Origin of the sequence: Veillonella parvula DSM 2008 (assembly GCF_000024945.1) — a bacterium.
GTDB classification, from domain to species: domain Bacteria; phylum Bacillota; class Negativicutes; order Veillonellales; family Veillonellaceae; genus Veillonella; species Veillonella parvula.
This window is the reverse complement of sequence record NC_013520.1, coordinates 340687-456029: the sequence shown is the minus strand read 5'-3', so window position 1 is coordinate 456029 and position 115343 is coordinate 340687. Positions and strand designations below refer to the sequence as shown.

General features: G+C 38.7%; 108 protein-coding genes, 1 tRNA gene, 1 pseudogene and 2 riboswitches (2 of these 112 only partly in view). Of the genes and pseudogenes, 23 read left to right on the top strand and 87 right to left on the bottom strand.

The genetic code is table 11. The annotated features are described in order from the left end of the window. The 8 genes from purM to VPAR_RS01805 form a co-directional block, all read right to left on the bottom strand. Positions 1 to 706, bottom strand: partial view of a phosphoribosylformylglycinamidine cyclo-ligase gene (purM, locus tag VPAR_RS01840; RefSeq protein ID WP_012863931.1) — the 5' portion only. The gene continues 356 nt to the left of window position 1, outside the view; the window shows 706 of its 1062 coding nt (coding positions 1–706); the start codon lies at positions 704 to 706; its stop codon lies off the left edge, out of view. Further along, positions 693 to 2111 (bottom strand): amidophosphoribosyltransferase, encoded by a 1419-nt coding sequence (gene purF / locus VPAR_RS01835; protein WP_012863930.1) that lies wholly within the window; start codon positions 2109 to 2111, stop codon positions 693 to 695. Before purF ends, purM begins: the two co-directional genes overlap by 14 nt. An 11-nt stretch (positions 2112 to 2122) precedes the next feature. Beyond that, complete coding sequence (gene purC / locus VPAR_RS01830) at positions 2123 to 2851, bottom strand: phosphoribosylaminoimidazolesuccinocarboxamide synthase (protein WP_008715457.1); 729 nt, start codon at positions 2849 to 2851, stop codon at positions 2123 to 2125. Between the two features lie 102 nt (positions 2852 to 2953). Beyond that, positions 2954 to 3445 (bottom strand): 5-(carboxyamino)imidazole ribonucleotide mutase, encoded by a 492-nt coding sequence (purE, locus tag VPAR_RS01825; RefSeq protein WP_012863929.1) that lies wholly within the window; start codon positions 3443 to 3445, stop codon positions 2954 to 2956. A 434-nt stretch (positions 3446 to 3879) separates the two neighbouring features. After that, the gene (locus tag VPAR_RS01820) at positions 3880 to 4320 is read right to left on the bottom strand and encodes a hypothetical protein (protein WP_012863928.1); all 441 of its coding nucleotides are present in this window, start codon (positions 4318 to 4320) and stop codon (positions 3880 to 3882) included. A gap of 11 nt (positions 4321 to 4331) precedes the next feature. Next, positions 4332 to 4778 (bottom strand): hypothetical protein, encoded by a 447-nt coding sequence (locus VPAR_RS01815; RefSeq protein WP_012863927.1) that lies wholly within the window; start codon positions 4776 to 4778, stop codon positions 4332 to 4334. Positions 4779 to 4805: 27 nt separating this feature from the next. After that, complete coding sequence (locus tag VPAR_RS01810) at positions 4806 to 5381, bottom strand: xanthine phosphoribosyltransferase (RefSeq protein ID WP_004693737.1); 576 nt, start codon at positions 5379 to 5381, stop codon at positions 4806 to 4808. A 254-nt stretch (positions 5382 to 5635) separates the two neighbouring features. Then, on the bottom strand, positions 5636 to 6541 hold the full coding sequence (locus VPAR_RS01805) for a LysR family transcriptional regulator (RefSeq protein WP_012863926.1): 906 nt from the start codon (positions 6539 to 6541) through the stop codon (positions 5636 to 5638). A 267-nt stretch (positions 6542 to 6808) separates the two neighbouring features. Here VPAR_RS01805 and VPAR_RS01800 point away from each other — a divergent pair, with 267 nt between their 5' ends. The 3 genes from VPAR_RS01800 to VPAR_RS01790 all read left to right on the top strand — a co-directional run bounded on the left by VPAR_RS01800 (position 6809) and on the right by VPAR_RS01790 (position 12258). After that, the gene (locus tag VPAR_RS01800; protein ID WP_012863925.1) at positions 6809 to 10549 is read left to right on the top strand and encodes a phosphoribosylformylglycinamidine synthase; all 3741 of its coding nucleotides are present in this window, start codon (positions 6809 to 6811) and stop codon (positions 10547 to 10549) included. Positions 10550 to 10715: 166 nt separating this feature from the next. Further along, positions 10716 to 11951, top strand: coding sequence for an FprA family A-type flavoprotein (locus VPAR_RS01795; protein WP_004693743.1), 1236 nt, complete (start codon positions 10716 to 10718; stop codon positions 11949 to 11951). A 216-nt stretch (positions 11952 to 12167) separates the two neighbouring features. Then, positions 12168 to 12258: transfer RNA gene (locus VPAR_RS01790), tRNA-Ser, on the top strand. Between the two features lie 96 nt (positions 12259 to 12354). Here the strand turns inward: VPAR_RS01790 and mmuM are convergent. From mmuM to VPAR_RS01775, 3 genes are all read right to left on the bottom strand, one after another. Continuing rightward, the gene (gene mmuM, locus VPAR_RS01785) at positions 12355 to 13380 is read right to left on the bottom strand and encodes a homocysteine S-methyltransferase (RefSeq protein ID WP_012863924.1); all 1026 of its coding nucleotides are present in this window, start codon (positions 13378 to 13380) and stop codon (positions 12355 to 12357) included. Between the two features lie 77 nt (positions 13381 to 13457). After that, positions 13458 to 14243, bottom strand: a complete 786-nt coding sequence (locus tag VPAR_RS01780; RefSeq protein ID WP_012863923.1) for a basic amino acid ABC transporter substrate-binding protein — start codon at positions 14241 to 14243, stop codon at positions 13458 to 13460. 351 nt (positions 14244 to 14594) lie between these two features. Continuing rightward, positions 14595 to 16532 (bottom strand): OPT family oligopeptide transporter, encoded by a 1938-nt coding sequence (locus VPAR_RS01775; RefSeq protein WP_012863922.1) that lies wholly within the window; start codon positions 16530 to 16532, stop codon positions 14595 to 14597. 246 nt (positions 16533 to 16778) lie between these two features. Here VPAR_RS01775 and pepT point away from each other — a divergent pair, with 246 nt between their 5' ends. Further along, positions 16779 to 18002 (top strand): peptidase T, encoded by a 1224-nt coding sequence (gene pepT / locus VPAR_RS01770; protein WP_012863921.1) that lies wholly within the window; start codon positions 16779 to 16781, stop codon positions 18000 to 18002. A gap of 78 nt (positions 18003 to 18080) precedes the next feature. Here pepT and VPAR_RS01765 read toward each other — a convergent pair whose 3' ends face one another. From VPAR_RS01765 to yedE, 13 genes are all read right to left on the bottom strand, one after another. Then, positions 18081 to 19367, bottom strand: coding sequence for an MFS transporter (locus VPAR_RS01765; RefSeq protein ID WP_371079505.1), 1287 nt, complete (start codon positions 19365 to 19367; stop codon positions 18081 to 18083). Positions 19368 to 19590: 223 nt separating this feature from the next. Next, positions 19591 to 20184, bottom strand: coding sequence for a DNA glycosylase (locus VPAR_RS01760; protein WP_008602839.1), 594 nt, complete (start codon positions 20182 to 20184; stop codon positions 19591 to 19593). 148 nt (positions 20185 to 20332) lie between these two features. Then, positions 20333 to 21271, bottom strand: coding sequence for a hypothetical protein (locus VPAR_RS01755; protein ID WP_012863919.1), 939 nt, complete (start codon positions 21269 to 21271; stop codon positions 20333 to 20335). 54 nt (positions 21272 to 21325) lie between these two features. Further along, positions 21326 to 22057: a sortase gene (locus VPAR_RS01750; protein ID WP_012863918.1), complete on the bottom strand. Its 732-nt coding sequence runs from the start codon at positions 22055 to 22057 to the stop codon at positions 21326 to 21328. A gap of 252 nt (positions 22058 to 22309) precedes the next feature. Then, on the bottom strand, positions 22310 to 22966 hold the full coding sequence (locus tag VPAR_RS01745) for a hypothetical protein (protein ID WP_012863917.1): 657 nt from the start codon (positions 22964 to 22966) through the stop codon (positions 22310 to 22312). 8 nt (positions 22967 to 22974) lie between these two features. Further along, entirely contained in the window at positions 22975 to 23931 is a 957-nt protein-coding gene (floA, locus tag VPAR_RS01740) for a flotillin-like protein FloA (protein WP_004693762.1), read from the bottom strand. 36 nt (positions 23932 to 23967) lie between these two features. Next, positions 23968 to 24432 carry an NfeD family protein gene (locus VPAR_RS01735; protein ID WP_012863916.1) on the bottom strand — a complete coding sequence of 155 codons (465 nt, stop codon included), beginning with the start codon at positions 24430 to 24432 and terminating at the stop codon, positions 23968 to 23970. Positions 24433 to 24628: 196 nt separating this feature from the next. Beyond that, on the bottom strand, positions 24629 to 25912 hold the full coding sequence (uraA, locus tag VPAR_RS01730) for a uracil permease (protein WP_012863915.1): 1284 nt from the start codon (positions 25910 to 25912) through the stop codon (positions 24629 to 24631). 110 nt (positions 25913 to 26022) lie between these two features. Further along, on the bottom strand, positions 26023 to 27366 hold the full coding sequence (locus VPAR_RS01725; RefSeq protein WP_012863914.1) for an FtsW/RodA/SpoVE family cell cycle protein: 1344 nt from the start codon (positions 27364 to 27366) through the stop codon (positions 26023 to 26025). 1 nt (position 27367) lies between these two features. Next, the gene (trmB, locus tag VPAR_RS01720; RefSeq protein WP_012863913.1) at positions 27368 to 28027 is read right to left on the bottom strand and encodes a tRNA (guanosine(46)-N7)-methyltransferase TrmB; all 660 of its coding nucleotides are present in this window, start codon (positions 28025 to 28027) and stop codon (positions 27368 to 27370) included. Positions 28028 to 28227: 200 nt separating this feature from the next. Then, a complete protein-coding gene (locus VPAR_RS01715) occupies positions 28228 to 28914 on the bottom strand; it encodes a carboxymuconolactone decarboxylase family protein (RefSeq protein WP_004697971.1) in 687 nt (228 codons plus the stop codon). A gap of 348 nt (positions 28915 to 29262) precedes the next feature. Beyond that, on the bottom strand, positions 29263 to 29511 hold the full coding sequence (locus VPAR_RS01710) for a putative Se/S carrier protein (RefSeq protein ID WP_004693778.1): 249 nt from the start codon (positions 29509 to 29511) through the stop codon (positions 29263 to 29265). Positions 29512 to 29638: 127 nt separating this feature from the next. After that, positions 29639 to 30700 (bottom strand): YedE family putative selenium transporter, encoded by a 1062-nt coding sequence (gene yedE / locus VPAR_RS01705; RefSeq protein WP_012863912.1) that lies wholly within the window; start codon positions 30698 to 30700, stop codon positions 29639 to 29641. Positions 30701 to 30820: 120 nt separating this feature from the next. Between yedE and VPAR_RS01700 the strand changes: the two genes are divergently transcribed. Beyond that, complete coding sequence (locus VPAR_RS01700; protein WP_012863911.1) at positions 30821 to 31978, top strand: aminotransferase class V-fold PLP-dependent enzyme; 1158 nt, start codon at positions 30821 to 30823, stop codon at positions 31976 to 31978. A 48-nt stretch (positions 31979 to 32026) separates the two neighbouring features. On the opposite strand, the gene VPAR_RS01695 is transcribed toward VPAR_RS01700, so the two are convergent. The 9 genes from VPAR_RS01695 to VPAR_RS01655 form a co-directional block, all read right to left on the bottom strand. Beyond that, positions 32027 to 32857: a radical SAM protein gene (locus VPAR_RS01695; RefSeq protein WP_012863910.1), complete on the bottom strand. Its 831-nt coding sequence runs from the start codon at positions 32855 to 32857 to the stop codon at positions 32027 to 32029. A gap of 2 nt (positions 32858 to 32859) precedes the next feature. Beyond that, positions 32860 to 33666 carry a 4Fe-4S binding protein gene (locus VPAR_RS01690; RefSeq protein ID WP_012863909.1) on the bottom strand — a complete coding sequence of 269 codons (807 nt, stop codon included), beginning with the start codon at positions 33664 to 33666 and terminating at the stop codon, positions 32860 to 32862. Beyond that, on the bottom strand, positions 33659 to 34522 hold the full coding sequence (locus VPAR_RS01685; RefSeq protein WP_012863908.1) for a substrate-binding domain-containing protein: 864 nt from the start codon (positions 34520 to 34522) through the stop codon (positions 33659 to 33661). Before VPAR_RS01685 ends, VPAR_RS01690 begins: the two co-directional genes overlap by 8 nt. A gap of 433 nt (positions 34523 to 34955) precedes the next feature. Beyond that, complete coding sequence (gene rpsR / locus VPAR_RS01680; protein ID WP_004693795.1) at positions 34956 to 35186, bottom strand: 30S ribosomal protein S18; 231 nt, start codon at positions 35184 to 35186, stop codon at positions 34956 to 34958. A gap of 39 nt (positions 35187 to 35225) precedes the next feature. Continuing rightward, on the bottom strand, positions 35226 to 35624 hold the full coding sequence (locus tag VPAR_RS01675; RefSeq protein ID WP_004693797.1) for a single-stranded DNA-binding protein: 399 nt from the start codon (positions 35622 to 35624) through the stop codon (positions 35226 to 35228). Between the two features lie 19 nt (positions 35625 to 35643). After that, positions 35644 to 35928, bottom strand: coding sequence for a 30S ribosomal protein S6 (gene rpsF / locus VPAR_RS01670; protein ID WP_004693799.1), 285 nt, complete (start codon positions 35926 to 35928; stop codon positions 35644 to 35646). A gap of 141 nt (positions 35929 to 36069) precedes the next feature. Then, positions 36070 to 37254 carry a multidrug effflux MFS transporter gene (locus VPAR_RS01665; protein WP_042466684.1) on the bottom strand — a complete coding sequence of 395 codons (1185 nt, stop codon included), beginning with the start codon at positions 37252 to 37254 and terminating at the stop codon, positions 36070 to 36072. A gap of 285 nt (positions 37255 to 37539) precedes the next feature. Further along, entirely contained in the window at positions 37540 to 38715 is a 1176-nt protein-coding gene (locus tag VPAR_RS01660) for an MBL fold metallo-hydrolase (protein ID WP_012863906.1), read from the bottom strand. Between the two features lie 2 nt (positions 38716 to 38717). Then, positions 38718 to 39743, bottom strand: a complete 1026-nt coding sequence (locus VPAR_RS01655) for a hypothetical protein (RefSeq protein WP_012863905.1) — start codon at positions 39741 to 39743, stop codon at positions 38718 to 38720. Positions 39744 to 40080: 337 nt separating this feature from the next. Here VPAR_RS01655 and VPAR_RS01650 point away from each other — a divergent pair, with 337 nt between their 5' ends. After that, positions 40081 to 41310, top strand: coding sequence for an LL-diaminopimelate aminotransferase (locus VPAR_RS01650; protein WP_012863903.1), 1230 nt, complete (start codon positions 40081 to 40083; stop codon positions 41308 to 41310). Between the two features lie 242 nt (positions 41311 to 41552). Here the strand turns inward: VPAR_RS01650 and VPAR_RS01645 are convergent, their stop codons facing one another. After that, positions 41553 to 43775 carry an autotransporter outer membrane beta-barrel domain-containing protein gene (locus VPAR_RS01645; protein ID WP_012863902.1) on the bottom strand — a complete coding sequence of 741 codons (2223 nt, stop codon included), beginning with the start codon at positions 43773 to 43775 and terminating at the stop codon, positions 41553 to 41555. 292 nt (positions 43776 to 44067) lie between these two features. Here VPAR_RS01645 and VPAR_RS01640 point away from each other — a divergent pair, with 292 nt between their 5' ends. The 4 genes from VPAR_RS01640 to VPAR_RS01625 all read left to right on the top strand — a co-directional run bounded on the left by VPAR_RS01640 (position 44068) and on the right by VPAR_RS01625 (position 48139). Further along, positions 44068 to 45039, top strand: a complete 972-nt coding sequence (locus tag VPAR_RS01640; RefSeq protein WP_012863901.1) for a diaminopimelate dehydrogenase — start codon at positions 44068 to 44070, stop codon at positions 45037 to 45039. A gap of 205 nt (positions 45040 to 45244) precedes the next feature. Further along, complete coding sequence (locus VPAR_RS01635) at positions 45245 to 46345, top strand: ABC transporter substrate-binding protein (RefSeq protein WP_012863900.1); 1101 nt, start codon at positions 45245 to 45247, stop codon at positions 46343 to 46345. A 13-nt stretch (positions 46346 to 46358) separates the two neighbouring features. Beyond that, positions 46359 to 47366 (top strand): FecCD family ABC transporter permease, encoded by a 1008-nt coding sequence (locus VPAR_RS01630; protein WP_012863899.1) that lies wholly within the window; start codon positions 46359 to 46361, stop codon positions 47364 to 47366. Continuing rightward, on the top strand, positions 47363 to 48139 hold the full coding sequence (locus VPAR_RS01625; protein ID WP_012863898.1) for an ABC transporter ATP-binding protein: 777 nt from the start codon (positions 47363 to 47365) through the stop codon (positions 48137 to 48139). The genes VPAR_RS01630 and VPAR_RS01625 overlap by 4 nt, the downstream gene beginning before the upstream one ends. Positions 48140 to 48310: 171 nt before the next feature. Here the strand turns inward: VPAR_RS01625 and VPAR_RS01620 are convergent, their stop codons facing one another. After that, positions 48311 to 49483, bottom strand: a complete 1173-nt coding sequence (locus VPAR_RS01620) for a class I SAM-dependent methyltransferase (protein ID WP_012863897.1) — start codon at positions 49481 to 49483, stop codon at positions 48311 to 48313. Positions 49484 to 49837: 354 nt separating this feature from the next. On the opposite strand from VPAR_RS01620, the gene ychF reads away from it, so the two are divergent. Continuing rightward, positions 49838 to 50944, top strand: a complete 1107-nt coding sequence (gene ychF / locus VPAR_RS01615) for a redox-regulated ATPase YchF (RefSeq protein WP_012863896.1) — start codon at positions 49838 to 49840, stop codon at positions 50942 to 50944. A gap of 78 nt (positions 50945 to 51022) precedes the next feature. On the opposite strand, the gene VPAR_RS01610 is transcribed toward ychF, so the two are convergent. The 7 genes from VPAR_RS01610 to VPAR_RS01580 all read right to left on the bottom strand — a co-directional run bounded on the left by VPAR_RS01610 (position 51023) and on the right by VPAR_RS01580 (position 54937). Beyond that, positions 51023 to 51259, bottom strand: a complete 237-nt coding sequence (locus VPAR_RS01610; protein WP_012863895.1) for a CsbD family protein — start codon at positions 51257 to 51259, stop codon at positions 51023 to 51025. A 78-nt stretch (positions 51260 to 51337) separates the two neighbouring features. After that, the gene (locus VPAR_RS01605) at positions 51338 to 51577 is read right to left on the bottom strand and encodes a GlsB/YeaQ/YmgE family stress response membrane protein (protein WP_012863894.1); all 240 of its coding nucleotides are present in this window, start codon (positions 51575 to 51577) and stop codon (positions 51338 to 51340) included. A 157-nt stretch (positions 51578 to 51734) separates the two neighbouring features. Next, complete coding sequence (locus VPAR_RS01600) at positions 51735 to 52442, bottom strand: NAD(P)H-dependent oxidoreductase (RefSeq protein ID WP_012863893.1); 708 nt, start codon at positions 52440 to 52442, stop codon at positions 51735 to 51737. A gap of 117 nt (positions 52443 to 52559) precedes the next feature. Next, positions 52560 to 52817 carry a putative Se/S carrier protein gene (locus VPAR_RS01595; protein WP_012863892.1) on the bottom strand — a complete coding sequence of 86 codons (258 nt, stop codon included), beginning with the start codon at positions 52815 to 52817 and terminating at the stop codon, positions 52560 to 52562. A 115-nt stretch (positions 52818 to 52932) separates the two neighbouring features. Next, a complete protein-coding gene (yedF, locus tag VPAR_RS01590; RefSeq protein WP_012863891.1) occupies positions 52933 to 53532 on the bottom strand; it encodes a sulfurtransferase-like selenium metabolism protein YedF in 600 nt (199 codons plus the stop codon). A 160-nt stretch (positions 53533 to 53692) separates the two neighbouring features. Then, complete coding sequence (gene selD / locus VPAR_RS01585) at positions 53693 to 54724, bottom strand: selenide, water dikinase SelD (RefSeq protein WP_012863890.1); 1032 nt, start codon at positions 54722 to 54724, stop codon at positions 53693 to 53695. Positions 54725 to 54733: 9 nt separating this feature from the next. Further along, positions 54734 to 54937: a DUF951 domain-containing protein gene (locus VPAR_RS01580; RefSeq protein WP_012863889.1), complete on the bottom strand. Its 204-nt coding sequence runs from the start codon at positions 54935 to 54937 to the stop codon at positions 54734 to 54736. Between the two features lie 751 nt (positions 54938 to 55688). Here VPAR_RS01580 and rbr point away from each other — a divergent pair. Next, positions 55689 to 56234, top strand: coding sequence for a rubrerythrin (gene rbr / locus VPAR_RS01575; RefSeq protein ID WP_012863888.1), 546 nt, complete (start codon positions 55689 to 55691; stop codon positions 56232 to 56234). A 263-nt stretch (positions 56235 to 56497) separates the two neighbouring features. Here the strand turns inward: rbr and thiM are convergent, their stop codons facing one another. The 3 genes from thiM to thiW are packed head-to-tail and all read right to left on the bottom strand — an operon-like array spanning position 56498 to position 59350. Further along, positions 56498 to 58024 carry a hydroxyethylthiazole kinase gene (gene thiM / locus VPAR_RS01570; protein WP_012863887.1) on the bottom strand — a complete coding sequence of 509 codons (1527 nt, stop codon included), beginning with the start codon at positions 58022 to 58024 and terminating at the stop codon, positions 56498 to 56500. Positions 58025 to 58037: 13 nt separating this feature from the next. After that, positions 58038 to 58871, bottom strand: coding sequence for a bifunctional hydroxymethylpyrimidine kinase/phosphomethylpyrimidine kinase (thiD, locus tag VPAR_RS01565; protein WP_012863886.1), 834 nt, complete (start codon positions 58869 to 58871; stop codon positions 58038 to 58040). Further along, positions 58871 to 59350 (bottom strand): energy coupling factor transporter S component ThiW, encoded by a 480-nt coding sequence (thiW, locus tag VPAR_RS01560; RefSeq protein WP_012863885.1) that lies wholly within the window; start codon positions 59348 to 59350, stop codon positions 58871 to 58873. The genes thiD and thiW overlap by 1 nt, the downstream gene beginning before the upstream one ends. A 63-nt stretch (positions 59351 to 59413) precedes the next feature. After that, positions 59414 to 59508: riboswitch (TPP riboswitch) on the bottom strand. An 81-nt stretch (positions 59509 to 59589) separates the two neighbouring features. Continuing rightward, a riboswitch (TPP riboswitch) is annotated at positions 59590 to 59695 on the top strand. Between the two features lie 52 nt (positions 59696 to 59747). On the opposite strand from thiW, the gene cytX reads away from it, so the two are divergent. Then, on the top strand, positions 59748 to 60944 hold the full coding sequence (gene cytX / locus VPAR_RS01555) for a putative hydroxymethylpyrimidine transporter CytX (RefSeq protein ID WP_012863884.1): 1197 nt from the start codon (positions 59748 to 59750) through the stop codon (positions 60942 to 60944). A 167-nt stretch (positions 60945 to 61111) separates the two neighbouring features. On the opposite strand, the gene VPAR_RS01550 is transcribed toward cytX, so the two are convergent. The 3 genes from VPAR_RS01550 to modA all read right to left on the bottom strand — a co-directional run bounded on the left by VPAR_RS01550 (position 61112) and on the right by modA (position 63446). Continuing rightward, positions 61112 to 61741 carry an ATP-binding cassette domain-containing protein gene (locus VPAR_RS01550; protein ID WP_012863883.1) on the bottom strand — a complete coding sequence of 210 codons (630 nt, stop codon included), beginning with the start codon at positions 61739 to 61741 and terminating at the stop codon, positions 61112 to 61114. A gap of 8 nt (positions 61742 to 61749) precedes the next feature. After that, positions 61750 to 62418: a molybdate ABC transporter permease subunit gene (gene modB, locus VPAR_RS01545; protein WP_012863882.1), complete on the bottom strand. Its 669-nt coding sequence runs from the start codon at positions 62416 to 62418 to the stop codon at positions 61750 to 61752. 239 nt (positions 62419 to 62657) lie between these two features. Next, positions 62658 to 63446: a molybdate ABC transporter substrate-binding protein gene (gene modA / locus VPAR_RS01540; RefSeq protein ID WP_012863881.1), complete on the bottom strand. Its 789-nt coding sequence runs from the start codon at positions 63444 to 63446 to the stop codon at positions 62658 to 62660. 382 nt (positions 63447 to 63828) lie between these two features. Here modA and VPAR_RS01535 point away from each other — a divergent pair, with 382 nt between their 5' ends. Further along, complete coding sequence (locus tag VPAR_RS01535; RefSeq protein ID WP_012863880.1) at positions 63829 to 64818, top strand: AEC family transporter; 990 nt, start codon at positions 63829 to 63831, stop codon at positions 64816 to 64818. A gap of 129 nt (positions 64819 to 64947) precedes the next feature. Here the strand turns inward: VPAR_RS01535 and VPAR_RS01530 are convergent, their stop codons facing one another. The 9 genes from VPAR_RS01530 to glmS all read right to left on the bottom strand — a co-directional run bounded on the left by VPAR_RS01530 (position 64948) and on the right by glmS (position 73479). After that, positions 64948 to 65238, bottom strand: a complete 291-nt coding sequence (locus VPAR_RS01530) for an ArsR/SmtB family transcription factor (protein WP_004693850.1) — start codon at positions 65236 to 65238, stop codon at positions 64948 to 64950. Between the two features lie 192 nt (positions 65239 to 65430). Then, positions 65431 to 65877 carry a universal stress protein gene (locus VPAR_RS01525; RefSeq protein ID WP_004693853.1) on the bottom strand — a complete coding sequence of 149 codons (447 nt, stop codon included), beginning with the start codon at positions 65875 to 65877 and terminating at the stop codon, positions 65431 to 65433. A gap of 169 nt (positions 65878 to 66046) precedes the next feature. Further along, entirely contained in the window at positions 66047 to 67318 is a 1272-nt protein-coding gene (locus VPAR_RS01520) for a hypothetical protein (RefSeq protein ID WP_012863879.1), read from the bottom strand. An 8-nt stretch (positions 67319 to 67326) separates the two neighbouring features. Continuing rightward, on the bottom strand, positions 67327 to 68082 hold the full coding sequence (locus VPAR_RS01515; protein WP_012863878.1) for an amino acid ABC transporter ATP-binding protein: 756 nt from the start codon (positions 68080 to 68082) through the stop codon (positions 67327 to 67329). Between the two features lie 153 nt (positions 68083 to 68235). Continuing rightward, the gene (locus VPAR_RS01510) at positions 68236 to 68892 is read right to left on the bottom strand and encodes an amino acid ABC transporter permease (protein ID WP_012863877.1); all 657 of its coding nucleotides are present in this window, start codon (positions 68890 to 68892) and stop codon (positions 68236 to 68238) included. A 123-nt stretch (positions 68893 to 69015) separates the two neighbouring features. Further along, positions 69016 to 69828 (bottom strand): amino acid ABC transporter substrate-binding protein, encoded by an 813-nt coding sequence (locus VPAR_RS01505; protein WP_012863876.1) that lies wholly within the window; start codon positions 69826 to 69828, stop codon positions 69016 to 69018. Between the two features lie 260 nt (positions 69829 to 70088). Beyond that, positions 70089 to 70565, bottom strand: coding sequence for a hypothetical protein (locus VPAR_RS01500; RefSeq protein ID WP_012863875.1), 477 nt, complete (start codon positions 70563 to 70565; stop codon positions 70089 to 70091). Positions 70566 to 70601: 36 nt separating this feature from the next. Further along, a complete protein-coding gene (trpS, locus tag VPAR_RS01495; protein WP_012863874.1) occupies positions 70602 to 71588 on the bottom strand; it encodes a tryptophan--tRNA ligase in 987 nt (328 codons plus the stop codon). Positions 71589 to 71646: 58 nt separating this feature from the next. Then, positions 71647 to 73479 carry a glutamine--fructose-6-phosphate transaminase (isomerizing) gene (gene glmS, locus VPAR_RS01490; protein WP_012863873.1) on the bottom strand — a complete coding sequence of 611 codons (1833 nt, stop codon included), beginning with the start codon at positions 73477 to 73479 and terminating at the stop codon, positions 71647 to 71649. Between the two features lie 537 nt (positions 73480 to 74016). On the opposite strand from glmS, the gene VPAR_RS01485 reads away from it, so the two are divergent. Then, positions 74017 to 75414: a hypothetical protein gene (locus VPAR_RS01485; protein ID WP_012863872.1), complete on the top strand. Its 1398-nt coding sequence runs from the start codon at positions 74017 to 74019 to the stop codon at positions 75412 to 75414. 137 nt (positions 75415 to 75551) lie between these two features. Here VPAR_RS01485 and VPAR_RS01480 read toward each other — a convergent pair whose 3' ends face one another. The 14 genes from VPAR_RS01480 to VPAR_RS01415 all read right to left on the bottom strand — a co-directional run bounded on the left by VPAR_RS01480 (position 75552) and on the right by VPAR_RS01415 (position 89887). Further along, on the bottom strand, positions 75552 to 76643 hold the full coding sequence (locus tag VPAR_RS01480) for a tetratricopeptide repeat protein (protein ID WP_012863871.1): 1092 nt from the start codon (positions 76641 to 76643) through the stop codon (positions 75552 to 75554). 239 nt (positions 76644 to 76882) lie between these two features. Next, entirely contained in the window at positions 76883 to 77578 is a 696-nt protein-coding gene (locus tag VPAR_RS01475) for an aspartate/glutamate racemase family protein (protein WP_012863870.1), read from the bottom strand. Between the two features lie 216 nt (positions 77579 to 77794). Continuing rightward, entirely contained in the window at positions 77795 to 79147 is a 1353-nt protein-coding gene (glmM, locus tag VPAR_RS01470; protein ID WP_012863869.1) for a phosphoglucosamine mutase, read from the bottom strand. A gap of 186 nt (positions 79148 to 79333) precedes the next feature. Further along, positions 79334 to 80932: an NAD(P)/FAD-dependent oxidoreductase gene (locus tag VPAR_RS01465; RefSeq protein ID WP_012863868.1), complete on the bottom strand. Its 1599-nt coding sequence runs from the start codon at positions 80930 to 80932 to the stop codon at positions 79334 to 79336. Positions 80933 to 81148: 216 nt separating this feature from the next. Next, positions 81149 to 82075, bottom strand: coding sequence for a CdaR family protein (locus VPAR_RS01460; RefSeq protein ID WP_012863867.1), 927 nt, complete (start codon positions 82073 to 82075; stop codon positions 81149 to 81151). Next, positions 82072 to 82884 carry a diadenylate cyclase CdaA gene (gene cdaA, locus VPAR_RS01455; protein ID WP_012863866.1) on the bottom strand — a complete coding sequence of 271 codons (813 nt, stop codon included), beginning with the start codon at positions 82882 to 82884 and terminating at the stop codon, positions 82072 to 82074. The genes VPAR_RS01460 and cdaA overlap by 4 nt, the downstream gene beginning before the upstream one ends. A 116-nt stretch (positions 82885 to 83000) precedes the next feature. Further along, on the bottom strand, positions 83001 to 83315 hold the full coding sequence (locus tag VPAR_RS01450; protein ID WP_012863865.1) for an XdhC family protein: 315 nt from the start codon (positions 83313 to 83315) through the stop codon (positions 83001 to 83003). Continuing rightward, a complete protein-coding gene (locus VPAR_RS01445) occupies positions 83305 to 84033 on the bottom strand; it encodes an XdhC family protein (RefSeq protein WP_012863864.1) in 729 nt (242 codons plus the stop codon). Before VPAR_RS01445 ends, VPAR_RS01450 begins: the two co-directional genes overlap by 11 nt. Beyond that, positions 84017 to 84829 carry a selenium-dependent molybdenum cofactor biosynthesis protein YqeB gene (gene yqeB / locus VPAR_RS01440; protein ID WP_012863863.1) on the bottom strand — a complete coding sequence of 271 codons (813 nt, stop codon included), beginning with the start codon at positions 84827 to 84829 and terminating at the stop codon, positions 84017 to 84019. The genes VPAR_RS01445 and yqeB overlap by 17 nt, the downstream gene beginning before the upstream one ends. Further along, a complete protein-coding gene (locus VPAR_RS01435) occupies positions 84826 to 85548 on the bottom strand; it encodes a nucleotidyltransferase family protein (protein WP_012863862.1) in 723 nt (240 codons plus the stop codon). Before VPAR_RS01435 ends, yqeB begins: the two co-directional genes overlap by 4 nt. Before the next feature lie 6 nt (positions 85549 to 85554). After that, positions 85555 to 86313: a selenium cofactor biosynthesis protein YqeC gene (gene yqeC / locus VPAR_RS01430; protein ID WP_012863861.1), complete on the bottom strand. Its 759-nt coding sequence runs from the start codon at positions 86311 to 86313 to the stop codon at positions 85555 to 85557. Positions 86314 to 86355: 42 nt separating this feature from the next. Further along, positions 86356 to 88653, bottom strand: a complete 2298-nt coding sequence (locus VPAR_RS01425; RefSeq protein ID WP_012863860.1) for a xanthine dehydrogenase family protein molybdopterin-binding subunit — start codon at positions 88651 to 88653, stop codon at positions 86356 to 86358. Then, entirely contained in the window at positions 88653 to 89105 is a 453-nt protein-coding gene (locus VPAR_RS01420) for a (2Fe-2S)-binding protein (protein ID WP_004693892.1), read from the bottom strand. Before VPAR_RS01420 ends, VPAR_RS01425 begins: the two co-directional genes overlap by 1 nt. Further along, entirely contained in the window at positions 89105 to 89887 is a 783-nt protein-coding gene (locus tag VPAR_RS01415) for an FAD binding domain-containing protein (protein WP_012863859.1), read from the bottom strand. Before VPAR_RS01415 ends, VPAR_RS01420 begins: the two co-directional genes overlap by 1 nt. 155 nt (positions 89888 to 90042) lie before the next feature. Between VPAR_RS01415 and VPAR_RS01410 the strand changes: the two genes are divergently transcribed. Then, positions 90043 to 90927, top strand: coding sequence for an epoxyqueuosine reductase (locus tag VPAR_RS01410; protein ID WP_012863858.1), 885 nt, complete (start codon positions 90043 to 90045; stop codon positions 90925 to 90927). A gap of 195 nt (positions 90928 to 91122) precedes the next feature. On the opposite strand, the gene yfbR is transcribed toward VPAR_RS01410, so the two are convergent. From yfbR to VPAR_RS01395, 3 genes are read right to left on the bottom strand one after another with little or no spacing between them, the layout of a single operon-like run. After that, the gene (gene yfbR, locus VPAR_RS01405) at positions 91123 to 91713 is read right to left on the bottom strand and encodes a 5'-deoxynucleotidase (protein ID WP_042466674.1); all 591 of its coding nucleotides are present in this window, start codon (positions 91711 to 91713) and stop codon (positions 91123 to 91125) included. Between the two features lie 25 nt (positions 91714 to 91738). Continuing rightward, positions 91739 to 92596, bottom strand: a complete 858-nt coding sequence (locus tag VPAR_RS01400; RefSeq protein ID WP_012863856.1) for a D-alanyl-D-alanine carboxypeptidase family protein — start codon at positions 92594 to 92596, stop codon at positions 91739 to 91741. A gap of 25 nt (positions 92597 to 92621) precedes the next feature. After that, positions 92622 to 93581 carry a mechanosensitive ion channel family protein gene (locus tag VPAR_RS01395; protein ID WP_012863855.1) on the bottom strand — a complete coding sequence of 320 codons (960 nt, stop codon included), beginning with the start codon at positions 93579 to 93581 and terminating at the stop codon, positions 92622 to 92624. A 175-nt stretch (positions 93582 to 93756) separates the two neighbouring features. Between VPAR_RS01395 and VPAR_RS01390 the strand changes: the two genes are divergently transcribed. After that, positions 93757 to 94533 carry an adenosylcobinamide amidohydrolase gene (locus VPAR_RS01390; protein ID WP_012863854.1) on the top strand — a complete coding sequence of 259 codons (777 nt, stop codon included), beginning with the start codon at positions 93757 to 93759 and terminating at the stop codon, positions 94531 to 94533. 262 nt (positions 94534 to 94795) lie between these two features. Here the strand turns inward: VPAR_RS01390 and VPAR_RS01385 are convergent, their stop codons facing one another. The 3 genes from VPAR_RS01385 to VPAR_RS01375 all read right to left on the bottom strand — a co-directional run bounded on the left by VPAR_RS01385 (position 94796) and on the right by VPAR_RS01375 (position 98187). Then, positions 94796 to 95773 (bottom strand): asparaginase, encoded by a 978-nt coding sequence (locus tag VPAR_RS01385; protein WP_012863853.1) that lies wholly within the window; start codon positions 95771 to 95773, stop codon positions 94796 to 94798. Positions 95774 to 95959: 186 nt separating this feature from the next. Beyond that, entirely contained in the window at positions 95960 to 96727 is a 768-nt protein-coding gene (gene nadE / locus VPAR_RS01380; RefSeq protein WP_012863852.1) for an NAD(+) synthase, read from the bottom strand. Between the two features lie 8 nt (positions 96728 to 96735). Further along, on the bottom strand, positions 96736 to 98187 hold the full coding sequence (locus tag VPAR_RS01375) for a nicotinate phosphoribosyltransferase (protein ID WP_012863851.1): 1452 nt from the start codon (positions 98185 to 98187) through the stop codon (positions 96736 to 96738). 295 nt (positions 98188 to 98482) lie between these two features. Between VPAR_RS01375 and VPAR_RS01370 the strand changes: the two genes are divergently transcribed. The 4 genes from VPAR_RS01370 (at position 98483) to VPAR_RS01355 (ending at position 103580) form a co-directional block, all read left to right on the top strand. Next, a complete protein-coding gene (locus tag VPAR_RS01370; RefSeq protein WP_012863850.1) occupies positions 98483 to 99931 on the top strand; it encodes an aminoacyl-histidine dipeptidase in 1449 nt (482 codons plus the stop codon). A gap of 424 nt (positions 99932 to 100355) precedes the next feature. Further along, the gene (locus VPAR_RS01365) at positions 100356 to 101225 is read left to right on the top strand and encodes a CobW family GTP-binding protein (protein WP_004693915.1); all 870 of its coding nucleotides are present in this window, start codon (positions 100356 to 100358) and stop codon (positions 101223 to 101225) included. Further along, complete coding sequence (locus VPAR_RS01360; RefSeq protein ID WP_012863849.1) at positions 101222 to 102757, top strand: permease; 1536 nt, start codon at positions 101222 to 101224, stop codon at positions 102755 to 102757. Before VPAR_RS01365 ends, VPAR_RS01360 begins: the two co-directional genes overlap by 4 nt. Positions 102758 to 102815: 58 nt before the next feature. Continuing rightward, positions 102816 to 103580 (top strand): TIGR03943 family putative permease subunit, encoded by a 765-nt coding sequence (locus tag VPAR_RS01355; RefSeq protein WP_012863848.1) that lies wholly within the window; start codon positions 102816 to 102818, stop codon positions 103578 to 103580. A gap of 180 nt (positions 103581 to 103760) precedes the next feature. Here VPAR_RS01355 and VPAR_RS01350 read toward each other — a convergent pair whose 3' ends face one another. Next, positions 103761 to 104327: a biotin transporter BioY gene (locus tag VPAR_RS01350; protein WP_004693921.1), complete on the bottom strand. Its 567-nt coding sequence runs from the start codon at positions 104325 to 104327 to the stop codon at positions 103761 to 103763. A 393-nt stretch (positions 104328 to 104720) separates the two neighbouring features. Here VPAR_RS01350 and VPAR_RS01345 point away from each other — a divergent pair, with 393 nt between their 5' ends. Further along, positions 104721 to 105308, top strand: a complete 588-nt coding sequence (locus VPAR_RS01345) for a PepSY domain-containing protein (protein WP_012863847.1) — start codon at positions 104721 to 104723, stop codon at positions 105306 to 105308. A gap of 480 nt (positions 105309 to 105788) precedes the next feature. Here VPAR_RS01345 and VPAR_RS01340 read toward each other — a convergent pair whose 3' ends face one another. The 7 genes from VPAR_RS01340 to VPAR_RS01310 all read right to left on the bottom strand — a co-directional run bounded on the left by VPAR_RS01340 (position 105789) and on the right by VPAR_RS01310 (position 113606). Then, on the bottom strand, positions 105789 to 107060 hold the full coding sequence (locus VPAR_RS01340) for an O-acetylhomoserine aminocarboxypropyltransferase/cysteine synthase family protein (protein ID WP_012863846.1): 1272 nt from the start codon (positions 107058 to 107060) through the stop codon (positions 105789 to 105791). 290 nt (positions 107061 to 107350) lie between these two features. Then, positions 107351 to 108310: a homoserine O-acetyltransferase MetA gene (metA, locus tag VPAR_RS01335; protein WP_004697897.1), complete on the bottom strand. Its 960-nt coding sequence runs from the start codon at positions 108308 to 108310 to the stop codon at positions 107351 to 107353. A 43-nt stretch (positions 108311 to 108353) separates the two neighbouring features. Continuing rightward, the gene (locus VPAR_RS01330) at positions 108354 to 109538 is read right to left on the bottom strand and encodes a MalY/PatB family protein (protein WP_012863845.1); all 1185 of its coding nucleotides are present in this window, start codon (positions 109536 to 109538) and stop codon (positions 108354 to 108356) included. Positions 109539 to 109548: 10 nt separating this feature from the next. Next, on the bottom strand, positions 109549 to 110682 hold the full coding sequence (locus VPAR_RS01325; protein ID WP_012863844.1) for a trans-sulfuration enzyme family protein: 1134 nt from the start codon (positions 110680 to 110682) through the stop codon (positions 109549 to 109551). 152 nt (positions 110683 to 110834) lie between these two features. Beyond that, positions 110835 to 111338 (bottom strand): ECF transporter S component, encoded by a 504-nt coding sequence (locus VPAR_RS01320; protein ID WP_012863843.1) that lies wholly within the window; start codon positions 111336 to 111338, stop codon positions 110835 to 110837. Between the two features lie 58 nt (positions 111339 to 111396). Further along, the gene (locus tag VPAR_RS01315) at positions 111397 to 111801 is read right to left on the bottom strand and encodes a PACE efflux transporter (RefSeq protein WP_012863842.1); all 405 of its coding nucleotides are present in this window, start codon (positions 111799 to 111801) and stop codon (positions 111397 to 111399) included. Positions 111802 to 112139: 338 nt separating this feature from the next. Further along, positions 112140 to 113606: a DASS family sodium-coupled anion symporter gene (locus VPAR_RS01310; RefSeq protein WP_012863841.1), complete on the bottom strand. Its 1467-nt coding sequence runs from the start codon at positions 113604 to 113606 to the stop codon at positions 112140 to 112142. Between the two features lie 229 nt (positions 113607 to 113835). Between VPAR_RS01310 and VPAR_RS09695 the strand changes: the two are divergent. Then, positions 113836 to 114036, top strand: a pseudogene (locus VPAR_RS09695) (hypothetical protein); the annotation flags it as partial. Positions 114037 to 114095: 59 nt separating this feature from the next. Here the strand turns inward: VPAR_RS09695 and VPAR_RS01305 are convergent. Both VPAR_RS01305 and VPAR_RS01300 read right to left on the bottom strand, forming a co-directional pair. After that, complete coding sequence (locus VPAR_RS01305) at positions 114096 to 114305, bottom strand: hypothetical protein (protein ID WP_012863840.1); 210 nt, start codon at positions 114303 to 114305, stop codon at positions 114096 to 114098. Between the two features lie 312 nt (positions 114306 to 114617). Continuing rightward, on the bottom strand, positions 114618 to 115343 hold the 3' portion of the coding sequence (locus VPAR_RS01300; RefSeq protein WP_012863839.1) for a MetQ/NlpA family ABC transporter substrate-binding protein. The gene runs 99 nt beyond the window's last position; the window shows 726 of its 825 coding nt (coding positions 100–825); the start codon falls outside the window, past its right edge; it ends in the stop codon at positions 114618 to 114620.

Genomic DNA, 115343 nt, shown 5'->3' with positions numbered 1-115343 from the left:
CCTTAGGGTATAAGCGCGTTGGTGTTAATAATTCTTCTCCCAGTGTTTTGCCGAATTCAGGAATATTTTGATCAATGGAGAAACCTTTATGATCGAATACAATTTTACGAACTAAAGAGAAGCCGTTGGAATGTACTCCAGAAGATGGCAAGCCCAAAATCACATCACCAGCTTTAATACTTTCACCAGTAATCAATTTAGGACGATCTACGATACCAACGGCAAAACCAGCTACATCATAATCCTCATCATCGTAGAAACCTGCCATCTCAGCAGTTTCACCGCCTAGTAAAGCGCAGCCTGATTCTTCGCACGCCTCAGCTACACCACGTACGATATCCGCCACTTTTACAGGCTCTAGTTTGCCAACCGCAATATAATCGAGGAAGAATAAAGGTGTAGCACCTTGTACGAGGATATCATTAACACTCATAGCTACACAGTCTTGACCGATAGTATCATGTTTATCCATCATAATAGCGAGACGTAATTTGGTGCCCACCCCATCTGTACCAGATACGAGCATAGGATCAGACATAGCATGACCAGCTAAGGAATAGAGTCCCCCAAAACCACCTAAATCACCAACAACACCCGGTGTATACGTGCGTTTAACAGATTCTTTCATCAGTTCTACGGCGCGATTACCTGCATCGATATCAACACCTGCATCACGATAGGTTAAACTAGTTTTATTCGAGCACATATTTGACCCCTTCCTCTTGGTCCGCAGGAACCGCTACACTATAATCACCATTGAAACATGCAAAACATAAATCATCTGGCTTTACATCAGATACAGCACGACATAGGCCTTCACGAGACAAGTAATGTAATTTATCAGCCTTGATAAAATCTCTAATTTCATCCACTGTATGAGTAGCTGCTATAAGTTCTTTACGCACCGATGTATCAATGCCATAGTGACAGGAATACTCAATAGTTGGAGAACTAATACACATATAAATCTCTTTAGCACCAGCCTCTTTTAGCATTTTTACAATGATACCACTCGTAGTACCGCGCACAATAGAATCATCAATAAGGACGATACGCTTACCTCCAACAATATGTGGCAATGCATTTAGCTTCATACGAACAGCTAATTCTCGTTCCTCTTGATTTGGTTTAATAAAGGTACGACCGCTATAACGGTTCTTAACTAAACCTTCTGCAAAAGGGATACCCGATGCACGAGCATAACCTAATGCAGCTGTTGTACCGGAATCCGGAATGGACATTACGATGTCCGCATCATACTTAGTTTCGTTATATAGTTCGCGGCCCATATTTAGCCGAGATTGATATACGGATTGACCATCGATATGACTATCGCCACGTGCAAAATAGATGTATTCAAAGACGCAAAGTTTTTTATCGATTATTTCTGGTTCCGCATAGATAGTACTACGCACACCAGAGTCATCGATGATAACCATTTCACCAGGATCTATATGACGAATAAACTCTGCCTTAATCGCATCAAAAGCACAGCTTTCACTAGAGAGCACATAACCATTTTCAGTTTTACCTAAACAAAGTGGTCTAAATCCTTGAGGGTCTCGTACACCTACTAAAGAGTCGTTCGTAGTAATGACTAAAGAGAACGCCCCTTCAATTTGACGCGCCGCATCGGCAATCCGTTCCGCTTGTGTTTCTGCTTTAGAACGGGCTATCAAGTTTACGATAACCTCAGAATCCATCGTCGTTTGAAAGATGGAACCATCGGCTTCAAGACGTTTTCGAATAGATAAGGCATTCGTTAAGTTTCCATTGTGAGCCACCGCAATTTGACCGCCTTGGTAGTGAATAACCAAAGGCTGGATATTACGCGGATTATTGGACCCAGTCGTAGAGTACCGCACATGACCAGTCCCCATATAGCTTGGCAAAGATGGTAATTCTTTGATAGCCTCGGTCAACAAGCCCATGCCTTTTTTCAGTTCTACATCATGACCATCGGTAACAGCAATGCCCGCACTTTCTTGACCACGATGTTGGAGAGCAAATAGTCCCCAATATACATAGCGTGCTACATCAACGGTCCTATCATAGATGCCGAACACACCACACTCTTCGTGCCATTTATCAAAAACAGAATCGTAGTTCATCTTCCCCCCTATTAGGCACGCTCACCTGTAAGACGGAATAACATTTCCTTATATGCTTCTTCAATATTACCAAGATCTCGACGGAAACGGTCTTTGTCGAGTTTTTCACCAGTTGTAGCATCCCAGAAACGGCATGTATCAGGAGAAATTTCATCACCCAATAAAACTTCACCATTATGGGTACCAAATTCTACCTTGAAATCTACAAGGGTCACATTTTTAGTAGCCAAAAATTTCTTCAATATATCATTTACCTTTAAAGTAATTGTAGAAATTACATCAAGTTGTTCTTGAGTAGCCCAACCAAGTGCTGTGATTTGGGATTCATTGGCAAATGGATCGCCTAATTCATCATTTTTGTAGCAGAATTCAAGGATTGGATGTTTAAGTGGTGTACCTTCTTCAATGCCAAAGCGTTTAGCCATAGAGCCAGCCGCAATATTACGAACGATAACTTCAAGAGGAACTATTTTCAATGTAAGTACTGTTTGGTTGCGATCATCTTCACGACGAACGAAATGAGTTGGTACGCCTTCTTTTTTCAACAATTCAAAGAAGAAAGAGGAAATTTTGTTATTCAACACGCCTTTACCAAGGATGGTGTCATGTTTTTCACCATTAAATGCAGTGGCATCATCTTTGTAATGAACGATGTACTCATCTTTGTTATCTGTTGCATATACTTGTTTTGCTTTGCCTTCGTACAATAATGTTAATTTTTCCAAATCGATGTTAGCCATGATCTTTCTCCTTTATCATAAATTAATGATACAAACTATGTAATAGATATCTAAATAAACTGTTTTTCTTAACCAATATTTAATCGCCAATGATTTATATGATTAAATATGAATAGCACCTTGTAATTCTGCATTGTCTGCTAAGACTTTTTCAGCCATATCTTTACGATATTGTTGATATTGTTCTTTCAGGTCTTTATTGAAAGCTGCTCCAATTTGTACTGCAAAGAGCGCTGCATTTTTAGCACCATCTACAGCCATAGTTGCTACAGGCATGCCAGATGGCATTTGTACAATAGCAAGTAGAGAATCAATACCTTTTAATGCGGTTGCATTAAGAGGAATGCCGATAACAGGTAGTGTAGTGAAGCTCGCCACCACACCAGGTAGGTGAGCCGCTGCGCCTGCACCAGCAATAAAAGCAATAGCTCCTTCACCTTCAAGTCGTGTAACAAAATTCTTTACAGCCTCTGGGGTACGATGAGCTGAGGCAATAACCATTTCATAGGAAATGTTAAATTCATCAAGTACGGCAGATGCTTTTTTCATTGTGTCTAGGTCAGACTTGCTGCCCATGATAATACCGACCTTCATAGATCCTCCTAATAAAAAAGCCCAGCCGAAACAGACTGGGACAAATGCGCACAAGTAGCCTCCGTAGACTTGCTTTGAATGTGTTGATTTGCATAGTTCACGGCGCTACCTCCTTCTTGTACTCAAATTGTAACACCTAACATTTACAAAATCAATACTATTTTCGAATATTTTTTTATTAAATATTTTTATCATTCGTTATATTCCGAACTATTACAAAAAGATAGATTGCATCATATAAATTAAGCTTAAATAAATCTGCAAAATAGAATACTATCTTTGCAATCTTATAACAGCATAAATTTATTCTATCAATCATAATATTTGTATGGTTTTACTTATCCATATAAAAAAGCGGATAACCCGGTTAAAAACAGGTTATCCGCTTTTCATAATTCCGAACATTAGACCACTTAACTTGTATCTATTATTGATTAGTGAGTACCACTTTCAAAGGCAGCTTTCAATTCACCTACAGATTCAGGAATATAATCTACAATAGAAGACATCAACGCATACATCAATGCCGGCTCGAACGCATCATCACCACACATATATACACAATCCAAGTATAAACTAGAATCTTGTTCATCAATATATAGTTTGTAATTTTTATACGTCGCATTATCCCGATTGATCAAGGCATTCAAAGCGTTCATATTTTGTGCCGTTACCTTTTCAGGGCCCAACACTAAACGAATCACGCTATAAATACTGTTATCGAGAATGACAAACAAAGGCATATCCCATAATGGGGATTTGATATAAGAACGATATACTACTGTACCGTCTTCATCATCAAAATCCTTGCGTTCAAAAGATATGATTTCTTCTTCTTTCAAGAACTTATCAAATAATAAGGATTTAGGATTCATAACAACCTCTATTAAGCTAAACCAGCTACTTTAAGAATATCTTTATGTACAGCATCTAAATGCGGTTGAATTACTTCGAGCAAAAGATTTACTACTACGGTAGGATCAAATTGTTCATTTAAACATGGCATAGACACATCCATATAAATATTATTGTCTTCAACGCTCACATAGTATTTTGACACTTTATAATCTTGATTTAACGTGTTAAGCTCTTTCAACACGGCAGGAATCACTTTTTCATCAATAGATGTTGTTGTGATAGCAATGCGTGCATAAGTGAACGCGGAGTCGTCTACAACGATGAACACAGGTAGGCTATGATCATGAACATCCAAACGACCATGATATACAACTGTATTAAGATCGTCTGTCATTTCTTCCTTAGTAAACCAAGTGTTGCCGCCTTTGTTAAGATCAGCAACGAGTAAGTCGAATTTTTCTGCTTTTTTATTCATAATTCCCTCAAACAATAATCAGACTAATTAGTCTTCGATAAACACACAACCATTATCTTTGAATTCTTTAATGCGAACTAAAGACTCTACACGGTAGCCCGCATTTTCGAGGCGTTCACGACCAGGTTGGAAGGATTTTTCGATAGCAATCGCCATTCCTACCACTTCATCACCTGCGTCTTGAACCAATTTAGCAAGGCCCATAGCAGCCTCGCCAGATGCCAAGAAGTCATCAATAATCAACACTTTTTCACCAGCTGGCAAGAATTTTTTAGAAATAGTGATATCATAATTCTCTTCTTTTGTATAAGAGTACACAACACTATGATATACATCATCTACCATAAGGATGGATTTTTTCTTACGCGCAAATACCAATGGCACGTCCAGTTCAAGCGCGGCCATCAACGCCAACGCAATACCAGATGCTTCGATGGTAACAATACGTTGTACACCTGCATCACGGTAACGATCCGCGATTTCTTTACCAATTGCCTTAAACAATTGTGGATCGATTTGATGGTTTAAGAAACCATCTACTTTTAGCACCCGATTATTGAGGACAATCCCTTCTTCACGAATGCGTTCTTTTAATAATTCCATGTGCTCATACCTCCGCATAACTATCTTTAAATTTTAACGTAAACAACCCCTTAGGGTCAACCTATATCTAGTAAAAGTCTTATAATATAACCCATAAATGTCATTGCAAATATGACTTAAATATTTTGTATATGAATTATATAACTCAACTGCTTTATAAGAATATAATATAGCACGGCAAAACTTACACTAATATATAAAAAGACACACTTTAAGAAAGTTTCCTAAAGTATGTCTTTAAACATGTCTTTTTCTTATAAAATTTTATCTCGAGTACTTTCACGATTAACTAGCAAGGAAGTAAATCTCGCAGCCCCTTCAGATTGAGGAACCAAGCGTGAGCGCACAAGCACAATGTCCCGTGTTGGTACCGGAATATCTGTATCGATGCGCACAATCGTCCCTTCTTGCATTTTTTGTTGCACCACATGATTAGGCAACATGGAAATACCCATATTGATTTCTACAAGGTCTAGTAATACATCGACGCTACCTAATTCAAAGCGAGGCTTACGACAAGCGCCATGAGTCACATCGTCAAAGAATGTACGACTAGCAGAGCCTTTATGCAAGAGCAAAATAGGCTCGTTAAGAAGGCGCCCTTGATCAAAGAATCCCGCCCCTTTATAGTCAGGACCGCCAACAAAGACGTCTTGAATTGTAGCTAGCGTAGTTACCTCTAACTGAGGATTATCTCTCAATCCCTCATAATCATTAACCACGGCTAATTGCGCCTCTTTATTGAGTACCAATTCTACACAATCAGGAGACGGACGATTGATAATATGTAAGCCAATTTCACTTTCTTGTAATTGCCATTTATGGAAATAAGGCAATAAGAAATGGCGACACAAAGTATCTGTGGCAGCCAAATTTAAACTTTCATAAGCTTGGCTAACACGTTCTTGTAATTGGGTAACACCATTATCAAGAATGGAGAAAGCTTTAGCTACCGTATCAAACAATTCTTTGCCTTCTGGCGTGAACCCTACAGATTTTGTAGTACGCACGAAGAGGGGCATATTAAGTTCCCCTTCTAATTGTTTAATACTTTGACTAATGGCGGATTGGGACACGCCTAATTCTTTTGCGGCACGGGAAAAAGATAAATATAAGCCTACCCCTAAAAAGGTTCTATATAAATCTGCAGATACTGCCATTTTATTCACCTCTGTTATATACTAATAGTAACGTCTTACTTTTAAATATACATATCATTACTCTATTATAACTATAGACTCTCAATATATAATGAATATGTAGAAATCTTCATGAAAGTTAGGTCTTATGACCTTCATGAACCTTTCATATTTATTAGTACTTCTAATCTTTTTATTAGTAAGATTATCTTTACTTATAAGTCTAGACCGACTATACTTAATTTGTCAATATCCCATAGGGAATTATATACATTACAGGAGGCTACAATGGCTATACAACGATTATTCGTAACAAAACGAGAATCTTTCAACCAAGAAGCACAACGCATGTTACTTACCTTACAACAGGAATTATCTATGCCTGCTACAGATGTGACTATCTATGAGCGATACGACATCGAAAATTTAGATGCAAAAGATCTAGAGTCTGCTAAAAATTTAATTTTTTCTGAACCTCCTGTAGATACAGTATTAGAAGAAGTTCCAAGTGTTCAAGGCTTTATATTCGCTGTTGAATATGTGCCAGGTCAATACGATCAACGTGCTGACAGTGCAGAGCAATGTATTTCTATGCTCACCCTTACATCTGGCCACATCGTACGTTGCGCTCGCGTATACGCTATCGAAGGTACTTTCACTAAAGAACAGGAAAATGCCATCAAAGCATACTACATTAACCCTGTTGATTCCCGCGAAGCGAGCCTTGATGTACCAAATACATTAGCTCTCGATTTAGAAGATCCAAAGCCAGTGGCAACAATCGATGGCTTTACTACAATGAGCGATACTGATTTAGAAGCGCTCATCAAAAAATACGGCCTTGCTATGACATTAGCAGACCTTCAAATGATTAGACAACAATACGCAGAGGTAGAACACCGCGATCCTACAATTACAGAAATTCGCCTCTTCGATACATATTGGTCTGACCACTGCCGTCACACTACCTTTATGACGGAATTGACGGATATCACTATTGAAGACAGTCGCTTCACAGGCTCTATAAAGGAAGCCCTCGAAGAATATATGGAAGGCCGTACCGAGCTCTACAAAACTAAGAAAAAAGCTCGCTCCCTCATGGACATGGCTACATTAGCTGTAAAAGAATTACGCCACGCTGGCGGCCTAACAAATCTCGATGAATCCGATGAAATCAATGCATGTACTATCATCGTACCTGTCGATGTAAACGGCAAAACCGAAGAATGGTTGTTATTGTTTAAAAACGAGACCCATAACCACCCTACAGAAATCGAACCATTTGGTGGCGCAGCTACCTGTTTAGGTGGCTGTATTCGCGACCCATTGAGTGGCCGCGCTTACGTATACCAAGCTATGCGCATCACAGGCTCTGGCGATCCACGTACAAGTCTTGAAGATACGTTAGAAGGAAAACTACCACAAAAGAAAATCACCCAAGAAGCGGCTCGAGGCTATTCCTCTTATGGCAACCAAATTGGCCTTGCTACAGGCGAAGTAAAAGAATATTACCATCCTGGCTACGTAGCGAAACGCATGGAAATTGGTGCTGTTATCGGTGCCGCACCTCGCAACCAAGTTCGCCGCGAAGAGCCGACTGTCGGTGATGTTGTAGTATTACTGGGCGGTAAAACTGGTCGTGATGGCTGTGGCGGCGCTACAGGTTCCTCTAAAGAACATACCGTTGATTCTCTATCCACATGCGGTGCAGAGGTTCAAAAAGGCAACGCCCTCACAGAACGAAAAATTCAACGTTTATTCCGTCGTGGCGAAGTAACGACACTTATCAAACGTTGTAATGACTTCGGTGCAGGCGGTGTATCTGTCGCCATCGGTGAATTAACTGACGGTTTATCAATCAATCTTGACTTAGTTCCTAAAAAATACGCTGGCCTCGACGGTACAGAGTTAGCCATTTCTGAATCACAAGAGCGCATGGCCTGTGTCATCGCCGCTTCTGATGTAGAAGCGTTCAAATCATACTGCGACGAAGAAAACTTGGAATGCACAGTTGTAGCTGAGGTAACTGATACAAATCGCCTTGTTATGAACTGGAATGGCGAAACAATTGTAGATATTAGCCGAGACTTTTTAAATACAAATGGTGCTAGCCAACAACAAGAAGCTATCGTAAAAGCTCCAGCAGATCGCTCCTACTTCTTACGCGGTTCTGCTAGTGCAGATAACTTCAAAGAAAAATGGCTCGCAGCTGTATCCGATTTAAATGCAGCCTCCCAACAAGGCTTAGCAGAACGCTTTGACAGCACTGTGGGTGCTAATACGGTGCTCATGCCATTCGGTGGTAAGTTCCAAAAAACGCCTACCCAAGGCATGGTGGCTAAATTACCTGTTCTAAACGGTGAAACTACAACGGCTAGCATCATGACTCATGGCTTTGTACCCGAGTTATCTGCATGGAGTCCTTATCATGGTGCACAATATGCAGTGCTTTTATCTGTAGCAAAATTAGTAGCTCTTGGCGGTCGCCGTGAAGATGCATACTTAACATTACAAGAATATTTCGAACGCCTCAACTCTAAAGAATCTTGGGGTAAACCAGTAGCTGCACTTCTCGGTGCTTATAAGGCACAAAAAGAACTTGAAATCGGAGCTATCGGCGGCAAAGACTCTATGAGCGGTACATTTATGGACCTTACGGTTCCGCCTACCCTCGTATCCTTTGCGGTTGGTACAGCTCATGTAGATAATATTGTGAGCCAAGACCTTAAAGGCGTAGATCACCGTCTCGTATTCTTCGATGTACCTCGTAAATACGATGACACCCCTGATTGGGATCGATTCAAAGAAAACTGCGATACACTACAAGAACAAATTGAAAAAGGTCGCGTTTACTCTGCCTATGTAGTTGATCAAGGCGGCATTCCTGAAGCAGTCACTAAAATGGCCCTTGGCAACAATATTGGTGTTAAATTCGATAAATACGCTGAACGTGGTATCTTCCAACCAGCTCTCGGTTCCTTCATCGTTGAAGTAGATATTACGGCTGTTAATTATCTTTTAGAGTTACCTGATGTGAAAGTTATCGGTGTAACCCAAGCCACACCTGTTATCGAATGGGAGGGACAATCTGTTTCTCTCAAAGAAATACAAGATGCTTATGAAGCACCTCTAAACGATATCTTCCCTATGCATGCACCAAACGGCTTTGGTGAAGCAGTCGCTTATATTCATGATCAACACGCTAAACCTCGCAGCACCTCCCTAGGTGCCAAACCAAAAGTTCTTATTCCAGTATTCCCTGGCACAAACTGCGAATTTGATTCTGCTCGCGCCTTTGAACGGGCTGGTGCAGAAACAGATATCGTGCTTATCCGCAACCAAACTCCAGAACAATTAAAAGAATCTATCGACGTAATCAAAGCTAAATTAGCAGAGTCTCAAATTCTTATGTTCCCAGGAGGTTTCAGTGCTGGTGATGAGCCAGATGGTTCTGGTAAATTCATAGCCACCCTCTTCCGCAACCCATACCTTGCAGAAGGTTTAGAAAACCTATTGTACAAACAAGATGGCCTTGTATTAGGTATTTGTAACGGCTTCCAAGCGCTCATCAAGTTAGGCTTATTACCTGGTGGACATATTGAAACGTTAACTGCAGATCATCCTACATTGACATACAATACCATTGGTCGTCACTTATCTCGCATGGTTAATACGAAAGTTATTTCCACTAAATCTCCTTGGATGAGCGATGCCAAGGCAGGTGAAATTTACACGGTACCAATTTCCCACGGCGAAGGTCGCTTTATAGCTTCTCCTCAACAAGTGTTAGAGTTCAATAAAACTGGCCAAATCGCTACACAATATGTAGACTTTGATGGTATTGCCTCCATGGATAGTCGCTTCAATCCAAATCAATCTGTAGCTGCTATCGAAGGTATTTACAGCCCTGATGGTCGCGTATTCGGCAAAATGGCACACTCCGAACGCTGTGGTGCAGGCATTAGCAAAAATATTCCTGGACAACTAGAAATGCCAATTTTTACATCTGGTGTAAAATACTTCAAATAATTGATTACTATGAACTTTCTTGTGAAAGCCTACTTCTTCAAGTAGGCTTTTTCAATATTGATTTTTTTCGAAAATATTAGTATTATAAATTGATACTATATTTACAAACATGAGTTCTCATGTAAAGCTATAACATACCTAGTGTGGGTTAAGAAAGGATTTTATTATGCATTGTGCTCAGAAAATGACTCATAATATCTACTGGATTGGTAGTAATGACTGGACAACAGAACGTTTCGAAAACTTATTTCCTATTCCAAATGGTGTTAGCTATAACAGCTATTTCATCGACGATGAAAAGACTTGTGTGGTAGACTCTGTAGATGCTGAAATTCGTGAAGAGTACTTCGACAACTTGACTCACCTCTTAAATGGTCGTGAACTCGATTACATCGTCGTAAACCATATGGAGCCTGATCATTGCCAAACATTATTGGAAACATTGGAACGGTATCCAAATTGTAAAATGGTAGGTAATGCTACAACATTCCGCATGTTTGAGCAATTCTATAACACTCCAAAACCAGAACAATACCATCAAATTAAAGAAGGCGATGAAATCTGTTTAGGTAAACATACTTTGGTTTCTTACACTATGCCTATGGTTCACTGGCCTGAAGTAACTTGTACATACGAAAAATCTACAGGCACATTGTTCTCTGCAGATGCTTTTGGTACATTCGGTACAGTTAATGGTAATATCTTTGCTGACCAAACCGATTTCGTAGCTACATACGAAGAAGAAGCTCGCCGTTACTATACAAATATCGTTGGTAAATACGGACCACAAGTACAAAATGCGCTTCGCAAAATTTCTAGCCTTGATATCAAACGCATTGCTCCACTTCATGGTCCAATCTGGCGCACCCCTGAATCTATCCAATATATCACGCACAAATACTTACATTGGTCCAGCTATACAGCCGAACAAAAAGGTGTTGTTATCGCTTTTGGTTCCATGTACGGCAATACTCGTGCTATTGCTCAACAATTGGCTAAACAACTCTCCAAACGTGGCGTTACAGATATCAAAATTTACGATGTTTCCAAAACTAATGCTTCCTACATCATCTCCGATGCTTGGAAATATACTAACTTGGTAACTATCGCACCTACATATAACTTGAATCTATACCTTACTATGGAAAACTTTATCCATGAATTAAAAGCCCTTAACTTCCAAAACCATAAAGTATCCATCATCGGTAACCACTCTTGGGCTTCCGCTGCGATGAAAACAATGGTTTCCCATTTCGAAAATGATTTCAAAGACATTGAAATCGTTTCCGAACCACTAGATATCAAATCCTCTTTGAAAGAAGAAGATCTTCCATTAATTGAAAAAATGGCAGACGATATCAAAGCGTCCATTGAAGCTGCTGAAATTAAAGACGTATTCTAATACAAGAGCCGCCTATTTAGGCGGCTTTTCTTTTTATATACCACATTTTATACGCCTAAAACCAAGCTATGATTTTTGGTTTATATCCATTTATTGAGATCAAATACTATATTTTAAAAGCCTTGTAAATATGCAATAATTCTACTATTTTTTTGCTTGACATAAATCTAACTTTTTCATATACTATACAAGTACCTGTTACACAACAGAATACATGGAGAGGTGTCCGAGCGGCTGAAGGAGCATGATTGGAAATCATGTGTGCGGTTATCCCGTACCCAGGGTTCAAATCCCTGTCTCTCCGCCATAGTAAAAGCAGTGCTTTCGCACTGCTTTTTTATTTGCATATAAAGAAAAAGCTATTCGAATTATACTCGAATAGCTTTTTGTATATCACACTATATTAGTTGTGAATTTTCTTTGCAATATCACCGATAATTTCAGGTGTTGTTCTACAACAGCCACCAATGATTTCAGCTCCAGCTTTTCGCCATACCTCAACGTAGTCTACAAATGATGCAGCATCGCCATACCAAGTTTTAGTTTTACTATCATAGCTTTCACCAAGATTAGGATATACAGCAATCGGTTTATCTGTAACAGTACGAATATCTTTTATCAATGATTCTACATATTCCGGTTTGGTACAATTAATGCCAATCCCTGTAATAGGATGTACCTTATCAATCATTTGTGCACATTTAATAATGGTTTCGCCACTAGAAACATGGTGCCCATCTTTACAGGAAAAAGCAATCCATGCAGGAATACCTTTGGATGTAAACGGATCAGACATAGCTCTCGCAATAGCGATCGCTTCAGCATAAGACGGTATGGTTTCAAAGGATAATATATCTGGATTTTCTTCACAGAATAACGCTAATCGAGGAATATGGAATACCTCTAGATATTCTGTTTGTACATCAGGATACCCACGGTATTCAGAACCATCCGCCAAAAAAGCGCCATAAGGACCTACAGAGGCTGCCACCAACGGTTTAGGTAAAGCACCTTCAGAAAAATATTTAACCCCCTCAGGAGTCTCTTCACCAAGTTTAATACCACGCAATGTAAGCGCTCCACTCGCCTTTGCTTCTAAAAACTCATTACGAGCTTGCACGGCTAAACGAACAGATAGTTTAACGAGCTCTATCGCTTCTTCCGTGCCATAACCTAAACCTTTAAAGCCTGCTACTGTCGCTTGATAGCCAGAGCTTTGAATGATATCGGCACCCGCAGCTAAATAAGAAATATGTATTTTCTTAATGATATCTGGCTGATCCATGAGAACTTTAGCAGACCACAACTTATGTTGAATATCACAGCCATAACGCTCTAATTCGGTCCCTAAAGCTCCATCTAAGACGAGGGCGTCCTTTTCCTTAATAATATCTAAAAATGCACTTCGTTTAGCCATCATATCACCCATTCTATACATACCCTCATATAACACGAGGCTTACCTAGCATATTATATCAAATAATACATTCTGGTACTATCTACAAACTATTTTAATACCTCTGCTGGAGGCTCCTTACCAAACCATTTCTTATAAATTTCTGCGTATTTACCATTTGCTTTGATCTTAGCCAAACCATCATTAATTTTGTTAAGCAACTCTGTATTGCCTTTTTTCACAGCAATACCTAGTGGTGCCGCATCATAGTCCTCTCCAGTAACCTTTGCGATACCTTTGCCCTTACCATTAACATAATATTCGTTTACTGGTGTATCGTTGATAACTACATCAACGCCTTTATTTTGTAGTTCTAAGAAAGCATCAACGATAATATTAAACTGGCGTACATCGGCATTGGGAATCTTGCTGGCAATCTCTGCGCCAGTAGAGCCGATGGATACACCAATGCGCTTACCTTCTAAATCCTTAAAACTATTAATATTGGTGTTATCAATGTTCACAACGAGACCATTACCTGCAATATAGTACGGTTTACTAAAATCAACGGATTTTGCTCGTTCTTCAGAAATAGTCATATCCGAAATAGCGATGTCGATGGTATTACTTTGTAATGCTGGTAAAAGCGCATCAAAGTTTAGATTTTGAATATCTGCTTCTATGCCCTCTTCGTTTGCAATCGCATTGATAATATCAATATCAAATCCAGCTAATTTACCACTATCTTTGTCTTTAAAACCAAATGGTGCATAGGTCGCATCAGTACCTACGCGCCATGCCTTCTGACTATTCCCCTCCTTACCACAGCCTGCGATTAATAAACTACTAGCAATGGTGAAAGCCCCTAATAGAGCTGCTATTTTCTTAAATTTCATATTATTACCCTTACTTCTCTCCGTTCTATCTAGAAACAGAGTTCTTCTTAATCAACTAATATATTTATACTTACACTTATGAGCATAATAAAAATAATACCTCTAAAGGTATTATAGTTTTATGATAACATTCGATATAGTAAGGGTCAACAAATCCAACTATACCAATAGGTATTGAATTGATATAGTTTTTAGCTATATCGAAAATAACATTCCTAAGTATATAAAAAGACCGCCTTTACCAAGCATAGATGAAACTTGATAAAGGCGGTCATCCCCAAAATGGAGGATTCCTGGTTATTTATAGAATAAATAAGCTATTCAATTCATTTAGGATATATAGTATGTAATTTATTTAGCATGTTTAGCTTTTATATACATAGCTACCTTGTACAAGAACGTACAGAGTAATAAATACATTACGATACTGAGGTATGTCGCTTCAGGTGTTTCTACCCAGGCTTGAGCAAATACATCAACACCTACAATGCGAAGTACCGCACTGAACAAGGATCCAATAGCACCACCGGCTACGAGACCAGAGGCAATTGTACTACCTTTGGAGAAGCGAAGATCTGCCAATTCTTTGTCTTTTGTACTATTTTGTACAAGATACGCAATCAAACCTCCGATAAGTAATGGTGTATTAATTTCCATTGGCAAGTATGTGCCCAAGGCAAATGCCAACGGCGGAACTCTTACCATCCACAAGATAATTGCAAATAATGCACCAGCCATGTAAAGAGGCCATTGAGCACTACCACCAGTCATCATTGGCTCAATGATTGCGGCCATAGCATTCGCTTGAGGTGCATTTAATGCATGATCTCCTACAAATCCATAAGCATCGTTTAAAAGAATCATAACACCTACAGAAAGTACGGCACAAAGAATAGTACCAACGATTTGCCATTGTTCCATTTTCTTAGGTGTAGCACCTGTCATATGTGCCACCTTAAGTTCAGACATAAAGTTACCAGCCATCCCAATAGTAGTACCAATAAAGGATGCCATCATGAGGACTGCAATCATACCGACCTTACCAGTCATACCTGCTGCGGTTAAGCATACAGCGGAGATAATAATCATAAAGATTGTCATACCTGAAACTGGTTCTGTACCTGTATAAGCGATGGAGCTAATCCCCACTACAGATAATAGGAATGACATAATAAGAACAATTAAGAATACTACAATTGTTTGTCCGAAGCTTTCAGCATACATAAAATGGAAATATGCTGCAAATAAAACTGTACATAACAAGATGCCAGCACCAATCCAAGATGTAGGTACATCACGTTGTGTACGAAGCAAATTAACATCTACAGTTTTAGAACTAAAGATATCAAGCACTGCATTTTTAACAACATTTGCTACCACTTTAGACATTGTAATTAAACCAATAATGCCTGCCATAGCGAGCATGCCGATACCAATATGACGAACATAATCGAGGAATACCTTGCGAATTGGGGCCTCGCCCAATGGAACTGCATGACCGCCAATTTGCATAATATGTTCAGGTGCTAAATAGTACACAATCGGAATACATACAAACCAAGAGAAGAAAGAACCGGCTGCAATGATAGCCGCATAGCGAAGGCCCGTGAAATAACCAAGGCCAAGCAATGCTGCATCAGTATCTACCGCTGCAGTTAGCTTAGTTTGATCTGCAAGGGCTGCCCCCCACTTAAAGGTAGCAGTGCGAATAACCTCTTGCCACCACCCCAAACTATTAAGAATAAAGTCATACACGAGAGCAATTAAACCAGAGCCAAGCATAAGTTTTGCTTTGCTCCCCTCATTACTCATCAATACTTCCGCTGCAGCACGACCACTTGGAAACGGATACACATAGTGCATTTCCTCAACGAAATAGCGACGGAACATAACGCATAATAAAACACCTAAAACGCCGCCAAGAATGATAGGAATCGCCATTTGTACAAATGATACATCTGTTACATTCCAGATGTAAAGAGCTGGCAAGAAGAACATAGCCCCTGCTAATGTGTTCGTACTAGAACTAGCGATAGCTTGAATGTGTACCGTTTCGGCAAAAGCATTTTGCCGCTTTAAAATAACTGCTGTACCCATAGCAAGTACAGATACTGGCGCAAAAGCATCTACTGTTTGACCGATTTTCAAACATAAATAGCCAACAGCCAGTGTGAAAACTGCCGCATAGAACAAGCCCCAGAAGACTACATATGAGTTAATCTCTACGTAATCTTTCTTAGGATCTAACACCGGTTCTATGGGTGGAATGGAACGAACCTCGTCCGACATAGTAAAACCTCCTCACAGAAAAAGTACAAACGTATAACTATTCACCTTTATACTAACACGGTACTACACATGGTTCAATGGTTTTCTATGCACTATGCGAATAAAACAATACACCCCCTATAAATAATTATTTTGCATTTTTGGCGTCCCTGTTCTACAATGAAAGTATATTAAGAATCTCTATTATGTAACGGTATCGTATACTGCCCTGTATAACACGTATGTTTACTTACGAGGAGGCTCATTATGGAATCAATGGTCGAACGTTTTGTACGCTATACGAGCATAAATACACGGTCTAATGAGGAAAGTACAACCATTCCTAGTACTCAAACTCAAGTAGACTTTGCTACGAATGTGCTCGTCCCCGATTTAAAAGCAATAGGATTAGATGAGGTTATTTATAATCGTGAAAATGGTTTTGTCATCGGCACATTACATGCTAATACTGATGAGAAAACCCCTTCCATCGGCTTCATTGCCCATATGGATACAGCTGATTATAACGCAGAAAATATTAAGCCTCGTATCGTAGAAAACTATGATGGTAGTGATATTTGCCTTAACGAAGAACATCAAATCTTCACCCGTCGTACAGATTTTCCTAACCTAAAAAATTACATTGGCAAGTCCTTAGTTGTAACCGATGGTCTAACACTTCTTGGTGGTGATGACAAGGCTGGCATCTGTGAAATCATGGAAGCCCTCGCCTATCTCGTATCTCACCCAGAAATTAAACATGGTAAAATCATGTGTGCTTTCGGTCCAGATGAAGAAATCGGTACTGGTGCTGACCACTTCGATGTTAAACAATTTCCTGTAGACTATGCTTACACTATCGATGGTGAAAGCCTAGGCCAACTCGAATATGAAACCTTTAACGCTGCTGGCGGTACAGTAACCCTCAAAGGCGTATCTGTTCACACAGGTACTGCCAAAGGCATTATGATCAACTGTGCTAAACTAGCTATGCAATTTGATGCTTTATTACCAGGAGCAGCTGTTCCTGAGCACACATGTGGTCGCCAAGGTTTCTTTATGCTCATGAGCATGGAAACACAAGTAGATACCGGCAAAATGAACTATATTATCCGCGATCATAATAAGGAATTGTTCGAAGCAAAAAAAGCATTCTTCTTACAAGCAGGTCAAACATTGAATGAAATATATGGGCGTGAAGTATGTGAGGTCTCTGTAAAAGACCAATACTATAACATGTACGATATCATCAAAGACAATATGGAATGCGTAAACGTAGCCAAAGCAGCAATGAAAAAAGCTGGAATTACACCTATTTGTGATCCTATTCGCGGTGGCACAGATGGATCCAAAATCTCCTTCATGGGCATTCCTACACCAAATATTTTTACAGGCGTAGAAAATCTACATGGTCGTCATGAATTCGCATGTATCGATGATATGAAAAAAGCTGTTGAAGTTATCGTTAATATTGTAAATATTGAAAAATAATAATATTAGCAAAGCAGTACTAGATAACCAAAAAGGACTATACGAGCCTAGGCTCGTATAGTCCTTTTATTTTACATTTTACGCAAGCTTACCATTATGTTTGCGATTCCTAATTTCTTCTTCTTCAGCGCGAGCTTTCAACGAGAGGTCTCTCTCAGTCCCCACATAACGGCCATATAATAAATAATAGGCAACCAGCGCAAGGAGCGCAACAACAACAGTTACATGGAACATACTAGCATAACCTACAACCTCTTTAACGGCACCTAAAATATAGGGGCCAAAGCCAAGCCCCATATCCAAGGCAATGAAGTATGTAGATGTGGCAACACCAATACGATGAACAGGTACTATCTTAACAGTAACAGCTTGTCCGTTGGACATAAATGTACCATATCCAAGGCCAACAAACACAGCCGATAAAAGCACAAGCCATGTGGAGTGAGCGATGGATAATAAGAAAATACCAAGTGCTAAGGATACAAAACAAGGATAGAGAACGAAGTTTTCCCCTTTCATATCGAAAACAATGCCAAGCAATGGTCTTGTTATAGTAATAACTACAGCATATACAACAAAGAAGAAGGTGCCCGCCATAATAAGATCTAGGTCTTTTGTGTAAGCCGCCATAAAGCCAATAACACCAGAGTAGGCAAAGCCGACTAGAATAGAAACAAGGCTGATTGAATTCATCCGAGGTTCAATGTAGTCCGAGATTCTAATGCCCTTATGTGCTTCAGATTCGATACCAAGTTTAGGTTCATTAAATTTCATGATGACTGAGCCAATACCACAGAAGATGATAAGTGCAACACAGAATGCGATGATAAAATCATAACCAAGACTATGAAGCATCAAGATACCTAAGAATGGCCCTACTGCAGCGGCGAGAGAGGTAGATAAGCCATAATAGTTAATCCCTTCCCCACGGCGTGACGTAGGAATAATAGCAGCTATGATAGTACTTGTAGCAGTAGATGTAATACCATAAGCAAAACCATTTAAGAAACGAACACTATCAAGCATTAGTAAATTAGGTGTGTAGAAATACATAGCTGTTGAAATCAAGTAAATCAATAACCCTAAATAAAGCATCTTGCGACACCCTAGAATACTGATAAACCGTCCTGCCAACAAACGGGCTACAACGGTGCCAATAATATATATACCAACAGCAAGTCCCGCTTGACTAGCCGTAGCATGAAGATTATCTTTTGCTACAACCGCAATAATAACAATTAATAAATAATAAATTAAAAATACTAAGAAATTAATCAAAGTATCAAGGACAAAGGATTTTGTCCACAAGGCCTCCTTAGCCTTATCCATATTATCAACTCCATTTTTTAAATTATTGTCAACCAGTTTGCGACAACGGTTAATTATAAACCTCTCATTATAAAAAACAAGAATTAAAATATTATATATCTCATCAATTTTATTTATAACAAACTACATATTCACAATAAATACGCATTAATTTCCATTTTAATATCTCATATATTTTTACGATATAAAAACACCTTCAATAGCGACAGATGAGACCAAAAGACTCAAAGCCAACTATTAAAGGTGCTACTTTAAATATTTATTTTGTTTTTAGACCACAAGCTTTGAAGAAATTCTTGTACGCTTCAGCCTTTTTCGGTAGGCTCAACGGATAGGCGCGTGATGTAGATGGCAAACGTGTCAATGTCAATTCCCGACCATTAAATACAAAAGGAATTGTTTCACCAGTTTTAGGTAATTTAACCTTTTCTGGTAAAAGGCTCAATAAAATCTCCGTAGCCTTGCCGCCTGTTGTACCAATATGCTTACAGTCAGGGATTTGCTCCAGTACGTCCGCAAGTGGAACTGGTTCAACGACCTTAAGAAATGCATCAGATGCATTCCCTTTTTCTCGAATAGCTTTCAAAACAGTAGGACAAGATGCAATTCCAGCTTCAGACAAAAAGGCTTTAATCTTCTCAGGATCCATCGCTTTTTCCTCACCATTTCTAAAATGATCCTTTTCATCAAAGAATACGAGGCCAAAAACACGCCACATATCATTTTGGAAATTTGGATAATGGAATTCCATAGCACGTTTTGATTGTTCTGGAGGAAATGTGCCCATCATCATGACTGTTGCCTTCTTTGGTAAGAATGGAGGGAATGGTCTTGTTTCAATTGTTTCTGCCATATAGCATCAACTCCTTTCACATTCTAATATGAACTTAATTTTTAATACAATATATGAGATATATCACACATTATAATCCAATTAGCTCCTATGTGAAAGCAACTAAAGAACTTATTAAAATATATCAATAAACTTACATTATCTATCATTATTGACCAATTGGTTGAGAAACCAAGGTATTAATATGATCAAAACCAACTGGTATTGGAGATACGAGATACAAGCAAATTACAGCAGCCACGGCAAAACCGATTGCTAAATAAGAGAAACTGCCATTCCGAGGAAATTCATACATACCAAAGAGGCGTATCCCTATAGCAGCACCAATAGCTGTAATCAAAGACGGTATAGAAAAAATGTTATAAAAGCCGAATACTACCATAAGGCCTGCATAGCCACCTACTACAGTAACCATAGGCAACATGCGATCCATTGGATTTGGAATAGATCGCGTAAGTGCAGCTGGATAATATGAAGCTTCTACACCAAACATGCCTAAGAATATATTAAAACCAGCCCAAATGCTATCCCATACGTTTCTAAAAGCATCTCTATGCTTGCCGGCATACCATGCAAAGTCCGTAACGATTAAAATGGCTAAGCCTACACAGACAAAGTAGAATTCACTAGGAATTTTAGGACCTGCATAAGCACCTACAGCTGTTGCAACAGCACTCAAAATCGATGCTACTATTACGCGCTGTAAACGAGGTCGTTTATTTTCAGGAATGCGTTTATACACAGTAGCCAATAACTCTAAAACAAAGCAAGCCATAAAAACAGCAATGCCTGCAGCAGGAACAAAGAACGCGCTTACCAAACTCAAAATGAAGGGAATGCACAAGCGCCATTTAGGGAATAAGACAAGATCTTTATAATCTAAACGAATATCTTGTGTTTCCATAGTGAAGTTGTTGTACACCACAAAGAGCAACATAAAGGCGATTACGTCAACGGCAGTTGCACCCCAAATCAATAAAGTTGGTACTACAACCATAGATAAGGCTACCCCAGAAAGGCGAGATAAACCAGCAGCCACTAAGCCCAGTAATAAAAACGGTGTTAAAGCAGATATAATTTCGAGCATAATATTCCTCCCATCATTGTATAAATTTAAGTATATAGTATCTACCACACTACATCAAGGAGAGATATATTTTTTCATAGCTAGACGCTTTCGCACAGCAGAGGTAGAGCAACCCATCACCTGTGCAATCTTTGCAACTCCATAACCTTGAGCACGGAGTTTTTTAATCTTATTTTCGTCTAGATCAAGAGTATTTGCCCTTATTTCTATACCTTGCTCTCGCAAATAAATTGCCACTGTAGAACCACGTATCCCATAAGCTAGGCCAATGTCATCTGTACTCATGTGATGATGAATATATAAATAAGCCATCTCCTCTACGCGCATAGGCTTTCGAACTTTAGGAATTAAGCAATTCCCCATATGCCGCAATACATGGTGAACTTTCCATCGAGATATACCATACATACGAGCAATGGCATCTGTACTATTTCCACTTTTATAAGCCCTACATATACGTACTACATCTATAGAGACGTTTTTATTTGATTGCTGACAAGCCAATCCATATTCTTTCAAGCGATTCGCTATCGTCGTAATAGACACATCATAACGCTTCGCTAATGAATGGAGCGACCACTTACCGGTCTCATACAAAGCTTGTACATGGACCATATTGATTTCTTTCTTCAGAGGCCTCCGTTCGATATCGTACGCTTTCATACGGCGCATGATGGTATCAACACTACATTGAAAATAATCCGCCACATCGCGAACGCTCCATTGTTTCTCTATATATAATTGCTGCAACAGCTGTTTTGGTATAACACGCACATTTCGATACATAATTTTGCCCTTCCTTATAAACGAACTCCTTCCCCTATTATTGTGAAAGTTTCACTAAGAAAAAACAATAAAAAAGAGGTTCCTAATAGTCACATAGGTGACCAATAGGAACCTCTTTCAATATGTAATTATATGCCCCACATTATGATATGTGACAGTATGGTTGCTATACCACATCAGTGCACAATCCATTATTATTTATGTTCCAATAAAACCATAATTAGTTTATACACTTATAAATAGATTACTTCATTAACGGTATCTACGTTCAAGAGCTTTAGGTTTACTTAAAATGATGGACCATTTCATGCCCTCTTTTAAAGCATGATTAGATTTACGACCGCGAGTTGAAGTCGCAGCTAGAGCAGTAGGCGCAGTTGTAATGCCTACATTTTCAATAAGAACTTGCCCCTCTTTAGCTACTTTATCTCGTTTAAACTCAGCTAGTCTTTCACTTAAGGTCGGCCCCGTAACAGCTTCTCTATCTAAGCGAGTCTTACTGGTAGTATAACTCGGATTGCTACTGGAACTTTTCATTGATAAGGCTTCAATATCTCGTTGAGCTGCTGCAGCCTCTTCATTGAAATGTATGTCCTCCATAGTTTTCGATGGTGCTTCTGGTTGCTGATTTACAATCGGTTTATCTTCATAAGAGTCCCGATAAAAGTCATCAACCTTAGACAAATCATCTATAGACGGTTCATCTACCTTGCGTTCTATGGAGATGCCATATTCGCGCTCCATATCTTCCCAAGTTCCGCCACCAGAGCTTTCATACTCATCATACTCTTCAGACTCTTCAGTATTCTTATTTTTTATAATGGAAAAAGCAATGTACGCTATGATACCTAAAACAAAGATTGGATTATGCGAAAAGATGGATAGCACTGAAGACAAAATAGAGTCCATAGCTACTCCTATTCACCATCTGCTAAGTTTTCACGCATTTTAGTGTCTGCAATAATATTGTTCATATTGTAGTAATCCATAACGCCAAGATTACCATTTCTGAAAGCTTCTGCCAATGCTTTAGGGACTTCAGCTTGTGCTTCCACAACCTTAGCTTGCATGTCTTGTGTTTTAGCACGCATTTCTTGTTCTGTAGCAACAGCCATTGCACGACGTTCTTCCGCACGAGCTTGAGCGATTTTCTTATCCGCTTCCGCTTGGTCAGTTTGCAATTGAGCGCCAATGTTACGTCCCACGTCTACGTCAGCGATATCGATGGACAAGATTTCGAATGCAGTACCCGCATCAAGGCCTTTACCCAATACAGTACGGGAAATGTGATCTGGATTTTCCAATACATCTGTATGTTCTTCAGAGGAACCTACAGTCGTTACGATACCTTCACCTACACGGGCAATAATTGTGGCTTCACCAGCACCCCCAACGAGGCGATCGATATTCGCACGTACAGTAACACGAGCACGAACTTTCAATTCGATACCATTTTTTGCTACCGCAGAAATAATTGGAGTTTCAATCACTTTAGGATTAACGGACATTTGAACCGCTTCCAATACATCACGACCGGCGAGGTCGATAGCTGCGGAACGTTCAAAGGTCAACGGAATAGATGCCCGTTCAGCGGCAATCAAAGCATCTACAACGCGGTCAACGTCACCACCTGCGAGGTAATGAGCTTCCAACTGATTTACATTCACATCAAGACCTGCTTTATTAGCTTTAATCAAAGGCATTACGATTTGAGATGGATTTACACGACGTAAGCGCATACCTACAAGTGTAAAGATACCTACGTTAACGCCCGCTGCTAGAGCGGATACCCAAAGCCCTAATGGCACAACATATAAGAATACCATAATACCAATCAGCAAAATGGGAATCAAAATTAAAATACCTACATCCATAATAACCTCCATTATTTACAACGATGTTGCGAAAGCTTAATCACGCTTTCTAACAATATTGCGGCCACCTACAACACGAAGTACCACAATAGGTGAACCGGCATCGATGAAGTCACCTTCGGTCACAACATCTACCAAATTACCATTAATTTTAGCAATACCTGCAGGGCGCAGTGTTGTATGAGCTACGCCTTCCTTGCCAGCCAAATCTTCTAATACATCATTAGATACATAACCAGCTTTTGTCGTAGATCGTTGCCCTAAGGTAAACAATTTGCCTATCCAAGTCTTTTCAAAGTGATTAAAGAACACGATGATAATGACAATTAACAAGGCTGTTAATCCTAGCACGGCATACAATGCTACCGTGCCTTCCCCAAGAGCTACATAAACGCCCCACAGGAATGCGCAATAACCGATAAGACCTAAAATACCGCCTGGTACTACGAGTTCTACCGCCATCAAGGCAACGCCGATAGCCATCCATATCAAAAACTCCATAGGGCCTCCTCTCTTAAATTAATTTTATACAACTGATATGTTCATTATACAATATTGAGGATAAATTATAAAGACACTAAATAAAAACGACTACTTACTCAGGTTCAACCTAGTTCAGTAGTCGTTTATTTTGTGTACAAATCAACTTACTTTATAATCTCAAGATTCTACTCCAAGATTTTAAAGACCTATGATATTATACTTCTGTTTTTTTCAATTGATCGTTGCCAATACCTGTTTTTTGAAGGATTAACAAGCTAATGCTCATAGCCATGCCTACTACAGTGGCAAGGCCCATCCCTTTTAATACAACAGGACCAACCGCGAGTTCTGCACCACTAAGACCTACCACAAGGATAACGGATGTAAGAATCATATTAACAGGATTTGTGTAGTCTACTTTACGTTCTACAAGCATACGCAAGCCAGATGCTGCGATGATACCGAACAATAAAATAGATACACCACCCATAACAGGTACCGGAATAGCATGAATAAGAGCTGCCACTTTACCTACAAAGGACACAATCATCGCTAAAACTGCGGCACCACCGATTACCCATACGCTGAAGCAACGAGTGATAGCAAGTACGCCGATGTTTTCACCATATGTCGTATTTGGTGTAGCACCGAAGAAACCAGAAAGAATATTTGCAAGACCATCACCAAGCAAGGATCTTTGTAGACCTGGCTCTTTCATCAAGTCTTTAGCGACGATATTACTAGTAACAACTAAATGACCAACATGCTCTGCAAATACTACAAAGAGCGCCGGCATAATCATGATAATTGCATTGATATCAAATACAGGCATGCCGTAGAACTGAGGCAACGAAAGCCAAGGAGCAGCTTCTACACCAGAGAAGTCAACAACTCCCATCACAGCAGACAATACATAGCCGGAGACAACACCAATAAGAACAGGAATAACAGCTAAGAAACCACGGAACACAACAGATCCAAGCAAGGTAACAACTAAGGAAAACATAGAGATAATAATAGCTTGGCTATGGCTCATGCCTAAATCTTGATTGCCGATAAGTCCAGACATACTCATCGCTACTGGCGCTAATTCTAAGCCGATAATAGCTACGATAGCACCCATAGCAGCTGGTGGGAATAATTTATCAATCCAACGCGTACCAATATAACGTACGAGAATAGATAAAATAACAAAAGATAGACCAAATACAACGAAGGCCCCTTTTGCAGCTTCATAACCAAGACCTGCAGATAACACACCTGCTACAGGCGCAATAAAGGCAAAGCTAGAACCAAGATATGCAGGGATCTTGCCCTTACACACAAATAAGTACAATAATGTACCAATACCATTCATAAACAATGCCGTTGCTGGATCTACTTTTAATAAATACGGTACTAATACAGTAGAGCCAAACATGGCAAATAAATGTTGAAAACTAAGTGGTAACATTCGGCCCCATGATGGGCGTTCTTGAATATCAATATAATCTTTCATCGTTTCTCCTCATACACAATATAACGATGCTAAGTTCATATAGTACAGTCCTTAAATATACTCTATGAATTTACACAAACAGATTCATCTTATGATACATAAGTTAGATATTAACGTTCAAATTTAGTCTGTCTACGAGTCGACTTTTTAGAAGGCTGTGGTTTAAACGGTCCAGGCATATTTGTCTTATTAGTACGCTTTGGAGCGGCAGGCTTGAAACGACTTTGTGTTTCTTCACGCAAAGATGGTAATGGTTCAGCTGTACCAACTGGTTTTACCCCTTCTACATTACGACGACCAATACTTGCCAACAACCCAATAGCCATGAAATTCATCAGTAATGAAGAGCCGCCATAACTAACAAACGGTAATGGTACCCCTGTTACAGGCATAATACCACATACCATGGCGATGTTAAACAAGGCCTGACCACTGATAAGCAATGTTATTCCCATTGCTAACCATTTCCCGAATTCATCACGAGCCTTATTAGAAATGCGGAACCCAAAATAGGTAAAAGCTGCAATCAGAACGACAACAAACACTGCACCAATGAAGCCCATTTCTTGCGCCCATACAGCAAAAGCAAAGTCCGTGTGTGCCTCTGGTAAGTAAAAATACTTTGATGTACCTTGCATAAAGCCTTCGCCTAAAATGCCACCAGAACCTACAGCCAACAAGCCTTGAACGGTTTGATACCCCATATCCTGTGCATGAGGCCAAGGGTCAAACCAAGATTGAATACGTTCCCAACGATATGGCGACATACGAGCTGCAATAAAGCCAAGAAATCCAGCTATCGCAAAAGCTCCGCCAAAGAATTTTCCATCAAAACCTGCTAAATAGATGAGCACAAATGAAAAGCCAAAAATCAATACGGTAGTGCCCATATCTGGTTGCAAGATTGTCAATCCTGCAAATATAGTTGGCCATATTAACATCGGCAACATATAACTTATACGTTCACTAAAATAACCTTGTAAATTAATGAGTGGGTTAATATGCCTTGGTTTTCCCCATTTTCGCATAGTACTCAATTTAGCCGCTGTCCATATCAAGGCCGCTAATTTCGCAAATTCTGAAGGTTGAATCGATACAGGACCAATAACAATCCAACGACGCGCACCATTAATGACAGCACCAATCACAAGAACCAAAATCATACCAATTAATGTAACAATCATAATTCTTTGCAACATGTGAGGCTTCTGTAACTGACGGTAATCATAACGATACAAAATAACGCCTACCGCCATAGACAAAAGCAAGAATGTCATGTGCTTTAAAAAGTAGCCTAATAATCCTGTATTTTCATAGATAGAGCTGATATAAGTAGCACTAAAGATATTTACACTACCTATAATTGTAATGAGAAGAATAGGTAAGAGCATACCTTGTAAGTCATTTTTAAAGAGTGAGCCCCACCGACTATCCCCCTTATTCGGTGTTTCCATGTTAAGCCTCCTTTTGTACTTTTGGCTTAATTGCTTCTAAGCGGAAAATAGGTTGACCTTTTTCACTAAATTTTTCTTCATATTCAGTCTTTACATTTGGAAGATCCGTACTATGTAAATCATACGTTACATTTTTAAGCTTCCAACCGCATTCTTTGAATTCTTCGAGAGAAAACATAAACAATCGTTCATTATCCGTCTTGAAGTGGACTTCACCACCATCTTTCAAAAGACGAGCATAACGGTCGAGGAATGTGTGATATGTAAGGCGGCGTTTTGCATGTTTCGCCTTAGGCCAGGGATCACAGAAGTTAATATAGAAACGATCAACTTCACCTGGTGCTACTATCTCTTCAATACCTGCGATATCAAATAAAGATACCTTTGCATTGTTCCGCTCCCCTTCAAAGATTTTTTGTGCTGCATAATAAATAACCCCCAGCTGCACTTCAAAACCTACGAAGTTAGCATTTGGATACGCTTCAGACATCCCCGCAATAAAGCGACCTTTCCCCGTCCCTAGCTCCATATATAATGGGTACTCAGGATGTTCAAATAATTCACACCACTTGCCTTTATACGCTTCTTGGCCAGACAAAATAATATGAGAGTCATATTCGTGGATAGCTTCATCAATCCATGGTTTTCTACGAAGGCGCATACTTTCTCCTTACATCTATTTTTAAAAATATGTTTATATTTGTTTATATTTATTATTACAGGTCATATACCTATCTTATTAATTATAGAAAAGGGGACATTAAACGTCAATTAGATTCTATGTATTTAATACGAATCACTACGACTATGAAAGCACTTCTTATAAAAAAAGACCTACTTCCGAAGAAATAGGTCTACATTTTATTGGAAAATCATAGCTTCTAAATTTTCAATTTGATATTGACTTAGGCCAAGTTCAGATAAACTCTTTTCAGCTGCAGTGAAAAGATTATTTTTACCAACTCGAGTACCTAATGCTGCCGCAGCGACCAATTCACGGTCCAATTTACCTAGACGTGAACGATTACGATTTTGAGGTTTTGGTTTTTTCATACGGAACGTATTATATTGAACCCCCTCTTTTGCTTCCTCAGCTTTCGGCTTTGTTAAAGGTGCCCCATTAGTGCCATTCCCCAATAAAGCACTAAGTCCTGTTTGCTTTGGTACCAATTTTTCGTACTCATCGCCAAACTCAGGGCGTTCATCACGTAATTGATCAAATGTAGCTAAAGCAGCATTCATTTGTTTCAAGCCAGCAGCAGAGTAAAGTTGACGAATGGCAATACTCACCTCTTGTGGCGTCAACGTGCCTCGCTCAATAGCAGATGCAATTACACTCTTTAATGCACCTTGATCACCAGACGCAGTATAGCGGCCAATTTCAACCAAGTCTTTCTGACGTGCATTAAGCTCTTTTGGCGTATATATATTTATCTCAGATATAGATGGTGCCTGTTTAGAAGGTTGTTCTCCCGCCCCATTAGCCTCAAACATATAGCCACCGGCAACGATGGCCACGGCTAATGTTAAGGTTAATACTCTTTTCAAAGTCTTACAATCTCCCTTATCATTAATACTAATTGTATAATACTGCAATAGTAGCGTACATTATCAATGGATTTATTTTACTGTTCTACTGTAATACATACTGTAGATATTATTATATAATACTTCATCTAATTTTTATAGTCCTATTCGAAAAAAATCTATAATCTTTTAACAAATTATATATATTTATCTATAAAAATTATATATTTATAAACCACACTTAACAATGTATCAAAATGCACCTCTACTATTTTACCAAAGTGATTAATGGTTATCGTAATAAACTAAGAAAGAGAATTCGAATCATACCAACTATGCATCAATACTGAACCAAACAGTCTATATAATTTACTCATTTGAGCTTTCAAATATAGTTCTATAACCTTCAACTGTAACAGCCACTATTTGTTCAATTTCCTCTGTAGGATCCTCCGTGAAAGTAAAACTTTCATCAGCCTCAAAGGAAGCACTCGTTCCACAGGACGAACTAAGATTCCGTGGTACAGGACGTAGTTCTATATTAGTTACCCCTTCTGGGGCTTCACGCTTGAAGCGAATCGCTCCAAAATGAGAGTAAAAAGTGGCGATATATTTCATAGACACTCAATTCTAGCTATCACTCAATTCTAGCTATCAATAACGAATAAAATAGTAAAATACATTCATACTATATGTTGATCATACCATACATGATCTAAACATTTCCAAGTTAACCATCTCCAGGCTAAGCATTTGAACGTTTTGTATTAAGTACAGCAATAATGAACGCTACCACAAAGCCGACACCTACAGCAATTTCACCATTTAGTGTAGGACCAGCACCAGAGGCAGCTAAGCCGAAATTATGAGCAAATGCTGCGCCAGCCGCAAGGCCAAGCACTGTAACAGCGGAATCAGAATTACCTTCACCAGTCATGATTAATTGACGTAATGGACAGCCCCCAAGCAATACGCTACAGAAACCTGCAAGCGCCATACCTAGGAAGTTCCACAATCCATCTGTATGTGCAATTGGTTGGTTTTCAAAGCCAAGATGGAAATTACCAAAGCTAATATTCACAACGAATACACCAATGAGAACCGCTAAATAACCAAAGATAAGAATGGATTTTTTGAACAAGAATAAATCCCGAAAACCACCAACGGTACAAAGGCGACTAAATTGAGATAAGCCACCTACCACAAGGCCTGCTGCCAATGAAATTAACCAAGGTGCATGCATAGCGCCCGGTCCTTTTTGACTAAAGAAGATAAACGCAGGAGCTGTCACTACTAGTACAAGTAAACCAACTTGGATAGCTGGCATGATAGCAGATTCTAATTTGCTCAATGCATACGTACGTTGTAAAGAGTAACCGCGTTTTAAGAATATAGTACCAATCCCTACGCCCCCGGCAAAGCCAGCGATACCAAATAGAGCATTCAGGTCACCGCCACCAAGGCGCAAAATCATGCGAAGTGGACAACCAAGGAACATCAAAGCACCAATCATAACAAAGAAACCAAGAATAAATCGAATAATTGGAGAGGAACCACCTTTACTTTGGTGTTCGCCACGAATCATGGACAATACATAGGCCCCTAAAATAAGACCGATAACTTCTGGACGAATGTACTGTACCGGTGCAGCACGATGTAGACCAAGAGCACCTACGGTGTCACGAACAAAGCAAGCAATACAGAAGCCCATGTTACCTGGATTTCCGGCTAATACGAGAAAACCTGCAATAACACCAATTATAAGGCCTGCAATAATTAAATTTCTTTTTTCATGAGCCCCACTCATAATAAACTCCTTTCAAACTACAAGAACTAAAACTATATAAGTATGTGCTCCTACCCGATCAAGCACAATACTCATGATATAATAACCATAAATACATCTTGTTATTCATGGAGATTACCTATGAAGTATATCTATTTAGATAATGCGAGCACCACATTTCCCAAAGCTCCAAATGTGGCTAATGCCATGTCAGACTATTTAACGAACTACGGTATCAACATCAACCGTGGCTCCTATGCCCTCGCCTATGATGTAGAGGATATTATCTATACAACAAGACAACGACTAAACAACGTATTCAACAGCCATGATCCATCACATGTCATCTTTACACAAAATGTGACGATGAGCTTAAACATGGTCATCAAGGGGCTATTGAAAGCAGGAGACCATGTACTGATTAGCTCTATGGAGCATAATGCAGTCATAAGACCGCTCACACAGCTACTCAATGAAGATATTACCTTTGATACTATCCCTTGTGATACTACAGGTTCTATCAAATTAGACGCTATTGAGTCACTCATTCGTCCAAATACAGTAGCTATAATTATTAATCACGCGTCCAATGTATGTGGAACCATACAACCCGTTAAAGAAATCGGTATAATCTGCAAAGAGCATAATCTACATTTTATTGTAGACGCAGCACAAACGGCTGGTATCATGCCTATCGATGTAAAAGAATCTCAAATAGATGCCCTCTGCTTTACAGGTCACAAAGGCTTATTAGGCCCTCAAGGTATTGGTGGCATGATCTTAACCAAAGAAATGGCTCAATCCTTAACCCCTCTTATTGCTGGTGGCACAGGTAGTTTCTCACATTTAGAAACGATGCCTACTAATATGCCCGACGCCTTCGAATCAGGCACTTTAAACCTACCAGGCATCATAGGTCTCAACGAAGGTCTCGCCTTTATTGAATCGAAGGGTATGGAAAACATTCATAACCACGAACTCGCATTGACAGAAGCCTTCCTCAAAGGCTTACGACCGATAGATGGCATTAACATCATTGGCAAGCAAGATATTCAAGATCGAACAGCCGTCGTATCCATCACCATTGATGGCATGGATGCAGCAAGTATTGCTTACGAACTAGAGTCTACCTATCACATCATGACGCGTGTTGGTCTCCACTGTGCCCCGCGAGCACACCAAACGCTAGGAACCTATCCAGAAGGAACAGTACGCTTCTCCTTTGGCTATGCCAACACACATAAAGATGTGGAATCTGCATTATCTGCTCTACATAAAATCGTTAAAAATACTAAATAATACATAACCATTAAGGCTATATACTTCGGTATATAGCCTTTTATGCTTCTACGCTTCGCATAAACGACCGATAGCATCAGCTCTACAGCGTTTGCAGTGTGTCATTTGAGGCACATAGTGACCAATAAATTGACGCATGTTATCGATTTCTTCTGAAGTTGGGCCTCGGTGATTTTCAAAGACCGTATCGTGAACTGGAATCATAGCAATACAGTTCATCAAATCGACACCCCAAGCTTCTGCTTGTTTAGCGATTGCTGGCACATGGTCCATATTTACATCAGGCACTACTACAGTATTAATCTTAACAATGATATTCTTTTCCTTTAGTTTTCGGATACTTTCAGCCTGACGCTCTAATAAAATACGGGCCCCATCGATTCCTTTGTAGATATTACCCTCATAGCGAACCATGGAATATACATTTTTTGCAATCTCTGGATCGATGGCATTAGCCGTAATCGTTACATGCGTAATTCCTAAGTCAGCAATGTCATTAACATAATCAGGTACTGCTAATCCATTACTAGATAAACATAGCATGACATGAGGGAAGTCGTTTTTAACAAGTCGAAACGTTTCAAGTGTCTTATCTGCATCACACATAGGATCCCCTGGTCCTGCAATACCTACTACGGAAATATCTTGACGAGCTTCAAATACCTTGCGTACAAAAGCCGCTGCCTCTTGTGGCGTATATACATGTTGCGTTACACCAGGTCTATTTTCATTCGCGCAATCATACATACGATTACAATAATTGCACTGAATATTACAATTGGGAGCTACTGGTAAATGTAGACGACCCCAATTAGCAGAAGCATCCTTATTGTAACACGGATGGTTTTGTAGGAAACTTTGTCCTTGAATCTCTTTCATAGCTAACCTTTCCGACCAAATCTAATGGCATCCTTATGGCAAACATGTAAACAATCACCACAGTTGGTACAATTCATTTCATTTGGTCGTGTCCCCATTTCACAAACGCGTAAACACGCATCACAGTTGTCGCACTCATTCGTTTTATAAATTCTAAAAATAGAAATCTTACGAAGCAATTCCATGATGCCACCGAAAGGACATACAAATCGACACCATGCATTAGCAATAATAAGGGAACCAGCAATGATGGAAACTACAGTTATAGTACGAGCCGCCCAATACCAGTCGGAAAATTGCATAGATAAAATAACGGCATTAAAATATTCATCACTTGTCCGTATTGGGATCATAATACGAGGATTACCAAATTTGAAATACACAATAAGACCTAAAATTATAGTGGCTACCATGCCGAGTTGAAGGTATCGCATGTAATGTTTACGATTCCTTAGTGGTCCCATAGATATTTTTCCCAGCATTTGGTTAACCCATCCACTTGGACAGAACCAGCTACAAAATGCACGGCCAAAGAATACCACCATAATAGGCAAAACAATCCACCAAGCATAGAAATACGTCGTAATACGGCCCCAACAGGTAATCATGGAGCAGCTTTCACAGTTTACAAACGGCACGATATACGGGCATCGGAATATACCATAATATACCCATTTTCCCATAATAAAGAGAAAGACAAATTGAACGATACGACGCCAAAGCGTTAAATTCTTAGGAGCCTTAGTTCCAGATATACCAGAGCTTGTTTGAGCCCCACAGGTTGTAGATGATGGACATTGATTACACATCTTTTACACCAAACCTTTCTATCAAATCGAGACCTCTCGCACTATGAACGGATGTAAATCCGTGATTTTCTAAGATTTGTTGTCCTTCTTGGGAACGTGTAAATTCAATATAATCGGCAGCCAACGCACGATCTTGTACATATTTCATCGTGTTAATGGTGAAAGTCAGCGGTGCAGGCGGCACAAACTGTGCAGGTATGTCGAAATATTCGATACGATCCTTAAACCGGTCATGTGTGGTAAGGCGTTTTTCAATGATGGATACATCGGCCTTGCCTTCTACGAGATCACACATCATGGAGATAACACAAGCATTTTCTGCTATCAAGTTTTTCATGATGCCATCGGTTAACCCAGACAGTTTCATGACGCCCTTTACAGATGCACTACCTGGAGGAGATGCACCCAACGGCAACATGACGCGCACACCGGGCTCCGCCATATCTTTAAGATCACGAATACCGGCAGGATTACCTTTAGGTGTGACTATGACGTAGTCTGTAAAACACAGCGGCTCAAAAGCGATACTTATCCCTTTTTTACGCATATTTTTTGCTAACTCTAATCCGCGAGCTCCAAAGATTTCGGTGCGACTTTTTTCTGCTAACAAAGATTTACCAATAGCCCCTGCAAAGGCACCAGTGTACTGGATATTGTGCCCTGTGTGCATCGTATAGACCTGATTCAAATCAAGAAATGCTTCCGATAACCCACCACAAGTCCACACTTGAAGGGAGTCAGACTGTGTTGGCTTGTAGGCACCACGTATAAACGAAGGTACCGCTGAGGCCGCCGCTAAAGCTAAAGCACCACCAATAAACTGGCGACGGGATATATCCTTTTTCAAAAATCCCATGTACTTACCACCTTTCACTGAACTTTACAGCTATATATGTATATTTGTATTATAGTATAAATATTTCTAATCGTATGCATAAGATTGATTAACTAATCTATATAGATTAGTCATATAAAACCTATTATTTATTAAATTATTCAAATTTTTAACTTCAAATAACTATATCTATTTTTATGAATATTTATTACAACAAGTAACTACGATAATTAATGAGAATCAAAGGAAATAGATAGGGCCTATGCTCTAAACGCATAGGCCCTATCTATTTTTATTCTATACCTTTATACAACAATCTATACAATAAGCTTCAATCCCTAATATAGCCTTCTAACATCTCCAGTTAAATAAATTCAAAGAACTTCCATGTGAATCATGGACCAAACGCAAAAAGGCGGCACAACCAAATGGTTGTACCGCCTTGATTCATCAATTATTCAGCAGTGAATGGCAATAAAGCAATTGCACGTGCACGTTTGATAGATGTAGTCAATTTGCGTTGATGTTTTGCGCAAGTACCGGAAATACGACGAGGTAAGATTTTACCGCGTTCAGTCGTGAAACGACGAAGTTTAGCAACATCTTTATAGTCGATTTGATCGATATGGTCTGCACAGAAAACGCATACTTTTCTTCTTGGCTTTCTGCCTCTATCTCTTCTCATTGCGAATCCTCCTTTTCGAATTAGTAGGAGTCCCTGACACTAGAACGGGATGTTTTCGTCATCGCCGCCTGTACTGAAACTATCAAAATTGGACCCACCTTCGAAAGAATTAGTATTCATATCAAGGGATTGGCCCACAAAGTTCGCTACCACTTCAGTAACGTACCGTTTTTGACCGTCCTGAGTCTCGTAAGAACGAGTTTGCAAACGACCTTCTACAAAGCAACGACTGCCTTTACGAAGATTGCCTGCCGCTTCACCAAGTTTACCCCAAGCAACGCAGTTGATGAAAGCAGTTTGTTCTTTCGTCTCATTTGTTGTGGAATCAATATAGGTATTTGTAGCAGCCACTGTAAAAGTTGCTACCGCACGACCAGTTTTGGTATAGCGTACTTCAGGATCACGAGCTAAATTACCTAGAATTTGTACAGAGTTCATGTTTTCCTCCAGGCTTTAATTATGCTTCGTGTTTAACAATTAGATGTCTTAGGACTTCATCGTTGATTTTCAATACACGATCGATTTCTTTGATTTCAGCAGGAGCTGCTTCAAAGTTGATCAATACATAGAAACCGTCAGTGAATTTCTTCACCGCGTAAGCAAGACGACGCTTGCCCCAACGATCTACCTTTTCTACTGTGCCGCCTACACGAGCAATTAAAGCTTCTACTTTTTCAATAACAGCGTTAGTTGCTTCCTCTTCAGCTGGTTTCACAATAAACATGACTTCGTATTTGTTCATACAAAATCACCTCCTCTTTCGGACTAATGCCCCTATCGACACATAGGGGTAGGAAGTGCTTACCATCAATAAGCCTTACTATTATAACCTAAAAAAATGATGAAAGCAAGGGCTCAGTTTAAGTCCTTGCTTTCACCAATATTATATACGATTATATTTTTCATCCTCAGGAAAGGCAATCATAGCACAGATAATTACAAATATGGCTATTACCCCCATCATAGGATAGGCCGTATCATTTGGTAAGAAGGTAAGTATCAACGATGACACAATACCACTACCATATTGCATGGCACCTAATAGTGCCGCCCCAGATCCAGCCATTCTACCTGCTCTATCTAAAGCTAATGCATTTGTTACTGCTGCAATAATGCCGTTCATGGAAAAGAATAAAAAACAGCCAATAACGATTAACCACAGTGAATGGTAACCTAAAAACATCAGCCCCATAACAATGGATACACAAATAGCAGCAAATAGTGTGGCATATTTCAATAGTCTATCGAGGCGTATAGCACTAACAATACGACGATTAATAGCACTTAACAACATAACACCAATAATATTGACAGAAAAGAGATAACCAAAATATTCTTTAGGCACTTCATACACATCTATATATACATAAGGCGATCCCGTTAAAAACGCATAAATGGCAATATAAAATGAGCTAACACATAGGGTATATTTCATAAAACCTTTGTTGCGCAATAAAATCCAATAATTATTATAGGTATGACCTATAGACTTTTTACTACGCTTTTCTAAGGGATGTGTCTCAGGAATCACCAATACGGCAACGAGCATTAAAATACCGATAGCAACAAGCAACCAAAATATGGAATGCCATGTATACCATACGAGTAAATGCCCTGCTAACATTGGCCCTGCTATAGGAGCTATGGCCATGACAATGGCTAATGTAGATAACATTTTAGCCGCCTCAGTCCGACCATATAAATCCCGAATCATAGCCCGCGACAGCATCGGTCCTACACAGGCACCAAATGCCTGAAACACACGCCAAGCCAATAACTCCATCATAGAGGAACTCAAGGCACAGCCTACAGAACCAATGATAAATAAAACTATCCCTATAATAAGTGGCTTCTTACGACCAATTTTATCGCTAACGGCGCCCCAAAAAAGCTGAGCTAGCGCAAACCCGATTAAGAACCCCGTCAACGTAAGCTCCGCATCACCATTGAGATCACGCCCCATCTCAGGCATAGCTGGCAAATAAATATCCGTTGACAACGATGTAAACGCCATCAAAGCACTTAATATAGACGTAAAAAGCCATCCTTTATTGCTAATCGTCAGCATAAAGACACCACTTTCATATAAAACCACACTATAATATGTATTTATTTAGATTATATCAAAAACAATGTTAATGCTATATAGTTTTGATATACTTTCATCAAAAAAGCATAGTAAAATACTATGCCCAAAGTAGAGTAAAGATAAATGCCTAACGCAACAGAGTATTCAAAATACTCGCACGCTAGGCAATCCTAAAAAATGTTTATAAGATGAGCCTAACGCAACCACACGTTGATGGCTCTCTTTTTACTTATTATACAACATAAACAGAAATTCTTCGAAAATTTATATGATAAATGGCTCATTATCATTAACAACATACACATTTCTATGAGGAACTAATTTCTCTAATCTCTCAGGATTATCAGTATGAACCGGAATAATAGCGTCGGGATTAACTAGTTCTATAAACTTAGTCAAATCATCTTTAGACACATGACCACTGGCATGACATATATAGGTTGGGTAGGTCTCTAACAAAGTTTTCAACGCTAGGTTTTCTTCAATATATCCTGTCCACATAGAATATATAATACGTACATCATCCTTAGGAAACTCTTTAATATGAGAAATAAAATATTCTGTTCCTCTTACTAAGGATACAAACCCATGATCCACATAATATTTAGGATACGATCCTTTATTAAGAACTAGTGGGCTATCATGTCTACGATACAAAGAGCTTTCATAATATACATTATTAATCACAGTATCTAATATTCTTTTCTGATAAGCATCACAAATTAAAACTTTATCACTTGGCATATTCTGCCAAATTCCGATAATACGGTCAATATTCGTAGATGAACATATAACGAAAACATATTTTCCATCTTGGATATACGAATAAATATCCTCTAACACAGCAGCTTCAGATATACCATCATTAACACCACGAGATACTAATGTTCCCTCTGTAATTAATACATCAACCTCGCCTATATAGGTTTTAACTAATTTCTCTACTATATGACTACGCAACCCATGCATCCGGAAATCACCTGTATATAAGACACGTTTACCTTCTGCTTCAATGACAAACATATAACTATCCACAGCACTATGGTCGATAACCAAAGGTCTAATATGTATATTTCCAATAGTGAAGGCTTCGCCTCCACGAAATGTATTTGCACCTAACAAACGTAAATATAAATCTTTATCTTGATGTTCAGTTGCTATCATAGCCACTTCCTTACTCAGTTTCCCCATATATAATGGTATTTCTGGTAATGCAGAGGTTAGTTGTCTTAAGTGATCCATATGATAATGAGAAATCAGAATTCCATCACAATTAGGTATTCCCTTTGTAACTCCATCAATATCTAGTTTGATAGGTATGTACTTTTCATCTAAACTTAATTCGTTACCAAAGTCCAATATAATACGAGTAGATGCTGTACTTATTTCTATGGCACTGCCACCAATCTGATGAGTGCCACGATGGATAATTATATTCATACTTAACCTTTACTAGGAATAGTTAGTAATGTCTCTGCTTGATATAATCGATCTAATTTTCTAGACCAACCTTTTATATTAGTTGGATAAGAAGATTTACTATCTGTATCAGCACGCAATACAACAAATCGAATTTGTTTTAAATGAGGCTCTTGTGCCAAAATTCCTTCACATAAAGTTTGTAACTCCTTACGTTTACTAGAATCAATCAATTCTTTACATTCTTTAAACTGTTGTGACACAACAGTTTTGGATGGATACCTAGGATTATTAGGTTCATTTGGATCAATACGAAGCATCAAATTAGTTTCTGCTCCACCGTCATCTTCGGTACAAGATTTTTCATCAAATAAAACGACTAACTCTGCTTCATTCGTATGTTCATACCTAGGTAATTTCTTTAGTTTCTGTATACCATCATGGCCAACAGCAGAATTAATCTGTTTTATATCTAGCAGCTTATAATATGTATAAGCCTCTAAAACACATCGTAGTAAAGTTTCCTCACTACCAGATGGACGATATTTTAATTCAATGACAGAATAACATTTATCATCAGTGTTATAACCTAATAAATCTATTTTCCCATAAGAATCATTTTTTGTCGCTTTTAATGGTGTTTGGCAATCAAAAATATAGCCTAATCCAGCAACTTCACCTTGATAAAACAATAGCTTCGCTAATATTTCCTCTTTTCGATTAGTAATTTTTAGGGCATCCACGTTTTCATCTTTATTCGGATGATTTATCTTAAAATGTTCTGGTCTTACGGGTATTAAATTTAACCAATCTTTTATAAAACTATCATTCACAAGGGATTCGGCAATAACTTCACTATATAGGTCTTTAGAGCCGTTTACATACCCCTTGTAATTTACAATAGCTGACTTATAAAAATTGGCTGCAAATTTTATGTTTCCCTTTTCATCAGAAAGAGTTATGCCATAGGTTGTTTTAAACTCTTCAAACTTATCAACGCGCTTAATCCGATCAAAAATTTTCTTAATAGACATCTTACAAGCTACCATAATAATATCCCTCCAAAAAACAATTTACGCCCCTAAACACAGCCAACAATTTAGCTCTCATTACATACAAACAATCAAGATATTAACTCATAAACTCATTATATCAACAGTTATTTTATGAGTAAACAATGAAGAGATTAATTCAATGCTAATAATCTCTTTATCTATATATACTTTAACATAATTAACGAGTAATAAATTCCCCATAATACGCCCTTTTATAGTGATAAACTAAAACAATATTTATATAAACTAGAAATTCTATAGAAAATCCTTGCGTCATTATTCTATATAATTTACTATATATAGAGAAATCTGATTATAAAAAGGAGTCATCATGGCTAATATCAATGAAAACTACTTAAACCTTCAAGGTTCTTATTTATTTGCTAATATTGCTAAAAAGGTAAATGAATACCAAACTGCTCATCCAGATGCAGATATTATTCGTCTTGGTATCGGCGATGTTACATTACCTCTTGCTCCAGCAATTATCGATGCTATGAGTAAAGCTGTTCAAGAAATGGGAAAAGCGGAAACATTCCGAGGTTATGGCCCTGAACAGGGATATGATTTCTTACGTCAAGCTATTGTTGATGGCGATTACAAACCATTAGGCGTAGATATTGCTATTGACGAAGTATTCGTTTCCGATGGTGCAAAATCTGACGTTGGTAATATCCAAGAGTTATTCAGCGAAGATAACATCATTGCTATCACAGATCCTGTGTACCCAGTATACTTAGACTCCAACGTTATGGGTGGTCGTACTGGCGAATCTGTAGATGGCATCTTCCAAAAGGTTGTATACCTCCCTACTTATGCAGAAAACAACTTCTCTCCAGAATTCCCGTCTGAACGAGTAGACATTGTATACCTTTGCTCGCCTAACAATCCTACTGGTACTGTTTTAAGCCGTGCTCGTTTAGTAGAATGGATCAAATGGTGTAAAGATAATGATGCGATTTTGATGTTTGACTCCGCTTACGAAGCTTTCATTAGCACAGAAGACACTGTAAAATCTATCTACGAAATCGAAGGCGCTCGCGAAGTAGCTATCGAGTTCCGGTCCTTCTCCAAAACTGCAGGTTTCACTGGTACCCGTTGTGCTTACGCAGTTGTGCCTAAAGAAGTAACTGGCAAAACTAAATCGGGTGAACGCCAACCGCTAAACCCTATGTGGAACCGCCGTCAATGCACTAAATTCAATGGTGTTCCTTACATCATCCAACGCGGTGCTGAAGCAGTATACACAAAAGAAGGCCGTGAGCAAACTCGTGCTAACATCGCATACTACAAAGAAAATGCTCGCATCATCAAAGAAGGACTTGAATCTATCGGCCTTACTGTATATGGCGGTGTGGACGCTCCATATATTTGGCTTAAAACGCCTGGTAACATGACAAGTTGGGAATTATTTGACATCTTGCTCGAACAAGTTCAAATTGTCTCTACACCAGGCTCTGGCTTTGGACCTCACGGCGAAGGTTACCTTCGTTTAACAGCATTCGGTAGCCGTGAAAATACAATTCGTTCCGTTGAAAGAATCAAAACATTACAATTCTAATATAATAATGTCTATATTTGGTTTTAGATTTATATTTAGCTTACATTTAATCTGGAATATATGATTTAAAGTAGTTTATATCTATAAAACAAAAAGACCGATTACAGTCCTTCACTAGGAATGTAGTCGGTCTTTTTTATATACCCTTACATATATGAATATTTGATTTCAGTATTCCTTAACACTATAGTACTAATAAATAACATCCCCATATTATTTGTCTCTACTATATTTACTATTACCTAAAAGTTATGCCGAATCCCTGCGTCAATGCGATAGGAATTATCTACGGTAGCACCAAAGTTTTTAGTGAAAGTCCCATAAATATATGTATTAGGACGTACACTCCATGAGCCACCTAGTTCAAGATCAAGCCATGTGTCTTTCAAGTTCACTTCACTACCTGTGGTTGGCTCACCGGCCATGCTATAAGTAGCTTTCATTTTACCAGAGAATTCATGCGCTAATGCTGCTTTGAGGAAAAGGTTGCTGTTCTTACTTTCCTTGCCAATGCCTACACCGATACGACCGATAACGGAATTTACCGCATCAGAGTTAATGTGCACTGTGCTACCTGTATTTGTACGAGCATCAAAGCTTACACCAGACAAGCGACTAAGTGTCAATTCTGCGTTAGGATCGATGTAAAAACCATTATCTTTCTTAATCCGTTTACCATATTCAACGCTCAAAGAGGTACCTGTATTGCGGTAATCTCCGCTCAAGCTTGTGCCCAAGCTATTACGTACAGTAAAATCATTTTTCAAACGACTTACTTTACCAATCACATCTAAATAACGACCATCATTATATTGTTTTGCACCGTATAATGCTAAACCTGCGGTTTTACCGGATCCAGAACCTAGAGCGTAATCGCTATTGCTTGTACCATATAGCAAAGCACCACCAATAGTCCAATCGCCACGTAACGTATCATAGCCTACTTGCGCCATGTTATAGGTTTGGTTTACATAGGCGCTGTCCGTAATTTTAGATTTACCACCGATGTATTTTCCCCATACACCATGCTTATTGGAGTTGAGTCGCACATCACCGAGGCGACGTTGTAAATCATTCGTATCGGCTCTCATTTGCATCACAGAGGAGGCTAACGCACTCTTAGCACCAGATACAACTTCGCTTTCACGCGCTGTCACAACCGCTTGGTTAGTAATACTAGGTTTTCCATCAACAGTAAAGCTATCTGTACCAAGCTTAGTGGAATATGCAGGACTAATAAGGCCTGAATCGACTTGAACATTTACATCTAAATTACGCTCACCCTTAGTAAATCCAGCATATGTTAATTTATTAGCCAACTGCTGCAAAGTGCCTCGTGGGTTGTCTACGTTTACATACCCTTTAAGTGCATCTGCCGAACTGCGCATAGTCACAGAAGAACCCTTATCAGCATGGTTAATAACGACTTCTCCCTTACCTTGTGCAGTCGCAGGAGCTCCCTTTTCATAGTCGATAGCTGCATGACCAGCATAGTTGTTAATAGTAATAGGTCGTGGATCTACGGCTTGGATAATACCCTGACTACTTATATCTTTACCACCAATGAAATGCTCTACACGACTACCTGTATATAAATAGTTTGCATTATTAGGCCGACCTTGTGTAGGATATACGCGTTCAGCGCCTAACCATTCATTGCGCCAAGTCGCACCATTTTGTAAATACAATCGCAAACCACCACGGTATGGATTGTTGTTGCTTTCATCAAATTCATTAAGTACGCCCCCTACCAGTTTAGAATTTGGTGTTGTTAATCCTAATGAAATATGTGAGCCATGGTTATGTGGATTCTTGTCGATACCATAGTTTTTATCTAAAAATCCTATATTACCGTACATCTTCACATCATTAGTTCCCGGATGTAAGCCATCCATACCCGTATTTACATAAACAAAACCTTCTTCAGATAATGCAGAATAGGTATCAGAGGTATCTAAAGGATATGTTTTTACATCGGCCCCACCTAGTATCCGAATATATCCATCTTTATTAGCTTGCAAACCAACGCCAACAACATCGACTTTAGCATTTCCTTTTACGGTAATTCGAGTATCATCGTTATTTCCATCATTAGTAAGTCCACCATAACCAGCATAGATACCGCTCATGTAATAATGGGCCAAATCAGGTCTACGTTTCGCACCACTTTCTGCAGGTGCTGGGTTTTTAACTGTTACAGTTACATTTTTATCGATGGCCACTTGTGTCCCATCAAGGGCGTAAATACCTGTAACATTATTATGATATTTTGTTCCATTTACACCTAAACCTGATACATTAACAGTTAAGTCATCTGTATAATGTCTCTTTTCCCCCCACAAATTAAGACCAATAGATTTTCCGTCTGTATGACTTTCCACAGTTGTGGCTGATACCATGGTAAAAGCATTAGCACCTGTTACGATTAATGCAGCAATAACAGCAGCTTTTACATTTCTTCTCATGTTATACCTCCTCTAACATTTCAATTATGAACATAACTAGCTAACATAACCAATTTAATTGTATCTAGGTTCAGGGTATATGTGTCAATTTATACTCATATGATTTTTTATTTGTCCCCTATAACAACACGCTATGTATCGATATAGTTGTGCACAAATTACTTGTTTAAATTAGATATTAATTATTTTCTATACCATCTAAAAAATTCTATAGAAAAATATTAAAAGCTATTAATTTTATGCTATAATAAATATGTTAATCATTAAATTTCAACTTATATAGGAGGCTAATATGAATATTCGTATTGGTATCGTTGGTTACGGCAACTTAGCTCGTGGCGTAGAAGCATCTGTTCAGTTACAACCTGATATGGAGCTCATCGGCGTATTCTCTCGCCGTCAAGGTATTGAAACTATATCTGGTGTACCTACTTACACGATGGAAGATATTCCTAACTTTAAAGGCAAAATCGATGTAATGGTTCTTTGTGGTGGTTCTGCAACAGATCTTATCGAACAAACTCCAATGGTAACTAAATACTTCAACTGTATCGATTCCTTCGATACACATGCACGTATTCCTGAGCATTTTGCTAATGTAGACAAAGTAGCTAAAGAAGCTAAAACTGCTACATTGATTTCTTGCGGTTGGGACCCAGGCATGTTCTCTTTACAACGTGTATATGCTGAAAGCATCTTGCCTCAAGGTAAATCTTATACATTCTGGGGCCGTGGCGTTTCCCAAGGTCACTCCGATGCTATTCGTCGTATCGATGGTGTTCTTGATGCCCGTCAATACACTGTTCCTAAAGAACAATACCTTGAAGCGATCCGCAATGGTGAAACTCCAGACGTTGATGGCTACAAAGGTCACCTTCGTGAGTGCTACGTAGTAGCTGCTCCTGATGCTGATAAAGCTAAAATTGAAAACGAAATCAAAACTATGGAAAACTACTTTGTAGGTTATGAAACAGTAGTAAACTTCATTTCTCAAGAAGAACTTGATCGCAACCACAAAGGCATTCCACATGGTGGCTTCGTTCTTCGCTCTGGTGAAAGCACAAAAGGCACACGTCACGTTATCGAGTACTCCTTGAAACTTGACTCTAACCCTGAATTCACAGGTTCTGCACTTGTTGCTTATGCACGTGGTCTTTACCGCCTTGCTAAACACGGCGGCACAGGTTGCTATACAGTATTCGACATTCCACCAGCTTGGATTTCCACACAATCTGCTGAAGAATTAAGAGCACATTCGCTATAATAGAGCGAGGCCCTCATCGACTTAATAGATGAGGGCCTTTTTTATACCCAAAAAATACTATCAGAAACTCTATTACCGGATATTTTCTACATATTTTAACTTTATAATATTCTTCTATATGTACATAAAAATTAGGAATTAGAAGTTTATTTTTTAAAATGCTAGGATAAGTTTATTTAATTTATATCCATCATGGAGGTGCCGTATGAAACTGAAAAATTTTATACACAATAGTCTTATGGCAGGATTATTAATATGCCCGTTACTATTTGCCGGTTGTACTAATTCTGTTGGTCCAAACGATATAACCAAAGACAATATAAAAGTCGTTACAGATTTAACTGGTACAGACGTATCTATGAAGAAAGAAATTAATCGTATCGCTATCGTCCCTATCCCTTGGACCTCTATTGTATATGCAGTTGATGGTAGTGATAAAAAAATAGTAGGCATCCATCCATCAGCTAAAAAATCATATGAAGCTAGTATATTTAAGACGTTAGCTCCTGATTTAGAAAATGTTAACTCATCATTTGTAGACAACAATTTCAATGTTAATTTTGAAGAAGTTGCTAAGTTAAAGCCTGATGTCGTCATCATTTGGGATTATCAACCAGAAGTAGCAAAAAAACTTAAAGAGCTAGGTATACCTGCTGTATCCATAAAGTATGGAACATTGGAAGATATTCAAAACGGAATTCGTCTGTTAGGCAAGATTCTAGATAAACCGGAACAAGCCGAAGCCTTAATCTCATACCATAAAGATTCAGAAGCATATTTTAAACAAAAAAATGCTTCTGCGTTACCAAATAAACCGAAAGTATTATATTTGCAAAATAAGAATCTAACTGTCGCGGGGAACAATTCAGTCAATCAACTCATGATTACTATGACAGGTGGTGAAAATGCTGCAAAAGATACAAAAGGTAGTTGGACTAAAGTCTCAATGGAAGAAATCATGACCTGGGATCCAGATATAATTATATTAAGCAACTTTGATTCCATTAGACCTGATGATATTTATCAGGATAAGCTTGAAGGTCAAAATTGGAGTAACATAAAAGCAGTAAAAACGCATCGAGTTTATAAAGCACCTATGGGAATCTATCGTTGGGATGCACCTAATGTAGAAACACCATTAATGATGAAATGGATGGGACAACTCATTCAACCTGATACTTTTAATGACTATATATTACGTGACGATTTAAAACAGTTTTACAATACCTTCTACCATTACAATCTCACAGATAGTGAAATTAATACCATCTTAAATATTTCTATAAATAACACTCCCACATTTTAACTAAGGAGTAATCATGAGATCTCAAAATAAATATCTAGTTATATTTTTCTGCCTTTTAGTATTTCTCGCTCTTACTGTATTAATATCCTTAATGACTGGGCGATATATGCTAATGCCCACACAAGTTATAAATATTTTATCAAACGGAAACTCTGCAGCTGCATTTGATATGGAATCCGCCGTAATTTGGAATCTTCGTATTCCTCGAATTCTACTAAACATACTTGTCGGTGGAGCTCTTGCAATAGCTGGAACCGTTTTTCAAGGTATTTTCAGAAATCCATTAGTCAGTCCGGATATATTAGGTGTCAGTTCTGGTGCAGCCTTCGGCGCTGCACTGGGAATATTAATTTCCGGAATAAATATATACGCTACGGGATTTGCACTTATCTTTGGTATTGCCAGTGTTTGCCTCACATATAGTCTAGCTCGACTAAGAAATCAAATCACATCATTATCACTGGTTTTATCAGGAATGATTGTTTCTGCTATTTTCGGAGCATTGATAGCTTTAATTAAATATGTAGCTGATCCATATGACAAATTACCGGCAATCACATATTGGTTAATGGGTAGTTTTTCTACAGCTTCCTACGAAAATGTTTCACTCGTCTCTATTCCTATCATCTTTGGATGCGCTGTGCTATACTTTTTACGTTGGAAAATCAACATTCTCTCTATGGGAGATGAGGAAGCTACAGCGCTTGGAGTGAACCCTTTTAAGTTACGCCTAATTATCATTGCTATGGCCACGTTAATAACTGCAGCCTGCGTAACCATCACAGGAATTATCGGTTGGGTAGGACTTGTCATTCCACATATTTGTCGCATGTTAATAGGTGTAGATCATCAGAAACTACTTCCTATCTCCATCATTGTCGGAGCTATTTTCATGATTATCGTGGATTTAATCGCACGCTCAGCTATTGCTGCAGAAATCCCAATAGGAATAATCACCGCCTTAGTAGGGGCCCCATTCTTTGCTTGTCTTTTTTACCGAACACGAGGTGATTGGAAATGATTTTTGAATTGAGAAACGGCTCATTTGCTTATAATAAAAAAGATTATATTTTCAAAGACATTTCTTTCACAATAAAATCGGGCGAAATATTGACTATTTTAGGCAGGAACGGGATTGGAAAAACAACATTAGTAAAATGTATCTCCCGTATACAGCAGTTACAAGAAGGCAACATATACATAAATAATCAACTAGTTAAACCCCATGATAATGCTCCTATTGGCTATGTTCCGCAAGCAAGAGAATTATCATTTCCTTATACGGTAGAAGAAATCGTATTAATGGGACGCAGTAGACATATTGGTATGTTTTCTGTACCTACAGATAAAGACTATGAAATAGTCCACTCTGTCCTAAAAAGAATAGGTATTTCCTCACTCGCTTCCAAAACAGCATCAAGCTTAAGTGGAGGTCAGTTGCAATTGGCATTTATTGCCAGAGCACTAGCGAGTGAACCACAACTGCTCATTATGGACGAACCAGAATCACATTTAGATTTTAAAAATCAGTATACCATGCTTTCACTTATTCGAAACATCGTAGATGAATCTAATCTTGCTTGCATTATGAACACACATTATCCTGATCATGCACTTCAAATATCTGATAAAACTTTAATGCTAAAACCTAATAACTATATTTTAGGTACCACCAAGAATACTATAACAGAAAATAATCTGAATGATTTCTTTGATGTTCGTACCAAAATCATTGTAGGAAAAGAGGATAATAAATCCTATTCAGGGTTTATAGTACTTGGCACTAAAGAATGATAAAGTTTTTTTACAATTATATATGATATTCATTTAATAAAATATTTAACGAAACTTACAGAACGTGCTTTCGATAATCTATAAATATAAAATAGTTACAATGCCACTAATTAAAAGAGACCATCTTAAGATGGTCTCTTTTTTGTCCTATAAGTCTATTTTTACTCTTACTTAATACCAACGTGTTAATGGCAATTCGTTCGTAACACCTTTTGTCATCAAAATTTGATGCAAGTCCATATTACCGATGTAGAAACCTACCGCACATCCACAAAGATACAGATCCCACATGCGTACGAATTCACTCCCCCGTTTCGCCTCTACTTGCTCACGGACCCCTTGGAAATTGTTATACCAATGCATTAAAGTCTTATAATAGTGATACCGTAAACTTTCAACATCGATGACATTCATATCATAGTCATAAGCGAGGCTGACCATTTCACGAAGGGACGGCAAACATCCGCCCGGGAAGATATATTTACGAATCCAGGCACTTGTTTCCTTTTCAGAAGGATCACTGATGTAGTGGAGCAGGAACAAACCGCCGTCTTTAAGCATGTCCGATGCGTCCTCCATATACAGAGGAAAGTTAGGTCGCCCTACATGTTCAAGCATACCGATGCTGACAATGCGGTCAAAGGTGCGACCAGAAGCCGCTACGTCTCGATAATCTATAAGTTCAATCTCAACTTGTCCTTCAAGGCCATATTCTTTAATGCGTTCCTGTCCTTTTTTCCATTGTTCTTCGGAAAGAGTACACCCATAGCCCTTAACCCCATATTTACGAGCCGCTTCAATGAGAAGGAATCCCCATCCGCAACCGATATCAAGTAAAGTCATCCCTTCTTTTAAATATAATTTATCAAGAATATGATGTACCTTTTGATATTGCGCATCTTTGAGACTATCATTCTCATGCTTAAAATACGCACAGGAATAGCTCATGGTTTCATCGAGCCACAATTTATAGAATTCATTACCTAAATCATAATGGGAAGATACTTGTTGTTTTTGATCTTTCTTTTTAAGACCCGCATTAAAGAGCGAGCTAAGTACCTTACGATTGATAGAGTCCTTACCTACATGACCAAGGACTACACAAAGGGCTTTAAACAAATCCCCTTCAATTTCGATATCTTTACGCATATACGCTTCACCGAGGGCGAGTTCTGCGGATATTAACAAGTCCTTCTTGGGAATATCGCGATTAACGATGACGGTAAACTCGGATTCTCCGTCACCGATTGTATATTCATTATCTCCAATTTTTACGGTAAAACAATGATCATTAAAGCATTCTAAATAATGGACTAAGAAACTATCAAATAGCTTGGAAAACATACTGAACTTCCTTTCCTATTAGCTTTCACTATATAGGTTTAAAAATATATACATTAACATGATTGGATACATTCCATACCCTTATTAATTTATATACCTATAAATTATATCAATATAGTTACGGCGAATAAAAATCTATATTAATCCCATATTTTAATATGAACTTATCACATTATTTAAGTAATATATTTAACTCTATTTATATTATAGCACTTTGAAATAATCTATTTTATATTTATAGAGTAACTCCATCCTATTAGTATGGTATAATATTTATTTGATAAGGTTTATAACAAACTATTACTATAAACTTTCACAAAGAACGAAATCAATTTGTTAATAAAAGGTGGTACCATGAGCACAAATTTAGAAGTAGGCATCGTAGGCCTTCCAAATGTTGGTAAAAGTACATTATTCAACGCTATTACAAAAGCAGGCGCTGAAGCTGCCAACTATCCATTCTGTACAATCGAGCCAAACGTAGGTGTCGTTGATGTTCCAGACAATCGTTTAGCTGTATTAGCTGAAATGTTCAGTTCCAAACGTATTCTTCCTGCAGCTATGCGTTTCGTAGATATTGCAGGTCTCGTTGAAGGTGCCTCTAAAGGTGAAGGCTTAGGGAATAAATTTCTTAGCCATATTCGCCAAGTAGATGCCATTGCACAAGTTATTCGTTGCTTCGATGACCCTAACATCACTCACGTAGCAGGTTCTATCGATCCAATTCGCGACATCGAAATCATTAATACTGAGCTCTGCCTTGCTGACCTTGAATCCGTAGAAAAACGAAAACAACGCATCGAAAAAATCGCAAAATCTGGCGATAAAGATGCTCGTGCTGAATTGCCATTATTAGAACGCATCATCGAAGGTTTAGGTGAAGCAAAACCCGTTCGTGCACAAGGTCTTGATGAAGACGAATTAGAAATGATCAAAGAGTTGACATTGCTTACAGCTAAACCATCTCTTTATGTAGCCAACATTTCCGAAGATGAAGTATCTGATTATTCTGCCAACGAATATGTAAAACGCGTAGAGGAATATGCGAAAAACGAAGGCGCTGGTATCGTTGTTGTGTCCGCACGTATTGAGTCTGAAATCGCTGAATTATCCGACGAAGAATCCGCTGCATTCCTCGAAGATCTCGGTCTTGACGAATCTGGGTTAACAAAACTGATCAAAGCAAGTTATGCACTTTTAGGTCTTATCAACTACTTCACAGCTGGTGAAATGGAAGCTCGTGCTTGGACAATCGTAAATGGCACCAAAGCACCTCAAGCAGCTGGTAAAATCCACTCGGATATTGAAAAAGGCTTTATCCGTGCTGAAATTGTATCCTTTGATGACTTACAAGCTTGCGGCAGTCAGAACGCCGCTAAGGAAAAAGGACTTGTACGCCTGGAAGGCAAAGATTACGTCATGAAGGACGGCGACGTAACACATTTCCGTTTCAATGTATAAACAAATTTATAATAACAAAAACCAGTAAATCACAGGATTTACTGGTTTTTTATTACTAATTATAACCTTTATATAATATTATTTATCGTCTTTATGAAGAACATTTTTGACGCCACTAATCGCACCATCTACAGCATCTTTAACATCTTCAGCTGCTTTTTTGAGATCTTCAGCAACATCATGTGCAGCGTCTTTAACTTTTGCAGCTGTATTTTCTACAGCACCTTCTGCTTCCAATTCTTTGTCACCAGTTAATTTACCGGCATTTTCTTTTAATGCACCTTTAGCTTGATTTAATTTATCTTCTAATGCCATAATTATGAATCCTTTCATATGAAATCATTTTTAGTTATGTTAGCTATATATGTTAGCTATACTTTTAAAAATAGATTCCTATCCCTTTTTCCCGAAGAAAAACGAAACAACAGCAACAACAATTACAGCGCCAAGAACAGAAGGAATTAATGCCATGCCAGCTAAACTAGGACCCCATGTGCCAAATATTGCTTGACCTACAGACGAACCAACTAAACCAGCAACAACATTGGCAATAATGCCCATTGCTCCACCTTTGTTAGTGATGGCTCCTGCAAGAAAACCGATAAAACCACCAACAATAATTGACCATAACATACGATCACTCCTTCCTATTTAATCAATATATTTATAATATCCTATCAAATTATATGGGCTTTATAAATATAATAAATAATATGTATATTTATAATATACCATTCATTTCTAAAGATTAGATGAAGAAATTCGATGTAGTTATAAAAGTCACAATCGATTAAACTACTGTAACAATTTCATTCATTGTACGACGTGTTTTATTTCGATGTGGTTCTTCATCACGATAACCAAAGGCAGCCATCACAGCAATGCCAAAATGCTTTGTATCAAAAAGACCTAATTCATCACCTAAGAGCACTGTCATCTTATCTTGATTAAAGCCTTCCAATGCACAGGAATCAAGACCTTCATAAGCAGCCATGGTCATCATGTTAGCCATTACAATATACGCTTGCTTTGAAGACCAATCAAAGGCAGCACGATTAGACTCAAATGTTTTATAGTCTTCAGTTGTGAACTGAGCATATTTTTCTTTATAAATAGCATCAACTTCAGCAGGTAATTGTTTCACCTCTTCTTGAATGTAGCGTACATAAGGAGAATCAAATTCCAAATCCACCTTTTTACGTGTTAAGAACACTACGAAATGACTCGCTTCAAGACCAGCTTGAATACCCCAACCATAAGATTTCATCTTTTCACGGATTTCAGGATTTTGAATGACTAATAATTGGTAAGCCTCAAAACCTAAGGAGGTTGGAGACAAGCGCGCCGCCGTTAAAATACCTTGCCAATCTTCATCAGAAATCTTTTTAGCGCTATCAAATTTCTTACATGCGTAGCGATATGTCATAGCATATTCTAAATCCTTACGATCAAATTTAGGGGCTGTTAATTTTACATTTTCTATTTCATATTTACTCATATATACCTCCATAATTAATATCTGCAATTGATAAAATATATCATGTTTCTATAGTACCACACTCATCGTTCAAGTTATATGAAGATGAACACTAAAGTAAAAAAGCCTAGACAACGTCTAGACTTTATACGGTACAGCTAGCTCGCCCTTTTCATACCAAAATAAGCCAGATGTACTAATTTTATGTTCTTTTAAAATGGTCTTTACTTGATCCACTATACTTGAGTCAATTGCAATAGATAAACCGCACATATCGTAAAGCTCTGGGGGGGTAGCCATCAACTGATGAGGCACCTCTAATTCTGTTAATACCTTATCCGCCTTATCTCCAAAATAATAAGAGGTAAAAACTACAAGTAATTTTTTTCGTTCCATTACCTCACCCCTCTGATAACTAGCAAGATCAAATTGCTCATACATTAAACATAAAGCTTGGAGATATAAAAAAATCCATCGAAATTGATAAAAAAAGATACTATACTACTAGAAATTATAGCTTAATAATATTATCCCCTACAATAGAGTCTGTAATAGCATACATATTAGTAATACTACCTACGCCCAGCTCATCTTTCACACCGAAATAATCAAGGCAAATGCCGCATGCTGCAATTTCTACACCAAGCTTAGCTAGTTTCTTTATATTTTCCAAATGAACCGAATCATTAACTACCATCTTAACACTACTATTGATGAAATAAATCTTAGAAGGTTTTACATCGGCTTCAAGCAAGCATACCCAGAAGGTTTTCATCAAATTTCGGCCAAGTTCTTCACTACCTTCACCAAGATAATCCTTCGTCATCAAAATAACCCGATTTCCATAGTTCATAGGCTCACAACGGGCTTCAGTAACTGGATTTGCATCAGGGGTCAGTGTAAGATAGAAATCCTTTCCATCTTGGCGAACTTCTACACCATAACCACGAGACTTCCCAAACTTCGCCACATTATCGCGACTCACTTCATTATCTACAATAGTTGTAATAATAGCACTTGGATTCGCATCACTTACCTTCTTGGTCTCGATAACAGGTTTTGGACATAAGCTACCGCGCACATCTACAGTTAATTCCTTTGTATTGCTCATCATACACCTCTTTATATACATTATATGTTTTATGAAAGTATCAGCTATCAGCTATCAGCTATCAGCTATCAGCTATCAGCTATCAGCTATCAGCTATCAGCTAATAATATTTTATTCAAATAGCTAAATCAATACTATACAGTACTTATCTTTTATAAGTTTATTTTGTTACTCGTACGGCAAGACCGCTGAAGCTTTCAACAGTGCCCACAATAGCAGCACAGTCAATCCCCGCCTTATAAAAGGCCTCGACAAGTGTCTCACCTTCGCTAGCAGGAACAGAAAATAGTAACCCGCCAGAGGTTTGAGGATCAAATACAATATCCGTCCATACAGGATCCAAGTCCTCATCAACTTGTACTTCAGTTATAGCCTTGCGATTACCATAAGATGCAGCCGGAATTAAGCCCATTTGAGCCGCCTCGATAACATCATCAAAAAGAGGGATATCGTAAGCTTTGATATGAATCGTCACATCAGAAGCACTTGCCATTTCTACGGAGTGCCCCATAAGGCTAAAGCCTGTTACATCTGTACAAGCATGAACTGTAAAGTTATGTGCCACCTCAGCCGCTACACGGTTTAAAGTACTCATACTAGTAACAGCCTGTTCCGTACCTACAGGAAATAAACCTGCTTTCAGAGCATTATTCATAATACCTGTGCCAATGCGTTTTGTTAGCACCAACACGTCCCCTATTTGAGCACCTTTATTTTTCCAAATCTGTTTTGGATTTACTTGTCCTGTCACAGACATCCCAAAGATAGGTTCCTTATTTTCAATGCTGTGTCCACCTACGATGGCTGCACCAGCCTCGGCTACAATCGAACCAGCCCCATTTAACACATCCGTCAAAACACCTTGCTCGACAAGAGGAACCGGAAAGCCTACGATATTCATCGCTGTTAAAGGGGTGCCACCCATAGCATATACATCGCTTAATGCATTGGCAGCTGCAATTTTACCAAATAAAACAGGATCATTAACCATAGGGGTAAAGAAATCTAAGGTTTGCACCAATGCAAAGGTATCAGAGATTTGATATACTCCAGCATCATCGGCACCAGTCATATCTGCGAGAACATGCTCGTTAGTAACGGGTGTTACAGCTTTCAGCACACGGTTCAATATATGAGGCCCAATCTTACACGCACAGCCTCCACTTGTCACATAATCGGTAAGTCGTACCATAAGTCCTCCTTACTCATTTTCCGGCAATCGAGATACGATTCTCTTAACTGCCTTTTCAAATTTAGGGCGCGGCATCAAGAGTTGATGACCACAGCCATTACATACGACGAGAAAGTCCGTGCCAATACGTTTAACTTCCCACTCGTCACTGCCGCAAGGATGTGATTTTTTCATCTTCACTACATCGCCTACGTAATATCTAACAAATGCCATAGCGCCTCCTTTAACTCCTGTCAGTATTTATATATTTATTATACATAAAATAGTTACTTCTATAAATATACCCTAATTCTATAGTTCAATCCTCTATTATATATAACCATAAAATTTTCACCATAAATATATAATGTACAATTTTAATATATCTACTGTTCTTATAATTAAACCATAAATCAAGAGAATTATTATTTTATAACCACCAAAAGGTCACAGAAACTTTGCACTTAATCATTATATTTTATGGGGAAATATTAGTGCATACAACGAAATTAACATTAACAACTAAACAATAATGATTTTTCATTTAGTTATCATTCTCAATATCAAAACAGGGATTTTTTATAAACCCCATACTATTCATTCTTTATAAATCCGCATCTTTACTGAATTGATAATATTTATCATTTAGAAAATTTTCGAAATAAATTTTATAAAAAGACTTGCATTTCTCATTTAGTATGTTACAATATAGTCAACAATGATTATTCGTTAAGTATACGGATAACACATTGTATATAAAACTGTTAGGACGGCAAGTGCCGAAATACACAAATAAGTAAGTACTATTTTAAGAGTTAGGCAAGTGTCTATTTAATCTAAGAATAAGTTTTCTTAACTAAGGCGAAGTCGCCCTCGAAATTATAGAATAAGTATTCTATTCCATTGCATTCACAACCAAGTGGTTATGAATATATATGTTAAGTAACAATTTTGAAAATTATCGTAAGTACAAAGGAGTATTAAAATGGCAGAATTAAAAGGTTCTAATACTGAAAAAAATCTTCAAGCAGCATTTGCTGGCGAATCCCAAGCATTCCAAAAATATACATTCTACGCTAGTGCAGCTCGTAAAGCTGGCATGAACGAAATCGCTGACTATTTCGAAGAAACAGCTCACAACGAATCCGCACATGCTAAATTGTGGTTCAAAGCTCTTCATGGTGGCGATATTTCCGCTGATATCGAAGCTAACCTTCGCGATGCAGCAGCTGGTGAAAACTACGAACATACTACAATGTACAAAGAATTCGCTGACGAAGCAGAAAAAGAAGGCTTTGCTAAAATCGCTTTCCAAATGCGCGAAGTTGGTAAAATCGAAGCTCGTCATGAAGCTCGTTACCTTGCATTAGCAGCTCGAGTATCTGGTAACAAAGTATTCACTAACGACCAACCAGTAGCTTGGATCTGCGCTAACTGTGGCTATGTACACGTTGGTGAAGAAGCTCCTAAAGTTTGCCCAGTATGTGCTCACCCACAAGCTTTCTTCCAACGTTTGGTTGAATCCTTCTAATCTGTAAGTGCGACACTAACTAGATTAATAAACTGTAAGTACAGATTTTAATGAAACTATACCTGTAAGTACAATCTAAACTTACAGTAAGTACTGACAACTTCCTTAACAAAAAGACGATGACATTTGTTTGTCATCGTCTTTTTTTGCATTCTTTTGCTAGATTTTTATTTTGTCTACTATATTTTATTCTATTCACTATAATATGTTTTTTATTTCCTTTGTATAGTGCTTATTATTTACTATTGAGTTATAAAAACATATCACTTAATATTATCTACATTATCTACTAAATTTTTAAATTCTTGTGCTGCTTCATATGGATTATCTGCATGAGCAATAGCAGATATTACGGCTACTCCACTGGCACCAGCTTGCAAAACAGGCATTGCGTTAGCTAACGTAATCCCACCTATACCAACACAAGGTAATGTTAAGCCTTCTCCTCGTAACTCAGTAATACGATCTGGTCCGCACGGCTCTTGTGCATCAGGTTTGCTACTTGTGGCATACATAGGACCTACACCAACACAATCCGCATACACTACATCAGTCTTATGAAGTTCCTCCATAGAATGAATGGATATACCAACAACCTTATTTCCTACAAGATTACGAACGTCTTCTAAACGCATATCCTCTTGTCCTACGTGAACACCATCAGCATTAACTGCCACCGCTAAGTCTACATCGTCATTAATAATGTAAAGTACATTATACATGGCACAAATTTCTTTTAACTGCTGAGCTAATTCTAGTTTCTGTTGTCCTTCTAATGTTCCTATGCCCTTCTCTCTAAATTGAAAGCAGGTCACACCACCTCGACAAGCAGCTTCAACAATGTCCAGTAAATGGCTTTCATTAAATCCTACATCCTGTGTGCCACTAATAAAATATACCTTTAATTGATCTGGTACAACTACGGGCCGTATTCTGTTTCCAGATAAAAGCATCGCATCATCGAATTCATATAAGGCATCCATAAATGCCACACTAAAGCTGCCAGGTTTTACACCGCTCACATTAACCGCACTTTCACCAGCAAGTCCATAGTAAGCCAGCGCATACGCAAGAAACTCACCAATAGACATGTTATGCATGAATGGATAATAGGAACTAAAAAACGCAGCTAACACAGCCCCTAACAGACAGCCAGTCCCTGTTACAGCTGTCATGATTGGATGCCCATGAGGAACCGCAAATACACGGGTTCCGTCGGATACATAATCCTCTTCGCCCGTTGCGACGACAGGACAGTTAATAAGGCGTGCCAAACGATACGTAATGATTGCGCTATCCTCAACTTGTTCACCATCTACGCCCTTACCAGAGAGAGACCTATCAATCTTATGATTTGTATTAAGAGCATCATAGATTGCTTTGATTTCACTTTGGTTCCCTCGTAGCAACGAAATAGCATCAGTTTTAATCAAGTCTAAAACTACAGATAATCGATACGCTCCAGCGTGACAGCCCACAGGATCTAGCACAATGGGTACCTCATGAGCCTTCGCTAACGTAATAGCCTCTTTGTAATAAGTTACCTTATCTGGTGTAACGGTCCCAATATTAATGAGTAGCGCAGAAGCATGAACGATAAGGTCTTCTAAGTCTTCGCTACACTCACTCATCACGGGCGATGCTCCGATAGCTAGTAAACCGTTAGCCGTAAAGGTTCGCACTACATCATTTGTAATACAAATAATAAGCGGATTTCTTTTGCGTAGAGTCTCTAATATATTCAGTTCGGTCCAAGTTGAGCTATTTATATATGGATTTTCATAGGTCATATAACTATCTCCTCTACTCATTTTTCAAGAGTTCATCCATCGTTTGAGGGCCATTTGTCAATAAACCATAAGCCATGTGATTAACAGGTCCGCAACCATTTCCAAGCGCTGGATTATGCTTAATAGCCAATGCAATATAGTTCTTTGCAATACCTATGGCATCCATTACATCACGCCCTTTCGCGAGCTCTGCCGTAATAACCGCCGAGAAGGTACAACCCGTACCGTGAGTATGAACAGTATCATATTTAGGACTTGTCCACGTATGCATATCTCCATCTTTGGTGAAAGCATAATCCGTTGCATCATCTCCAATATGCCCACCTTTAATGATGACCACTTGAGGTCCTAATTCACGTAAAATACGGTTAGCTGCTGTTGTGATGTCGCTTTCACAAGTAATAGACATATCCGCTAACACCTCTGCCTCGCTACGATTAGGTGTAATGACTGTGGCAACCGGAATGAGTTTAGATTTTAAGAAATCGACAGCCTCATCCGATACAAGTCGATCACCGCTGGTGGCAATCATAACTGGATCCATCACATAAGGGATGTTCTTACTCACATAAGGATAAATGAGATCCATCATCTCTGGTAAAGCAATCATGCCCGTCTTAACGGCTTGTGGTGTAATATCTGAATATACATCGTGTAACTGTTTTTCTATGCTTTCTAGCGATAGGTGTTCTACATGATGTACACCCGTTGTATTTTGAGCCACCACAGAAGTAACAACGGCCATGCCGTATACATTTCGACTTTGGAAGGATTTTAAATCAGCCATAATGCCAGCGCCACCACTAGGGTCAGTACCGGCAATTGTTAATGCAGTATGTAGTTTCATTATGCCTCCTTGTGTAACAGATTACGTCGAGATAAGATTTGTAATACTACGAAGCCAATGCAAGCACCTCCGATAGAGCTCATGGAAAAGGATGTAATCAAGGTCAACAATGCCAATGGTTTGCCTAGTAGGAAATGAGCAATTGGATAGCTTACAAGAGCACCAATAAGTCCAGTGCCAATGATTTCGCCTAAAGCCGCTGCCCAGATGGCGTTGTATTTTTTATATAAATACGCAGATAACCAAGCGCCAATCATACTGCCTGGAAAGGCTAATGGAGAGCCTAGTGCTAGTACATTACGTAAGCAAGAAGTACTAAAGGCTGCGCCTACAGAGAATCTCGCCCCAACTATAACGGCTAAGATCACATTTATCATATGTTGAAATGGAAAAATACGAGCCGGCCCAACAGGAATAGACGTAGTCGATAAGACGACACCTAAGGCCACACATATGCTAGCAATAATCAGTTTTTTCATAATACCTCCAAACATATAAAAACGAGACCACTCCAAATGGAATGGTCTCGTAATAGTTTAGTATTATGTTTCACTCCACTTTCCTACGCCAGTATTATCTAGATCAGGTCTAGGGTTTTGAATGGTCAATCTCAGCAAAAGCACCCCTAGTGGCAATATATTTTTATACTCTAGTTATAACATCAATATACAATCTATGCAAGAAAATAATTGACGGTTCCCGTAGCACCTCGTATAATGAAGCCATAATGGGGTGCTCACACAAGTGGGCTGAGAGTAAGCTAAAGCTTTAACCCATAACCTGATTTGGATAATGCCAACGTAGGGAACATAGAGGATTAATGGCCGAGTTCCTGTGAGCTCGGCTTTTTCTATGACTTCCTGGCAAGGAGGACGTATGAAAAATACACACATCACACAACCACAATTTGCCATGATATGGTTCGGTGCCGCTCTATCGATTGCAGAAATTATGACCGGTACCTATCTGGCTCCCTTAGGACTTACACAAGGTCTCTATGCCATCATCTTAGGTCATATTATCGGCGGCATACTACTCTTTGGGGCTGGTCTCATCGGTGGTCGGCTCCGGCAAGGTAGTATGAATACTACCGCTTTTAGCTTTGGACCATTAGGAGCAAAGGGCTTTGCCTTTTTAAATATGCTCCAACTCATCGGTTGGACCAGTATCATGATTTACGATGCCATGTTAGCCTTACAAACACTGGCACCTCTATCACCTTTGATTTGGACCATTGCCATCGGGGCCCTCGTCATTTTGTGGCTCTTCATCGGCCTCCATAATACGGGTTATGTGCAAGCCATCGTATCTCTTTTATTACTAAGTCTTACCTTTTATATGGGGATGCATATGATCGCTCAATGGCCTAGTGAAAGCAACCTTGTTTCAGATGGCTCAATGAGCTTTATAGCCGCCCTCGAATTATCGATTGCTATGCCATTATCTTGGCTGCCCCTCATCAGTGACTATACGCGTGAAAGTAAACATCCTTTCACCGCATCACTTACAAGTGCTACAATCTACACGGTAACGAGTATCGTCATGTATACCTTAGGTCTTAGTGCGGCCATCTTTGGTGGTGGAGACTCTATTATTACCATTATGATGAATGCAGGCCTTGGCCTAGCAGGGCTCCTCGTAATTATCTTCTCTACTGTCACTACAACCTTTATGGACGCTTACTCTGCAGGTGTTTCTAGCACCACCATCTATAATAGTGCATCTAGTAAGGGCATTGCAGTTATTGTTACAATTGTTGGCACTATTGCAGCTATCTTGTATCCGATGGACGATATTACAGACTTCCTATACCTCATCGGCTCTGTATTTGCGCCGATGATTGCCATCTTATTGGCGGACTACTTTATCAATCGCCAACAAGTACAAACACTATCGGCTTATCTCGTACGAGGTCTTATTTGGGCGGTATCTGTTGGTTTATACCACTATATGTTACATAGTGAAAGCACAATAGGTGCCACATTACCAACCTTTACAATGGCATTTGTCGTTACAGCTATCATTGGATTTATAAGTAAAACAGCACACACATCTGCAGAAATTAAACAGTAACAACAACTAAAACGTAATGTGCATATACTAAATCAATAATAAAGATTATAGTAATAGCAAAAACACCTTCACAAATAGTCATCAAAATGAGACCCTATTCAAGTTGAATAGCATATATCATATGATAACGTTTATGAAGGTGTTTTATATTTTTATTAGACTTCTCCTTATTTAGGAATTGTAATAATTCCGTCTTCACAGGTCCAGTGCCGATCTCCAACCATTTCGGCTTCGCTTTCATCATGGGTAACCCATACACAAGGTACATCCCACTCGCGAATAATGGACACCAAATCTTCGCGCACATGCTTTCGCAAGTTCCAATCTAAAGCAGATAAAGGCTCATCGAGAAGCAAGATAGTCGGTTTAGAGTAGAGCGCACGTCCCAAAGCAACTCGTTGCTGTTCGCCACCAGACAGGCTGCCAGCCTTCGTTTTGCGATATTTCTCAAGGCCTAAACGCTGCAATAGACTATTGCACATGTCAGGTGTGCCTCGTTTGCTATAGGTAATATTATGTTCCACAGACAAATGAGGGAATACGATGTTGCCTTGTGGCATATAGCCTACCTGACGTTTTTGAGCGGGAACCCAAATCTTATTATCTCGATCCACCCACGTTGTTTCATTACAGTGAATACTACCTGTAGTGGGTTTTACAAGTCCTGCAATGCATTTAATGAAAGTACTTTTACCACTGCCGGATTGACCTGTCAAAACGGTAATACCAGAAGGAAGTACCCCATCGGCTTTCACAGTCACAGAAGGTCTAGCTACGGTAAAGGAAAATGTAATCATCGGACCTCCTAATTATTATCAATGTGACGGAACAAGGACCCCTTTGTGATGAGGTGAATTCCACTCAACAATGCCAATGTGAGCACACAAATATAGATAACTAATTCAAAAGCATCCATGTACTGCCCTGCCTCTACGTAAGAGTAGATAGCAAGTGGCATGGTGCGCGTTACCTTTGGAATATTGCCTGCAATCAAAATGGTAGCACCGAACTCGCCCATAGCACGACAGAAGGCTAAAATACTGCCCGTCAAAATGCCTTTCCAAGCGAGTGGTACGGAGATAGTAAAAAAGATACGTAACTCTGAAGCACCTAATGTACGCGCTACGTCCTCCATATTATGATCGACGGATTGCAATGCTGAACGCACCGTTTGATAAAACAACGGAAATGCAATTACAGAGGAGGCTATCACGGCACCGGATGCAGCAAAAACAACACTCATACCATGAGCTTCAAGCCAAGCACCAAACGCATAACCTGGAGTAAATACCATAAGTAACGCAAAACCAACAACTACCGGAGGCAGTACAAGTGGCAAGGTAATAAGTGCATCAAGAATGGCAATACCACCCCACTTGCAACGGTTCATCCAGTAACAAGTCGCTAAGCCACTTAAAATAACTATAATAAGGGCTATACTTGCCACCCATAGCGACAGCCATAATGGACTCATGTCACGCCCCCTTTCTATACACAACAACTCTAAAGTATGTGCTATATCCATTAATTCAAAAATACTTTTCAAACAAATTATATGCCCAAAATCATATCATATGTTAGATTATTAAGTGCTCATCACTACAAATGAGTAAAAGAAAAAGCATACAGTGGGCAATCATAAGATTAGTAATATCAATAATATCTCTATTGTATCATAAGAAAACGCTAGCCCTGAAAGCTAGCGCTTTACTCTTATTTAGAAGTAGAGAAACCGTATTTTTCTAATACTTTTTGGCCTTCTGGGCTCATTACGTATTGGTAGAAGTCTTTTGCCAATGCGTTGTCATATTTTTTAATAATACCGATTGGATAGATAACTGGATCATGGGAATCAGCCGGTGTTACTGCAGAGATTTCAACTGCATCACCCGCTGCGATAGCATCAGTTTTATAGATGAAACCAGCATCTCCAGCACCTTGGCTAATGGAAGCTGTTACAGCTTTTACATCTTTAGCGTATACTACATTAGGTTCGACCTGTTCCCAAACGCCTAGTTTTGTTAATACTTGTTTACCATAGTTACCAGCTGGTACTGTTTCAGGATTGCCCAATACGATACGCTTTACTGTAGCGATTTGATTTAGCTCAACCTTAGGTTGACCTTTTGGAACTACGAGAACGAGTTCATTAGTTACGAATGGTTTTACATCAGTTACCAAATCTTTTTCTTGTAACATTTTCATATTTTTCTCGTCAGCAGAAATAAATAAACTAGCTGGTGCACCTTGTTCGATTTGTTGACGTAATGTACCAGAACCAGCGAAGTTAATAGCGATTTGATCATCCGCTAAGTTATGGCTTTTTTTGTAAGCATCAGCCAATTCTGTAAGAGCACCTTTAAGGCTTGCTGCAGCTTGTACAGTAATCTTTTCAGATGTACTTGGTTTAGCTGACTCAGTTGGTTTACTTGCATCATTACCACAACCTACTAAAAAAGCAAGCATGAAAACGCTCATTAATACTAATAAAATTCGTTTCATAATTCCTCCTGTGCATCCCTTAAAACGCCATACTGTAAACGCCATGGTAATACCTAGAGACACTTCGCGTACTAACAAACTGAAATATACAACATATACATATTATACTATAAATCGATGGTTGAAATCGTATACTAAAATCACATTCTACATAGATATTTCTGATGATTATGATAAGTAATAATAATCAATAAATTTTTAAGCCCCAAACAATAGATACTATGGTATGATAATACTATAAAGGATAAAAATATTTTAGAAAACTTATTCACTTACAGCTTATATAAAACAACTGTATATTTACTACATATAGTTATACGATAAACTAAAACTATGCCTTATATATTAACTAATATATTAAAGAAAAACTCTAGGTGAGATGATGAATCTATTCGAATTAGTAGGCCATATTTTTATGAATTCTATGGTCCCTATCTTAGTACTTATAGGCGTGGGATTTATATTAGATAGAAGATTTAAACTCGATCTATATACGCTGAGTAAACTAAACTTTTATATATTGTTACCTACCTTTATATTTCGAGCGATGTATGAAGCTAAACTTAACTCAGGTACTTTGGAAATTGTATTCTGTGCGCTCTGTGTACTCATACTAAACTCCATCCTTTCAGATGTGGTAGGTAAGATGCAAGGATATGATGTGGCTAAGATTGCAACCTTAAAAAACTGCGTTATGTTTAATAACGTTGGGAATATGGGTGTCGCCCTTGCTATCTTTGTATTTACTAACATTCCATACGTCATCGATGGTGCTACCCCCTATGCTAATCTAGGTTTAGTGAGTGTTGTATCTATCATGATCATACAAACTATTAGCAGTAATACCTACGGTTTCTACCAAGCGGGAGCAGGACGATTAACCCCTCGGGATGCACTAAAAGTCGTATTCCACATGCCCATGGTATATGCTATCCCACTGGCGCTACTTTGCCACCTACTCCCTTTCGATTTACACGGTCTCTTCTTCTTTGCACCGCTCAATATATTTGCCAATGCTTTCGTTGGCGTCGCTATGATTGCCTTGGGTGTTCAAATTAATAGAACACCGCTAAACTTCTTTAAGATGGATGTCATGCTTGCTACCACATTACGACTCGTTGTAAGTCCACTCCTAGCAGCTGGTATTACTATATTATTCATTATGTTCTATGGACCTATGCATCCAATAGCGGCGCAAACTATCATCATAACCTACAGCGTACCTACCGCTATCAATATGTCTCTTATTGCTATTGAAATGAAGAATAATCCAGAATATGCTACACAAATCGTAATGGGCACAACTATTTTATCCGCTATAACAATGCCACTGTTTATTACTATAGCCTATTTTCTCTTCCCATTATATTGATACGAGTACACCTATACAAAAAGGAGCCCTCTAAAAGGGCTCCTTTTATTATATTTTGAGGCTAAAATACTTATAAGTGTATCATAGGCTCATATCTTATAATGAGACTTTAAATAATTACATTCTTAATTATTGATGAGCTACGTGTTCCATCCCCATGCGAACTAAACATTCAACATGATCATCGTTTAGAGAATAGTATGCTGTTTTCCCATCTTTACGATATGTAACAAGGCGCGCTTGGCGCAATACACGCAATTGATGAGAAATAGCAGATTGTCCCATCTCCATGGTTTCTGCAATGTGATTAACACACATTTCATTTTCTAGTAATAGCTCTACTATTTTAAGGCGTGTAGGATCACCCAAGATTTTAAACAGTTCTGCTAGCTTCAGCAATGATTCTTGTTTGTCGGTCATATAATCCCCCTTTTTTAATCCTATCCATTCTTTTTTGTAGCTCTTCTATGTCACTAATCGATACGTCTTAACGTATAACACCAATATATATGGCATACATATAGACATTATATCATTTTTAACATAAAAAAGAGACTTTGAGAAACCAAAGTCTCTTTTTTTATCATATCTATATAAAATATAAGATATAAATTATTTAATGATTAATACAGGGCAAGTGGAGTGGCTAGTTACATAGCTACTTACGCTACCCATGAATAAGCCTTTCAAAGGGCCAAGACCACGGCTACCCATTACGATGAGATCAGCATTATATTTTTTTGCCACTGCAAGTAGTGCAGGTCCAGGGGAGCCAACTTCAAATACGCTTTTAACTTTTACGCCTGCAGGAATTTCTTTCACTACATCATTAAGAATTTCCTTACCAGTTTCTTCCATATCCTCAGCAATTTGCTCAGATACATATCCACCAGAAATTGGTGTTTGATCAAAATTGGAAATAGCAGACACAATATTTGCAACGTGAACAACAATCAATTCAGCTTGGTTGCGATCCGCTACAGCGAGAGCATGTTCCAACGCACGTTTAGCATTTTCAGAACCATCAGTAGGTACGACAATAGTTTTGTAGGTAACCATAATAACCCCTCCTATTCCTAATCCCTCAAAGGGGATATGATCAAATATCGTTTAGCCTATACTAATATATTCTAGACCATCAAGGAAAACTCCTCTTTTTTCTGAGGATTTATTACATTATAGCACAAATCGTACAGAATTATACAAATAAAAGAATATTATGCGTATATTAAAGAACCTGAGACGATTGGTTTGTATTAAGTGTAGTAGTCAATCTAAAACCATCTAATACATCTATAAGTTCCTGAGTAGCAAGATTACTACCGGATGGACCAATCATTCGAGCTACTGCTACATTACCTTCATTGCCAAGAATAATTGTTGCGCCAAAGGATACTGGTTCCGCTACAGCTGTATCAGACGTATTTGGATTTTTCATATGGCCCGCCAAATAGAACATTACATTACCGTCAATGATATGCGTTTCATAACGAGTAATCGTGGCCTTGTTCACATCAACCAATTGTTTAAGATAATAGTCACCAAGCATTTGCTTGCCCATCATAGTTGGCATGCCGGAACTAACAGCTTGTACTGGAATTGTAAAGGACTCAATGTCAAGGCGTACATTATGTTTAGTGAAAGCAATCTTACCTTTTTCATTAAGACGGGTGAAACCTTTTGGATAGGTAAATTTGATACCTTCTGCAACACTGATATCGCTTGTGCCGGTTAATATTTTTTTTACCCCTTTAATAGCATTAGAACCGCGCTTATTGATCAATTCAAAGGATGGAATTGTATGCTCCATCAAACCTAGCTCCATAAACTCTGCACGAACAGGTGCATACGTACTAGACAAATTGTACCGATGAGTTGGATCTTTCTCCATGATAAATTCTGCTTCAAATACAGACTGAACCGGCTCTGTAGATGTCATATCTGCATAAGATTTTGGTGTACTCTTATCCCAGCGTGCGGAAACTGCACCTTTCTTAGCAAAGAATCCACCAACAATATCATTATGCTCAAAGTTATTGCTATGTTGGCGCCAGATATTTAAATACTCCTCATTAGACATGCCCTTAATAGGTACACCATACCAAGTCGTATTCCATTCTTTTTGAGATATTCCTTCTTGTGGTGTATTATTGCGCTTAGTAAAAGATACTGTATAGGAATCCTCTTGCGTAGGGCCCGCTAAATTGAAGGAATATCCTTGAATATGTTCACTTTCACTACGCACATCCATATCTAACATAACGCCATCAGCTACACGCCAAGGAATCGAGAACATATAACCATTTTTGTAATCCTTCACCACCGTGTTCATCTTAGTAGCATAGGATTTGTATTGTTCTGGCAAAATAGATGCGGAATCCTTCTGAGATTCCACAATAGATAAAGGTGTATCAGGCGTCTTCTGTAAATCTTCTGCCATAATAGAAGTCGTTCCCAAAGCCATGACAGCTAAGGTTGCCGCAAATAAACGTAACTTCATAGAACCTCCTATAACATATTATCCAAGAACGCTTTCGTTCTTTCGTTCTGCGGATGATTAAAAATTTGTTCTGGTGTTCCTTCTTCTTGAATAACACCATCAGCCATAAAGATAACACGATCCGATACTTCACGAGCAAAGTTCATTTCATGAGTTACGATAATCATCGTCATGTGATCGTCCGCCAATTGTTTGATTGTCTTAAGAACCTCACCAGTAAGCTCAGGATCAAGGGCAGATGTGGGTTCATCAAAAAGCATGATTTCTGGATTCATCGCTAGCGCACGGGCAATAGCTACACGCTGTTGCTGACCGCCAGACAAGCGAGATGGATACATATCTCGTTTTTCCCATAATCCTACTTTATTGAGTAATTGCTCTGCAATCGGTGAGATTTCGTCATCTTTCATACCTTTTACCATACGTGGAGCAATCATAATATTATCTAATACCGTCATATGCGGGAACAAATTGAAAGATTGGAATACCATACCCATGCGGAGCAATAATTCATGCTGAGTTTGAGGAGAGGCGTATTTTACAACCCCATTTTCAGTACTAGCAAGAATCGTACCATCAACGGTAATAGAGCCTCCATCAATCGTTTCTAACTGACCCAAGCAGCGTAAAAATGTAGATTTACCAGAACCAGAAGGTCCGATAATAGAAACGATTTCGCCTCTATTCATTTTGAGCGACACATCGCGCAATACGGTTTGATTATTAAAGCGTTTTTCAATACGCTCCATATTTACAAATGTCATAAGTACCTCTTACATCGTCATATTAAGTATATAACTAGCGCCTCAAGTAAAGATATCTCATCTATAAAATCGCATCTATAGACATCAAATAAAAATATCTTACCTATAAAACTAGCTACATCATTACATATGACAAACTACCATAGAATTAGATTAATCTTCGTATACAGCAAATCTTCGTTCTAAGTAGTTGAAGATATTCGTTAAAATAAAGGTAAAGATTAAGTAGAATAATGCTGCCACGAGGAATGCAGAAATATCAAAATCACGTTGTACGATAGATTTTGTAATACGCAAGATATCATTCATCGCCAATACATACACGAGAGATGTATCTTTCAATAAGTTAATCGTCTCATTCGCAAGAGGAGGCAATACACGTTTAAACATTTGTGGCAAGATGATCTTACGCATAGTTTGTGCATAGGTAAAACCAAGAACCTTTGCCCCTTCGTATTGACCACGAGAGATGGATTGAATCCCCCCACGGAAAATTTCACATAAATAAGCTGCGTAGTTTAAGACGAAGGTAAGAACTGCTGCCGTCGCATCATCCATTTGAATGGCACCGTCTGTGATGATTGGCAATGCATAATAGACGAATAAAATTTGTAGCATCAACGGTGTGCCCCGCATCAAATACACGAAAGCATCAACAAACTTATCTACTAAAGGCAATTTAGATAGGCGTAACATAGCCATTAAAATACCCCCAGGAATAGATAAAATCCATACAATACAGAATAGCGATACGGTTACCTTTAAACCATCAGCGATGGTTGGGATAATCTGCAATAAATAATCTAACATGAAAGACTCCTTCAAAACACGACTAGAGAAGGGCCATCTGGCCGCTTCTCTAGTGTACATTTCGTTCTTTAATTATCAGTTGTACCTACTGACCATAGTACTATTAGTATATCACGAATTGTACTATTTAGCATCGCTCTTATCTAAGTCTGCGCCTGAGCCTAACCATTTTTCAGCAATTTTATCAGCAGTACCGTCTTTTTTCATTTCAGCTAAGATACCATTAATTTTGTCACGCAAAGCAGTATCATCTTTACGGAAACCAACAGCGAAATTATCAACACCGTAGTCAGTACCTTCTACAATCTTGTATTTACCAGGTTCTTTTGTCATAAGATAACGAGCGATTACACCGTCAGCAATAACCGCATCAACACGACCAATACCAAGATCCATAAATGCACTTACAAAATCCGCATAGGATTTTGTCTCCTTAACAGTCTTACCGCTTGGGTCGTTTTGCAATGCTGCTTCACCAGTACTAGCTTGTTGCACGCCTACTACCTTACCAGCTAAATCGGCTTTACCTTTAATGGAATCATCGTCATTACGAACAATGACATATTGTTTATCCTTCATATATGTATTGGAGAACAAAATATTTTTCTCGCGCTCAGGAGAAACTGTTAAGCCATTCCACAACGCATCAATTTTTTTAGATTTTAGTTCCGCTTCTTTACTAGACCAGTCGATAGCTTTGAACTCTACATCCATACCAGCACGTTTAGCTGCTTCTTTAGCCATGTCGATATCAAAGCCAACAATTTCACCTTTTTCATCTTTAAAGCCCATTGGAGGGAAACTATCATCTAAACCGATAACAACTTTCTTAGGCAATTCTGTATTAGCTTTTTTAGTGTCACCACCACAACCTGTTACAAATGCCATCATAGATACAGCTGCAAGGCCAACGGCCATCATCTTTTTCCAATTCATAACTATCCTCCACAGCGATTATCGCCTATTTACCACTTAATAATATGTTCAATATAGATTTAGATTCCGTACTTAATGATTGTATTATACTTTAGTTCATTAAAGTTGTAAATAGTTAATTTGATGAATTTTTGAGTTTTTTATCTTACAGATTCTCCACATATATAGTTTATGATTCTAGATTCATTTGCTTTATGTTTCTGTAGTCCTATATTTATATTTCTGTATGCCTATATTATATAACGCTTCATACTCGTACTTTATGACTGCGTATGTTTATGGATGGCCTCAATCATCGCCATTTTATCATTGTACGCCACCTGATGCAGATCAAGTGGTATCACATAGATTCCACCATGATTATTCATCGCTTGCAACTCGCGCCATTCCTCAGTGAATCCGATAATATGCTCATAATCAACAAAGACGAAATATTCATCCCCATAGAATAAACTGTGAAAGTATTCTTTCACAGAAAAAGGCCTACGTTTTAACACGAGGCCCTTTTCACAGATAAAAGCTTGACTTTCACCTAATCTATGAAGGGTCCATAATATCACGAGCAGCAACAGATAATACCATACACGTTCCGCCCAGTCTGAGGGCATATATTTTACGATCAACGCACACACAACTAGACCGATGATGCGACCGGTCCACTGTATACCGCGATGTATTTCTAAGCTCTGTTGTACGGCACCTGATGAAAAGCGTTCCATCGCCTCTTGTTTCGTCATGGTTTACCTCACAAATTAAAAGTCTACTATATGATTTTATTTACGGCACAAGCCCATAGCTTGCTCTACCTTACGGTACATTGCACTTGCTTTAGCATGCGCCTTAGCAGCCCCTTCATCGAGGATTACATCCAATTCAGGGCTTGTAATCAATTCATTGTAACGTTGTTGAATTGGTTCAAGAGTTGCTACTAATAGATCAGCAATATCGGATTTAAATACACCGTAACCTTTGCCAGCGTACATTTCTTCGATAGCTTCGTAGCTGTCTTTCGTAATGGCACGGTATATTCCCATCAAGTTAGAAATGCCAGGTTTATTCTCTTTATCATAACGCACTGCATTATCAGAATCAGTTTGAGCGCGTTTCAATTTTTTCACAATCAAATCTGGAGCATCCAAAAGACGAATTGTAGCATTTTGGTTGTCGTCAGATTTACTCATTTTTTTGGTTGGCTCTTGTAAGCTCATGACACGAGCACCACCTTCGCCGACCTTGATATCAGGTACTACGAAAGTTTCACCGAATCTACGGTTAAAACGCTCTGCTAAATTACGAGTCAACTCAAGGTGTTGCTTTTGGTCTTCACCTACAGGAACATAATTCGTACCATATAGCAGAATATCCGCCGCCATCAATGGTGGATACGTAAGCAACGCTGTAGGAATAGAGTCACCTTGCTTTTGAGACTTATCTTTGTACTGAGTCATACGCTCTAATTCGCCAACATAGCTAATAGATTGCATAACCCAACCGAGCTTAACATGCTCAGGCACTTCGGATTGTACGAACAATGTTACCTTTTTAGGATTGAGACCAACAGCGAGGTACAACGCAGCCAAATTACGAGTATTTTGGAATAACTCTTTTGGATCTTGCGGTACAGTAATCGCATGTTGGTTAACGATGCAATAGTAACACTCATCAGTATCTTGATAGTCTAAAAAATTACGTAAAGCCCCCAAATAGTTACCAAGTGTTAACTCCCCACTTGGTTGGATGCCGGAAAATATAACTGCCATAATAGTCTCCCTATATTGAAATAAACCAACAGTGCCGAAGCACTGTTGGTTATATATATTATTCTACGGTTACAGATTTAGCCAAGTTACGTGGCTTGTCTACGTCTGCACCACGAGTAATCGCTGCGTAGTACGCCAATAATTGCAATGGTACAACCGCTAAGATTGGAGCGATGAATTTATTTGCACGAGGCACATAGATTGTGTGGTCAACGTGTTTAGATAATTCTTCGTCACCTTTCATACCGATGCCGATTACGATAGCTTCACGCGCTTTTACTTCGCGGATGTTGCTGATCATCTTGTCATAAACATCCTCTTGTGTAGCCAATGCGATAACAGGTACGCCCTCTTCAATAAGAGCCAATGTACCATGTTTCAATTCGCCACCTGCATATGCTTCAGCGTGGATGTAAGAAATCTCTTTCAATTTCAAAGCCCCTTCCATCGCTACTGCGTAGTCGATAGCACGACCCAAGAAGAACGCATCAGATTTGAAGCCATAATGTTTTGCAAAGGCTTTCATATCTTCGTCTACTTCAAAGATTTCATGAATCAAGGATGGTAAGTTTTTAACGCCGCTAAGAATTTCTTCGCCTACAGCTGGATTCATTTTGCCGTTTAATTGGCCAAGGTATACAGCGAACAACAAGCCTGCTACTAATTGAGTAGTGTACGCTTTTGTGGACGCTACAGAAATTTCAGGACCAGCCCATGTGTAAACTTTGTTATCCGCTTCACGAGAAATGCTGGAACCAACAACATTGGTAATAGCCAAGGATTTGGCACCAAGGCGTTTAGCTTCCTTCAAGGCCGCCAATGTATCGGATGTTTCACCGGATTGGCTGATAACGATACATAATGTTTTATCATCAGTCAACGGGTTGCTGTAACGATATTCAGATGCGATTTCCACATCAACTGGAATACGCGCCAAGTTTTCAATATATTGTTTTGTTACAAGCCCTGCATGGTATGCAGTACCGCATGCAACGATGAGAATTTTATTGAAAGCTGCCACATCTTCAGCAGTCCAATTCAACTCATCAAAGATAGCTGTCTTACCGTCTTCAGAAATATGTGTACCAAATGTATCACGAACAGCCTTAGGTTGATCATGAATTTCTTTCAACATAAAGTGTTCATAACCGCCTTTTTCTGCTGCTTCCGCATTCCAGTTAACATGGAATACCTCTTTATCAACAGCTTTTCCTTCACGGTCAAATACGGATACATTATCGCGAGTTACGATAGCTAATTCGCCATCGCTTAAAATATATGTGTCACGTGTGTAATTAATAATAGCTGGAATATCGGAAGCAACAAAGTTTTCCCCTTTGCCGAGGCCGATAACCAAAGGGTTTTCTTTCTTTGTACAAATGATTTTATCCGGTTCATCGGCACAGATGATTTCGAGAGCATACGCACCGTCTACACGATTCAGCATACGACGAACAGTACCGACAAAATCGCCATCGTACATGTCCTCCAATAAATGTGCAACCACCTCTGTATCCGTTTCAGATTTGAAATGATATCCTTTTGCGATGAGTTCCTCTTTTAAAGGCATATAGTTTTCAATAATACCGTTATGTACAACGGCAAATTTACCATCTTCAGATGCATGAGGATGCGCATTCATATCGGATGGACGACCATGTGTAGCCCAACGAGTATGTCCGATACCTACAGTTCCTTCATTAGGATCCGCTTTCACGATAGTCTCTAAATTGGAGAGACGGCCTACCTTTTTTTGAATTTTAATAACATTTTCAGGACCGATAACAGCAATACCTGCAGAGTCATAACCACGGTATTCTAACTTTGCCATACCGTCCAACAAGAAATCAGATGCTTGATTAAAGCCAATGTATCCTACGATACCGCACATGAGTATATCCTCCTATAACTGGGGGTATTTCTAGCCCCAGCAAAAACTAAGGCTAACTAATTAATGTTCTAGATTAATGTTCTAGATTAATATTCTATTTAATGTATTAATTATTAATTCAATACAATTCATTCAGATATACTTTGTCCCCATCGTTACCGATGGGCTTTTTAATACCTGTTACGACATGAATATGCCGGAAGAGCATCCGCTGATGACTCGATCACTCTTCACCTCGTCTACCCTAACGACTGCCTTCGTGGGTACTTGCGCTATTCGCCTTTACGAATTCGGAATTCCTTTCTGTGATATATGGCAGAATCAGTACAAAATAAAATATGTACTGAGGTATATTATACTAAAAAAATCGATAAAAAGTAAACCACCTCAGATAATTCAAAAGGAATAAAAAAGATTGTTTCTATGCTTCACGTCCTTTTCATTGTAAGAAATTATACTTCTATCATTCTAAATTTTACACAATTAGATTTTGTTGTATTTTCAAAATGTATGTATATAATTTGGGAGATATTAATCATGAATAAAACAACGATTAAAAAGAAACATAAAAATAGAAAAAATAGTTTGTCCTATAGAAAGTTACGCCGTTGGGTATTACCTGCAGTCCTTGGTGCTGCCCTATCAACGTTAGCTATCATTCCAACCTTAGCAGCAGAAACTCAGCCTAACACTAACATCGCAGTTGTAACCACAACAGAGCAAACCAAAACAGTACCATCCGCACAAGGAAGCACATCTCCAAACGGTGGTCCTAATAGTATGGCACCACAAGCTGATGCAGATCCTAATACTTTCAAAGGCACAACTATCATTACAGAAAACAAATCTATTGCTCATGAGTCGATGACAAATACAACAGCCGATCAGAATGCTTTCATCGGTAAAAATAAAGCAGTCGTAAACATCGAAAATAGCGTATTTGATAAAACGGGTAACACTACAAGCGATGATAACAGCAATTTTCGTGGTCAAAATGCAGTAGTCCTCAGCATTGACGGCAGTCAAATCAACATCAAGGGTAGCAATATTACATCTAACTCTAAAGGTTCTAATGCAGTCTTTGCCACTGGTGAAAACTCGGTTATCAACGTAGAAAATACTAATATTCACACAAAAAGCGATTCCTCTCGTGGTTTAGATGCTACTTACAAAGGTACTGTAAATGGCAAAAATCTAACTATCACCACTGAAGGGGCTCACTCCGCTACACTTGCTACAGATCGCGGAGAAGGCACTATCACCGCAGAAGCAGCAAAACTCACCACATCTGGCGAAGGCAGTCCTGTTATCTACTCCACGGGTAATATTATGGTAAACAATGTCAACGGCATAGCGAATAACAGTGAAATTGGCGTCGTAGAAGGTAAAAACTCCATAACCCTTACAAACTCCAATGTAACTGGCTACAAAGACAATGGTTTTATGCTATATCAAAGCTTCTCTGGTGATGCTGAAAGCGGTATTGCTCGTCTGAAAGCAGAGAATAACACACTCACAACTCACGCTACAGGTGCGTTTCTCTATGTAAACAACACCACTGCTGAAGTAGACCTTTCTAACAATGCAATCTCTATGCCGAACACATCTACCCTAGTGAAAGCAGCTGCTGACTCCCGTTGGGGAAAAACTGGTGAGAACGGCGGTCACCTCACACTCCGCACATCTAATCAAGAACTAAGTGGTAATATTATGGCCGATTCAATCAGTACCATCGCTCTTGACATGATAAATGGATCTAGCCTTGTAGGTGCTGTAAACACAGACAATACGGCTAAAGAAGTAACAGTGAAACTCAGCAAAGACTCCAATTGGATACTCACTGGCGACAGCTATGTAAAATCCTTGAGCAACGAAGACACAACCGGCAGTAACATTCAATTGAATGGATATAAACTTGTTGTGGCTGATAAATAATATCAAAAGCACTACTCTGAATAATTGCAATTCAAAGTAGTGCTTTTAATTTGTTAAACTTACTTGTATATCAATTTAAATATATAAATCATCTTTATATAAATCTACCAATAAGCAGATTAAAAATCATGAGATAGCTAATCTATTAAATAACAGCCATATATTGGCCACAATTTTAATTTCACCGTAGGCTTGTAGTTTTCATATTTAATCTTATACTCTAATATATTTAGGCTTTCTAAATCATCTTCCCAACATTGGAGATGCTCTTGCCTCTCTTCTTCACTCGCAAAGTCATCATCTATTTTTACATCTTCAATACATGCTAGTATTTTTGTTCGTTGTTTGTCCACTTCTAGATGGAATTGGTCATATTGATTCATAGTCCAAAGGCCAAAATAATAAGGGCCGTAATTTAGGTCACAAGAGCTTTTAGCCTTTTCACATTCTTCTAAGAATAATTTGTACTCATCTAATACATAATAGGCATTAAAGATATCAAACTCCCAAATTTCATCATCTCGCTGATATGCAGGATCTCCACCAATCTTAATTTTCTTCAAATAATCAAGGGATTGGATTTTATTTCCTAAATACACATCACAATAAGCTATACAAAGAAGTAATCGCATTCTATTTGGACAGTTTTCAAGTAACTGCACAAAAATGGTCTTTGCTTTTTCATATTCTTTGAGTTCAAATAAACATACCGCATAGCCAAAGTTCATTTCATAATTATCTGATATGTTTCGTCCCTTTTCATAAGTCAGTAAGCTTCTCTCCAATTCCTCTACTGAGCCCTTTTCTGCATAAGATGTAAAATGATATAAAGCCAGCCCTCGGTAGGTCTCTATATATGGAGAGTTTAGCTTTACCGCTGCAGATAGATACTCATATTCTTTTATACTCCCCTCATCGTTATAATAAAAAGCCAAATTAGTGTAAACTCTTGCTTTTTCAGTATCACTCAATTCTTCTTTGTATTTTCTAAGGAACTCTTCCAATAGTTGTATTGAATTTTCTTCATGCCTCAACACCTGTTCAACAGTTGCTAAAGCACATACCACATCCACATCATGCGGTTGCTCATGCATCAAACCATGCAAGTAAGTTCTAAAACGCTCTGCATATTCCTTTAATACATTATAATTACTACATATAGATACCTTATAAGTAGTTTCATATTCTACTTTAAGATTTTCCCAATACTCTTTTATAGCAAGCTTCATATTACACCTTTTCTATCGAATATATTTCAGACTATATGGCTATGATAACACAAATTACTTCCTATATACGTGCCTATAGTAACTCCTCTCATATAAATTCAAACCATGCTAAAAGATTTCCTTTAGTCTCTAGCTAGTTCTAATTGCATAAAAACAACCCTCTATTAGATATTCTAAAAATGAATAAAAATATCTAATAGAGGGTTATGTTATTTAAACAAAAATAAAAGCTAACTATATTATGCTCTACCAATAGAAATCAACGCCGCATTTTTTGCATGTATCAATGTAGTATCAAATAACGGTATATCTGTATCATCCTGTTTAATAAGTAGTCCGATTTCAGTACAGCCTAAAATAACACCTTGTACACCAGATTTTACCAAATCACCAATAATATCTAAGTATTGTTGTTTAGATTCATTAGAAATAACACCTAAACACAATTCATTGTATATAATACTATTCACAAGTTCAACTTGATCTTCGTTAGGGATAACAACATGAATCCCCCGATTTTCCAAGATACATTTATAAAAATCTTGTTGCATCGTGTACTTGGTACCGAGTAGACCTACCTTTGTAATACCTGATTTTTCTAACTCTACTGCAGTCATTTCCGCAATATGAAGAAGAGGTATGTGAATATGTCTTTCTATTTTATCCGCTACTTTATGCATTGTATTCGTGCATATAACAATATAATCAGCACCAGCCTTTTCAAGAGATTGAGCCGCATCGGATAAAATTTCAGCACTTCTATCCCAATCGCCATTTGCCTGGCACTTTTCTATTTCTTCAAAATCAACGCTATATAAAATACATTTTGCCGAATGTAAGCCGCCCAAAACTTGCTTAATAGTTTCATTCAAAACTTGGTAATACGTAATCGTACTTTCCCAGCTCATTCCCCCAATTAAGCCTATTGTTTTCATAATATCACCCTCTAAGCTTAGAATAAACCAAAATAAAAAGATTATTCATTATGATTATTCAATTTTAAATATCACTCATCTCTAAACCTCCTATATATGTTCCTGCAGCGACTTTACGTAGGACGGAGCAAAGGGACATATATAGGAGGGTATACCTTTAATATAAAAGTTGTAGAATGGAACCAAACGGAATGGTATCAAACTACTCATCAAGAGTTATTCAGCTAACCCTTGTTCTCTACCGATAATATCAGCGATTTCTTCACATAATGATTGTAATGTTTCTTGGTCTGGACCTTCTGCCATAACGCGAATAAGTGGTTCTGTACCAGAGGCACGTACAAGTACGCGACCTTCGTCACCGAGCTCTCCTTCAGCTGTTACGATAGCAGCTTTGATAAGATCATTGTCTTCCCAGCCAGTTTTTGTAGCGACCCGAACATTTACAAGAACTTGTGGGTATTTTGTCATAATGCCGGCCAACTCAGAAAGAGGTTGCTTTTTCTCCTTCATAAGAGCCGCCACTTGAACAGCTGTTAACATACCGTCACCAGTGGTGTTGTGATCTAAGAAGATTACGTGACCAGATTGTTCACCACCAATGGAAAGATTATGTTCACGCATGTATTCCAATACATACCGATCACCAACAGCAGTGGAAACCGTTTTCATACCAAGTTCTTCTGCTGCTTTATGGAATCCGATATTACTCATAACGGTACCAACTATGGTATCACCTTTAAGTTTGCCTTCTTCTTTCAACTTAAGAGCGCATAATAACATAATTTGATCGCCATCGAGAACTTGACCTTTTTCATCAACCAATAAACAGCGGTCAGCATCGCCATCATTAGCAATACCAAGGTCTGCATTATGTTGTTGCACAGCTACTTGCAATCCTTCGATATACGTAGAACCACAGTGATGATTGATGTTTAAGCCATCTGGATTCACATTAATATTGATGACTTTAGCCCCTAGTCCAGACAAAATTTCTGGACCTACACTAGACGCGGCGCCATTGGCACCATCATAAACGATAGTCAACCCTTCAAGGGACGTATCGATTGTGTGACGTACAAAGTGAGCATATAAATGAGCCAAGTTACTATTAAACTCAATTTTACCTATACCATTCCCTGTAGGACGTGCTAATTCATTATCTGCACTTTGACGAACATATTTTTCCAATTCATCTTCCACTTCATCAGGTAATTTATAGCCATTGCTATCAAAGAATTTAATGCCATTATCTGGATATGGATTGTGAGATGCAGAAATAACAGCACCCGCATCAAACCCTTGTTGACGTACAAGGTACGCTACTGCTGGCGTTGGGATAACGCCTGCAATCACTACATTACCGCCAACAGAACAAATGCCCGCTGCTAATGCACTTTCAAGCATAGAACCAGAAATTCGCGTATCGCGACCAATCAAGAACGTAGGATGTTCCTTTTCCTTACCAAAATGCGTTCCTGCCGCACGACCTAAATGATAGGCTAATTCTGGCGTTAAAAACTCATTAACAACACCACGTACACCATCTGTACCAAATAAACGAGCCATAATTATCCTCCTCTAAGGATTTGTGAAAGTTTCACAAGTCTATATATCTACCGTGTGTATCATTTCAATAATTACTGTTGTGTATTATATCATAATATAGAAAGCATACCTACTATAAAGTCACATCTATATTACATAAATAGTATGAATCTATACTGTAATTCAATTCATCAGTATAATTCCCCACTAATTAGGTTTTGCGTATTTTGCCATACATAAAATGGCCGTTTCCGCACCATCAAGGGCAGCACTCATAATTCCCCCTGCATAGCCAGCCCCCTCCCCCATAGGATAGAAACCTCCTACAGTAGGAGAAATGCGTTCTTCATTGCGTCCCATACGGAGTGGTGCAGAGGTACGCGTTTCAACGCCTGTCATACACACCGCAGGATCATCGAATCCACGGATACGACGGCCCCAGTATGGCAAGGCCCGCTCTAATACAGATGTGACGAATGATGGCAAGCAATCATGTAAATCACAATTTACGACACCTGGCTCATAGCTATATATACTATTTTGTACGCTAGGTGCTTGTGAAAGCCCTAAAAACTGCCCTACTGTTTGTGCAGGTGCATGGAAGTTGGAACCGCCCAACTCATAGGCTTTGCGTTCCCATTCTCGTTGGAATGCGACGCCATCCAATGGATGAGTACCAAAGTCATCTGGACCTACGTTGACTACAATAGCACTATTAGCAACACCGCTATCCCGAGCGTATAAACTCATGCCATTTACGACAACACCACCCTCTTCAGAGGCAGATGCTACTACTTGACCACCTGGACACATACAGAAGCTATATGCAGTACGGCCCGATTCTTTATCGTGGTATACGAGAGAATATTCTGCTGCGCCGAGACCCAAGCTAGATGGTTCTACACCATATTGAGACTCATCAATTATAGTCTGATCATGCTCAATACGAACCCCGATAGCAAATGGTTTTGCCGTCATTTCCACATTGCGTTTATAAAGCATTTCGTATGTGTCACGTGCACTATGGCCTACACCAGACAAAACAACAGTCGTATCAATACGCTCACTACCATTAACTTCAACGCCTACGATACGGTCATTTTCAATAAACAAATCCGTTACCTTAGAACCAAAACGGACTTCACCACCCCATTCGATGATGCGCTCACGCATGGCTTTTACCATAGTACGCAATTTATCTGTACCTACGTGAGGTTTATGTTTATATAATATTTCTTCAGGCGCACCAAACTCAACAAAGTATTTAGATATCTCATGCAAACGCGGATGGGTAATGCGAGTTGTCAACTTACCATCGGAAAAAGTTCCTGCGCCACCTTCCCCAAATTGTACGTTGGATTCAGGTTTAAATACGCCTTCCTTCCAAAATGTTTCTACATCATGACTACGTGTATCTACATCTTGACCGCGTTCAAGTACGATAGGGCGATAGCCTTCACGAGCTAAGTAAAAGGCTGCAAGCATCCCCGCAGGGCCAAAGCCCATAACAACAGGACGATGAGCTAATGGTACGGACCCAAAAACAATAGGTTCTGGATCTTCTGCAGCAAATACAGATACATCCTTTTCTTTACCAAGCTTTTTCATGACTTGAGCTTCATTATGAACCTCAATGAATAGAGTATATACAAAAACAATGTTTGGCTTCTTACGAGCATCTACGGCACGTCGAACAACATGAATCGTTTCGATAGCGCCACGTAACGGGGGATATTTCTTTTCTACAATACTTTTGATATCCGACTTAACCGTAACAGCTACGCGGAGATTTATTATTCTAATCATATCTTTCCTATTAAAGCCTCCCTTTTAGGCGAGCCTACTTCTTTAATCTTTGACCAAAATTCTTTACCACTTGATCTGTAAGAAAATAGTTATACATCTTTATTATACAACACTACTATAAAAGCTAATATATAAATCATAAAAAGGCCCTAATAGAGAAATATTCACTCTATTAGGGTCTTCATCGCAAGATTTCAAAGCCTCATAAAAAACTTATCATCCATTAAGTACTTTCTTTTGTATTTCTACTTTCACCCGTACCGTTGTGGTATTGCTATTAACACCATTTGGTAACACTAAATTATAGTTTCCCTGTACAGTTTCGGTAGCACCCGATACATCGATAGGTTCTGTTTGTATTTCTGTAACGGAATCAATCATTTCTTCACGACCGGTAACCGTTAGTTGCGTTGGTGTAGCAGACGTAGATTTAACTTCATAACCTTCTGCTACTGTACCAACAGTCGGAACAGTAATAGGAACTGCCTTTTCTTTACGTAATAAGTTAAGTTCATATTGTGCTTGACCTTGGTTTGGATTAATATGTACATCCAGTACATTACCTGCCGTATCCCAAGCTTCTAAGGTACTAACAGCGCTAAAGTTCTTCGTTTGACCAGCCACATTGACTTTCATGACAACCTTGCTCACTGCATTAACTTGTTGCTTACGACCAGAAACAGTTACCTCTTTCGGCACAATCGTTACCGATTTCAAAGCAATATCATCAGAGAACTTACCGATTGGAACTATTTCAACAGGAATCGTTTTCTCTGCATATTCGTCAACATTGATGGTGATGGTATCTGGTTTAACCTCCACAAGATTCATTCCTGCCGGAGGAGTAAAATTAATAGTTACATTATTTTGACCTGGTTTTACACCGGATGCATCAATATAAGCTCGTAAATTATCTGATTTCATAGACATAATGGTATCTCGTGGACCAGCCAGAACAACACGGACCACATCTGGTGCGTCTTCTATGATATAGCCAGAATTGAGATTTTGAACCTGTACAGGTATTGTGTAGGTTACTTCCATCACAGGATTCTGATCGCGCATAATAAAGAACCACATGACGATAGCTGCTAACAAGGATAATAATTTAGCAGGCCAATTGCGTTTCAAATGAATCATCATTTATTTGCCCTCCATTTCCACATACTAGTAATGGTTTGACGAGGGCGTTCCATAAAGGTGCGCAATGCCTCTTTAATTTGATCCTCTGGTAAATGGCGATAAATATGACCGCCATATGTATAAGAAATGGTCCCTGTTTCCTCACTGACAACGATTACAACAGCGTCAGTTTGCTCAGACAAGCCAATAGCTGCACGGTGACGTGTACCTAGTTCAGTACTCAATGTGCGGTCCTCAGTCAACGGCAACAAACAGCCTGCTGCACGAATTCTCCCATCACGAATAATCAAGGCCCCATCATGAAGCGGTGTACTAGGAACAAAGATATTTTTAATCAACTCGCGGCTCAATACAGCATCGATAAGAATACCTGTATCTACAAAGTCATTGAGACCTACTTCACGTTCAAAAACGATAAGTGCCCCCGTATGTTCACGAGACATAACGCGAGCCGCAGCCATTACTTCATTAATGGCCATATCCATTTCTTCTTCGTTTACATTTTGTGCCTTGCTGAAAATTCGTCCACGCCCCAATTGTTCTAGAGCACGACGCAATTCTGGTTGGAATACAACCGGTAACGCAAAGAGAAGAACGGTCATACTTTGTTGCAAAATCCAGTTGATAACGTATAGATTTAATAAATGACTCAATAAATTTAAAATTGCCAACATGACGAGACCTTTTAAAAGAGAAACGGCCCTCGTATCTTTAAGCAATTTATATAAATAGTAAATACCAATGGCAACGATTATGATATCAACAATATCAAGAAGCCTAAAGGTATGTATAAGTGCGTCAATATGCATAAAAATAGCTCCTTATACAAAATAATAAGGTACAATCAATTCTTTGACTGTACCTTATATTTTAACTCATTTTGAGAGTACTGTAAATTTATAAACAAACGCTGAATGAGATTTTATTAGATGTTTTGTGTTTCAATCCATACATCCATTTGGCCACCACAGACCATGCCTTCTTTAACAGCTACGTCATCATCAAGGAGAACATCAATACGACGGTGAGCTTCTTTTTTATTCAAGGAGTCCACAGCACTTAGGCGGATTTCATTTTCTGCACGACCGCCGCCAATAGTGCCAAAAATAGATCCATCAGGAAATACAACCATAGATGTACCAGCTTTACGAGGTGTGGATCCACGAGTATATAAAATAGTCGCTACTGCTAAGGTTTCGTTTTTACGTTCACTAAGATATTCAATAAACTCACGATTCATGGATCACTCTACCTTTCCGCAATGAGCCGCCTTTTTTACCACGTACCACTGCCAAATATTCACTAACGATAGATAATGCAATCTCCTCAGGTGTTTGTGCACCAAGGTCTAGACCAATTGGAGCATAAATCATATCTAACTCATCTTGGGTCCAACCTTGCTCACGCAACACTTCAAAAGCATGATGAATGCGTTTTTGGCTACCCATAACACCCATATACGTAGGCAAGTAACCACGCAATTGTTCTAAACATATATTATCGTACTCATGAGCACGCGTCACAATGATAAAGCCATTATATTCATCAAGAGGTAAATCATTCTTGAAGTTTTCTAAAGGTAAGCACTTACGTGTAACACGTTCATCAAAGAATTCAGGAACTACATATTCTGGACGGTCATCTACAACTGTAACACGACAGCCAATAAACAACAGCAAATCAGTAATAGCTCGGCTAACATGACCTGCGCCTAATACGAGAACTGACGGATCATTTTCTACAGGTTGTACGAAACACTCCATTTCGCCTACCATGCAGAGAGAGTTTAGCTTTGCTTTATCTACAGTAAATCCTTCAATAGGAGTTCCGTATAGAACACTTCCATCTTCAGCATAAATAGTCTTATCCCCTTGACGAGGACCGGATAGAACTGTAACCATCACGGTAGTTTCAGTAACCTGTAGACGATTTTTCATCACATCATAAATTGTTTCCATCTAGATTCCTTTCATAATCCCAAGCGGTAACAGCCTCTAAAACGCCACCACCAACAGCTAGAGATTTATCTGAAATACTATAACAATGAGACTCTTCACAACGAGCATCCACATCAGCCAACTTAAAATGATCTGATACGATGAGCCCACTTTTTAAAATTCCTCGTAGAATGCCTGTAATTTTAGCTCGGACTGGTTCTTCATCAACATAACCAATCACCTCATTGGCTTGTACAGAATCCCCAATATGCCGTTTTGCTGTAAATAGTCCAGCCTTTGGAGAATGGATAACGCGCTCATGAGTGTAGCCACCTACATTTCCAGGGATACCTGTATTAGGTTGAGCCGGCCCATCATAGATACAGCGACCTAATGAATGGCCACGCATCGTTTCAATGACCACATCTACATCTTCTCCAGCAGTAAATCCAGGGCCAACACCTATAACGAGCTCTGCATCATCTCGTTTTGTTCCAAGATTCTTTTTACTCAAAATAGCATCGACTACAATCTCTGGTTTTAAAGTGTCCAATAATTCCTCATATGAGCTAGTGACAACGGGAATGATTTCCTGTGCCAATGTATCCTTCACTTCACCAATAGACACATGACGAGCAACAAAACGTTCCAAAATCATTTCTCCACGATGAACCGCATTACCGTAACATACTTCGCGGCGAATCATGGTAGGAATCGCTATTTCACTAATTACAACGGGATAGCCCGCCCGTCTCAATCTATATACAGCACCGGAAGCGATGTCTCCACCTCCACGCATAAGTACCAATGGTTTCATAATGCCTCACTTTCACGATGTTTCAAACGCTCAAAATCATCGGGTGTGTCAATATCGTCGCCAACATCATCACTAATCCATAATTTCACGACATGGGCTTGACCCTCACCACGAATAATGGTCTTACCGCCTTGATCCCCTTGAATCTGTTGTAAAAAATCAAACCAATGGGAACCAAAGAGAACGGGATTTCCCGAATGACAATTCGCCCCATAATGTGGAACAACGATAGTTTTCGGATGAAAGTTATCACTAAATGCACTAATGACCTCATGTACAACAGCACTCGTCAGAAGTGGTTGATCCCCTACTGAACAGAGAATACCGTCTAGCGGTATGGGCGCCGTATTCACCAAATGATGTACTCCCAACGCTATGGATACTCCTTGCCCCAGTTCAGGATGGTCATTTCGAATCGCCTCAAAACCATAGCTTGTGACAATAGATTCTAGTTTCTCATGATCATCACCAGTAACCGCCACAAAAGGTAGTTTACAGGACATAGTTGAAACTACCTGTCCACCCCATCCACATTGAAGAGCCCCACAGACCGCATCTAGAACAGTCTTACCACGCCATGGTAAGAGTTGCTTATTACATCCCATGCGCTTGGATTGCCCTCCCACAAGGAGGACAATGCCAATATGCAAAGGACGACGGTCTATGGGGTCTCTCATGGGAATAAAAGCGGTATCACAATTTGCTTTCATAATAGTCATGAGTACCTACCGACATTGAATAATGCGACGGATTTCACAACTTGCTTTATATCCATCAGCCAAAATGATAGCCGTAATATCGCTATCAACAATATGATCAATAAAATCATCGATAATGCGATGTTGCACTGTTTCATAACCAGTACAGAACAATATTTTCTTGCCTTTACTATATTGGAATAAACCTTGTTTATGCAAAACAAGATCAGCCAACATACGCGGAGTTACAATAGCCCCCATATCGCGTTTTACGATATCTTGAACGAGCTCGATATTATGTACGTGCTCATCATCTAATGGGGCCCCTAGCATTTGTAGATTTACGAGACCAATCGTAGTCTTTGTAAGAGATGGAATGACAGGCTCAGTCGTCTTAGGCGCCTTGAGCCATTTTTCCTTCGCTCCATCTGCTTCTACAACAATTTGCCAATTTGGATGTAACTTGGCTAAACCATCGATAAGATCACAATCTAAGGAGTCTACCTTTGTTCCTGTAATTCCAGCGAACCACGCACCACAATAGCCACGTAAAAGACGGTCGGTACAATACTCATCGGCTTCATTAATATTTCGAGTATAAATCGGTTCATAATGAGCGACCTGAGATTCATAGAGTCGAGTCGTAGTCGTAACTACGATGGGCTGACCTTTCAGCCGTCCATATTCTACTAGTTTTGAAAGCACAGTCGTTTTACCGCCTGCCCCAACAAGAGCAACGATTCCCGGCTGAATCAATCGATTCCAATAGGATGTTTGTGATGTCATAGAACCAGGCCTCCTTAGAAAGTAAAAAGTAGATAGAAATCTCTATACTTTATATTTCTCGTCCATAGCCATAAATACCTTCTCAGGTGTCATAGGTAATGTACGAAGATCCGCACCAACTGCATTTTTAATGGCATGTTGGATAGCAGGACAACCAGTGTTGATAACAACTTCACCAATAGATTTAGCACCAAAGCCGCCTGTAGGTTCATAAGATTCTACGAAGTCTGTATGTAACTCACCGATATCTTGACGGGTTGGAATTTTATAAGTCATAAGGTTACTTGTTTCTAAGCGACCACTATTAGAGTAACGTACCTCTTCATATAAGGCCATCCCGATAGCTTGTACTACACCACCCTCAACTTGAACGCGAGCCAATTTAGGGTTGATAACAGTACCGCAATCGATACAAGAGTAGAAATGAAGAGGAATAACCTTACCAGTTTGTTTATCTACTTTTATCTCAGCAATAGATGCCATGAATGGAGGTGGGGATGTATGACTACCCCATGTAGCGAAACCAGACAATTGCTCTGCATTAGCACCAACTAATAATTTTGGTGCCAGTTGATGGATATCCATTGTTTTGGAGCCATCTTTTGTCGTAGCTACAACGCCATCAAAGTCAACGTTTCCAACATCGGTTTCAAAGAATTGAGCAAATTTAGCAATAATCTTAGTGCGTAATTCTTCTGCAGCCATCTTAGCAGCAGTACCCGTTACATAGGTTGTACTAGATGCGTAGGACCCTGGATCGAATGGTACGATATCTGTATCTGATTCAATAACAGTCATATATTCCATAGGACAACCTATTACTTCACAGGCCATTTGCGTCAATACGGTATTAGACCCCATGCCCATATCAGAAGACCCAGTATACAATGTATAATTGCCATCGTCACCAAGTCGGATTTCAACAGATGCTACGTCGATATTTGCGACACCAGAGCCTTGTAATGCTAAAGCCATGCCAAGTCCACCGCGATAGCGCTCATCGATGTCCCAAGAATGAGGGCGTTCATCCCAACGAGCCATTTCTTTTACACGATTTACAGTATCTTGGAAAAGACCAGAATCAAGATATTCATCTGGAGCATATACTAAGCTTTGTTCACCTTCCGCTATTAAGTTCTTCTGACGTAGTTCAGCTGGATCAATCCCCATCTTGTCAGCCAATTGGTTAACAGCACATTCTAATGGCCACAAAGCTTCTGTTGCACCGTACCCACGGAAAGCACCACCTGGAGTTTGGTTAGTATACACCCCCTCTGTACCATAATGAACAGCAGTAGCTTTGTTGTACAAAGGCACAGATTTATGTTCACCAGCCGTAGTAGTAGTGAAGCAATGAGTTGCATGTGCCCCAGCGGCTGTGATGGAGTCCATATCAATAACTTTAATAATGCCATCTTTTGTAGCACCTACACGAATTTTCCATTCACGAGCATGACGTGTAGTGGAGCAAGTTTGTGCTTCTGTACGATCGTATAAAAGATAACAAGGTTTTTTCAATGTCCACGCTACGAAAGCTGTCATAATTTCTGTACAAGCTGTTTGTTTAGAACCGAAGCCACCTCCAATACGAGGCTTAATTACACGGACTTTTGTAGCCGGAATACCGAGTGCACGAGCGATGTGACGGCGTACATGGAATACGATTTGCGTAGAGGATACAATAACTACACGACCTAGCGCATCTATATATCCAAAGCTTTGGAATGGTTCCATCGTTGTTTGGCGTGTAGCCTGGTCAAAGTATGTACCTTCTGCCACGTAATCACATTTAGCGAGTTCTGCTTCCACATCTCCTACCCGTTTGTGATAGGATACGCAAATATTGCGTTTGTAATCTTGACCTACGGGGATATTGTTATGAATATCATCCTCAGGATGTACTATAGTTTCATGGTCGATAGCAGTGTGCATATCAAGTACAGGTTTCTGTACTTCGTATTCAACCTTGATAAGCGGCATTGCTTTAAGCGCTGTAGCCTCATCTTTTGCTACGATGAGAGCTACTTCGTCTCCAACATAGCGAACTACTGGGTCCAAGATGAGCGCATCATAAGCGGATGGCTCTGGATATGTTTGACCTGCTAATGTAAATCGCGTATTAGGCACATCTTCATAAGTAAAAATAGCTTCTACGCCAGGGATCAATTTAGCTTTAGATGTATCAATAGATTTGATGCGCGCTTGAGCATGAGGGCTACGAAGAACCTTAATAACAAGCGCATCTTTGGGAACAAAATCGCCAGTATAAGACGGTTTACCAGACAAAATACCTTTTGAGTCAACTTTGTCATAGGATTTACCAATATGCTTGTTCATCATTATAGGCCTCCTTCTAAGAATTTACGAACTCCTCGAAGTTGTGATTCATAACCAGTACAGCGGCACAAGTTACCTATAAGGTATTCGCGAATTTCATCATCGCTAGCCTTTGGATTTTTGCGTTTCAAATTGATAGCACTCATCATCATGCCGGTTGTACAAAAACCACACTGATCTGCGCCTTCACTTGCGATACAAGCCGCCAATAATTCAGCTTCCTCTTGTAAGCCTTCTAATGTAGTAATCTTATGGCCTGGCGCACGAAATGTAGGATAAGCACAAGACAAAATAATTTCATCATCCACCCATACAGTGCAAAGGCCACAGTTTGTGGTGTCACAGCCACAGCGGACACTGTAATAGCCAAGATTGCGCAATGTATCTAACAACATCTCATCAGTTGGCACATTAACAGTTACATTTTTGTTATTAATATTAAGTACGAGTTCCATTATTGTGCCACCTCCTTAGCTAAGCGTTGAACCATTGCTTTTACCATCTCCATACGATATTCTTTGGACGCATGAGAGTTAGATTGATAAACCAGTTCTTCAGATGCCAATTGAGCTGCCTCTTTTGCGGCAGATAATCCTCTTTCTGAAAGCAAAGCACTTGCTTTTTCTGCTAATTGAGGTGTACCAGGTCTTGTGCCGATGTATAATTCAACGCCTTTTTCGTCATGGCGAAGAGCACCTGTCAATAATGGGAAGTCGCCACGAGAGATGCGAAGAGCTTCAACAGCTACAGGTACATCTACTTTAGGGATGCGAATCTCCACGAGAATATCACGTTCTCTATATGTCATATAGTCTTGCATGGACATACGCCCACCTTTAAAGGTAACGATGTCTGCATGCACGGCCAATAGCGCAGGGATGATATCAGAGAAGCCAAATTTACTTGCTACAGAACCGCCCATGGTAGCAATATTTCTAAATTGAATGCCAAGAATCTCCTTAACACCTTTAACTACGGCACCGCCGCAGAATTGTTGTAAAGGCTCAAAACGTTCCACATCTCCTTGTGTCGCCATAGCGCCAATTACAAACTCCTTATCTTCTTCACGAACATAACGCAAATCAAGACTCGCCATATCAATCACTGATGGCCAAGTACGTCGTCCTAGACGCAGCCAACAGCCTCCCGCTAGCATAGGAGCAGTTTTGTTCTTTGTGGCTAATTCATAAGCCTCTTCCACCGTCTTCGGTTGTAATACTTTCATAAATGCTAACATAATCTGTCCTCTCAATGGTATACTAATACTAACAGAATTACGGTGCTAACTATAAAAATACAGTTGTCACCAAACTACAAACCTAATAAAAATCTATAGAATCCCACGCATTTCTTATACTTTTATTTTACCAATTATTTACCACTAAATCTACGATGAAAGATATAAATTTACAGGAAATTTGCAAAGAATTACATATTTATGAATTTGGAATTGCCTCATGGCCACTACCTGAACAGGCCAAAACTATTTTATTTGAAAGCAACCCATGCCCCTTTACTACGGCAGATGTAGAGGCAAGACTACTAGGAACGACTCGGTTTATGCCCAAAAGTGCCATCGTTTGTCTATTCCCGTACCATGTACAACACAAAGGCCATGCCAATCTATCGCGCTATACATGGTCAACAGATTATCACCTGGTCATTAATGAATATTTAGAACGTCTTATTGAAAGATTACAAATAATTGATGACTCGGCTCAGTTCTCCATTCATTGCGACACCTCTCCTTTAGCAGATCGGTACATGGCCTACTTGGCGGGTCTCGGCTTTTACGGAAAGAACAACTGTTTTATCAGTCCTAAGTGGGGTTCTTATGTCGTTATTGGCACAATTTTAACAACACTAGAGCTCGAGCCAAACGCCCCCCTTGAGCAGTCCTGCATGGGATGCAATCGTTGTATTACAGCGTGCTTAGGTCAATGTTTAGGTCATGACGATTTTAAATACAACACTTGTAAAAGCTACTTAACTCAGAAAAAAGGAGAACTCACCGATAAAGAGGAACATATTCTCGCTAAAACACCACTCGTATTTGGTTGTGATGTGTGCCAAGAGGTATGCCCCCACAACAAAAATATTCCAACTACGCCCATCCCAGAATTCCAACAGATAGAACCGTATGTCAATATAGACGAACTGGAAGCACTAACGAACAAAGAATTCAAAGCAAAATATGGCCATCGAGCCTTCTCGTGGCGAGGTAAAAAAATACTAATGAGAAATCAAGAGATTATAGATAGGAAAAGTAAACTATAATATTCAATAAGGGATAATAATTAACAAATACGCTTATAATAATTATTATTAAACAAACTAACAAAAATTTGATAAAGCATTAGCAACATAATCTACAAATCTTTAGAATCAAAAAGAGACGGCCCAAATGAACTATACCTTCAAAATTGTGTCCAATTTTTGGGGTACAGCTCAAGAAGTCGTCTCTTTTAGTAATTATTTAATTTCGTAATAGTTCAACTCATCCAAACTCTTACCAAGAGCAGGGATATATATTTCAAGAAACATATCTACCTCAGGCATATTTAGATTTTTCAACTTAGCTAAGATAGAGTCATGTGCCTCTTTAAACTCATCATTCCCTGCCTTGAGCTCTTTGACGCATTTCATATAGGCTGAAATTATATCGGCAGCCTTAACGAGAGGCCATTCTGGACTAGCCTCTGCATCAACAAGTATAGGCTTATAAACAGATTGTAACCGGTCTGGCAAGGTTGATAGCATTTTTTCTTGCGCCAAAGTTTCAACCTCACCATACAGTTCCCGCAACTTTGGATCAAAATACTTGATTGGTGTCGGCATATCTCCTGTAAAGATTTCGCTCACCTCATGATACATAGCTATGACAGCTACCTTATTGATATCTACATTCCCACCGAAGTATTCATTTTTTATGGCCCCTAAGTTGTGCGCTACCATAGCCACTTCAAGGCTATGTTCTTGAATATTTTCTATTTCCGTATTTCGCATGAGGCTCCATCGATTGATGAAGCGCATGCGTTTTAAAAATGCAAAAAATGAACTCATATGTCCCCCATTACACAATAGGTCCTTAAATTACCCCACGGAGTTTAAATCCATAATCAAGGAATTGTACAGCTTCTTCCCAACGATTATCATCATTAAGCATAACTACAATCATAGTATGGCCCTTCCGTGTGGCAGACGCAATCAAACATTCTCCTGCTGCGTTTGTAAAACCTGTTTTCAAGCCATTCGCACCTGGATATTTATTGCGAATAAAATGGTTTGTAGTACGAATTGTTTCTGGTGCACGGTTTTGATACGGCACCTTGTAATAATCATTAGCAACCTTGTCACGGAACATTTGGTATTTCATGCCGTACGCTGCAATCATCGCTAAATCACGAGCCGTAGAATGGTGACCCTTTTGTGTTAATCCATGAGGATTCAAGAACACACTATTCTTTGCACCCGCTTTTGCAGCAATACGAGTCATATCCTTAGCAAATTTATCTACAGAACCGCTTACATTTTCGGCTACTACAACGGCCGCATCATTGCCACTAGCAACCATCATACCTTCAAGAACACCTTCCAATGTAATCTGATCGCCTACGCGAACCCCTAGGTTTGATTCTTCCATGCTCGTTGCATAGCTACTTATCGTAGCTAATTCATCAAGCTGTGTTCCCTTTAGTTCTAAAGCAGTTAACAAGGTAACCATTTTCGTAGTACTAGCTGGATGCATCCACTTATCTGGATTCTTTGCAAATAAAATTTCTTTTGTATCTGCATCAATAAGGACTACGGCCTCACCAATAGTAGAAGGAGGTGTAATGTATGCAGCTTGAGCAACACCAGCACCTATAAATACGATTCCTATAAAAGTTATGGCCAATACCAATTTCTTATAAAATATATGAATATTCGTCGTTAAAAGTGTCATCACTCTCGTTCTACCTTCCAGTATCCTAACTTTCAAGACTATTATCTATTTCTACATTTGTAGTAGTTGCTTTTTTCTTTGTCCCTTTAATTTCACCTGTCGATGTATCTACATTTTGAATATATACTACATGTTGAGGATCATTTTGAATATATACTACACGCTGAGGATATGGAATGTCGATGCCATATTTATCAAAAGCATCTTTTACATCAGACATAATGCCGTATTGAACAGCGAGGAAATCCTTCGACTTAACACGAGCATAAGCGGCGATTCGTACAGAATTGTCTCCAAATTCAGAGATACCTATTTCCATATTCTTCGGATTAAGGACACGTTTATCTGCTGCAAAAATATTTTTTAAGATTTTTATTGCTTCATGATGATCATTATTATAACCAATGTCAAACGTAAATGGGATAACGCGTTCTGAAGTATAAACAATGTTAGTTACAGCTTGGGATGTAAGAAGAGAATTAGGTATGTATACATTCTTTTGATCTTTTGTAGTAATAACTGTATACATAAATTGGATTGATTTAACACTGCCGACTACATCACCTACCTGAATAACGTGACCCGCTCTAAAAGGCTTGAAGATAAGAATTAATAAACCAGATGCTAAATTAGAAAGGTTATTCTGTAAGGAGAGACCAATACCTAAACCAAAAGCACCAAAAGCAGCTATAAAAGATGTTGTAGGAACACCAATTTGGTTTAAGCAAATCAATACTAACCCTACTAGCAAGGCGTAATTAATAATTTGAGTGATAAAGCTCATTGCTGCTGAGTCATAGGAAGCTTTTGTCATAATGCGAACAGCAAAAGCTTTTACCCATTTAATAGCATATCGCCCTATCCAAAATAAAATTAACGCTAATAAGATATTTCCAGCTTGTGCAAAGAACCAGTCCCTCATTTGAATTAATATATTAGCGTCTTTAAAAAGAAATTCAGAAACAGCACTTAAGAAATTAGCCATAATAACCATCCATAATATAAATCTATACAATAACAAATATACGTCTCAACATAATGTCAATATAATAACAGTAAACATATATGCTATAATTTTACATATGCATTCGCAATACGATAATAAAGATATTATATCGTTATATTCCATATATAACAATCATAAAACTAGGGAGACTTACATGTTCAAAAATCTATACGAAGCACCCCAAGAACTCGCTACTGGAGGCTATGTAACTAGAGAGTTACACTCCGTCACGGTACACTTTGACGATATCCACTATTCTCTTTCGAGCGGACAATTAAATGGTGGCTATCACCATACTCTAGCCGTACGTAATCAACAGCTAACATATCAAATCGAAACAGAAAAAGATTTACCCGGTGGCTCTGTAGCCGATTATTTAGCTCAAGAATTTGAGCACATTGATACACCTGTTCATTTTAGTACAGCCCTCCTCACGTCTGCCACAATGCATCTACACGCCTATGCCAAAGTCGAAGAACATGATACTATCGTAGAAACTATCGTGACTGCAGGCTATGAAAAAACGGCACATCGCGCAGGTACAGGTTATTGTTATGAAGAGCGTGATGGAGACTTCATAGTACCAGGCACAATTAATATCCTCGTATTTACAAATAAAGCTTTAACAGATAGCGCTATGGTAAAAGCTATCATGACGATTACCGAGGCTAAAACCGCAGCCCTACAAGATTGGAATGTTGAAAGCGTACGCCTCCATCCGTTTATTAACGAAGACATTCCTGACGCAATTACGAAAGAACGCAAAACATCTGCCACAGGTACCTCTACAGATGGTATCGTTCTCACCATCGATACAAATGGAGATATCTTAACCGATGCTGGCTCCTTCTCACTATTTGGAGACACTTTAGCCAAGGCCGTCTATGTAGGCGTACAAAGAGCACTAGAAAATGCTATTGGAGCTGAATAATCCTATCTTGTGATATCCAAAAACATCTAGAATGCCCCCAAATTATCATTCAACACCCCACTCATATATGAAAAATATAATACAAATGAAAAACCGCACATCCTAGGCGATCGGAATGTGCGGTTTATTGCATATAAAACTGTTACATGTAGTATAATTCTTGAAAATGAATATCAAATTAAATTTTGAGATATTTTCTCAACTTTTATTAAATTAATTATTAGTTCAAAGAATCATTATGTTCCATAAATATTATGTGCTTTTAATAATCATAGAAGAATTGTTGTAACTTTTTAAGATTTTTAGTTTTTGTAAGCCCTAGCATCAATAAAATACGCGCTTTTTGTGGACTTAAAGTATCACATACTAGATAGTTTGCCAGTGCATCTTGTGGCACTGCAGATACCATACCACTACCGGTACGAGAAGCACGTACCGTTGGAAACTTTGTATTCTGTGTGATTTGACGTACGTTTTGTGGGATTGTACCATGACCAAGACCTGTTAAGATTAAACCGTCAGGATTTGTAGCAACTACACTCATAGGCACCATATCATCCATACCACCATAGCAAGTCATTATAACTACACGAGGCAACTCAGATAATTTACTTACATCAAATACAGAGTCTTGCGTATGTCGGCGAGTCGACGTTTTATAATAATGGGCAATACCATCTTGTACAATACCAAGATGTCCCACTAATGGGCTATCAAAAGTCGCTACATTAGTAGTGTTGCATTTAGATACATCCCTTGCCCCATCAATGTAGCCATTTAATACGACTACCACCCCTTTACCTACAGACGATGGTGTTCTCGCTACTTGGATTGCTTGCAATAAATTAATCGGCCCGTCTGCACTAATAGCACCTGCAGGTCTCATAGATCCAGTAATAACAATAGGCTTGTCTGTATGAACTGTCAGATTCAGAAAATACGCTGTCTCCTCCATGCTATCTGTGCCATGAGTAATGACCACACCACCGATATCATCTCGATTAACCAATTTTTGCACCAACTTAGAAAGTTCTAACCAGTGATTTACGGTAATATCGGAGCTTTCAATATTACTAAACTGAGTATATGTATAAGGACCATACGGTTTTGTACCAGGTACGGAGGCTAAGATTTCGTCAAGTCCTAACACCCCTGCCGTATAGCTCGTTAAATCCGTATTTGAAGCACCTTTTCCAGCAATAGTTCCTCCAGTACCAATCAAAGCGATTTTTGTATCCATATTACCTCCACTATAAAACTATAAAATAATTATTGTTATTAAATTTAAACTAAGTACGATTCAATAAGGCTGGTCAATAATGGCCAGCCTTATTATATTCTAAAAAATTATTTTATCTTATTTTATGGCTTCGCCCCTATAGATTCATGGATTCATCTCTATAAATCGAGATTTCTGCCTTATCAATTAAAGCTTTGGGTCAAATGATGGCATCAACTCCAATTTATGTTTATTAATTCGATTCAGATGATCTATTCGCTCTTTTGTTGGCTGATCTTCAATTTCACCAGTTCTGATATAACGATCCAGTATAGCATAGGTAAATCCCAATTTATCCTCATCCGACTGACCACTAAGACCATCACTTGGCACCTTATCAACTAAATATGATGGAATATCAAGAAGCTTGCCTATTTGAAGAACCTCTTCTACCACGAGTTGAGCTAGAGGACTAAAATCACCTGCACTATCTCCGTATTTTGTAGAATATCCTACGTAGTCTTCAGAACCATTACAAGTATTGGCTACACGAGCACCATTTGGCAAATTTTGCCCTACTGCATAGAGCGTTGTCATTCGAAGGCGAGGCGGTGTATTGATAATTGCATCCTTGGCTAAATCAGTTCTCCCCGTTACCACATCATATCCCTTAGCTTGAACGATAGCATGAGCTAGCGCCTCATAGGCAGCACCAATGTTAACTGTCATGTGAGGAATTCCTAAATGATTCACCACTGCCTGAGCATCATCAATATCGGATTGCACTCCATTTGGCATAAGAACACCAACTACGCGATTTGCACCAAGAGCTTCTTTGCAAAGAGCTGCCACGATAGTAGAATCCTTACCACCTGAAATACCGACTACAGCACTACAGTTAGGACCGTTTTGACTAAAATAATCTCTAATCCATTGAATAAGGGCATTCTTTGTAGATTGTGGATTTTCTAACATAGGCCCTCCTATTTTTTTCGATAAATACGGTTCAATAAATCCATCTTCAATTGATAGTAGCTAGGACTCATATCAAGATAGTGACGATGTGGATTTTCAAAGCGTTGCTCTTCAGGCCAAATTTCATTAGCTAATTGATCTTGCACATATGCTCGAATTTCCTCTAGAGTTGGTAAGTCCACAACTAATTTACCATCCTTGATAATAAGCTGCTTCATCTCTTTAAAAGTGCAATTTTCAAAATATAATTCACGCCAAGGTTGCTCAGGATCGATATAACGATATGGTTCCTCTGTATCAGGTACCTCTCGCAACAATGTTAATAGATCTGCAATCGCACGACCTTTATCATTATAAACACGATATACCTTTTTTAAACCTGGATTAGTAATTTTTTCAACACTTTCAGAAATCTTGATACGCGGTTCCCACATACCATCTTTCTCGATGCTAGCAATCTTATATACCGCACCAAATACGGGGTCACTCTTAGAGGTAATGAGGCGTTCCCCTACACCAAAAATATCAATAGGCCCACCTTGTATTAGCAAAGATGTGATTGTATACTCATCTAGACTATTAGATGCCATGATTTTACAATCCTCTAAACCTGCATCATCTAGCATGCGCCGTGCTTTTTTTGCCAAATACGCAAGGTCACCAGAATCTAGGCGAATTCCTTTTAAGCGTTTACCCATTGGCTCCAATACATCCTTTGCTACCTTAATAGCATTAGGCACGCCAGAATTTAACACATCATAAGTATCAACGAGGAATACTGGATTATCTGGATACACTTCGGCATAGGCTTTGAAAGCATCATATTCAGAGCCATAGTACATAACCCAGCTATGTGCCATGGTCCCACTGACAGGAATACCAAATTGTTGCCCTGCTAAAACAGTTGCAGTGGACTGAACACCACCAATATAAGCAGCTCTTGCACCGTATACAGCAGCATCTACATTATGTGCACGACGAGCACCAAAGTCAGCCACAATACGCCCATCCGCAGCGCGAACAATGCGATTAGCTTTTGTGGCAATAAGAGATTGATGGTTCATCATAGTAAGCACTGCAGTTTCTATGATTTGTGCATCTATGAGAGGTGCCACAATTGTAATAACAGGTTCATTAGGATAGATGATAGAACCTTCTGGAAAGGCATATACATCACCGATAAAAGAGAAATCTTTTAGATATGCTAAAAATTCTTCACTAAAAATACCCTGACTCCGTAAATAAGAGATATCACTTTCATCAAAGTGTAGATTTAAAATGTACTCAACGATTTGTTCGAGACCACCAAAAATAGCAAAACCGCCCTTGTCTGGATTACGTCTAAAGAAAACATCAAATGCGACGCGATCCACATTTTTTAATTTTGTAAAGTAGCCATGTGCCATAGTCATCTCATAAAAATCCATAAGCATGCTAATATTGCGGCTTTCATGTTGCATTGGTTCACCAACCTTCTAAGATCTATAGAATTTAGTTAATTGTTATTCGTTATTCGTATACCCTCATTATACAATATTATTCCTATATAGCTAGCACCTAGCATAAGCTATCCTAATAATCTTTATTGTGATATAACTATATATATACAATAATAATTTATATAGTTCGTATGTATGAAAGGACCTAGTCTAGGTTGTAAAACAAGCGACCATTACGCTACAATATTTTATATTGTTTTAAAAGCTTTCAATAATACATACATCTCTATTTTACATGAGAATGAAAGGTACCATTATGGAAACAATCGTTCAAGCAAAACGCGTTTTAGAAATTTTTAAAGAAATGAGCCAAATCCCTCGTGAGTCCGGCAATGAAAAAGGCATCAGCGATTACATCGTGAACTTTGCCAAACATTTAGGTCTTGAAGTTCATCAAGACGAAATCTTTAATGTAGTTATCAAAAAGGCTGCATCTCCAGGTTATGAAAACCGTCCATCCATCATTTTACAAGGCCATATTGATATGGTTTGTGTTAAAGACCATGACTCTAACCACAACTTCTCTAAAGATCCAATCGCCAATATCATCGAAGGCGAATGGATGCACGCAGACCATACAACATTAGGTGCTGATAATGGCATGGGTGCTGCTATGATGCTTGCTCTCCTTGAAGATGAAAGCCAACAACATGGACCGATGCAATTATTATTCACTACCAACGAAGAAACTGGTATGGATGGTGCCTTTGCCATTAAAGAAGGCCAAGTAACTGGCGACTACTTACTCAACCTAGATACAGAGGTAGAACATGACTTCACCGTTAGTTGTGCTGGCGGTTGCCACGTACATGTAAAAATTCCATTGTTACGCGATAACAATCAACCAGGCTATGATGCGGGCCTATCCATTACAGTAACCGGCCTCAAAGGGGGGCACTCCGGCATCGAAATCAACGAGCAACGAGCCAATGCAAACCAAGTACTAACCCGTGTGCTCTATGATATTCAACAACAATATCCTATTAGCTTAGCGTCTTTTGAAGGTGGCGTAAAACATAATGCAATCCCGTCTAAAGCAGTAGCTGTACTATCCGTACGCTCTGAAGATGTGGCAGCCATTAAAACATTGCTCGCATACCAAGAAAAACAATACCAACACGAATATAGCGTACAGGATCCAGGCCTTACATTTGTAGTTGAAGATGTTCCTACTCCTGAAATAGTATATGCAGAAGACACAACAGAAGCACTTATTACATATATCTATCTTGCACAAGATGGGGTTCATTCTGTAAGTAAGTCTATTCCAAACCTTGTAGAAACATCTAATAATATTGCTATCGTACGTGAAAATCAACATACCATTGAAATACTCATTTCTATTCGTAGTTCCAATAGTAATAGTCTTGAATTCTTAACGAAAAAAATGATGCTTCTTGCAAAAGCACTTGGCGTAGCTGCAGAGCGTACAGGTGGATATCCAGCATGGGAATACGACAAAGGATCGAAATTGGAAGAACAAGCGATTTCCTTACATAACGAAATGTTCGATACACCAGCTAATGTAAATGCTATTCACGCAGGTCTCGAATGTGGTTTGTTAAAAGGCGTATTGCCAAATACACAGATGATTAGCTTTGGGCCTACTATCGTAAGTCCTCATACACCAACAGAACGCGTTCATTTACCTTCTGTTGAAAATGTATATGTGTACCTCAAAGCATTATTAGCAAAATTACAATAAAATAAATAATTACTATATTTTTGATGTATAATTTGTTATACTATAAGCAAATAGCACATCAAATTATGAGACCCATGTAATAATGACTCTCCAACCCTCCTACAAGTAATTCAGCCAATCTCTCCAACTGAATTATCTTGTAGGAGGGATTTTTTTATAAAAATTTCTCAACTATACAAATAAATATTTATTCACATAGGAGTATTCTTTCATATGTGGACAACATGTAATGCATCATTTTATTTATAAATAATTATGAATATCAACTACATGTGTCAGTATACTCATATATAGTATATAACCTATAAATTTCAGAGAAGACTGTTAAACTCTGAGGAACTTGCTAGTCTCCATATACCCCATAGAGTATTTTCTGTGTTATCCTATAGGTGTATACTGTGTTTACATTACGCAGGAGGTATATATGATTCCAATAGTTATTATATCCGGATTTCTAGGTTCTGGAAAAACAACATTATTACAACATATATTAAAAGAACATACATCGAAAGATAAAATTCTTATTATAGAAAACGATTTTGGTGAAACTAGCCTTGATGCGACTAATCTTGCAAAAACAGGGGCTACAGTTCGCGAAGTAACCTCTGGCTGTATTTGTTGTAGCTTACAAGGAAATTTCCAGCAAGCACTACTTGATATTCTCCAAAATTACAAAATCGATATGATCTACATCGAGCCATCAGGTGTTAGCAAGCTTAGTGAAATCATCCATACTTGTAACGACGAGGACATTGCAAAATCTGCTTACGTTCACGCATCGATAACGACTGTCGATGCTATGCAAGCACCAATGTTTATCAAAAATTTTGGACTTTTCTTCAAGGATCAAATCACTCATAGTGATGCGATTTTTTTGAGCCATACAGAAGATATTCAACAAACAAGCATTACGAAACGTATGATTCGCGACCTCGCGCCACATACACCAATCCATGAAGAAGCATGGGATACCATCAGTTTGCGTGATTACATCAAGCGTCTGTATCATTGTCATGATGATCACTGTTTGCACGATGAACATTTATTTATGAGTCATACCTTTAAGGATTTACGTACTCTCAGTCTCGCACAGTGGAAAACCATTTTAGAAGGCATGCCTGATACAGTGCTTCGTGCCAAAGGGATTGTACCTACTACAGAAGGCCCACACGAACTTCAGTACGGCACACATTATTGTTCGCTTTCACCTAGTGAAACTAATGACTATAGTTTAGTCGTTATCGGAACAGATTTTAATGTACCAATGGTACATAACGAAGTGTGTCAATCATGATTCCTGTTTATATCGTTACAGGGTTTATTGGATCCGGTAAAAGCACGTTCATAAACAAACAATTACAATACCGAAAAAAACTAGGCGGTACCGCAATAATCAGCGCCGAAGAAGGCAGTGAGCCTCTTATCAAAGAGCCCTTACAACTCAATGCGGATGAACTCAGTGCCATCGTTCCTAGCGATATCAAGTCTTACGAGTTGATAGCCTGTAAAATTGCAGATTATTTAAAACGACTACAGCCAAAAGAGCTATGGATTGAGTGGAATGGCATGGTAAGCTTTCATCAACTAGAAGCCTTACTATATAGCGATATATTAAGACACCTGGTACAAATAGAAAAGGTGTTATATATTTGTACCGATCAATTTGTTTCAACCATACTCCCTGGCTTAGGTAATGACGTAATGAGTCAATTATACAGCGCAGATTGTATCATCACAGAATCCGATACACATCACGCTTTATTGCGCACCTACAACGGAGAGGCTAAAATTGTAACCACTCCCACCCCTGAAAAAGTAGAGCAGCTGTGCCGAAATTCTACATGGGGACTCATTCCCAATCTATTAGTTATTGGTGTTACAACTTATATACTATTGGTCACAGCTTTTCGCCATGACATCCCCTATTCCATCCACCAATGCTTTGCTATAATCACGGGTCTCATCATCGAAGCTATCCCATTCCTATTGCTAGGCACGGTAGGCTCAACGATTATTCGCTATTTCGTACCACAACGAGTGCTACTAAAACTGTTAGGCGACCATTCTTGGAAAAGTTATGGGGCTGCTATGGTCAGTGGCTTTGCCTTGCCAATTTGTGACTGTGCTATCATCCCCTTATTCAAGGCACTAATAGACAGAGGTATCCCTTTATCGGTAGCCCTTTTATTTATGCTCGCTAGTCCGATTATAAACCCTATCACCATTCTTTCTACTTGGTATGCATTTCCAGACAATCCTATGCTCTCCGTATGGCGTATCGTTTTAGGACTAGTTGTGGCCTTGTTAGTAGCCCTATCATTCCGATTCTGGCCTCCAGCCACATCTATATTGAAAGCAAGAGCACCACAGAGTCTTAGCTATGAAGAAATCGTTTTAGAAACAACTAAAACTAAATATATTGATAAAAAAAGATTGTTAATCCATATGGAACAAGAGTTTTCTCAACTCTTATTCTATTTCTCCATGGCGGCAACTGTACTATCTATAGTTCAAGTGTATGGCAAACCTTGGCTTCTCAATGCAGGATTAACCTTGCCAGAATTTACAGCCATTCCAATTTTGCTGATGTTAGCATTCTTCTTCTCAGTCTGCTCTACATCAGATGCTATCATCGGTAAATCCTTAAGCACTTTATTTCCTATTAGCTCCGTAATGGGCTTCCTCATCTTGGGTCCGATGCTAGATATCAAAAATGTATATATATTAAAACAATATATGCCTCCCTCATTTATCGTACGATTAAGTATAACAATTGCCGTTATGTCCTACATAGCAGCATTAGTATTCAAATTTTTTCTTAGCTAGTTTACAAACTTTTATAATCATTATCTCAGTTCTTAATTAATTAAAAGGAGATGATTTCATGACATTAGGACTGAAAGATCGCTTTTCTATCGTGAAAGGTCTATTGTATCTCACCTTAGGTATCTGCTGTATTTACCTCATTGTGACAGGTCGTTATTTGAACTATATTGCACCACGTTATGAACTTTTACTAGGTATTAGTGGCGTTGCCCTTATTTTAGGAGGTCTAGCGACGATCATTTGGGCGCCTTCAAAATACTACAAGCATAACTGGAAGTCTATCGTTCCGATTATTATTCCCATTATGTTGCTCATCATTCCTCCCGTTCTTGTACCATCAACAGGCGTTCATGGTGCCGTTCGCGTAAACGATGATACTAACAATTTCGACTTTACAAACGATGCTATTGGAGAGGTTGTCACCGTTAACAGTGAAAGTAAAGAGCCAGGGATTTCCAAGGACAAAAAAGAAATCGTTTTGAACTCAGATAATTTCTATCAAACCATTGTAAAGGTTGGATCTAATGTTGATCAATATAAAGACTACACAGTTTATATGACAGGCTATGTAAACCGCGATGATAATACATTAAAATCTAACGAATTTACTATTTCTCGTATGGCTATGGCTTGTTGTATTGCTGACGTTGCCCCTATTGGCATGACAGCATATAAAACAGATGGTGATAGCTTACAAAATGAACAATGGGTATCGATTAAAGGTAAGGTTTCTACGCGAGACTTCCACGGTCGTAAACAACCATATATAGAAATTACAAAAATCAAATCTGCAGAACCTATATTAGGCTATGTGTACCCTTAAGAATTACATAAAAAACGAGGCTTAACGCCTCGTTTTTAATAGGAATGATTCTGTTGAATAAAATAATAACGTATATTTCATAGTTCAATGTCTATATGAATCTACAAAAGATTGATGCCTTATAATAGTTATTATATTTATTCTTGTTATTATAATTATAATAATTATTAAAACGTTCTATTAGTGCTGTAATTCTTTAATAATTCTCTTACCAAGAGATGCTGCTACAGCGCACAAGAAAATATCTGGGCCAACGGGAATTAGGAAGCATGTAATAATAACAGCTTCGACACCAATAGGCTTACCTAAATACAGATTCATAATAAAGTATAGGTACACCATGCCAAGACCATATACAATAAATAGATTTAATATGGATCCAGCTAGCAAACGTTTAAACGATAATGTATCCATTGTCTCTGCAATGCGTCCCACTGCATACGCACCAACCATAAAGCCAATTAAATAACCAAAGGTAGGTTGCAAAATATAACTAGGACCACCACCGGACGTAAAAATAGGAACCCCAACAAGACCTAATATAATATAAATGCCAACACTAGCGGCACCTAAACGACTACCTAAAACCATGCCCGCTAATGTAGTAAATAAGATTTGCAATGTAAACGGACAATTCGGTAATGGGACCCGTATGAAAGCACCAACGGCGATTAGCGCCACAAAAAGTGCTGTCATCGTTAACTGACGGGTGGTAATGTGAGTTTGTTTTGATACAGTAGAGCTCATGGTATACCTCCATTCATAACAGACTAAGCAGGAATTTGTGCTATCAATGGAGAATAAAAATCCAAGATAACACGAAAACAAACTACTAACTATCTAAATTAAAGCACTTGTATTTTTAATTGTCAACTATAACGATTGACTTTTAGTTTACTATATAGTCTAATATTATATATACTATGTTTTTTGTACTTTTTAATTTTGACTATAGCTAATAGTTATTATCAATAGTTCATAATAACTAAAAGATATACTCATCTTCATACAAAAATCATTTAATTTCATCTTATTTTCATATAACAAGATTAAATTATACGTAAGTAGATTGAGTAAAATCTACTTTCACAAAATTGTAACTAAACGAAAATTATAATTTGGTATCAGGAGGCATTGCTTATGAAAAATGTTAAAAAAGTATCCAAAGTACTATGTGCATTTGGCGTTAGTACAGTATTATTAGCAGGTGTAGTTGGTGCAGCTAGCAACCATGGTTACAACAACCATAGCAACTGGAATGGTGTTGGTAGCGTTGTTCCATCCGCACAAGCTAACTATTCTGTTGATTATATGGGCGCTATTACAGTATTCCAACAACAATTCCCTGGCGCTACTGTAAAATCTATTTCCTATGACGCAAAACACAATCCTTACTATGAAGTAGAAGGTTATTATGGCAACCGTGAAGTAGAAATTAAAGTAGAAGAAGCATCTGGTCAAATCGTTGGTAAAGAAGTAAAAGGTTACTCCAAAGCTTCTAAAACAATTAACGTTCAAAACATCATCATTCCTGAAGTAGCTGAAACAAAAGCTATGGAAAAAGTTGGTTCTGATTTCCAAACTATGGATTGGACTGTTGAACGTGAAAACGGCAGAGTTGTATATGAATTCGATATGACAACTGGCGGCGGTAAAAATGCTGAAGTAAAAGTAGACGCTACATCCGGTAAAGTTATTAGCGCTAAAGTTAAAAACACAAAATACTAAGATTTTTTCTTTCATCAAGTGAAACCCTATCCTAACCCACTTAGATGACACACTACACATATAACACACATACTATACACACTGTATCCTTTGGATACACTCTCTAACACACTCTCAGAGAGCCCGTAACACTAACCACGGGTTCCCTAACATCCTATCTCACACAATAGGAAAACGGTCTGTGCACACACCACAGACCAAACGTTACACACACTATACTCCCTTAAAGGCCTTGGATCATTGAATCCAAGGTCTTTTTATATATCCATTCTATCAAGGTTGTATTACACCTATACAACTTTTTATTCTTATAAAATTAACACATACTTACAAAAAGACCTCCCAACGGGAGGTCTTTTGTATAAGTTTTATAGGTTTGATAGTTATGTGTTCTATTTCTTAAGCAAAGTTCAGCTTAAGGATGTCATTTGTAAGTTCTGAAAGTTTGATCTATAGTTTTCAAACTAAAGGTATGAAAGATTAAGCTTTATCTAAAGCTTGTGCTAAGTCTTCGATGATGTCATCTACATTTTCAAGACCGATAGACAAACGAATCATGTCTGGTGTTACGCCAGCAGATTTTTGTTGTTCTTCGTTAAGTTGTGCATGTGTTGTGGATGCAGGATGGATAACAAGAGATTTAGCATCTGCTACGTTGGCAAGGTTGGAGAAGATTTCCAAGGAGTCAACAAGTTTAATACCTGCTTCTTTACCACCTTTTACGCCAAATGTGAATACAGCACCAACACCTTTAGGGAAGTATTTATCAGCTAATGCTTTGTATTTGCTGTCTTCTAATTCTGGATAGCTTACCCATGCTACCTTAGGATGTTTGCTTAAGAAATCTACTACTTTACGAGTATTTTCAACGTGACGTTCTACGCGCAAAGACAATGTTTCGATACCTTGCAAGATTTGCCAAGATGCAAGCGGTGTAATGCATGCACCTGTATCGCGAAGCAATTGAGCGCGAATTTTTACAGTAAATGGAATTGGTAGATCACCATACACTAAACCATTATAGTGTTCATCCCCTTCAGAGAAGCCAGGATATTTACCAGAACCTTTATAATCAAATTTACCAGATTCTACAACTACGCCAGCCAATGTTGTACCGTGGCCACCAAGATATTTAGTAGCAGAATGAATAACAACGTCAGCCCCATGCTCCAATGGACGGAACAAATATGGAGATGCAAATGTATTGTCTACAATCAAGATGATATTGTGTTTGTGTGCAATATCAGCTACTGCTTGTACATCGATAAGATTAATACCAGGGTTACCAATAGATTCGATATAAACGGCTTTAGTCTTTTCATCGATAGCTGCTTCAAATTCTTCCAAATGATCGGGATTTACGAATTTAGTTTGAATCCCCAATCGAGGCAATGTAGCAGTAAACAAATTATAAGTACCACCGTACAATGTAGATGCTGATACGATATTATCACCAGCGTTAGCTACGTTCAAAATGGAATATGTAATTGCTGCAGAGCCAGATGCTACAGCGATACCGCCTGCGCCACCTTCAAGTTCTGCCACACGAGCATCCAATACATCGGTTGTAGGATTGCCAAGGCGGGAATAAATGCCACCAGGATTAGTCAACGCAAAACGACCCGCTGCTTCCTCAGCATCTTTAAATACGAAAGATGTAGTTTGATAAATAGGCACCGCACGAGCACCTGTTGGATCCACCGTATGTCCGGCATGTAATTGTAATGTTTCAAATCTGTATTGCTTACTCATTATGATAACTCCTTTATATTAATTATATTTTAAGTTCATTCTTTATACCTAGTATAGTACTATGCTTTAAAAAATATGTCTACTATTTTTTACATGGTCTTCTCCATAACTTTAAACTATGGTGAACAAAGGATGATGAAAACTTTTACCAAAACCTCTAAAGCAAGCAAGATCATTTTATAAAAAATAAAATCCCCTAATTACTTCCAAAGAACCAGCTCCCTTGAGAGATGTTAGAAGTAATTAGGGGTACATAGTACTAACAATAAATTAGAAATAAGTACTTAAATTTAGATGTAAGCGCCTAAATTTTTATCCCGTTCAAATTTCATTTTTTGTATTTGTTCAATGATATATGGCGTTTCTTGGTATACATAGTAGTTTAACCAGTTTGTAAATAATAGTGTACTTACAGAGCGCCAGCGCACGATGGGACGTTGTTTCGGATCATTATCCGGAAAGTAGTTTTCAGGAACCGCAATATCCATACCTTTTTTGATATCCCGCACGTACTCACGATTAAGCGTATCCCAATCGTATTCGGCATGACCAAATACAAAGATATGTTTATTGTCTAAACTACGAACGATAGCAGCTCCTGTTGGTTCAGACCCAGCCAAGAGTTCCAAGTCACGATTTTCCTTAATTTGTTGCAACGAAACTGTGGTGTGCCGTGAGTGTGGCATCCAAAACTTTTCATCAAATCCACGCATGAGAACTGGTCGATCATTATAAATATCGTGTTCGTAAACACCAAATAATTTCTCATCCATAATCGATTTATTAATGCCAAAGTGATGATATAAGCCAGCTTGGGCACCCCAACAGATATAAAACGTAGAGTAAACATGCTCTTCGCCCCAGTTCATGATTTCTACGAGTTCAGACCAATAGTCTACCTCTTCAAAAGGCATTAACTCTACAGGAGCACCGGTAATAATCATGCCGTCAAAGAACTGGTCTTTTACTTCATCAAAGGTGCGGTAGAAGGTTTCTAAATATTGTTCATCTGTATTTTTAGCCTTACGAGATGCAGTATGTAACAATGTTAAATTAACTTGCAATGGGCTATTACTGAGAGCACGCAAAATTTGCGTTTCCGTCACTTCTTTAGTAGGCATCAAATTGACAAGCAAAATTTGCAAAGGTCGGATTTGTTGATTTTCCGCCCGTTCAGTATCCATGACGAAAATATTCTCTTGAGCTAATTTCGTTATGGCCGGTAAATTTTTTATTACTTTAATAGGCATAATGTCACCTCTACATATTCTACAATTTGATAACCTAATCTAATTAAAAGTCTTTAGCCTCATAGGCACGACGCCAAGCTTCGAGCCCTTCTTCCAAGATTTTACGAGGACAAGCTACATTAATGCGTTCAAAATCCTCCCCATCGACGCCAAACATAGAACCTGTATCGAGCCATAGCTTGGCATCATTGATGATCCATTCATCTCGCTCTTTAGGGCTGAGCGGCAATTGAGAGCAATCCAGCCACATGAGATATGTCCCTTCAGGACGATATACACGAATCTTTGGCATATATTTTGCTACATAGTCGATGGTGAATTGAATATTGTCTTGAATATATTCTTTTAATTCATCAAGCCAAGGAGCCCCGACTTTGTAGGCTCCTTCACAGCCCACAATCCCCATCGTGTTCAATTGACTATAACCAGCACGGTCAATTTCTTTTATAAAACGACGACGTAAGGAGTCATTTGGAATAAAGATATTACTTACTTGTAAGCCTGCAATGTTAAACGTCTTGCTAGGCGCTGTACATACAATGCAGTGTTCTGCATAACTTTCACCAAGATCGGCAAAGACCTTGTGCGTATGCCCTTCCCAAACAAAGTCAGCATGGATTTCGTCGCTCACGATGAGCACATTGTGTTTAATACAAATGTCGCCGAGGCGTTTCAACTCATCCTCAGTCCACACGCGCCCTACTGGATTGTGCGGATTACACAAGAGGAATAATGTTACATTCTCCTCGATAATAGCGCGTTCGATACCTTCAAAGTCGATAGTGTATTTTTCGTCGCCTTTGATGAGCGGCACATTGATAAGACGACGATCGTTATCGTCAATAACCATACTAAATGGGTAATACACAGGTTGATTAATGAGCACTCCTTCGCCAACCTCGGTAAAAGCACGAACCGCCATCGCTAAAGCAAATACGATACCAGGCGTTTTAACAAGCCATTTTTGTTCTGGCGTCCAGTTAAAACGCGTAGCAAACCAATTCTTCAACACTTCAAAGTATTCATCGTCAGACTCTGTATAGCCGAAAACACCATGCTTAACACGATCCAATAAGATTTGTTTTAACTCAGGGGGAATTTCAAAATCCATATCCGCTACCCAGAATGGCAACACATCCGCAGGTTTACCGCGCTTTACAGCAAAGTCGTATTTCAATGATTTTGTATGAGTTCTATCTACTATTTGATCAAAATTATATTGTCCCATAGGAACTCCTTTATTTGTTAAAAGCCTGTTCCAAGTCCGCAATCAAGTCTTCTGTATCTTCAATACCTACAGATAAACGTAACAAACGACGTGTAATACCTTTGCGTTCTGCATCTTCAGGTTTCAAGTCAGGATGTGTTTGCGTCACAGGATACGTCAACAAGGATTCTGTACCACCAAGGCTTTCAGCGAATTGAATAAGCTCAATACCTTCTAATACTTGTTTAGCCGTTTCTTCACTATCTACTTCGAAGGATAACATACCGCCAAAGCCTGTTGTTTGGGCTCTATTGATTTCATAACCTGGATGTTCAGGAAGGCCTGGGAACAAAACTTTAGTTACTTTTGGTTGTTTTTTTAGCCATTCGGCAAGAGCAATGGCATTCTTTTGATGTTGCTCCATGCGTAGAGCCAATGTTTTTACGCCGCGAATAACGAGCCAGCTATCCATAGCGGATAGGCATGCACCTACTGTTTTGTACGTTAAACGCAATTTTGCCGCGATTTCTTCGTCTTTTACAATAGTAAAACCAGAAATTACATCGTGATGACCACCAATGAATTTTGTACCACTATGAACGACAATATCGGCACCCAAGGTCAATGGCTTTTGGAAATATGGACTTAGGAAAGTATTGTCGATGATTACTAGCGTATTACGTGCATGCGCCAATGCACAGAGTGCACGAATATCGGTAATCTCCATCATAGGATTTGTCGGTGTTTCAATATAAACAGCCTTTGTATTCGGTTTAAAAGCAGCTTTCACCGCATCAAGATCAGAGGTACCTACATAAGTAAACTCAATGCCGTTTTGTTCGTAAATATTTGTGAACATACGGATAGAGCCACCATACAAGTCATCACCTAAGATGATGTGGTCTCCTGGAGAAAATAAATGGAATACTGCATCCACCGCAGCCATACCAGAGGAAAATGCCAATGCATCTGTACCTTCTTCAAGGCCAGCTATCAATTGTTCTAAGCGGTCACGTGTTGGATTAGACTCACGTGAATATTGGTAACCTGTTGTATCACCCAACTTTGGATGAGAGAACGTACTAGACATATAGATTGCAGGGGAAATCGCACCGGTATCATCCGGTGTACCACTGCCATGAACGCATTTTGTATTAAACTTCATTCCTATCAACTCCTCATATTTGTATACAATATGTTAATTATAAGAGTAGACAATGATTAAGGTCAACAAAAATGGGCACTCATACATCCTGAGTGCCCCTAAAAAGACATATCTATTTTGAATGGGTTGTCATAACTCTAAGTTAAGTTGACCTAATTTTTAGTGCGTTTAGTAATAAGTAATGCCAAAATAATCCCTAATGACGAAGTTACCAATTGCGGCCAACTAGATACGAAAAGCATGGTATTTACAATCTTTGGTGGAAATTGGAACAAGGAGAAAAACAAGGAATACCCGCCAAAGAGTACGCCGGCTTTTACCAAAGCCGCCACAATAATAAGTAAAAGCTTTGGCTTATGTTGTAACCAATGTGCCACAAATACATACGCTGTCGTGCCAAGAGCCGTAATCAAAATGAACGGCGGTAGCGGTAACATACCTTGTAAATGCGCTACTACCGGAGCAATCCAAGCAATAACAAGGCCATTCTTCCATCCATAGCGCCATGTGGCAAGTACAAAGGTTGCGGACGTAATGGAACCGATGAGGAACATGCTCACCTGATTAGGAATAAAGGGGAAAATAAGGCGCAAGCTTTGCGCCAATAAGGCAACGGCCAACAAGAGACCTGTGCCCGTAATAGATTTTGTAGACATAAGAACCTCCTACTATACGATATAGATTTTACAAGAGGTACCTACCTCACATTTAAAATTAAGCCTCTACAAAATATAGACGTGCTCGATCATATACCCAATTATAAATATAAGTATAACCTAATATGACTAATGTCATCGTTATATCTGTAGCAAAGGCCATCCAAAAGCTCATATGCATCATGTACATAATAATAGGCACTGTGGCAAGCATAAACAAACCTTCAAACAACACTGCATGAATTGTGCAGATTACAGGCCCTCGCGCTAATCGGTCACCTGGTACTAGTTTATCAAATATCCAGTTAAACACAAAATTCCAAACCATCGCCAACAAGGAAAAAATAATCATCAAGACCAAAGGCTGCCCCTCATGCGGAACAAACTGCATCACCAAACAGCCAATCAAAACACAGCCTAGCTCATATAAAATCGACTGTACAACACGCTCTGTAGCAGACATAATAATAAACTACCTCCATCAGAAAACTCAAAAAAAGATATTTACTATCATATCAATATTATATTATATTTATTTTCTTAGATTTGTCGAGTTCTGTCGAGTTTTGCCATTTTCGGATATAAAGGAAGCCCCTCGTAGCGTTCTTTAAACTCGACTTTTTCTGAAGTGAGTATTGCCATTTCAGGATAAAAAGAAGCCGCATTGTATCTACTAAGCGACTTGCCCCTCGAAGTGAGTTATGCCATTTTCGGATATAAGGAAAGCCCCTCGTAGCGTTCTGTAAGCTCGACTTGCAAGGGATGGAGAGCGAGCAGAATGCTACGAGGGGCACTATTTAATTATCCTAAAAGTGGCATTACGAACTGAATCCATGGAATCCCCACCACGATAAATATCGCGAGGTAGATAATCCCAAAGATAGCACCTAATTTCCAGAATTCAGGACCTTTGTTATAGCCACTAGCAAACCAGATTGGACTGTGACCAGTACCATATGGTGTAAGGATACCCATAATACCCATTGGTACTAAAAGAATCAACATAACTTGAGCTGGATCAACACTAGGAATCTGAAGAATTAGAGTAGCAAACAAACCTACCATAGCTGTTACATAAGCGGTACCAGAAGCAAAGAAGTAACGTAGTAAGCAAAATGCTAATAACAAGCCTAGAACAGCCATTGTTGGATCTAAAGAAACTAAAGAACCACCTGCAGATTTAGCAAGCCATTCCAAGAATCCTACATTCTTAAGCCCAGAAGCCATAGGCACAAGTGTGGCAAACCAAGTCAAAACATTCCATGCTGGTTTGTTAGCAAGAAAATCTTGCCATGTCATAATCTTAGTGAAAATCATCAAGATAATAACGATCAAAGCTGTTGTTGTAGGGTTTACTTTGAATGTAGAAGCACCAATCCACAACACAAGAGCCAACACGGAAATCAAGGCCATGAAAATTTCACTGCGTGTCATGGAGCCTAATTTCTTATATTCATCCCTTGCCCATGCTGCAATTTCAGGGGAACCTTTTACCTCTGGTTTGCAGAATACATACGTCAATAATGGTGTGATGATAAATAGTATAATACCCACTGGCAAGAATGCTAGGAACCATGTGCCCCAGTTGGCAGCTACAATACCCGACTTAGCAGACAATTCAAGAGCCAATGGATTTGGCGCCGCACCAGTCAAGAAAATAGAACTAGATACACACGTAGTAGCCAATGCTACCCAGTTCAAATAGGAACCAATTTTACGAGGATTCTTATCTGGATAAGAATCGAACATCGGACAAATACTGGATACGATTGGATAAATCGTACCACCAGAACGGGCCGCGTTACTTGGAATAAATGGAGCCAACACAAGATCAGTAATAGCAATGGCATACCCAAGGCCTAAAGAGGACTTTCCAAGCTTGGCTACGAGGAACAATGCAATACGGCGACCAAGACCAGAGTTTTCATAACCAATACCAATCATGAAGGCTGCGAAGATCAACCACACGATGGCATTAGAGAAACCGCTAAGACCCCAACTGATAGCTTGTGCATCAGTAATCGCCTTTGCTACACCAGTTGCTTTATCTACAACAGGAGCAGGACCAACCTTAAACAACATAGACACGGTAACAGCAATGATACCGATGAAAGCTGGTGGCATTGGTTCTAAAATCAACCCCACCACAAGGCCTGCAAAAATACTTACATAAATCCAAGAATTTGCGCTAAGACCTTCAGGAGCACCGATGAGCCATACAAGAATAGCTACTACAAGCGGTGCAAATAATTTCCAATTCAACTTCATTAAGAACACTCCTTACTAAAAATAAAACTGCAAAATTGCTAATACAGTATAGCAGAATTTTTTTAGTGAGAATATAATATTCGTCATAATACTTATTGATTAATACTAAACTTTTAGTAATAGTTTTTACTAGATATTTTTGGTTTTATACAATACAATATAAATATCGAAAATTATTAATTTAACTAAAATTACTGAAAGGATTTAAATGAAACCTTTTATACGCTAAATAAAATCTTTATGGTTTCCAGTCATTATCGTATCAATTCTTTCGTTACTCACCGTGGCAGGCACATTATATATACCAACCTTAACGGCCACAATCATCAACGATGGCGTAGATATTCGCGACGTATCTCGTGAAAGCTTACACAACACGGTAGGCATGGTACTGCAAGATACTTGGATTTTTACCGGCACTATCACAGAACAAGGAACACACCACGAACTCATCAAACGCGGTGGTCACTATAAAGAACTATACGAAAACTATGTGGCAGGAATAAGTATATAAAATTCAGGATTGCCATTAACATCAATGTGAAGGGTTCCATATCCATCATTGATATCTTTCGTCATTTCATATATAGTAACCATAGAAGCAGAATTACTGGTCTGACTACCTGTACCTTTATGTACAGCAGCAGCAGTAATTCTGCTTTTTATTATAATATATAATTTCATATAAATTAAAATCATTAGGTGAAACCCTTATTTTATTCAAACCTTGTTCCGTAGTTAACCTAATAGCACCTAAATCAAACAAATCAAAATCATGTGACGACCCATGACACGCAGCTTGATAGTACTGATAATTATATTGTTTTTGAAGCTTGTCTAAATCTTTTTCGTTTAGTATACTATTGTTAATCATAAACTGATTAACACTCATTTGTCCGCTTGATTGGACGTTATTGACTGTTAGTTGGTTTATTTTTTGTATTACCATACAATAGAATTACAGGAAAAAAGAACCACCGATAAGCTGCAACTTATCGGTGGTTCTCTTATTTATTCACCTTTTGGTACGAACCATAGGCCGTTATTATTTTTCTCCATGTAGTCTTTGAATTCTTGAGATTGGTAAGCTGCTACAATGTCTTTTGCCCATTGTGCATCTTTATTTTTCTCATTAACTACAAGTTGTAATAACCATTGTGGCAATACATCTTCATTTGCCAATGCGGATTTAGGATCGATTTTTGCATTATAGATAATAGCACCTGTAATAACGATATAATCAAAATCAGTACGTACAGAAGGAATTGTAAGGGATTTCATTTCTGTAAATTTAAGATGTTTAGGGTTTTCAACAATATCCGCTTGTGTTACTGTTGCTAAATCTTTGTTAGGATCAAGTTTAATCCAACCGATTTTTTGCAATAGCGCATAAGCACGAGCCATGTTGGATGCATCATTAGGTACTGCAATTGTGTCGCCATCTGCCACTTGATCTAGAGATGTTTTAGAACCACTAAAGATCCCTGCTGGTACTGTTGGAATTGGAGTTAAGGCTACAAGATGGCCATTTTGTTTTTCGTTGAAGTTTTTCATGTATGCTGTATGTTGTTCAACGTTAAAATCTACTTCACCATCACTCAACACTTGATCTGCTTGTACCAAGTCAGACATGTCTACACCTTTAAAGGTATATCCTTGTTTTTCCAAAATTGGTTTTACACCTTTTTCAAACAATTCAGAGTATGGGCCTTGAGATTTACTATAAGTTAATTCTTT

What these genes read in the sequence shown, in the direction of transcription:
- VPAR_RS01810 (WP_004693737.1), bottom strand. Translation starts at nt 5,381, where the DNA reads ATGGAATTATTAAAAGAACGCATTCGTGAAGAAGGGATTGTCCTCAAT.
- VPAR_RS01310 (WP_012863841.1), bottom strand. Translation starts at nt 113,606, where the DNA reads ATGAAGTTGAATTGGAAATTATTTGCACCGCTTGTAGTAGCTATTCTT.
- VPAR_RS01635 (WP_012863900.1), top strand. Translation starts at nt 45,245, where the DNA reads ATGAAACTGAAAAATTTTATACACAATAGTCTTATGGCAGGATTATTA.
- VPAR_RS01710 (WP_004693778.1), bottom strand. Translation starts at nt 29,511, where the DNA reads ATGAAATATATCGCCACTTTTTACTCTCATTTTGGAGCGATTCGCTTC.
- VPAR_RS01620 (WP_012863897.1), bottom strand. Translation starts at nt 49,483, where the DNA reads ATGTTTTCCAAGCTATTTGATAGTTTCTTAGTCCATTATTTAGAATGC.
- VPAR_RS01475 (WP_012863870.1), bottom strand. Translation starts at nt 77,578, where the DNA reads ATGAAAACAATAGGCTTAATTGGGGGAATGAGCTGGGAAAGTACGATT.
- VPAR_RS01510 (WP_012863877.1), bottom strand. Translation starts at nt 68,892, where the DNA reads ATGTTAGATTATTTATTGCAGATTATCCCAACCATCGCTGATGGTTTA.
- VPAR_RS01320 (WP_012863843.1), bottom strand. Translation starts at nt 111,338, where the DNA reads ATGTCTACAAAATCTATTACGGGCACAGGTCTCTTGTTGGCCGTTGCC.
- VPAR_RS01400 (WP_012863856.1), bottom strand. Translation starts at nt 92,596, where the DNA reads ATGACACTTTTAACGACGAATATTCATATATTTTATAAGAAATTGGTA.
- VPAR_RS01650 (WP_012863903.1), top strand. Translation starts at nt 40,081, where the DNA reads ATGGCTAATATCAATGAAAACTACTTAAACCTTCAAGGTTCTTATTTA.
- VPAR_RS01665 (WP_042466684.1), bottom strand. Translation starts at nt 37,254, where the DNA reads ATGCTGACGATTAGCAATAAAGGATGGCTTTTTACGTCTATATTAAGT.
- VPAR_RS01445 (WP_012863864.1), bottom strand. Translation starts at nt 84,033, where the DNA reads ATGGAAACAATTTATGATGTGATGAAAAATCGTCTACAGGTTACTGAA.
- glmM (WP_012863869.1), bottom strand. Translation starts at nt 79,147, where the DNA reads ATGGCTCGTTTATTTGGTACAGATGGTGTACGTGGTGTTGTTAATGAG.
- mmuM (WP_012863924.1), bottom strand. Translation starts at nt 13,380, where the DNA reads ATGGGTGATATGATGGCTAAACGAAGTGCATTTTTAGATATTATTAAG.
- VPAR_RS01640 (WP_012863901.1), top strand. Translation starts at nt 44,068, where the DNA reads ATGAATATTCGTATTGGTATCGTTGGTTACGGCAACTTAGCTCGTGGC.
- VPAR_RS01610 (WP_012863895.1), bottom strand. Translation starts at nt 51,259, where the DNA reads ATGGCATTAGAAGATAAATTAAATCAAGCTAAAGGTGCATTAAAAGAA.
- VPAR_RS01350 (WP_004693921.1), bottom strand. Translation starts at nt 104,327, where the DNA reads ATGAGCTCTACTGTATCAAAACAAACTCACATTACCACCCGTCAGTTA.
- nadE (WP_012863852.1), bottom strand. Translation starts at nt 96,727, where the DNA reads ATGTTAGAAAATCCACAATCTACAAAGAATGCCCTTATTCAATGGATT.
- VPAR_RS01465 (WP_012863868.1), bottom strand. Translation starts at nt 80,932, where the DNA reads ATGATTAGAATAATAAATCTCCGCGTAGCTGTTACGGTTAAGTCGGAT.
- selD (WP_012863890.1), bottom strand. Translation starts at nt 54,724, where the DNA reads ATGGTACGACTTACCGATTATGTGACAAGTGGAGGCTGTGCGTGTAAG.
- VPAR_RS01815 (WP_012863927.1), bottom strand. Translation starts at nt 4,778, where the DNA reads ATGAATAAAAAAGCAGAAAAATTCGACTTACTCGTTGCTGATCTTAAC.
- VPAR_RS01755 (WP_012863919.1), bottom strand. Translation starts at nt 21,271, where the DNA reads ATGCTCGAAATTATATCTGCTTTAACACCGTTTTTATTACTGGGCTTA.
- VPAR_RS01525 (WP_004693853.1), bottom strand. Translation starts at nt 65,877, where the DNA reads ATGGTTACCTACAAAACTATTGTCGTACCTACTGATGGTTCTGAAAAT.
- thiW (WP_012863885.1), bottom strand. Translation starts at nt 59,350, where the DNA reads ATGAAAAAACTGATTATTGCTAGCATATGTGTGGCCTTAGGTGTCGTC.
- VPAR_RS01795 (WP_004693743.1), top strand. Translation starts at nt 10,716, where the DNA reads ATGCATTGTGCTCAGAAAATGACTCATAATATCTACTGGATTGGTAGT.
- VPAR_RS01420 (WP_004693892.1), bottom strand. Translation starts at nt 89,105, where the DNA reads ATGGAACTCGTACTTAATATTAATAACAAAAATGTAACTGTTAATGTG.
- VPAR_RS01355 (WP_012863848.1), top strand. Translation starts at nt 102,816, where the DNA reads ATGACATTAGGACTGAAAGATCGCTTTTCTATCGTGAAAGGTCTATTG.
- VPAR_RS01425 (WP_012863860.1), bottom strand. Translation starts at nt 88,653, where the DNA reads ATGATGAACAAGCATATTGGTAAATCCTATGACAAAGTTGACTCAAAA.
- VPAR_RS01660 (WP_012863906.1), bottom strand. Translation starts at nt 38,715, where the DNA reads ATGAATATAATTATCCATCGTGGCACTCATCAGATTGGTGGCAGTGCC.
- floA (WP_004693762.1), bottom strand. Translation starts at nt 23,931, where the DNA reads ATGGATGTAGGTATTTTAATTTTGATTCCCATTTTGCTGATTGGTATT.
- VPAR_RS01760 (WP_008602839.1), bottom strand. Translation starts at nt 20,184, where the DNA reads ATGGCAGAAACAATTGAAACAAGACCATTCCCTCCATTCTTACCAAAG.
- VPAR_RS01315 (WP_012863842.1), bottom strand. Translation starts at nt 111,801, where the DNA reads ATGTCTGCTACAGAGCGTGTTGTACAGTCGATTTTATATGAGCTAGGC.
- VPAR_RS01340 (WP_012863846.1), bottom strand. Translation starts at nt 107,060, where the DNA reads ATGAGTAAGCAATACAGATTTGAAACATTACAATTACATGCCGGACAT.
- VPAR_RS01685 (WP_012863908.1), bottom strand. Translation starts at nt 34,522, where the DNA reads ATGGGATTTTTGAAAAAGGATATATCCCGTCGCCAGTTTATTGGTGGT.
- VPAR_RS01365 (WP_004693915.1), top strand. Translation starts at nt 100,356, where the DNA reads ATGATTCCAATAGTTATTATATCCGGATTTCTAGGTTCTGGAAAAACA.
- VPAR_RS01695 (WP_012863910.1), bottom strand. Translation starts at nt 32,857, where the DNA reads ATGAAAGAGATTCAAGGACAAAGTTTCCTACAAAACCATCCGTGTTAC.
- VPAR_RS01390 (WP_012863854.1), top strand. Translation starts at nt 93,757, where the DNA reads ATGTTCAAAAATCTATACGAAGCACCCCAAGAACTCGCTACTGGAGGC.
- rpsF (WP_004693799.1), bottom strand. Translation starts at nt 35,928, where the DNA reads ATGAACAAATACGAAGTCATGTTTATTGTGAAACCAGCTGAAGAGGAA.
- VPAR_RS01370 (WP_012863850.1), top strand. Translation starts at nt 98,483, where the DNA reads ATGGAAACAATCGTTCAAGCAAAACGCGTTTTAGAAATTTTTAAAGAA.
- VPAR_RS01480 (WP_012863871.1), bottom strand. Translation starts at nt 76,643, where the DNA reads ATGAAGCTTGCTATAAAAGAGTATTGGGAAAATCTTAAAGTAGAATAT.
- thiD (WP_012863886.1), bottom strand. Translation starts at nt 58,871, where the DNA reads ATGAAACTACATACTGCATTAACAATTGCCGGTACTGACCCTAGTGGT.
- yqeB (WP_012863863.1), bottom strand. Translation starts at nt 84,829, where the DNA reads ATGAAACCATTGGTACTTATGCGTGGAGGTGGAGACATCGCTTCCGGT.
- VPAR_RS01625 (WP_012863898.1), top strand. Translation starts at nt 47,363, where the DNA reads ATGATTTTTGAATTGAGAAACGGCTCATTTGCTTATAATAAAAAAGAT.
- VPAR_RS01700 (WP_012863911.1), top strand. Translation starts at nt 30,821, where the DNA reads ATGAAGTATATCTATTTAGATAATGCGAGCACCACATTTCCCAAAGCT.
- VPAR_RS01410 (WP_012863858.1), top strand. Translation starts at nt 90,043, where the DNA reads ATGAAAGATATAAATTTACAGGAAATTTGCAAAGAATTACATATTTAT.
- VPAR_RS01550 (WP_012863883.1), bottom strand. Translation starts at nt 61,741, where the DNA reads ATGATTACATTTTCCTTTACCGTAGCTAGACCTTCTGTGACTGTGAAA.
- VPAR_RS01645 (WP_012863902.1), bottom strand. Translation starts at nt 43,775, where the DNA reads ATGAGAAGAAATGTAAAAGCTGCTGTTATTGCTGCATTAATCGTAACA.
- yedE (WP_012863912.1), bottom strand. Translation starts at nt 30,700, where the DNA reads ATGAGTGGGGCTCATGAAAAAAGAAATTTAATTATTGCAGGCCTTATA.
- VPAR_RS01735 (WP_012863916.1), bottom strand. Translation starts at nt 24,432, where the DNA reads ATGGAGTTTTTGATATGGATGGCTATCGGCGTTGCCTTGATGGCGGTA.
- VPAR_RS01345 (WP_012863847.1), top strand. Translation starts at nt 104,721, where the DNA reads ATGAAAAATGTTAAAAAAGTATCCAAAGTACTATGTGCATTTGGCGTT.
- VPAR_RS01415 (WP_012863859.1), bottom strand. Translation starts at nt 89,887, where the DNA reads ATGTTAGCATTTATGAAAGTATTACAACCGAAGACGGTGGAAGAGGCT.
- VPAR_RS01530 (WP_004693850.1), bottom strand. Translation starts at nt 65,238, where the DNA reads ATGACCGACAAACAAGAATCATTGCTGAAGCTAGCAGAACTGTTTAAA.
- cdaA (WP_012863866.1), bottom strand. Translation starts at nt 82,884, where the DNA reads ATGCATATTGACGCACTTATACATACCTTTAGGCTTCTTGATATTGTT.
- VPAR_RS01520 (WP_012863879.1), bottom strand. Translation starts at nt 67,318, where the DNA reads ATGAAGTTACGTTTATTTGCGGCAACCTTAGCTGTCATGGCTTTGGGA.
- thiM (WP_012863887.1), bottom strand. Translation starts at nt 58,024, where the DNA reads ATGACCTATGAAAATCCATATATAAATAGCTCAACTTGGACCGAACTG.
- VPAR_RS01435 (WP_012863862.1), bottom strand. Translation starts at nt 85,548, where the DNA reads ATGACTATTATGAAAGCAAATTGTGATACCGCTTTTATTCCCATGAGA.
- VPAR_RS01655 (WP_012863905.1), bottom strand. Translation starts at nt 39,743, where the DNA reads ATGGTAGCTTGTAAGATGTCTATTAAGAAAATTTTTGATCGGATTAAG.
- yqeC (WP_012863861.1), bottom strand. Translation starts at nt 86,313, where the DNA reads ATGACATCACAAACATCCTATTGGAATCGATTGATTCAGCCGGGAATC.
- VPAR_RS01820 (WP_012863928.1), bottom strand. Translation starts at nt 4,320, where the DNA reads ATGAATCCTAAATCCTTATTATTTGATAAGTTCTTGAAAGAAGAAGAA.
- VPAR_RS01600 (WP_012863893.1), bottom strand. Translation starts at nt 52,442, where the DNA reads ATGAGTAAATATGAAATAGAAAATGTAAAATTAACAGCCCCTAAATTT.
- VPAR_RS01805 (WP_012863926.1), bottom strand. Translation starts at nt 6,541, where the DNA reads ATGGCAGTATCTGCAGATTTATATAGAACCTTTTTAGGGGTAGGCTTA.
- VPAR_RS01690 (WP_012863909.1), bottom strand. Translation starts at nt 33,666, where the DNA reads ATGTGTAATCAATGTCCATCATCTACAACCTGTGGGGCTCAAACAAGC.
- VPAR_RS01485 (WP_012863872.1), top strand. Translation starts at nt 74,017, where the DNA reads ATGAATAAAACAACGATTAAAAAGAAACATAAAAATAGAAAAAATAGT.
- VPAR_RS01305 (WP_012863840.1), bottom strand. Translation starts at nt 114,305, where the DNA reads ATGATTTTAATTTATATGAAATTATATATTATAATAAAAAGCAGAATT.
- VPAR_RS01515 (WP_012863878.1), bottom strand. Translation starts at nt 68,082, where the DNA reads ATGACATTTGTAAATATGGAGCGTATTGAAAAACGCTTTAATAATCAA.
- VPAR_RS01375 (WP_012863851.1), bottom strand. Translation starts at nt 98,187, where the DNA reads ATGCAACATGAAAGCCGCAATATTAGCATGCTTATGGATTTTTATGAG.
- VPAR_RS01725 (WP_012863914.1), bottom strand. Translation starts at nt 27,366, where the DNA reads ATGGAAACACCGAATAAGGGGGATAGTCGGTGGGGCTCACTCTTTAAA.
- rbr (WP_012863888.1), top strand. Translation starts at nt 55,689, where the DNA reads ATGGCAGAATTAAAAGGTTCTAATACTGAAAAAAATCTTCAAGCAGCA.
- VPAR_RS01360 (WP_012863849.1), top strand. Translation starts at nt 101,222, where the DNA reads ATGATTCCTGTTTATATCGTTACAGGGTTTATTGGATCCGGTAAAAGC.
- VPAR_RS01330 (WP_012863845.1), bottom strand. Translation starts at nt 109,538, where the DNA reads ATGGGACAATATAATTTTGATCAAATAGTAGATAGAACTCATACAAAA.
- purC (WP_008715457.1), bottom strand. Translation starts at nt 2,851, where the DNA reads ATGGCTAACATCGATTTGGAAAAATTAACATTATTGTACGAAGGCAAA.
- VPAR_RS01500 (WP_012863875.1), bottom strand. Translation starts at nt 70,565, where the DNA reads ATGACGAAACAAGAGGCGATGGAACGCTTTTCATCAGGTGCCGTACAA.
- modA (WP_012863881.1), bottom strand. Translation starts at nt 63,446, where the DNA reads ATGAAACGAATTTTATTAGTATTAATGAGCGTTTTCATGCTTGCTTTT.
- rpsR (WP_004693795.1), bottom strand. Translation starts at nt 35,186, where the DNA reads ATGAGAAGAGATAGAGGCAGAAAGCCAAGAAGAAAAGTATGCGTTTTC.
- VPAR_RS01630 (WP_012863899.1), top strand. Translation starts at nt 46,359, where the DNA reads ATGAGATCTCAAAATAAATATCTAGTTATATTTTTCTGCCTTTTAGTA.
- VPAR_RS01460 (WP_012863867.1), bottom strand. Translation starts at nt 82,075, where the DNA reads ATGATGATTCATTTGAAACGCAATTGGCCTGCTAAATTATTATCCTTG.
- purF (WP_012863930.1), bottom strand. Translation starts at nt 2,111, where the DNA reads ATGAACTACGATTCTGTTTTTGATAAATGGCACGAAGAGTGTGGTGTG.
- VPAR_RS01780 (WP_012863923.1), bottom strand. Translation starts at nt 14,243, where the DNA reads ATGAAATTTAAGAAAATAGCAGCTCTATTAGGGGCTTTCACCATTGCT.
- ychF (WP_012863896.1), top strand. Translation starts at nt 49,838, where the DNA reads ATGAGCACAAATTTAGAAGTAGGCATCGTAGGCCTTCCAAATGTTGGT.
- cytX (WP_012863884.1), top strand. Translation starts at nt 59,748, where the DNA reads ATGAAAAATACACACATCACACAACCACAATTTGCCATGATATGGTTC.
- VPAR_RS01395 (WP_012863855.1), bottom strand. Translation starts at nt 93,581, where the DNA reads ATGGCTAATTTCTTAAGTGCTGTTTCTGAATTTCTTTTTAAAGACGCT.
- trmB (WP_012863913.1), bottom strand. Translation starts at nt 28,027, where the DNA reads ATGCGCCTTCGTAGAAAACCATGGATTGATGAAGCTATCCACGAATAT.
- VPAR_RS01605 (WP_012863894.1), bottom strand. Translation starts at nt 51,577, where the DNA reads ATGTTATGGTCAATTATTGTTGGTGGTTTTATCGGTTTTCTTGCAGGA.
- VPAR_RS01325 (WP_012863844.1), bottom strand. Translation starts at nt 110,682, where the DNA reads ATGAAGTTTAATACAAAATGCGTTCATGGCAGTGGTACACCGGATGAT.
- VPAR_RS01675 (WP_004693797.1), bottom strand. Translation starts at nt 35,624, where the DNA reads ATGAACTCTGTACAAATTCTAGGTAATTTAGCTCGTGATCCTGAAGTA.
- modB (WP_012863882.1), bottom strand. Translation starts at nt 62,418, where the DNA reads ATGAGTCCATTATGGCTGTCGCTATGGGTGGCAAGTATAGCCCTTATT.
- metA (WP_004697897.1), bottom strand. Translation starts at nt 108,310, where the DNA reads ATGCCTATTAAAGTAATAAAAAATTTACCGGCCATAACGAAATTAGCT.
- VPAR_RS01450 (WP_012863865.1), bottom strand. Translation starts at nt 83,315, where the DNA reads ATGAATCGTGAGTTTATTGAATATCTTAGTGAACGTAAAAACGAAACC.
- uraA (WP_012863915.1), bottom strand. Translation starts at nt 25,912, where the DNA reads ATGAAAGATTATATTGATATTCAAGAACGCCCATCATGGGGCCGAATG.
- VPAR_RS01745 (WP_012863917.1), bottom strand. Translation starts at nt 22,966, where the DNA reads ATGGACTCTATTTTGTCTTCAGTGCTATCCATCTTTTCGCATAATCCA.
- VPAR_RS01800 (WP_012863925.1), top strand. Translation starts at nt 6,809, where the DNA reads ATGGCTATACAACGATTATTCGTAACAAAACGAGAATCTTTCAACCAA.
- yfbR (WP_042466674.1), bottom strand. Translation starts at nt 91,713, where the DNA reads ATGAGTTCATTTTTTGCATTTTTAAAACGCATGCGCTTCATCAATCGA.
- VPAR_RS01775 (WP_012863922.1), bottom strand. Translation starts at nt 16,532, where the DNA reads ATGTCGGACGAGGTTCGTTCCATTCCACCCATAGAACCGGTGTTAGAT.
- VPAR_RS01535 (WP_012863880.1), top strand. Translation starts at nt 63,829, where the DNA reads ATGAATCTATTCGAATTAGTAGGCCATATTTTTATGAATTCTATGGTC.
- yedF (WP_012863891.1), bottom strand. Translation starts at nt 53,532, where the DNA reads ATGAGCAATACAAAGGAATTAACTGTAGATGTGCGCGGTAGCTTATGT.
- VPAR_RS01750 (WP_012863918.1), bottom strand. Translation starts at nt 22,057, where the DNA reads ATGTATCGAAATGTGCGTGTTATACCAAAACAGCTGTTGCAGCAATTA.
- purE (WP_012863929.1), bottom strand. Translation starts at nt 3,445, where the DNA reads ATGAAGGTCGGTATTATCATGGGCAGCAAGTCTGACCTAGACACAATG.
- VPAR_RS01595 (WP_012863892.1), bottom strand. Translation starts at nt 52,817, where the DNA reads ATGGAACGAAAAAAATTACTTGTAGTTTTTACCTCTTATTATTTTGGA.
- VPAR_RS01580 (WP_012863889.1), bottom strand. Translation starts at nt 54,937, where the DNA reads ATGGCATTTGTTAGATATTACGTAGGCGATGTAGTGAAGATGAAAAAA.
- pepT (WP_012863921.1), top strand. Translation starts at nt 16,779, where the DNA reads ATGGAATCAATGGTCGAACGTTTTGTACGCTATACGAGCATAAATACA.
- VPAR_RS01505 (WP_012863876.1), bottom strand. Translation starts at nt 69,828, where the DNA reads ATGAATTGGAAAAAGATGATGGCCGTTGGCCTTGCAGCTGTATCTATG.
- VPAR_RS01385 (WP_012863853.1), bottom strand. Translation starts at nt 95,773, where the DNA reads ATGGATACAAAAATCGCTTTGATTGGTACTGGAGGAACTATTGCTGGA.
- glmS (WP_012863873.1), bottom strand. Translation starts at nt 73,479, where the DNA reads ATGTGCGGTATCGTAGGATACATTGGCTTTAATCAAGCATCTGATTTC.
- trpS (WP_012863874.1), bottom strand. Translation starts at nt 71,588, where the DNA reads ATGGCAGTTATATTTTCCGGCATCCAACCAAGTGGGGAGTTAACACTT.